The following is a 115343-nucleotide window of genomic DNA, read 5'->3' as shown; positions in this document are numbered from 1 at the left end:
ATCGGTTTATTGGGATCAGAAAGCCCTGCTCGGCTTCTTCTTATCGCATTCGATACAACTTCAACTGCTTCTTGCTGACCAATAACGCGCTTATGCAGTACCTCTTCCATTCGGAGCAGCTTTTCTTTTTCCGCTTCAAGCATTTTGGAGACGGGTATACCCGTTTGTTTCGAAAGCACTTCTGCTATTTCAGCATCTGTCACTTTGTTTTTAAGCAAAGTCATCTCTTGCATTTCAGCTTGAGTCGCGAGATCTAACTGCTTTTCTAATTCAGGAATACGCCCATATTGCAGTTCAGACATGCGATTTAAATCGCCAGCTCTTCTTGCAAAATCCATATCCATCCGAGCTTGTTCGAGTTCACTTTTGATATGCTGTGTACCAGAAAGTGCTGCTTTTTCTGCTTTCCAAATTTCTTCTAGTTCAGCGTAATCACGCTCTTTTACTTCCAATTCACTGTTCAGTGCTTTTAGGCGTTTAGAACTCGCATCATCATGTTCATTCACTAGAGCTTGTTGCTCGATTTTTAGCTGGATGATCTTGCGTTCAAGTTTATCTAGAGATTCCGGCTTCGAGTCTATTTGCATTCTGATACTTGAAGCTGCTTCGTCGATCAAGTCAATGGCTTTATCTGGTAATTGGCGGTCTGATACGTATCGGTGTGATAAACCCGCTGCAGCAACAATTGCTGGATCTGTAATTTCGACGTGATGGTGTAGTTCATAGCGCTCTTTAAGACCACGTAATATCGCCACAGTATCTTCAACAGACGGTTCGTCTACCAACACTTTTTGAAAGCGACGTTCTAAGGCAGGATCTTTTTCGATGTACTGGCGGTATTCATCTAGAGTTGTCGCACCGACGCAATGAAGCTCTCCCCTCGCCAATGCGGGTTTTAGCATGTTTCCGGCATCCATGGAGCCTTCACCTTTACCCGCTCCAACCATCGTATGAAGTTCATCTATAAATAGAATGACATTACCTTCTTCTTTCGATAATTCATTCAAAACAGATTTCAAACGCTCTTCGAATTCCCCTCGATATTTTGCGCCCGCGACCAATGAACCCATATCCAAGGATAAAACTCGACGACCTCGAAGCCCCTCTGGTACTTCATTGTTGATAATACGTTGAGCCAAACCTTCGACAATGGCTGTTTTACCTACGCCAGGCTCACCGATAATGACCGGATTATTTTTTGTGCGCCGTTGTAAGACTTGAATGGTACGACGGATTTCATCATCACGACCAATCACAGGGTCTAATTTTCCCTGTTCTGCTCGCTCGGTTAAATCTATGGTAAATTTTTCGAGCGCTTGACGTTTGTCTTCAGCATTAGGATCATCCACTTTCTGCCCGCCACGTACTTTTTCAATGGCTTCTGAAATCTTAGTTTCTGTTAACCCCAACTCTTTAAGCAATATGCCAAGTGGACCTTTATCTTCAATGGCAGCCAATAAGAAGATTTCAGATGAGATATAAACATCTTGACGCTTCTGAGCTACCTTGTCGCACATGTTGAATAACGTGCCCATGGCAGAAGACAGTTGGACATCGCCACCAATACCACTGACTTTTGGCAAACGATCCATCATCTCGCTCAATTTTGAACGCAACTGTACAACATCTACATTCAGCATGGTCAGTAAAGGTCTTATGGTGCTGCCTTCTTGATTTAGAAGCGAGACTAAAAGATGAACTGGCTCTATATATTGATGATCACGCCCTAGCGCTAAGGATTGTGCGTCAGATATAGCAACCTGAAATTTGCTGGTGAATCGATCAAGACGCATAACAACCTCCAACCTTTTTAATGTTCTTTAACTAGGTTAGGAGATAGGTACGCCATACTACAATTTCAAGGGGAAGAACTAAGTATATATTCCTACAGAACCTACAGAATTCACTAAAAAGAACAGATATAGATGAGCCTATTCACAATATACATAGCTTTGTATAGAAGGAGAGCTATTCCAACCAAATAAAACTGGATTGACGGCCTGTGACGCCATCACGTCGATAAGAATAAAATAAATGAGGGTCACTGAATGTACACTGCCCACTATCGTAAACCAGTGACACCCCTTCTGAATTGAGACGCTGAGTGGCAAGCATACTCATGTTTGCAAACCATTTCCCTGAATTTTGACCTTGTTCGAAAGCTTGAATAGCTCGGTCGTTTACAGAAGTAAACGCTTCAACAACATCCTCTCCAACTTCGAATGCGGCCTGACCTATAGCCGGTCCTAACCAAGCCATTACGTCTCCAGAAAAATTTTGTAGTGCTTGTTCTAAGATCCCACCAGCCAAACCGCGCCATCCTGCGTGAACAGCCGCGACCTGTGTACCCTTCGTGTCCGTTAGCAATACAGGCAAGCAATCCGCTGTCATGGCGGAACAAACAATATTAGGCTGAGTGGTAAATGTTCCATCCGCACTAATGACTTCCTCTGAAGGGGAAACCATTGACACGACATGGGTAGAATGAGTTTGATTTAACCAAATTGGAGCTGAAGGCATACTGGATGCCGTCATTAAGCGAGAGCGGTTTTCAGCAACAAGGTCACTAGCATCACCCACGTGTGTCCCAAGATTCAAACCAGCGTAAGAACCTTGAGATACACCTCCCAAGCGCGTGGAGCTAATCGCTTTCACATTTTTGGGTGCATCCCAATTCGGATAAATCCACTTCATATCAATAATCGTCTAGTGGGTTTTCTTTTGCATCCAAGCGCAAGGCTTCTGCCATTTTAACCATGTCATCAGGAACAGGAGCATGAAACTCCATTTCTTCTTTGGTTGTAGGGTGAGCAAATCGAAGCATCACAGCGTGAAGGGCTTGTCGATCAAATCCACGGATCATATCCGTCAGTTCATCTGATGCACCTTTTGGAATTCTAGCCCGACCACCATACGCAATATCACCCAGCAAAGGATGTTGTAAGTAAGACATATGAACACGAATCTGGTGTGTACGGCCCGTTTCCAAACGCAGTCGGATACGAGTGTGTTCACGGAAATGCTCTGCCACACGGTAATGTGTAACCGCAGGTTTTCCTAGTTCACTCACGGCCATCAATGTTCTCTTAGTAGAGTGACGACCAATGCCTTTTTCAATCATACCACCCGCCGTCATTCGACCAATTGCAATGGCTTCATATTCACGAGTAATATTTCTTTTCTGCAAAGCACGGACCAAACGCGTTTGAGCAGGTACCGTTTTCGCAACGACCATTAGACCTGTTGTATCTTTATCTAGACGATGAACAATGCCTGCACGCGGTACTTCTGCGATGTCAGGGTAATGATGCAAAAGCGCATTCAAAACCGTTCCGTCAGGTGTACCAGCACCAGGGTGAACAACAAAATCTCTAGGCTTATTGATAACGATGATGTCATCGTCCTCATAGACAATGTCTAGAGGAATATCTTGAGCTTCCCAACGCTCCTCATCTTCCAGTTCTGCCTGAAGGACAATTTCTTCGCCCCCCATGACTTTTACGCGAGGCTTCGTTATAACCTCACCATTGACTTGGATTTTGCCTCCCAAAAGCCACTCTTTTAAGCGTGAGCGAGAAAAATCGGTGAATAATTCGGCGACAGCCTGATCTAGGCGTTGACCCAATTGGCTGTCTTTTACTGTACTTGTTAATTCAATCTGCTGAGCCATATCGAACTTTTTTAAAAACCGTGAGACTAATACCCACTAGTATGGATAAAATAATAGAATTGCGTCATTGTATCCGTTAACCGAACGAAAGTAACGGACACCAAGAAATATTTAATGCAAGGAACAAAGTGCGGACATGAAAAAGCATACATTATCGGGCTTATTGGCTTTGGGGCTTCTGGTTGGATGCTCTAGCAGCAAAGAGGTTGTGCCTGATGTGCCACCAGCAGAATTGTACTCTGATGCGAAGATATCGCTTCAGACAGGTAACTGGCGTACCGCAATTGATAAATTGGAAGCATTAGATTCACGCTATCCTTTTGGTCCTTATTCTGAACAAGTACAACTGGACTTGATCTACGCGTACTACAAGAATAATGATTTGGCACTTGGCTTAGCCACAATATCTCGATTCACTCGACTGAACCCAACACATGAAAAGTCTGACTGGGTCCTCTATATGCGCGGTTTGACGCACATGGCTCAAGATAGAAACTTTATGCACGATTTATTTAATGTTGACCGTTCAGATAGAGACCCAGAGCCAGTGAAGTCAGCATTCAATGATTTCAAACGTCTACTTCAACGATACCCAAGTAGCCCTTACGCCGAAGATGCGCAGCAACGCATGTTCTCCCTTAAGAATCGCTTGGCTGAGTATGATTTAGCAACCGCCGATTTTTATCTAAGACGCGAAGCTTGGATTGCCGCCATTAATCGATGTCAGGAACTCCAAAAGACTTTTCCAGACACAGAAGCAGCGCGCAAATCTCTCGCCATCCAGTTAGAAGCATACAAAATGCTCGGTTTGGAAGATGCGATAGAGCGAACTGAGAAATTGATGAGTCTTAACCCTGTTTAGGTTTTCCTAAATGCAGACATAAAAGCAGCTACGGCTGCTTTTTTATTTTCAAATAAATCAATTGGAGGAAATGGGATATATTGATGTGACTAGCATCACAAATACCTAGCGAACAAACTTTAGACGGTCGTCTTTATTGAATCGTATTCGCCCCCCTAAAAATAGAGTATTTCTAGCGTGCTTGTTCTTACCAATTTAAACATTTTTCCCCGTTCAACAAGTCTTTTTTTCAAAATTCAATCTAGGCTTTGTCTGAGATCACATTCGTATCCAAATCGAATTACTCCATTTAAAATATTGATTTAGATCACATTCTTTTCGAGCCGGATAAGTAATCTGGAGTTAACCCAATGAGGGGCGAAACAGAGGAAACACAATATGAAAGTAAACATCACTGGTAAAAACATCGACATCACCTCTGCCATCCGCAATCACATTGAAGGTAAATTCAAAAAGCTAGAAAAGTGGCAAGTTGAGTTTATTGGTTGCCAGGCAACCATCAGTGAAGAGCCGAACAAAAAAATGAAGATTGAAGCGATCATCTCTGTACCAAAAGGACAACTCATCGCTTCAGCCACAAATGAAGACTTATACATTGCAGTCAATGAAGCCGAACAAAAATTAGAACGTCAGCTCAACAAACTGCGCCATAAGCCAGAAGCTCGTAGAGCTAGCCATTCCAACAAACCTGAGTTGGAAGAAACCGAATAACACTATCTTTTTTATAGTCTTACTTAATGGCGCCAAACGGCGCCATTTTTTTACTTGACGATATATAGCTGCATTGCTTATTGTGTATAAACACCCACCAAACAACAGTAAATATGCAAACAATCACCCTGTTCTTTTTTGACTTCTTTTTTATCTCCTGAATTGGGGGCAGAAGTCGTTTACTGAAAGAAAAGTCAAAAACGAACAGAAAGCCTCCCAAAATTGGGGGGCTTTTTTTATAAGGATAATAACAAAATGACAGACAGACTGGACGGTATAAGATCGCGCCTCAACGAGCTGGATGATCAGCTTCTGAAATTGCTATCGGAAAGGCGTGAACTCAGTATCGAAGTAGCAAAAAGCAAAGTTGAAACATCAAAGCCTGTACGCGATGCCAAACGCGAGCAACAACTACTCGTAAAGCTGATTAATAATGGTAAAGATAAGTATCAATTAGATGCCCCATACATCACTAAGATTTTTCATACCATTATTGAAGACTCAGTGTTATTGCAACAGGCATACCTACAAAACCTAGTCAATCCAGGTGAGAGCAGGAAACCATTAGCTCGCGTAGCGTTTCTTGGTGCAAGAGGCTCATATTCGCATTTAGCAAGCCACCAGTATTTTAGCCGTAAAAATACTGAACTCATTGAGCTGAATTGCGAACATTTCAAAGAAATCGCTTCTACCGTTGAGTCTGGTCATGCTGACTACGGTGTTCTCCCAATTGAAAACACAAGCTCAGGTTCAATAAACGAAGTCTACGATCTCCTTCAGCACACTACGCTGTATATCGTCGGTGAACTGACTCTTCCAATTGAGCATTGCCTTGTCGCTACCTCTGACGTTCGAATCGAAGATATAAAAACGCTTTACTCACACCCACAACCTCATCAGCAATGCAGTGAGTTTCTCTCTCACTTAAATGGTGTCACCTTGGAGTCTTGTGTCAGCACTGCGGATGCAATGCAGAAAGTGAAAGATTTAGACAGAAAAGATGTCGCGGCTATTGGTAATGCTTCTAGTGGGAAACTGTATGGCTTGCAGTCCATTCAAGGCAATATTGCCAATCAAACCGAAAACCACACGCGTTTTATTGTGGTTGCGCGTAAACCGGTAGAAGTGTCTACCCAAATCCCAGCAAAGACAACGTTGATCATGTCAACATCGCAGCAAGCAGGTTCGCTTGTCGAGACTCTCTTAGTTTTGCAGCGATATGGCATCAATATGACCAAATTGGAGTCGCGCCCTATAATGGGTAACCCTTGGGAAGAAATGTTCTATATCGATCTAGAAGCGCATCTCGACTCGGAAGAAATGAATAATGCTATTTCAGAAGTTATAAAGCTGACCACTCATTTAAAAGTACTTGGCTGCTACCCGATCGAAAATGTAGAAGCAACACAAGTCTCCTTGGGTTAACAGGTAATCCTCCTCTGGTTATACATAGCTCACTCTCACACAAAGGGTGAGCTTACTCCCATTTTCCACCCTATTCAGCGCAGAAGAGCGCTCAATTCTTAAAGTTAAGTCATTTCTCACACTACAACGATCCTATTTTAAGGTAACTTGCACCTATTCGCGTTGCGTGAAAACCCAATCTCCAGATCCTTGTTTTCCCTCAGTTTGGGTAAGTCGTATTCATTGATGGAACGTATGTATATAGAATGAAGCTCAGCAAACGAACCCTACTTCTCATAATCCCAGTCGTTGTACTCAGTGCCGCTATTTCAAGTTACATCATTTACTTAGGGCAACATAAAGCTCTAATCAAATTAGAAAAAAGCTCGATACAACTCAATATGGAAAAGCTCGCCAGTCATTATGGACAAGCCGCGAACTTCCTTAATAGTTACACCTATACCTTAAGCCACAGTAACGTACTCGAACGCTTTTTCAATGACACCAACAACCCTTATCGAGAATTTGAACTCAGCCGAAGCCTCCACCAAACATTAACCGATCTCACCGTCCACAATCGTGATTTTGCTGCTCTGGGGTTACTCGATAAGCAATTCAATACGCTCTTTTATGTAGAAAATCAGGTTGATCCCTATTCTTGGCTAGATAAGAAAATCACACAATTTGTAAAAGAAGGCGTCACTGCGGGTCGCTGGTCACAAACAGAATACTTATTTAATAAGGAAGCTGGCGGCGTATTAGTAAAGTATGATGTATACAATAAGGTGACATTCTCGTCGCCACAACAAAGCATTCTTCCGGAAGATTACTTCATTGTTGTCGCGATGATTGAAACGACGGAATACGACAACTTAAGGCACATTTTGGAGCGAGAGCATTTAACCGTTCTCACGTACGCCTTAGAACCACCAACACAAACTCGCGAGTTAACTCATAGCGTACAGCTCTCTCCTACCCGTTGGGCTACACTAGACCCCTCTAGCTTCGTGGTTGAAAACAAACTCAGTGAAATTTTATTTAAGTTATTAATTTCTTTTGGTTTATCGTCATTGATAACCGTATCTCTGCTTATTTTGCTTTTCTATCGATACGTTATATTCCCAATTACCCGACTAGCGAAGCAACTACGAGAGGTCGAAAGCCACAAACGAACGAACATTCAGCGCCTAGACAGCGACGATGAAATCGGTCACCTCTCGCACAAATTTTACGAAATGTACCAGAGCTTGGCTGACAACTACCAAAAAACAAAGCAGCTGGCTGAGATGGATCAATTAACCAAATTGGCCAACCGTCGCTACTTTCAATCTCATGTGGCGAAAGCACTCACTCTAGTTCATACAACAGACCAGAAAGAACAGCACTGTATTCTTTACATCGATCTCGATAACTTTAAGTTTGTAAACGATAAGTATGGACATAAGATTGGAGATGCTCTTTTAGTCCAGTTTGCAAAAAACCTTACCCAGATAGAAGAACGCTTGTCGTTGAAGCACAGCGTGAAAGTCATGTCTTCGCGGTTATCAGGAGATGAGTTTGCTGTGTATCTTTGTGGGGCTGATCTGGATGTCACTTTAATTCATCATTTCTGCCAAAATATTCTTCAGCCCTTGCAGGCAGGTTTTGTTTCCCCAGTTGGCACATTCCCCATCACAGTCAGTATTGGCGTTGCGACCTACCCGACAGACGGTGACAATATAGAACATTTACTCTCAAACGCTGATACGGCAATGTATCAGGCTAAGCGAGCAGGAAAAAACCAATATACGTTTTACTCAAAAGCACTGGATAAAGAAGTCCAGCGTATTAGCAGCATAGAACGAGCATTACGTCGTGCCGATTATCAAGATGAGTTTTCTTTGGTGTACATGCCCTATATGAATGCTGAAGGGACAGACGTAGTTGGAGTCGAAGCACTACTAAGATGGCATTCCAGTACGCTTGGTGAAGTCTCCCCATCTGAATTTATACCCTTGGCAGAACAGACTGGCTTGTTTGAAGTAATTGATAGATGGGTAATTGAAAAAGCATTTTCTGGCTATCATCAAATGCAGAGTTTGTTTGAAAACCAAGTTCAACTGTCTATTAACCTTTCTTCGGCTGAGCTCGACTCCTGTCAGCTAGCTACATTTATAGAACAAAAAGCGCAACAATATCGCATCCCTTATGAACAAGTCGATTTTGAAATTACAGAAACATTCGCAGCAGGAAGTCAGGGGTATCCTTTGTTGCACGAACTGTCTTCTCAAGGGTTTCAATTAGCTATTGACGATTTTGGCTCGGGATACACATCGTTCACTCAATTGGTTCAGTACCCAGTTCAAAAAATAAAGTTTGATCGTGAGTTTTTACTCGCCATGCTGAAGTCTAATAAGCAACACATCATTAAACCACTGATAGAACTGTGCCATTCGCAAGACATTTCCGTAACAGCCGAAGGCGTCGAAAATCGTGATATGCACCAATGGTTGCACTCAAGCGGTTGTGATTACATGCAGGGCTTTTACTTTGGCCAGCCAATGTCCATTGAGCGACTGAAAGACTGGACAGCGGCGCTAAACTCTCGCTAATTACTATTTTGGTGAAGGTCTAACATACATGTATACCAACGTAGAATCAGCTTAAAAATCATGCACATGCCATAATACAGAAAAACACTCAGTCCTTTTCAAGCTCGATGACTCTATGACGGTGAAATGAAGTAGAATACAAGCGCCCGAGATCAGAGCTTGGGTACATATTTAAAGGAATGCAGCCCAATGAAAAAAGTAATAATCGCGTCATTAAACCCTGCCAAAATTAATGCGGTTAAGAGCGCTTTCAAAGAAGCGCTTCCAAATGAAGATTTTGAATATGAAGGCATCTCAGTTCCAAGTGAAGTGGCAGACCAGCCCATGTCCAATAGAGAAACGAAATCTGGTGCTATCAACCGTGTTAAGAATGCGCGTGCTGAAAAGCCACAGGCTGAATTTTATGTCGGCTTAGAAGCAGGTAACGAAGGCAATGACACATTCGCGTGGATGATCATAGAATCGGGAAACAAAAGAGGCGAGTCTCGCTCATCAAGCTTGCCTCTCCCCCCTACGGTTGTGAAGCAGTTACATCAAGGTATCGAATTAGGTGACGTTATGGATAAAACATTCGGTACAGACAACATCAAGCAAAAAGGTGGCGCTATTGCTCTGCTTACGGGAAATACACTCACCAGGAGCTCGGTGTATCACCAAGCATTAATTCTGGCTCTTATCCCGTTTATCAACCCCGACCTGTTTCCCGACAACCTATAAAAAAAGCAGCAATCTAGGTTGCTGCTTTTTCACATTCTAGAGTACCCCTTACTCGCGGGTATTCTTGAGTAACTGTTCTAGCACGGCTTTATCGTTATCTGACTTGTTTTTTAGCTCATTAGAACCGCGCGTAATTGTCGCTATCCCTACGCCCAACATCTGGCTGATTTGGCGCTGGGATAAGTTACCTTTGAGCAATTCATTAAAAATGTTCACTCGGGCTTGAATCGCATCTCTTTCATCCGGCGTCATTAACATGGTTAAAAGCATACCATGCTTATCATGTTCGGCAGCTTCGGCGACCAAGTCCATAACATCTTGCCACTTTTGAAACTCTGGCTTTGGTGACATAAGACTCTCTCTGTTACTCAATCCCAGATATTGTATACCTTACATCGCTTATACCCAAGTGTCCTCAAAGATGAAGTACTGAGGGCATAGCTCTAATATAAGCGATTTAATTATCGGACAAATTAGTACTTTTCTTCCTGCTCATTTTTCGTCAAAAAATCCCCTTTCGTTCCGCTCAAGAAACGGTAGTAAGATTCAAACATCAAAATGTTTTGCACATAACCGCGAGTTTCTCTAAATGGAATAGCTTCGATAAACGCGAACACATCCAGCTTTTGATCGCTGTTCTTACGCCACCTTTTCACTCTATGAGGGCCAGCATTGTATGCCGCTAGTGCGTATATGCGATTTCCATCGTATTGATCGAGAAGGTAGCTAAGATACTGACTACCAATTTCAATGTTCTTTTTCACATCATGGAGTTCACTTGGCACTTTATAGGGGATACCGAATTTTCGAGCCGTATATTTTGCGGTTGCTGGCATAATTTGCATGATACCGCGCGCGCCGACAGGAGAACGAGCTTGAACATCCAGGGCACTTTCCTGACGAGCAAGAGACATTAACGTTATTGGCTCGATATTGTATTTGTCCCCATAAAATTCGAACCACCATCGGTGAGCAATTGGGAAACGCAAATGTATTTCGTCCCATGCTTTAGCGGCAATAGATGCTTTCACTGTTAAATGTGACCATTTCTGCATCGCAGCATAATGTGCAAGTGCTTGCTTTTCTTCCTTAGAGCTTCGTTGTAACAGCCATTGCCATTCGCTTTTGGCCGCTGAAATTTTATCGAGCACAATCAATTCATGGACACGATCCAGAGTCTTTTGATACTTCTTAGTTAAGTTGGCATCCGGTTCGCTTTTACTTACTTCGTAATTGATAGGTGTGCCTAACGTTTGAGCCGCTACAACACTATAAAAATGGCGTTGACCTAATATCGACTCTAATCGTTGTTCACCAGCTTGATTTCGTCCCTGCGCCAATTCTGCTCTTGCTAACCAATACTGCCAGCGAAGATCTTCTTTCTTTGCTGATGGGAGCTTTTCAATCCACTTTTCAACGCCTTTCCAATCGGCGTGTTGGAGCGCTAAGCGAATCCTTCTTTCCAACAAGTCACTGTTTTTCGTTGTTGAGATAGCTTTGTCACGCCACGCAATCAACTCGCTAGAGTCAGTATTGATGAGGCGAAACGCCGTATAATCTGACAGTTGCTGTCTTTGTTCTGACGTTAGTTTCTGACCAGATACGACAAGATCTAACTGCTTAACCGCCTCTTCTGTATCCGTCCGAACAAGCTTTCTATAGCCATGCCAAGACAACTTGCGATTCCTTGGTGTAACGTAGGATCTTTTGGCAAACTTCCCAATGCCATCAGGGTTTTGATAAAGCTTGGCAATTTTTTCAGCTTCAGCCTTCGCTTTCTTATCATCCGGAAGTTTTTTCAGGTATGTGACCATTCGACTCTGCCTAGCTTCATAGGCAAGCACCATACGATCGAGGATTTTGTCGTCAGTTCTGTTACCCGCCTTTTCCCAAGCATCAAATAAATCATCACATGCTGAGACAACACTCTTTCCACTCAGCCATAATTTTTCAGCCCCAGCGAATGCTGCCGCTTTATCGCCGTGCTTTAACTGAGAATAATAGTAGTAGCATCGATATGTTTCACCACGAGGCTCGGTAAGTTGATAACGGTAAATGGTTTTCCAATCGTTTTCCTTAGCCAAACCATCCAAATACGCCGCGCGGATTCTTTTCGAAAATGGAAGAGTGTAGAACTGCTTTTGAAAATAGCTGACTTCATCAATACTGCGTTCACCAATATTGACAAGAAAGGCTCGATAATCGGTATACGGAGTTAACACATAGTCGGCAATATCCGAGCGCATGGCATGATAGTCATCCACTTTTCTTGCATCGAGCAAGTTCTGAGCTAGTTCGTATTTCAGCCTTTGTTGTACGAGTGCACTTCCTTCTTCTGCTACGGTCGAGAACGTAGCTAATAAACCGAAAGTTGCCATACAAATCCGCTGGGAAATGTTTCGCATGAATACCTGTCCTTTTGAAAGCTTTGCCTTTATGAATGCTTATCCATGGCAATTTTAATACAACTATAAGAGCACAATTTTATGAATAACGTTTTATAGTGATACTTTAAATTCAGGCTAGAGACAACCTGACTATCAAGAATAATTCTAGATTCGATTTCGCCCTTAAGGTAACTCATCCAATTGATTATCGCGGGAGCATGGATAAACAAGGACATAAAGCTAGACTCTTATCTAATCAAGCAGTTCCAGAAAAGTCTCATCTATTCTGTAAAATTTCTTTTCCCATCCCAGTTAGTAGACGGTTTGTTATCGAAAACCGCAATCTAACGCTCAATTCTACGTATCCTTTTCTATCGCGCCTGCCATGAAAAAACAGAAGTATCTTGAATGTACTGAGTAAAATGCAAAAAATGGCTCTTTCCCAACTCTAAACGCGCTGAACCTAGCATCTTTGAGTGACTTGGGTATAAAATACAGCCCTAATTTTTCGAATAACAGGAAAGGTCGGTAATGGCTGAATACGTATACACCATGTCGCGGGTGAGCAAAACGGTGCCACCTAAACGTCAAATTCTTAAAGACATTTCGCTTAGCTTTTTTCCAGGCGCTAAAATCGGTGTCTTAGGTTTAAATGGTTCTGGTAAATCGACCTTATTACGTATCATGGCTGGTATTGATACTGATATTGATGGTGAAGCCCGTGCACAGCAAGGTCTTAATGTCGGTTATCTTCCTCAAGAACCAGTACTTGATGAGTCAAAAACTGTTCGAGAAATTGTTGAAGAAGCTGTTTCTGACGTCGCTGACGCACTTAAACGCATTGACGCTGTATACGCGGCTTATGCAGAACCAGATGCAGATTTCGATGCACTTGCTAAAGAGCAAGGTGAACTCGAAGCGCTTATCCAAGCAAAAGATGGGCACAACCTAGAAACAGCATTAGAGCGTGCAGCTGACGCACTTCGTCTTCCAGAATGGGATGCGAAAATTGAGCACCTATCGGGTGGTGAACGCCGCCGTGTGGCTATCTGTCGCCTACTTCTAGAAAAGCCAGACATGCTCCTTCTCGATGAGCCAACCAACCACTTGGATGCAGAATCCGTTGCATGGCTTGAGCACTTCCTAGTGGATTATAACGGTACCGTTGTAGCTATCACGCACGACCGTTACTTCCTAGACAACGCAGCTGGCTGGATCCTAGAACTTGACCGTGGTGAAGGTATTCCATGGCAGGGTAACTACACTTCTTGGCTTGAGCAAAAAGATGAGCGTCTGAAGCAAGAGAAGGCTGGCGAAAGCGCACGTCAAAAAACAATCGAGAAAGAGCTAGAGTGGGTTCGCCAAAACCCGAAAGGTCGCCAAGCTAAGTCTAAAGCGCGTATGGCTCGCTTTGAAGAGCTGACGACAGGTCAATACCAGAAACGTAACGAAACCAATGAATTGTTCATCCCACCAGGTGAGCGTTTGGGTGACAAAGTTCTTGAAGTTAATAACCTAACTAAATCGTTTGGTGATCGCGTTCTTATCGATGATCTTTCTTTCAGTATGCCTAAAGGGGCTATTGTCGGTATCGTCGGTGCTAACGGCGCAGGTAAATCAACACTATTTAAAATGTTAAGTGGCGCAGAGCAGCCTGATTCAGGAACTGTTGAACTTGGTGAAACAGTGAAGTTAGCTTCTGTTGACCAGTTCCGTGACAGCATGGATGACAAGAAAACGGTATTCCAAGAGATCTCTGAAGGCGCTGATATTATTAAGATCAACAACTTCGAAATCCCTGCTCGTGCATACTGTTCTCGCTTCAACTTCAAAGGCAACGACCAACAAAAGATCATTGGTGAACTTTCTGGTGGTGAACGCAACCGTGTTCACTTAGCAAAACTTCTGAAAGCGGGCGGCAACGTATTGCTACTCGATGAGCCAACCAACGACCTTGATGTTGAAACACTACGTGCACTTGAGGAAGCTCTATTGGAATTCCCTGGCTGTGCAATGGTTATCTCGCACGACCGTTGGTTCCTAGATAGAATTGCGACTCATATTCTGGATTACCGTGACGAAGGTCAGGTGAATTTCTATGAAGGCAACTATACTGAGTACACAGAGTGGTTGAAACAGACGATCGGGGCACAGGCAGCTGAACCTCATCGAATCAAATATAAGCGCATTGCGAAGTAACATTATTTGTATTGTGTAAAAAAGACCGCCTATGCGGTCTTTTTTCTTATATATTCGAGATAATACATCGAACGTTGAAACGAGGCGCTTAAGCGTCACAAAAAAGCCGACTCTTTACCCATTAGCCTTGTACAACAGTTACCATAAGGCAAAATTTAAGCATGAACCGAAAGAGAGCACACTATGATTGAACGCCGTCGATTTTCTCGCGTAATCTACCAAGCCCCCGCAAAATTGGTGCAAGGCGACTTAACTGTAAACAGTGACATTCGAGACCTTTCTCTGCATGGTCTTTTGCTTTCTGGCTCACCTGCTAATCATGATTTCGACAGAAGCAAAATGCTGGATGTCGACATCGAGTTACCTGATAGTGACATTGTGATATCATTGGAAGCTGAAATAGTGGAGCTAAACGATAATTTTATGCGTCTTAGCATTCATCATATTGATATCGACAGCATCAGCCACTTGAAGCGACTGGTCGAGCTGAATGTTGGCGATGAAGCCCTTTTGCACAGAGAAATTGAGCAGCTATCTGATTTAGGTGCTTAAAAAAGCAATAAATGTCACGACAAATACAAATATCAATCCCGACTTCGTCTGGGGTTCAGCACTTTTTTGTGGGAAGAAAAGCAACTGCATTGGTTGTTCTTTCTCTTTTTGCCCTCCCTAGCTTACTTGGCACCTCTGTTTATCAGTATTTCTCTGCCCAATCCAGTGCAGAGAATACACTGGCAAGATCAGAGCAAAACTTCAGTCATGCTCAATCTCAAATCGACTATCTCGACCAAAAGAGCGATCAATTTAAAGCTCTATATGAAGCTCAAATCAGCACGAACCACTCTCTGACTCAAGAGCTGGAAGAGAAGAAAGGAGAAATCCTAACCCTAGGCAAGCGTGTGAATGATGTGGAATCTGTGCTTGGGATTACGCAAGAAACATCCGTCGTAGACTATGCAGAATTGTCTTTGGAACAGAGAATTGATGCCGCCGCGATCAACTCCGCTGTGCGTGCCACGATGTTTCGATTACTTCCTAATGACAGCCCTGTTCTTTATCAACGAGTTTCATCCAACTACGGCTATCGAAAAAACCCAATTACAGGCAGACGCCACCGACATTTGGGTATAGACCTCACGTGCCAACGTGGAGAGCAAGTACTGGCTCCTGCAGATGGCGTAGTTGAGCTAAGACGCCCAAGTAAGAAAGGTTATGGTAATTTATTGAAGTTACGCCATGCTTTTGGATTCATGACGTCATACGCTCACTTGCAGGGTTTTAACGTCCGCAGCGGTCAGTTTGTCAAGAAGGGTGATGTCGTCGCAACATGCGGAAACTCGGGCAACTCTACCGGTCCTCACCTACATTATGAAGTAAGATTTTTAGGTAGAACATTAAATCCTAAACACTTTATGGACTGGACCCCCGAAAACTTTGATACTTTGTTCGAAAAAGAACGCAGTATTAAATGGGCATCTCTGGTCGATGTCATGAGCAACGTTGTGAAGCTGCAGGTCTTGTTGACACAAAACCCAAGCTCGGCACCTAGCTCGGTTGATACCGTGAAAAATACCTCATCGACACCAGCAGTAAACTGACCGTGGTTAACTGACTGCAATAAGCTTGGAATTCTTTAATCCCAATCTGGTTATATAGAAACGGCTCCTTCAGGAGCCGTTTTTAATTTAATTGGTAAATAAAGGGTTAACGATGAATGGCGTCATTTGCTTGTTTTAGTAGCTTCTGACTTTCTTCCATAAACTGCTGGGAATACCCACCAAACCACTCTCCAACCTTTTCAAAGCTTTCTACAAACTCCTGTTTGTTATCACCCTCAAGCATAGCCAATGCATTACCAAAGCTCTGGTGGAAGCGTTTAATCATTTCGATGTTTTCATCGGAAGATAAAATGATATCAGCATACAAATTCGGATCCTGTGCAAACAGACGACCAACCATGGCAAGTTCAAGCCTATAAATTGGGGAGCTTAGCTGCAATAGATTTTCGATATTGGGGTTCTCTCCACTTAAATGCAAACCATATGCAAAAGAAGTAAAGTGGCGCAGAGCCTGGATCAGGGTCATACCATGATCGTGTTCTTGGGCTTCACACTTACACAGGCTCGCGCCCCAAATCTCAATTTGTTTCAATAACCATTGGTAAGTTTCCTCACCACGACCATCGCAATAAACAACAACCTGCTTTGCTAAGCTTGGAACATCGGGACCAAACATAGGATGCAACCCAACAACCGGTCCAGAGTGCGATCGCAACATCGCGTTGAGTGGTTTTGACTTTATCGACGTTAAATCACACAAAATGCAATTTTCAGGAAGGTTATTCAACTTGGCAATCACACTTTCCGTCAAATGGATAGGAACCGTTACAACAACGAGCCCTGCTCCATCGAGGATTTCATCGGCACGTTCCCAATCTTGGCTACCGAGTACTTTTACGTCATACCCAGACAAGCGGAACATACGCCCAAACAATCCCCCAAGTTGGCCATGTCCACCAACAATGACAACCGAACCCAGTTCTGGGTTGAGGCATTTGAATCCTGAATCTTTTTCGCTGGCATACGATTCGCGCATGGTTCTACGCAAAATGTCTTCAATAAGCTGAGGTGGAACACCTTGTTTTTCAGCTTCTTCTCTACGAGAAGCCAACATTGTGGCTTCGCGCTCAGGGACGTAAATAGGCAAACCGTGCTGACTTTTTACTTCCCCGACTTTCTCTACCAGTGCTAGCCTTTGCGCCAGCAGATCGACCATTTGCTTATCTACTAGGTCGATTTGATCTCTCAATTCATTCAGTTCAACTGCCATCCAGTATTACCTTATTGATTTTTTATTCTGTCTTGTAAAAACGGCACAAGCTCTTGGTGTGCATGTGTTAATAGTGCCTCAGTTGAATCCCAATTGATACACGCATCGGTGATGGAAACCCCGTAAGCCATCTCATTTACTGGAATGTCTGAAGGCTGATTACCTTCGTTAATATGGCTTTCAATCATCAGACCGATAATCGACTTGTTTCCTTCGCGGATTTGATGAATAACATCTTCGGCCACAAGTGGCTGACGACGAAAATCTTTGCGCGAGTTCGCGTGACTGCAATCCACCATCAAAGCTGCATCCAGTCCAGACTTCGACATTTCCTCTTCACATTCTGCGACAGAAACGGAGTCGTAGTTGGTTTGTTTACCGCCACGCAAAATAACGTGACCATTAGGGTTACCTTGCGTCGTCAATAAAGCAACCTGACCTTCACGGTTAATCCCCATGAAGCGGTGACCAGAAGATGCTGCCTGCATCGCATTGATTGCGGTCGCAAGGCTGCCATCCGTACCGTTTTTGAAACCAACAGGCATAGACAAACCACTGGCCATTTCACGGTGAGTTTGTGATTCCGTTGTTCTAGCACCGATCGCAGCCCAACTGAACGTATCAGCTAGGTATTGAGGGCTAATTGGGTCTAGAGCTTCCGTCGCTAGCGGGATTTTCATTTCAGCTAGTTCGACAAGTAGCTGGCGAGCCACATGAAGCCCATGCTCAATGTCGAATGTACCATTCAAGTGGGGATCGTTAATCAACCCTTTCCAACCAACAGTGGTACGTGGCTTCTCGAAGTAAACACGCATAACGATGTAAATCTGGTCATCCAATTTTTCAGACAATGCCTTCAGACGCTTTGCGTATTCTTTAGCGGCATCCAGATCATGAATTGAGCAAGGACCACAGACAACCAGCAAACGATGATCTTTCTTATCGATAATGTCTGCTATCTCCTGACGAGACTGCTGAATAAACTGGCGCGCTTCATCGCTCAGTGGGATTTTATCTTTCAACTGATTAGGTGTAATTAGAACCTGCTCGTCACTGATGTGTATGTTGCTCAATTCGCTCTTTTGCATTTTTATTACCTGTAAACTTTAAATTACACCCACCACAACCAGCGAGCCTCAAATCCAATAAAGAACAAAATAACAGCAAAAAAATAGATTTCAAGTGTAAACATAGAAAAACATTTGATGTATATTTAAATTTACACCTAGAATTACGAGCTCCTTAACAACTTACAGAGAACATTATCGATTAAAATAGCCTTAAATAATTACGGAAAGTGGCTATGGACCTCATACTATCTTTACTTCAGCAGATGTGCGTATACCTTGTACTGGCTTATATGCTGAGTAAAACCCCTATTTTTTTGCCACTACTTAGTATTTCTACGCGTTTAAGCCACAAACTTAGCTGTTACGTCCTTTTTTCTTTGTTTTGCATTATGGGGACGTACTTTGGCTTACAGATTAATGATGCGATCGCCAACACGCGAGCCATTGGCGCAGTCATGGGAGGCTTATTTGGTGGGCCGGTTGTTGGCTTTGCAGTCGGTCTTACGGGGGGAATGCATCGTTACTCTCTTGGTGGTTTTACCGATGTTGCCTGCGCAATATCAACAACAGCAGAAGGACTCATTGGAGGCGTACTGCATAGTTACTACGTAAGAAAAAACAGGTCGAGCCAACTCTTCAACCCCTTGGTGGTCTTCTCCGTCACACTCTTTGCAGAAGTTGTTCAGATGTTGATTATATTGATCGTGGCAAAGCCTTTTGCGCAGTCTTATCAGTTGGTCTCCGCCATTGCAGCACCAATGATCATCGCTAACTCTGTTGGTGCAGCCCTGTTCATGAGCATCTTACAAGATAGAAAAACCATTTTCGAAAAGTACTCCGCCGCATTTTCTCGGCGAGCACTTACGATAGCAGAACGTTCAGTCGGTATTCTAAGCTCTGGATTTAATGCCAATAACGCAAACAAGATAGCCCGTATTATCTATGAAGAAACCAAAGTGGGTGCTGTATCCATTACCGACAAAGATAAGATTCTTGCCTTTGTGGGCATAGGTGATGATCACCATAAACCCAATACCCCCATATCATCGAAAAGCACTCTAGATGCGATTTCCAACAACAAAATCATTTACCTTGATGGCAGAGAACAGCCCTACCAGTGCTCTTTATCTGAGAATTGTAAGCTAGGCTCAGCGCTGATTATTCCTTTAAAAACCGGAGAGGATGTAATAGGTACCATCAAGCTTTATGAACCCAAACGAAAGCTGTTTTCCACTATCAATATGTCGATGGCGGAGGGCATAGCCCAACTGCTTTCCAGCCAGATTTTGTATGGCGATTATCAAGAACAACAAACGCTTCTCACTCAGGCTGAAATTAAGCTACTTCACGCTCAAGTTAACCCGCATTTTCTGTTCAATGCTTTGAATACCATCAGCGCCATTACAAGGCGAGACCCAGATAAGGCTAGGGATCTAATTCAACACTTGTCTCAATTCTTCCGGAGTAATCTTAAGCAAAATATAGAGACGGTTCGGCTGAAAGAAGAACTGGAACACGTAAATGCGTATCTCACCATTGAAAAAGCGCGTTTTAGCGATCGTCTAGAAGTTGAGTGGGCGATAGATGATGCCTTGCTAGAAAAAATCATACCCAGCTTTACCCTACAGCCTCTGGTCGAAAATGCTATCAAACACGGTATTTCTCAGCTTTTAGAAAATGGTAAAGTTCGAATATATAGCCATACCGAAAACGGTGAGCACACCATAGTGGTTGAAGACAATGCGGGGCTCTATCAAGCACCTGCACAGAACCACTCTGGGTTAGGGCTGGATATTGTGAATAAACGCCTCGCTAACCTACTGGGGCGACCATCAACTTTACATATAGACTGCCAGCCACAGAAATACACAAGAATGAGCTTTAAACTCCCGACGACAGAGGCAAAGGAATGCTGACCGCTTTAATCATTGATGATGAACAATTTGCTCGAGAAGAACTGTGCGAATTAATGGCAGAAACCCAGGAGATCGATGTCATCGACCAAGCCAGTAATGCCATTGAAGGGTTAAAGAAAATCAACGCCTGTAAGCCGGACGTGGTTTTTTTGGATATTCATATGCCTCAGATTAGTGGTATTGAACTGCTCTCTATGCTCGATCCAGATACCATGCCCAATGTAGTGTTTGTTACTGCTTACGACCAATATGCGATTCAGGCTTTTGAGGACAATGCATTCGATTACCTCTTAAAACCCATCAAACCATCTCGACTTCAAAAGTGTGTTTCTCGCTTGGTTAAAACCGCTCGGTTAAAAGAGCCTCAAAACATATCTGCATTCACGCAAGATAAATTAGAGCAAGTCCCTTGTATTGGGCTAAATCGCATTGTCATTATCCCAATCCACGATGTTGAGTTTGCTTACACTGACATTTCAGGGGTGCAAGTGAAAACCGCTGAGCAAACCGCTACGAGTCAGCTAACGCTTAAAGTGCTCGAACAAAAAACCTCGTTATTGCGGTGTCATCGCCAGTATCTGGTTAACACCCAAGCGATTCGGGAAATTAAATTGTTGGAACACGGTCTTGCTGAAATTATTACGCAAAGCGGGCAACCTGTGCCCGTCAGCCGAAGATTTTTGAAGAGTTTAAAAGAGACACTAGGTATTCAGTAAAAACCGTTAAGCCGTTAAGCCGAATGATTAGGGTTTGTTGAATTTAACAATCCAGCATTCGCTTCATGGCTTCCGATGCCGATTTCCATTCTTCACTGATTCGCAGCTCGCTCAAGGAGAAGCTTTGCTTTTTCAGCAAGCTTGTTGCGTTGGGTACGGTACTTATAGGCAGTTTGTCCAACGCACTAACGGTATAGTCACGGTTGTTGCACATCAGTAACATGTCACACCCAGCCTCAAGCGATTGCATTGCACGCTCTGCTGGTGATCCCATTACTCCCGCCCCTTCCATACTAAGATCGTCAGAAAAAACGATGCCCTCGAATCCTAACTGCTCTCTTAATACTTGTTTCAACCAATAAGGGCTGCCACTGGCTGGCTGTGAGTCGTATTCAGGGTAAATAACATGCGCTGGCATCATGGCATCTAACACACCCGATTCTATATGTGCCTTAAACACAGCCATATCTTGTTCGAAAATGAAGTCTCTTTCGTCTTTGGCTGTTTCATAGTGGGTATCGGTTATTACACCGCCATGACCAGGAAAGTGCTTTCCTGTTGTCGCCATGCCAACTGTTTTCATTCCTTCCATAAATGCCGAGCTGTACGTCACGATGCTTTCAATATCGTCACCAAAGGCGCGATTCCCAATGGCTTTACATTCATGCCCTTTGTCTAAAACTGGGGCAAAACTTAGGTCGATATCATGGGCAATTAATTCGGCAGCCATCAAAAACCCGGCTTGCTTTGCCACCTCTTTGCCATTGGGTTGTAAGGCAAAGCTTTGTGCAGGTGGAATCAAGCTAAACCCTTCTTTAAAGCGCTGTACACGTCCACCTTCTTGATCCACCCCAATCAATATTGGGCGGTTGGTGGCTTGTCGGATGCTTTTGTTCAACGCAAGTAATTGCTCATTATCGTAATAATTGCGCGAAAACAGGATCACCCCACCTACAGTTGGGTGTTGCAGTATTTCTTTGTCTTCTGCATCCAGCTCGTATCCGGCAACATCAATCCAAAGTAGTCCCATTATGTTCAAAGCCTCGTAGTTTTAACTAACCAATTAAGAATATTCGCTTTATTATTACAAAAATCTTTTAACGTAGTCAGTTAATTTAATGTCAGGGAGTCGCAGGGTGAATCAAAATCAATATTACATTGGCGTGATGTCCGGAACGAGTTTGGATGGCGTTGATGTTGCCTTGACGGAAATATCTGAAAGCGATATTTCACTCATCAAAAGCTATGTTCATCCAATGCCTATAGAGCTCAAACAGAGAGTTCTAGCCCTATGTGAAGGGCAACCGGCAAGCGTGAAAACCATCGGTGAGCTCGATCATGACCTTGGCGCTCTCTTTGCTGACAGTGTCAATGCATTACTGAAAACCACGTCGATAGAGAAGCAAGATATCGCAGCAATTGGTTGCCATGGGCAAACTGTTTTCCACCAGCCTACTGGAGATACTCGTTTTACTATGCAATTAGGGGATGCAAACATAATAGCTTCCCAAACAGGTATTGATACTATTGCCGACTTTCGCCGAAAAGATATGGCGCTAGGGGGGCAAGGCGCGCCGTTAGTCCCCGCTTTTCATCAGTGGTTGTATGAATCCCAAGAGTCCACCACGGTTATTTTGAATATCGGTGGAATTGCCAACATTTCCGTACTACCCCCTACTTCCCCACTAATTGGTTACGATACAGGGCCAGGCAACATGCTAATGGACGCTTGGTGCCAAAAGCATACCGGTCAGCCCTTCGATAAAGGCGGTGCGTTCGCCAGTTCTGGCAAAGTTAACCCTGCTCTACTCGCGCAGTTTATGTCGGATCCTTACTTTTCTCTTGCCTCCCCGAAAAGTACAGGGAGAGAGCTTTTTAACCTGAGTTGGTTGAATCAGTTTGATGGTATTACTCATCTAGAACCAGAGGATATACAAGCTACGCTCTTGGATCTCACCGCATCCAGCATTGCCTTAGAAGTAGATAAGCAAATTTTCGGCGACGAGCCTACTTTGTTGGTTTGTGGAGGAGGCGCTATGAACCCAGTATTGATGAGTCGACTCAATGAATTTCTCCCAACTTGGCATGTTAAAGATACCAAAAATACGGGCGTTGACAGCGAATTCATGGAAGCAATGGCATTTGCCTGGCTAGCCCAACGACGAGTTCATGCCCTTCCTAGTAATGCGCCTGAGGTAACTGGAGCACGTCAACTCGCTTCATTAGGTGTAATATACCTCGCAAATTAAACTCGTCACGAATACGAAAAGTCGCAAATACTAATACGGACAACATCATGGCTAATGACGCACTACTCTCTGCTCTTGCACACCTTGTGTCGGAAGGACGAAACCCTGACACCATGGATATCGATCTTTTGTCTTCGCTTGAAATCGTTGAAAAACTCAATCAGCAAGATCAGCAAGTCCCAACAGCCATAGCAAAAGAACTCCCCAATATCGCCTCTGCGGTAGACAAGATTTCCAACGCTTTCTTACAGAGTGGCAGACTTATCTATTTAGGCGCGGGAACTAGCGGTCGTTTAGGTGTTTTGGATGCTTCTGAATGCCCTCCCACGTTTGGCGTGTCAGATCAAATGGTCATCGGGCTTATTGCGGGCGGGAAAGAAGCAATGTTTAAAGCTCAGGAGGGCGCAGAAGACAATAAACTCTTAGGTAAAGAGGATTTGTCAGCCATTACCTTGACCGAAAAAGACGTTGTGGTTGGCATTGCTGCCAGTGGCAGAACCCCTTATGTGATAGGTGGTTTGGAATACGCCAATGAAGTTGGAGCCTACTCTATCGCATTGTCTTGCAACCCTAGCTCTCCCATTGCGCAATGTGCTCAACTCGCCATTAGCCCAGTCGTTGGCCCCGAAGCGTTAACCGGGTCGACGCGTTTGAAGTCGGGTACGGCTCAGAAACTCGTACTGAACATGCTTTCAACAGCTAGCATGATCCGAATAGGGAAAAGCTACCAAAACCTCATGGTGGATGTAAAAGCCAGTAACGAAAAACTCATTGCCCGTGCCGTTAGAATTGTTGTTCAGGCAACGGATTGTGCAAAAGAGGAAGCCAGAGAGAAGTTAGAACAAACCCAGTATGATGTGAAGCTGGCGATCCTGATGTTACTGACTGGCTCGGATCTCAACACAGCCCAAAAACAGTTATCAAACCAACAAGGTTTTTTACGCCGTGCAGTCGAAACATCCCAAGCAGAAGAGTCAGAGATCGAAAAGCAAAACAAAACATCCCCACAATAAATTTCTTTCAGGGATTCTCTTTTCAATCTCAATGAATCAGGCGAAGTTATTCGCTTCGCCCTGAACCTTGATTCCAGCCTCGTTGCCATTCCATACGAAACTTTTGTGCTTCTGGCATGCCCTCACAAACACCTTCATAAAAACTGCCGGACAGCCCTATCTGATAAGCAAAGCCGGGATTGCAATACTCTTTGACACCAGCGAGGTAACCTTGATCATAATCTGCATGATTTACTTGACCATACTCCGCCAAATCTTGAAAAGAACGCTGGGTCTGACCTTTCACGCCATCTCGGTAGCCAACTGAATACCAGTCGCTGTCATCGGTCAAAAACTCGCTGGGTGAACACCCAACAAGCAATGTTCCCATTACTAAAGCCACTAAACGTTGTTTCATTGTTATACCTGATATTTACCTAGAACTATCAGTTTACGATGAAAGCACAGGCTCTGCCTGATTTTATTCTAAGGCAGCAATTTGCGAAGTATTGATTGTTCTTCTTTCTGAGCACACGTTTTCCGTTTCCAATAAGGTAACGTCTTCCTCATTGAGCTGGGCAACGAAACTGGGCTGCTTTAAGTACTGATTGGTAAAAAGCGCTTTTCCGCCAAATGGAGCAGGCAAAGCAATCGAGGTGAGTGCTCGCTTGACGTCTTTCGGATCTGAACTTTCAGCTCGTTTGATTGAGTACGCCAATGCCAGCACAGATAAATAAGCTGAAACAAAGCCACCAGAAACGTACACTTTCGCAAAATCTCGGTATACGCGCTGAGAAAACATGGGGTTAACTTGCTCAAAGAAATTACTCCCACACAATAAGACTAAATTAGGTAGAGCCCCCAAAGCGACTGACTCACTGCGACTTAGGTGTGTGCAAATGACTGGAATAGGTTTACCTTTCCAACGCTGGTTAAGCTCTTTTAGAAAAGCGTAACTCGAATTCCCCATCAAATGGTTTACGACAAATTTAGGGGGGTCAATCAGCAGAGATTTCAATGTGTATTCAAAAGTTTGGCAACCTTCTCGATAAAAGTTGTTAAAACTCAAGGCACCGCCTCCAGCGTCGGAGAAAGAAGATGTCAGCGCACTTAAATCCCAGCCGAGCTGATCGTTAGGGCTAACGACCGCACCATGAGGACCATATTTCGCAAAGGAATATTCAAGCAATGGAAGAAGGTGCTGCTCCGGAGAGGATCCGAATTCCAACAAATTGGGGTGCTTGGGTTGAGCCCCAGACAGAGAGGAGGTCCAGAGCAGCCCAGAGTGACGCTGAACAACATCCAAGGCTAACATTCTAGAATCTAGAGTTGTCGTACCAAAGATGTGCTCAACCCCCTGGTTAAAAAGGCGCTCAGTCTGTTTTGCATAACGAGGTAAGTCGCCAAATGGGTCTTTATGGATAGCGCCTAACTTGAAATTAAATCGAGGATTGGCGTTCACTTGCGAAATACCAAACTGTGTACCTATCAAAGTTTGATAGCTTACTTTTCGGTACTGGCTTTGACTTGAATAAAGTACGCCGATGGGAATGGTCTTCATCGAAACTCCTCTTGAACGTCCTGTTTAAAAGTAGAGTGACATATTCGAGTGAACTGAATTCACTATGACTGCGAACCTGCCTTGAGAGCATTAACTTTTGTATTTAGCTCAATTCATTCTTTTTATTGCTCATAAGTAATGGAGCCAGAGAGAAAACACAAGAAGCCCTATATCATCAACAGCCAAAGAGTTCTCATAAATAAGACAAGAAAGAAGATTAAATATCTATTTGATCAAATAGTTGATAACCACACTGTTTAAAATGACTTTCATATTCCACTGTAATTCTCAACTTTGCGAAGGGTATTGATTAGCATCGACCCCCCAAAGTACCCGCACTGAAGAGTAAGCTCACATCCTCTAGTGAGTAAAACCACTTATTCCTAATAGCAACCACTTAACCTGCCATATCACCACTCAACTCTGTAGCCAATGAAGTCAGTATTTCCCTGTTTTACTATCCAAGGTGAAGAGTTTAAATAATTACACGGGATGTGAATATGTTGTGGTTTCTCATGTGTGTCGCTGCACTTATCGGCGGATATTTTATATATGGTACGTTCGTCGAACGTATATTTGGTATTAAAGAACATCGTCAAACACCCGCTTATACAAAGCAAGATGGTGTTGATTTTGTGCCAATGTCGAACAAGAAAGTGTATTTGGTGCAATTACTAAATATTGCTGGTGTCGGCCCTATTTTCGGTCCGATTATGGGTGCTTTGTATGGCCCTGCGGCAATGCTTTGGATTGTCCTTGGCTGTATATTTGCTGGCGCTGTACATGATTATTTCTCTGGTATGCTTTCCGTAAGAAATGGAGGGGCATCCGTACCCACCATTACTGGTCGCTACTTAGGTAATGGCGCAAAACACTTTATGAATATTTTTGCCATTGTCCTACTGTTATTGGTCGGGGTGGTCTTTGTTTCAGCGCCTGCCGGTATGATAACCAACCTCATCAATGATCAAACAGATTTCACCGTCACCATGACATCCATGGTGGTGTTTATCTTTGCTTATTACATCATTGCTACCGTTGTCCCAGTAGACAAAATCATTGGGCGTTTCTACCCATTGTTCGGTGCACTGCTCATCTTTATGTCTGTTGGACTTATAACCGCGATTGGCGTGTCTGACGAACATACCATTCTAGGGGGATACGAAGTCAGCGACATGTTCACCAACATGAACCCTAATGACTTACCGTTGTGGCCAGCGTTATTTATTACTATTGCATGCGGTGCTATTTCTGGTTTCCATGCCACTCAGTCGCCTCTTATGGCTCGTTGTATGGAAAATGAAAAGAATGGTCGCTTTATCTTTTATGGCGCGATGATTGGTGAAGGTGTCATCGCCCTTATTTGGTGTGCATTAGCGCTGTCGTTCTTCGGCTCGGTAGAGTCTCTGTCTGATGCCGTGGCTAATGGTGGACCAGGAAATGTCGTGTACAGCGCTTCATTTGGGCTACTGGGTGTATTCGGCGGTGTTCTTGCGTTCTTGGGGGTTGTTATTCTTCCAATCACTTCCGGTGATACAGCGTTTCGTTCTAGCCGCTTGATTCTGGCTGAATACTTCAACATGGAGCAAAAAACACTGCGTAATCGTCTCATGATGGCTATCCCTTTGTTTGTGTTGGGTGGCATCTTGACTCAGGTTGATTTTGGCATCATTTGGCGTTACTTCGGATTCGCAAATCAGTCCACTGCGGTTATGATGCTGTGGACGGCATCCGCTTATCTACTTCGCCACAACAAACTCCACTGGATCACCACCGTACCCGCTATTTTCATGACAACGGTGTGTGTGAGCTTCATCTTAAGCAACAATCAGCTCGGCTTTGGTCTTCCAATTAATTTCTCGACAGTGGCGGGTATTATCGTTGCGCTACTTATAACGACTTACGTGATTAAAACTTCGAAAGGCAAAGGTGAATCTGAACTCGCAGACGAAGAAACACCTTCGTCCACTCCAAAAACGGTATAACCGCTAAGAGTAGAATATTTCTGTGTAGAAGATGAAAAAAGGCTCATTTGAGCCTTTTTGTTTTCTGAATGCTTATCCACATTCCTCGGCAATCAAACAGAGTTCGTCCAACCATTGATGAGTGAGCTCAAACAACTGATGGATCTGCTGATCGTCAATTTTCACCTGCTTTGCTACCAAATCCGCTAACACAACCATTCCGGGTAATGCTACCTTTTCAAACAGCACACTTAATATGTTAGCGGAGCGCACAATTGCATCGAGTTCTTGGTTCTGTTGGGCGATGTTTAATTCCGTAACAGCGGACAGTGCTTCTTCAATAACACTGTTAATGAATACTGGCATCACATCAAAAGCCACTGCGTTTTTACGCATGATGAGATTCACATCCACTGAATCTGTATCGATGTGCTTTTCCGTGTCTAAGCTGGGTTTGTACAAAATCCCATTAGGAAATAGCTTATTCGCATAATTGCGCAGCGTTTCATGTAGCTCCCTTTCAACAACTGGTTTTGCGATAAGATCATCGACACCGGCTTGTTTCATTTTATCGCGAGTTTCTTTAAACAAATCTGCGGTACAGCCTAGTATCAATGCATTTTTATTTAGGGAATCTTGGCGGATCATATAGGTGGCTTCAACACCATCCATCACTGGCATATGGTTATCCATTAGAATAAGGTTGAAGACTTTTTCCTGCGCTAACTTATGCGCTAATGCGCCATTTTCAATGCATTCAGTGATAAAGCCACATTGCTTAAGCATGGATTGAAGCACCATACCATTTAAGCGATTATCCTCAACAATGAGTGCTTTCAGTCCATTGTAATTAAGCGGTCTGCAATCTTGCACTACGGTTAGCTGAGGCTTGGCAAGAGGTAAAGGTAGTATCACGGTAAAACAACTGCCCATATCTAACTCACTGGCAACCTTAATTTCACCTCCCATTTGATTGATAAGCCTAGACACGATAGAGAGCCCCAACCCCGTGCCGCCAAACTTCCGAGTTGTAGAGCTGTCGGCTTGTTCAAATGGATTAAAGAGCTTGGTCAGCGTATCCGGACTCATCCCAATTCCGGTATCTTTGAGTTGAATACTCAAATCAATACGATCGCCTTTGATGTGCTCAGAAGTTTGAAGCTCTATGAACCCTTTCTCTGTAAATTTGATCGCGTTATTGAGTAAGTTAAACATGATTTGTCTGACACGAGCCTTGTCGCCAAAAACCCACCTTTCGTGATCGACCTTATTATCGATGTATAAATCGATGCCTTTCTCTTCAGCTAAGGATTGATAAATACTACTCACCGAACCCATCAAGTGAGTAAAGGAAAATGGCTGACAGTCTAAATCAAACTTACCTTGCTCAATTTTGGAGTAATCCAGAATCTCATTAAGCAAAGTCATCATATGCTCACCAGATTCATGTAAATTAACCAAGTGATTTCTTTGGCTGTCACTCAAGTCTGTTTTCTGCAATAACTGAGCGATACCCAATACACCATTCATTGGCGTTCTAATTTCATGGGAAACGACCGCTAAAAATTCAGTTTTCGCTTTACTTGAGTCCTCCGCCCTCTCCTTTTCACATTTCAACAGTTCGATGATACTTTCAAGGTTAGTGGCAATCTCATTCAATTCGTCCCCTTCCCACGATAGTGTTTCATTCAGCTCTTCATCGTGATTGTATACGCCGTCACGCATTTTTTCACTGTAACGAGCAAACTGCTTCAGCCGACGCGTTAAAGTTAAGTAGAGCCAAGTTAGGCACACAATTGACGCTAAAAAAATGGTAATTGTGGCGGTAAGTACTTTCCAGCGCATTTCCGAAAAAAGCGCATTCACTCGGTGGATTTGATCGGACTCACGCTCTTTCGCGGTGTGTTCAAGATTATTCAAAGCATGTATTGCGGGCTCATCATTGACTTTGACCTGATCATCAATCTGATTAACACTCAAACGCCTGTGGTACTCAACCGGCATTTGAAAAAGTTTGCTTTGGTATTCAGTAATCACTCGGTCTACCGCATTTAGCGCGTGTTTTTCTGCGATAGTTAGGTTTAAAGATTTGTATTGTGCGATAACGATTTTGGCTTCTTTAAAGTGCTCACTGGCCGCATCCTTATCTTTGAGCTTGCCCCTGAGGACATAGTTTTTGAACTGGTGAATCGCACCGTTATACCCTAGTTGGTACCGAAGATTGTTTAATAAACCAATGCGAGCAGCAACTTCATTACGATAGTCAGAGTTGGCTTGTTTGTAAGCAGAAAGCGAAGATATTGAAATCCAAGTAAAGACGGAGACAATCACTAAAATAAAAACAGTGATCAGCAAAAGTTTTCTCTTGATTGAAACATTACTTGAAAACCACGAATTGAAACCCATTCGCTGCCCAACCTCTCTACTTGAACACTCTAAAACAATGAAATGGATAAAGTACTTCTTTCACCCTAACTTAAAAATAGTAAAGCCCCGAGTAATTCGGGGCTTTATTTTATTGATATATCCGAGATTTTTTAAATTTCTCTCACTTGGAGCTCTCGTGGAACTTCAAAGAACATGTTTTCTTCCCGACCAAGGACTTCTTCTACTTCGTCTGCTCCAAGCTCTTTAATTCGATCTAAAATCTGGTTTACCAACTCTTCAGGAGCCGACGCACCAGCAGTAACACCAACCTTGCTCGCGCCATCAAACCATTTGGCTTCAATCGCTTCTGGGCAATCAATCAGATAACCTGGTGTACCGAGCTTTTCAGCCAGTTCTTTTAAACGCGTAGAGTTGGATGAATTCGTTGAACCTACAACGACAACGGCATCAACTTGCGTAGCTAAAATGCGCACAGCATCTTGGCGGTTTTGAGTCGCGTAGCAAATGTCGTCTTTGCGTGGTCCCTGGATTTCAGGAAACACACGTCGAAGCTCTTCAATGACGTCGGCAGTTTCGTCCACAGACAGTGTGGTTTGACTAACGTAGTGAAAGTTAGATGGATCGTTTACCACCAAAGAAGCAACATCTTCAGGTCTTTCAACAAGATACATTCCACCCGTATCGCTGTCGTACTGACCCATAGTGCCTTCGACCTCTGGATGACCCGCATGACCAATCAATACGACCTCCATGTTTCTTCGGCTTGCGCGAGCAACTTCCATATGCACTTTTGTTACAAGTGGGCAGGTAGCATCGAACACTGTTAGTTTACGTCGCTTGGCTTCTTGCCTAACAGCCTGAGAAACACCATGAGCAGAAAAAATAACAATATTGTCGTCTGGTACTTCATGCAGTTCTTCAACAAAGATGGCACCGCGTTGTTTCAAACCTTCAACCACAAAGCGGTTGTGAACCACCTCATGACGCACATAGATAGGAGGTTGGTACATCTCCAATGCCCTTTCTACAATGCTGATGGCGCGATCGACCCCAGCACAAAAACCGCGGGGGTTCGCTAACAGTATTTTCATTTCATTGCTCATAGTACTTTCGTTATTTAGTGGCGCGCAATTTTGGGCTCTCAGATATAGGGGTATCGCTGTTATGGCGCACAGTTATATTGCTTTTCGATATATTTACTTTGGCTATCTTACTTTTGAGTGTAATTAGTTATCGACATATTGCTTTATAGGGCACAGTTTACCGTTATCCCTATTGCGCCTCAAGCCAACACCAAAGAGGAAATACCACCAATATCTTTAGCCCTTATTCCACTTCTAGAATTTCGACTTCAAAAGTCACATCTTGCCCTGCAAGTGGGTGATTGAAATCCACAGTGACAGATTCGCCAGAAATTTCTGCAATGATGCCTGGAATCTCCATGCCGTCTTTACCAGAAAAGGCCATAATGGTTCCTACCTCTACCTTTTCCTCACCAATAAATCGTGCTCTGTCCATATGGTGAATATTGTCTGGGTTAGGCTGACCAAATGCATCTTCAGCGCTGAGTTCAATGTTTCTTTGCTCACCTTGAACCAAACCTAATAAAGATTTTTCAAAGTTTTCACTCAGACTTCCATCACCCATTGCGAATTTTGCAGGCTTTCCCATGCTGTGTGTACTATCCGCTACAGAACCGTCCTTGAGTTTTATCGTAAAGTGCAACGTCACAGCAGAATTTGCAGTAATAATGGTCACAGAGTTATGTCCTTATTTTCGTTATTGGGTTTTGGCTTTTTATACGGGAACACAACTCAGCTTATGCCAATGTCTTCCAATTTTTAGCCTTTATATTAAAAAGCGCCATCCGAATCAACGGACAGCGCTTAGGGTTATTCAAAATATGCCCTCATTATTGAGGTGACTCTTCCGGTTTTTTACGGAATCCATCAAGCAAAATGAGAGCAGCACCAAGTACAATCGCAGCATCTGCTAAATTGAATGCCGGCCAATGGTAACTTCCCCAATAGAAATCGAGGTAATCAACAACATAACCATGAACCAATCGGTCATAAAAGTTATTGGCTGCCGCACCACCAATTACCATGGCATAAGAAATATTTAACCATTTATCTGTTGCTGGTAAAGCTCTCATCCAGCTGATCAATACACCACAAACAACCAGTGCGATACTGAAGAACAACCAACGTTGCCATCCACTTTGATCGCTTAAAAAGCTAAATGCTGCACCATAGTTATGAACATACAATAGGTTGAAGAAAGACGTAATCTCAATACGATTCGCCCAGCCATACCCCATGTTGTCCATAACGATGAACTTAATACCAATATCCGCGATGAAAATCAGTACCGCCAGCCAGAGCCAGCGAACACCCGATTGCTTCATCGATAACGCATTGTCACTCATATCGAATCCCAATATTAAGCGAACTTACGCTCTTCGCCTTCGCCATCCACATTTGACACACAACGACCACACACTTTTTCGTGACCTTCGATAGTGCCTACATCTGGCGTATGGTGCCAACAGCGTTCACATTTCTCTGCATCTGCCGCCGCAACTTCAACGAACAAGCCTTCCAGATCTGTCTCTTTGGCTGAATCAGGCTTGTCGCTTAAAGGTTTAACTTGTGCTGCTGAAGTTAACAGAACAAAGCGTAGCTCATCTTCAAGCCTGTTGAGTTTAGCTGTCAGTGCATCATCAGCATAAAGCGTCACTTCCGCTTGTAACGAACCACCAATCGCTTTCTCTTTACGAGCATCTTCAAGAAGCTTGTTCACAGCACCACGTACAGATTGAATGTCAGTCCAGAATTCGTTGCTGAGTTCTTCGCCTTCAACAAGACCAAACAAGCCTTCAAACCACTCACCCGTGAAGACAAACTTATCACGTGCGCCTGGCATTTCGTTCCAAATCTCGTCTGCTGTGAATGACATAATCGGTGCCATCCAACGAACCAGAGCTTCGACAATGTAGTAAAGTGCCGTCTGACAGCTGCGTTGAGCGTGACCGCCCTGCTTCGCTGTGTACTGGCGATCTTTAATCACATCTAAATAGAAAGAGCCCATTTCGATCGAACAGAACTGCATTAAGCGTTGGGTAACAGCGTGTGTATTGTACTCTCCGTACGCGTTAACAATCTCTTCTTGTGCTGCTTGAGCGCGACCAACGGCCCAACGATCAAGCGCCACCATTTCTTCTGCTGGTACAAGATCCGTTTCTGGATTGAAACCGCTTAAGTTAGCAAGGAAGAAACGCGCGGTATTACGAATACGGCGGTATGCGTCTGCAGAGCGCTTAAGAATTTCATCAGATACCGCAACTTCGCCAGTATAATCAGTAGAAGCAACCCATAGGCGTAGGATGTCCGCACCTAGCTTGTTAGTGACGTCTTTAGGGGCAACCACGTTACCGATAGACTTAGACATCTTACGACCGTTGCCATCCACTACGAAGCCGTGCGTAAGCACTTGCTTGTATGGGGCTTCATCTTTCATCGCGATGGATGAAATCAAAGAAGACTGGAACCAACCACGGTGCTGGTCAGAACCTTCTAGATATAGGTCAGCAGAGTTGCCATTGTACTCTTCACGAGAATCCACCACCGAATAGTGAGTGACACCCGAATCGAACCATACGTCTAGGGTATCCAGTACTTTTTCGTACTTGTCTGCATCTTCAGCGCCCATAAGCTCTGCTGCGTCAACATCCCACCAAGCTTGAATGCCTTTCTCTTCTACTAGCTTCGCGACTTTTTCAATAAGTTCTAATGAGTTCGGATGCAGTTCAGCCGTCTCTTTGTGTACAAATAATGCAATTGGCACACCCCAAGTACGTTGTCGAGAAACACACCATTCTGGGCGACCTTCGATCATACCCTCAATGCGGCTCTGACCCCATTCAGGCATCCATTCAACACCTTTAATTGACTCCAGTGCCTTTGCACGAAGACCCGCTTGATCCATAGAAATGAACCACTGTGGTGTTGCACGGAAAATGATTGGGGTTTTGTGTCTCCAGCAATGTGGGTAGCTGTGTTCGTAAGAGTGGTGATGCAAAAGTGCACCCTTCTCTTTTAGAACATCTAAAACAGAGTCGTTTGCTTTAAAGACATGCTGACCAGCAAATAATTCTGTATCAGGAAGGTAAACGCCGTTTGATCCTACTGGGTTAGCAACTTCAAGGTTGTATTGTTTGCCAACCACGAAATCCTCTTGACCATGTCCAGGAGCAGTATGAACCACACCCGTACCAGAATCAGTCGTAACATGCTCACCAAGAACTACAGGAACAGTGAAGTCGTAGAACGGGTGATTGAACTGAGACAATTCAAGATCCGCACCTTTCGCAAAACCTAGGTTGTGGAAGTGTTCAACACCTGCACGCTCCATTACATCTTTGGCAAGCTCGGAAGCAACGATAATACGCTCAGGCTCCGACGAATCACTCGCTTCAACTTGGATAAGTACATATTCCAGATCATCACGCATACACACAGCGCGGTTTGCAGGAAGCGTCCAAGGCGTCGTCGTCCAAATAATAACGGAGATATCACCTTGACCTTCATGACCTTCGTTTAAGTTGAATTTAGACAACAACGCAGCTTCATCTGCCGCTTTAAAACGAACATCAATTGAAGGAGAAACTTTATCTTTGTACTCCACCTCAGCTTCAGCCAAGGCAGAACCACAATCTGTACACCAGTGAACAGGTTTGAAACCTTTTAGCAGGTGACCGTTATCGGCAATTTTACCTAGAGCACGGATGATGTTTGCTTCAGTCGTAAAATCCATGGTGCGGTATGGTTTGTCCCACTCACCAAGAATACCTAGACGTTTGAAGCTTTCTTTCTGACCTTCAACTTGACCCGCAGCGTACTGACGGCATTTCTCACGAAACTCCGCTGCCGTCACTTTTTTACCTGGCTTGCCTACTTTCTTTTCCACCATTAATTCGATCGGCAGACCGTGGCAGTCCCAACCTGGGATATAAGGTGCATCAAAACCGGAAAGGGTTTTGGATTTAATAATAATGTCTTTAAGAATCTTATTCAGTGCGTGACCAATGTGAATATCACCATTGGCATAGGGAGGGCCATCATGTAATACGAAAGACTTTTTGCCTTTCTTCGCTTTACGGATCTCGCCGTAAAGGTCTTCTTTGTACCAACGCTTAAGCATTTCTGGCTCTCGATTGGCCAGATTGCCACGCATTGGAAACCCTGTTTCAGGTAAATTCAGGGTATCTTTATACTCACTCATTGATTCTTAATTCCGTTATATTGGGCGAAAGTTAGACATTGTGCTGAACGGTGGAATAAACCGTTTAACTTTTAAAGCCGACGCAGCCACACCCTTGCTGCCTCAGCATCCAATTCAATTTGCGCTGTTAGCGCATCTAGAGAGTCAAATTTTATTTCATCTCTTAGTTTGTGAAGTAATGACACTTCAAGTTGTTTACCGTACAAGTTTGAATTGAAATCAAACAAATGCACTTCCAGCTGTTGACGAATACCATCAACAGTTGGACGTTGACCTATATTAGCCACGCCACCGTATACTGAACCGTCTATTCCATTAACCTCAACGACATACACGCCTGAAACAGGCGATACGCAGCGTTTTAACGGAATATTAGCGGTGGGAAAACCGATGGTCCGACCGAGCTTTCTACCATGAGAAACCCGACCATTTATACTGTACGGGCGCCCTAGCATTTTCTCTGCATGAGAAAAGTCGTCGGTCGCTAACGCTTCACGGATAGCGGTACTGCTAACACGCAGTTGGTCCATTTTAAAGCTCTGGGTACTGACAACCTCGAAACCGAGTTCTTCGCCAGCACTTTTCAACATCTCAAAGTTGCCTTTCCGACCTTTACCGAAACAAAAGTCGTCGCCAACAACGAGAAACTTCACATCCAGCTGGGCAACCAATAGATCTCTGATAAACCCTTCTGCGCTCATACTTGAAAAATTTGCATTAAAGTTAACGCAAAGTAGCCGTCTGATGTCGAGCTTATTCAATTGAACAATTTTATCGCGCAAGCGAGTCAACCGCGCGGGGGCTTTATTCCGCGCAAAAAACTCCATGGGTTGAGGTTCAAACGTCATGACCATGGTCGGCAACCCCATATTTTGAGCTTGCTGTGACACTTGTTTCAGCACTTGTTGGTGACCCAAGTGGACACCATCAAAATTACCTATCGTCAATACGCACCCTTTATGGCGGGGCTTTATATTGTGTATACCTCGGATTAACTCCATGAAATCTCTAGCTTAGGCTTACTTGCCGTTATTCAATCATTTTATTGTGCACGAAACCGACGGATTATATACCCAAACAGCAATAAGATGCGAGTTTCACTCTGAAAATAATCCACTCATTAAGAGGCGGCTTTGAGGTGGCGAATTCGAACCCCCATCACCAAGACTGACATCAAGTAAACCAAAGCACCTGCACTAATCAAAATAGCCAATTGCAAGCAACGAGAACCAAAGCTCCAAGACAACCATATATCCATTGTCGGGTTTAACCATAAAACCGCCGCCACCATCGCCACTCCAGCAATGACGAGTTTCAGTGCAAAAATAAGCGTTTCTTTGGTGATTCGATACACTTTTTGTCTATGTAGTCCGCGGTACAACAACGCCATATTCACAAAGGCAGATAATGCCGTGGCAATAGCCAACCCAACGTATCCATAAAACCAAGCAAAAATAGCGTTGAATACCATGTTAGAGGCCATAGCAATAATTCCGTACTTCACGGGGGTTTTCGTATCTTGTCGAGAGTAATAGCCTGGTGCCAGAACTTTAATCAACATAAAGTTAAGTAAGCCCGATGCGTAAGCCATTAAGGATAAGGACGCAAACTCAACATCTTGAGGAGTGAACTCTCCCCGCATGAAGAGCACCATTAGCATCGGTTTGGAAAGTATAATCAGCCCTAGCATGGCAGGAACACCAAGCAACAAAACCATTCGGACTCCCCAATCCATAGTGTGCGCAAAGCCATCACTTTGGGAATCTACATGTTTTCGAGAAAGCGCTGGAAGAATGACAGTGGCTATGGCAATTCCAAACAAACCTAACGGAAATTCTAATAAACGATCAGAGTAATAGAGCCAGCTGATCGAACCTGTCGCCAAAAAGCTGGCGATAAACGTGTCGAATAAAAGGTTAATTTGACTCACAGACACACCGAACAACGCAGGGATCATTAAGGTTCGGATTTTTACAACGCCGGGGTCGTGCCATCCCCATTTAGGTTTCACCAACATCCCCTCTTTTATTAAGAAAGGGATTTGGAAAAGAAACTGAACCAAGCCACCTAGAAATACGCCTATAGCTAAGCCAATTTCCGGTTGTTCTAATTGTGGTGATATTAAAAGCGCCGACCCGATGATCATAATATTGAGAAACACCGGCGTAAAAGAGGAGACCGCAAACTTACCTATCGTATTTAGAATGGCGCCTGATAGCGCAACAAACGTAATAAACCACAAATAAGGGAACGTAATTTTCAGTAGGAAGCTGGCAAGCACAAACTTTTCAGAAGAAGGGCCACCATTTAGCCAGTCAAGAAACCACCCAAAACCGAATAGTGCTGTGATAACACCAGAACCAAGTACTCCTATTAATGTCACCACAGTCACAATGACACCTAATGTACCCGATGCTTTTGCAATCAATTCTCGGGTTTTGTCTTGATCGCCACTGGCGTGATATTCCGTTAGAACAGGTACAAAAGCTTGAGAAAAAGCGCCCTCAGCAAAAAGGCGGCGCAAAAAGTTAGGGATTTTATTGGCAAAGAAGAAAACATCTGCACTGGCACCTGCACCCATTAAATTGGCTACGACTACATCCCTTACAAGTCCCAGTATTCTGGATATAAAAGTCATCATACTGACGATCAAGCCAGACTTGAGTAGCTTTTTACTCACGAACATCCCCTAAAAAATACACTCAAAAATCTGCTAAAGCGCTTTCATTTGCTCAGCAGAGATAATTATTAGCAATGGTATAAAAATGCTGTTAGAATCCACGCCATCTTAACCGCGATGACCTTCTATTCCAAAGATTGTTTGGATGAGGCTGGTTTTTGCACAAATCATTTGACAATTAAGCGCAAATGAGGGATATTCCTCGCCCTTAAATTGTCACCGAACTAAGTTTTTGGGAGTTAGACCCTTGGCAAACAGTAAATCTGCTAAGAAGCGCGCTATCCAAGCTGAAAAACGTCGTCAGCACAACGCTAGCCGTCGTTCTATGATGCGCACTTACATGAAGAAAACTATCGCAGCTATCGAAGCTGGCGATAAAGAAGCTGCAACAGCTGCATACACTGCAGTTACACCGATCCTAGATCGTATGGCGACTAAAGGTCTTATTCATAAGAATAAAGCTGCTCGTCATAAGTCTCGTTTCGCAGCGGCAATCAAAGCTCTTTAATCCGAGTTTAGATTTGCAAAAAAACCGGCTTTTGCCGGTTTTTTTATATCTAGATAAAACAGAATGCACCTTATCTTCACTTCGTATTGTTCAGAATACGTTTCTTCCGCACCTAGTTTTTATCTCTTAGGCATGGTTGGCCAATCGGGATCAGCTCAACCACTTTCCCATTAGTCATTAATCTTCTAGTAATTAGTCTTCACAATACAGTGCATGAAGCAATTTGATCACTTGTTGCACTTCCGAGCTGCTAAGAGAGTAATAGACGGTTTGAGCTTCTTTTCGAGTTTGCACTAAACCATCTCTTCTCAACCAAGCTAAATGCTGGGAAAGCGCCGACTGGCTCAATTCAAGGTGAGAACAAAGTTCTCCAACAGAAAGTTCATTAGTGTGTAGCATACATAATATTTGCAAGCGTCTTTCGTTCGCCATCGCTTTCAAGAGTACGACAGCTTGAGCAGACTTCTGCTCCATTTCCTGTAAGTTCATTCAGCAGCCTCCATGGGCTAAAACTAAGTTACTGCATCTTCAACTTGTTATTTGTGTTATGTCAGTTGAAGTCCTTATTCATACAAATGTTATTACAACAATGTGAAGTAATACAATAAATTCTGTTAATCGAACAGCTGAATGAAATCAGCATCACAAAGATTCTTAACAGTTGGATGCTGAATCATCCTTTCTGCAAATATAACAAAATATTCTTCCTTGAGCTCATTTATCTCTCCAACTAAATGTAGAGATACGTCATCCCCTACTTCGGATTGATACAAACTTGGCGCAAGAAAAATTGCATCTTTATGATCTTGAGCGAATGCTTTCATCAAAGCAACGTCATCAAACTCACCGAGAATATTGGGCTGAACCCCTTGACGATCAAACCATTGCATAGCCTTTCTTCCCATAGATGTTCGACTTCCTGGCAATAGCAGTTTTCGATTCTCTAGTACTGAAGGAAACAGCTCATTATCCAGCGGTTTTGAGCTGAAAAAGCTCATTCTACACTCACCAAGCTTTTTGCTATACAACCCCGGGCTTTGGCTCGAATCGACTGCACAATCAGATAAAATCATATCCAGCTTATGTTGAGATAGCTGCTCAAGAAGCAATTCGTGGGTAGACTCAAAACAGCGTAGATGGATGCTATTGTCGGCAGGTACTGTTGTCATCAAGATTCGACTGACTAAACGTTTTGAAAGTGCATCAGCAACGCCTACATCAAACAAGATATTGGATCTCTGGCTATAATTTACGATGTCTAACATCTCATAACTTAAACCAAACATTCGGTCTGCATACTTAAAGACAAGTTGCCCTAGCTCGGTTGGCTCAACACTGCGTCCATTTCGCTTAGTTAACTTGCCATCCATTCTTTCTTCTAGAGCTTTTATTTGTCCTGTAACCGTCTGCGGTGTTAAAAAAAGTGCATCTGCAGCTTTCGTCACCGAACCCTGTTTGCATACCATCCAGAAATAATAAAGATGATTGTAATTTAAGTGCGACATCGATTTTTCTTACTCAAAATGTGAAGAAACCATATGATACAACGCATCGTATAGAGACACTATATCTTCGGAATTTTCGATATATTAGTGTAAATATTTCGAATAAAACCGAACATACCCGAGACTTTTATGACAATGTGACAATAAGAAAGTGTGACAAATTGCAAATATCCATTCAAAAGCGCCCAACACCACTACTAACACACCAGTAAACAACCCAATTTACATCAATAAATACAATGAGTTAAAGCAATCATCATTTCAAGTTATCGTTTGCGCAGAAAAAATAGCAAAAAAGTCCTTCTTAAACCTAAATGTCATATAACTGAAATATTTCATCTCTAGTATCGCTTTCAGATTCACTAACCGACCTAATTGAGAACGGTCACGGAGAAAAATATGATAAACCAAGCTACTTCAACAGCAGCGCCACATTCGGGTTCAGCTCGCTGGCTACGCTGGGCTAACTTGGCTTTCATGCTTTACCTACTATTACTTGCAGTTTCAATGGTAGGAAGTGGTTTTAAGTGGGCTTCAGGAGAACACGCTAAAACGCTTTTCGAATTTGCTTCTCACCCAGTTGCTGGCCTAATGATTGGTCTTGTTGCAACTGCATTAATTCAGTCGTCTAGTACTGTTACTTCCATTATTGTTGGACTTGTTGCTGGCGGCCTTCCCGTAGCGACAGCCATCCCTATGATCATGGGTGCCAACATTGGTACAACGGTTACCAATACGTTGGTCAGCTTGGGTCACGTTCGTTGCAAAGACGAATTTAAACGTGCATTCGCAAGTGCCACTATCCATGACTTCTTCAACCTTCTTGCTGTTATCATCTTCCTACCATTGGAAATGATGTTCGGCATTCTAGAGAAAATCTCTCACTGGCTTATTTCACCTATGCTTGCAACTGGTGACATGAGTATTAAGGGTTTCAACTTTATCAAGCCAATCACTAAACCTGTAGTGAGTGCTATCAAAGAGCCTCTTGCTTCGTTTGGTGACGTGGGTGGCGGTATCACGCTAATTATATTGGGTATCGCAACTATCTTTGTTGCTATCACCGTTATGGGTAAGCTGATGAAGAGCCTGATGGTTGGTCGAGCTCGTGACATCCTTAAAAATGCGATCGGTCGTGGACCTCTTCACGGTATCGCGTCAGGTTCAGTGGTTACTGTATTGGTACAGTCTTCGTCAACAACAACAAGCTTGATGGTTCCACTAGTAGGTTCAGGTGTACTGAAAGTGCGTGATGTTTACCCGTTTACTCTGGGTGCGAATATCGGTACGTGTATTACTGCACTGCTGGCTGCAACTGCCGTTTCAGGTGAGTTTGCCGTGTTTGCTCTACAGATTGCACTTGTTCATTTGGTGTTTAACGTGATGGCAACGGCATTTATCTACGGCATTCCATTCCTAAGAGAGCTACCAATAAAAGGAGCGGATCTGATTTCGGATATGGCAATGAAGAACAAGGCTGTCGTTGTAGGTTATTTGCTGGCGGTATTCATTATTATGCCAGGTACCATCTTAGCGCTTACCGCATAAAATCTGATACAGAACGTAAAAGCCCCTGCACTTATCAAATGCAGGGGCTTTTTTGTTTCTTTAGGCAGGCTTGTTCATCTCTAGGGCTAGCTCGCGCATGTAATGAAACATCCGAAGTCAGATAGGTTTAACCAAATCAAATAGGCTAACTTGTTCAATCAAATACTACACGCTACAGAATTCATCCCAAAAAAAACGCCACTTGAAGGCAAGTGGCGTCGCTGAGTTTCTTTTAACAACTACACCGAAAATGGATACTTGATCGCATCGTGGCATTGATAACCCACCACTTCAAAATCATCCATGGTGACCCATGTTTCCAAATCTTCGAGAGATTGTATCTTAGGGTTAATTCTGATTTCAGGCGCAGGGAAAGGCTCACGCTTCAACTGAACATCACGCATCAACTCTAGCTGATCTTCGTATATGTGCGCGTTGACAAGCTTGTGATACGCCTTTCCTGGCTTCTTACCCGTTATTTGAGCCATCAATGCTAAGAAAACGTACACTTGAACCATATTGAAATTTAAGCCCAGAGGAACGTCACAGGAGCGCTGTGTGCTATTTAAATACAACGTATCACCAAGCAAAGAAAAGTGATGGCTATACATGCATGGACGTAAACAACCCATGTGGAATTCACCTGGATTGTAGAAATTCAAGATTTCGCCTCGGTCATCTACACCATTTGTTAAGTCATCAACAATTTTTCTGAGCTGGTCAATGTGCCCGCCATCAGGCTTCGCCCAAGCACGCCCTTGCACGCCGTACACACGCCCCATATCATCATCACCTTTACGATAAGGATTGTTAAGCCATGCGTCGTTTAAGTTTGCGTTCGCGTCCCATGTTTTGGTGCCCAGTTTGCGAAAATCTTCCGCATTATCGTAGCCACGAATATAGCCGAGTAGTTCAGCAACGGCTGCTTTCCAAAAACTTTTTCGGGTTGTCACTAATGGGAACGCGCCCGAACCAACATCATAAGTAAGATCTGCGTTGATTACGGTTAGGCATCGCTTTCCCGTGCGCTCGTTTTCAATCCACGCACCCTCATCGACGATACGCTGACATAACTCTAAATACTGTTTCACTGTAGACCTTAAACTTTAGATTTAACAGGTTGCTTGTTGGCGCTAAATGCCCAACCAATCAATGCTATACCACCAATCACCATTGGTAGTGATAAGATTTGCCCCATGGAGATCCAATCTCCATAAAGACCAAGATGAGCATCCGGTTCACGGAAGTATTCTATAATAAAACGGAAGCTACCGTAGCCAAGCAAAAATACCCCTGAAACACTACCAGCAGGGCGAGGCTTCTTAATGAACCAGTTGATGATAAAGAAAAGAACGACACCTTCGAGGACAAACTCATACAACTGAGAAGGGTGTCGAGGGAGATAGCCACCGCTCGGGAACAGTACAGCCCAAGGCACATCAGTTACACGCCCCCAAAGCTCATCATTCATAAAGTTACCGATTCGTCCCATTCCAAGCCCAAAAGGTACCAATGGCGCAATAAAATCGGTAACAGCAAAAACGGCTCTACCATTTCTACGTGCATACCAAGCCATGGCTGCGATCACACCAAGCAGACCACCATGGAAAGACATCCCTCCAGTCCAGATCTTGAACAAATACAGAGGGTCATCCAGAAAAACATCAAAGCTATAAAAGAATACGTAGCCAATACGCCCTCCTAATACAACCCCAAGAAAGCCTGCGAACAACAGGTCTGAAACTTGCTCACGCGTCCAGCCACTGTTTGGCATATCAGCACGACGATTTGCTAACCATAACGCAAATACAAAACCGACAAGGTACATCAGACCGTACCAGCGAAGTGCCAGTGGTCCGATAGAAAAAATTACAGGATCAATTTGAGGAAAGGTAATAAACCCCTGATTCATACTTAGTTCTCTTTACTGTTTTTAAGGGCTGTTGATGTATAAAACTGACATCTGAATCCGTAATGATTGGGGATAATCACGGTAAAAAATTCAACAGCATCTAAATTGGTAATAACATTTTTCCAGCGATAAAAAGAAGGAAAACAGCGAATATTTTCTTTAATACTGCCGTCGGAAGCTTAGTCGCCCATTTGGCGCCTATACGAGTCGTTAATACAGATGTCGCCACAATACCAAATAATGCCGGCAAGTAAACATAGCCTAAGCTGTATTTAGGCAATCCTTGTGCTTCTAATCCATGTACAACAAATCCCGCCATTCCTGCTAAGGCAATAACACATCCGCAAACCGACGAAGAACCTATCGCTTTGCGCATTTCAACACCATGCCGGCTTAAAAATGGTACGGTCAATGAGCCGCCACCAATTCCAGCTAAACTTGATACAACGCCAATAAGACCACCGCACCCTAAAGTGGTTCCAGCAGATGGCATTGGAGAAGTGGTAGCTGAGCGTAAAGACATCAACATTTGAATTGCCAGCGCCAACACGATAGCCCCAAAAATTTTAATAAGGTGCTGAGTGGGGATGGCTTCAGCAATAAACGAACCTGCGAGCCCCCCGATAACCACTCCCGGCATCAACCATTTAATAACAAACATGTCTACGTTTCCTAACCGAAGGTGATTAAGAGCTGATGACCCAGACGTAAGTATGATGGTTGCTAAAGAAGTCGCTAAAGCGATGTGCATAATAAGATCGGTAGAGATATTCGCTGCGGGAAGAAGCCAAAGCAGCGCAGGCACAACAATTAAGCCTCCTCCAATCCCTAACAATCCCGCTAAGACGCCGACAACACTCCCCAGCAACAGGAACTGAAAGATTAGCTCTATGTTCAAGTGAACCTCTATTTTTTACCGGCGCGAACGAAACCAGCTAAGTCTTGTGCTTCCAAGTATTCAATAACTTGGTCATGAATATTTTTTCCGTAAGGCTGAGACAACGCACTTTTAGCCAACATCTGTAAATCGGTCACCTTAGATTGTCTAAGTAGATATTTAACACGAGCTACGTTAGCGGTATTCATACTCAGCGAGCGATACCCTAACCCAACAAGTAATAAAGCGCCAATAGGATCTCCAGCCAATTCCCCACAAATGCTAACAGATAAGTTATGCGTTCGACATGTTGCCTCGATTTGTGCCAGAGCTTGAATCACGGCAGGGTGAACAGACTCATAAACTCCCGATACTCGGGCATTGTTTCTGTCCACTGCCAGCAAATATTGGGTCAAGTCGTTGGTACCAACCGATACAAAATCAATTTTATCAGCCATAAATGACAGTAAATAGAGCATGGAAGGGACTTCCAACATGACACCAATTTGTGGTTTTACCACGTTATGATGGGTTTGCGATACCTCATCATAAGCTTGCTGGATGAGTGCCAGCGCATCGTCTAATTCTTGGTTTCCTGACAACATAGGAAGAAGAATACTCAAGTTACTCAAGCCATCACTGGCTTTCAACATGGCACGCAGTTGTATCAGGAAGATATCAGGGTGGTCGAGTGTAAAACGAATGCCTCGCCAACCCAAAAATGGATTGTCTTCTTCAATCGGCAAATAAGGAAGTGGTTTATCTCCCCCTACATCTAGGGTTCGCATAACTACTTGTTTGTTTGGGTAGGTTTCCAAAACCCGTCGATACTGTTGATACTGCTCTTCTTCTGAAGGAAAACGATGCTGAAGCAGAAAGGATATCTCGGTACGATATAGACCAACACCGTTGACACCTAGGTTAACTGCAATGTTAGTGTCTGCGCTCAAACCCGCATTAAGTAATACATTTACATGACAACCATCTTTTGTTTTTGCTTCTTGTTCGAGTTCTCCTTCAACCATTTTAGAGAGCTCAAACTCTTCATCTCGTAACGATCGGTATTCGTTGAGAAGCTGGGCTGGTGGATCGACAAAGATTTCACCACTATAACCATCTACAATGCCTGGCTTACCTGTGAGCTTTTGCGGCGTAACACTTGCGCCCATAATCGCGGGAATACCTAAAGCACGAGACAAAATCGCCGCATGCGAATTTGCCGCCCCTTCGATTGAAATCACCCCTAAAAGCTTATCTTTAGGCAAGCTTGCTAACGTAGAAGCGGTCAGTTCATTCACAACAAGAATCACTGGTTGGTGGAGCTCAAGCTCGCCCACTTCGTTAGAATGGAGAAAATACAGCAGCCTTTGACCAAGCTCTCGAATATCCTGAGCACGCTCACGTAAGTAAACATCCGACATCTGAGCAAAACGGTTAGAATACGTCTCCACCACTTGGCGCAACGCCCAATCCGCTCGGTCTCCTTTTTGAATTTGCTCTTTGAGATCATTCCTCAGCATAGGATCGTTAAGAAGGTGAGTAAACAAATCAAAAATGGCCAATGTATCTTTGTTTATATCATTATCTAGCTTCTTTCTAAGTCGTCTGAAGTCCGCCTTTGCACTTTCTATGGCAAGCGCTAGCCATTCTTGTTCTTGCTCTACATTTAACGTACTTGCAGGGTAGATATCCGAAAGCTTAGGCTGTGTATCATCCCACCAAAAATCACCAACTGCGACACCAGGTGACGCCGCTATTCCCACCATTTTCTGACTATTGGCGTCATTCAGAAGCCAATGCCCTTGTGCCTGTGCATGAGCAATAATAACGGCAAGCTGAGCAGAGAGAGTGACAAGAAATGACTCTTCCATCTCTGAAAAAAGTCGAGGAGATTTTTGTTGAATAACAAGTACACCAAGTACTTGCTTGCGGTGAATAATAGGTGTGCCTAGAAAGGAACGATAAATTCCCTCCCCAAGTTGAGGAAAGAATTTAAAATTAGGATGGGAAGACACTTCCGCTAAGTTAAGTGGTTCGGCGGTTCTACGAACCAAACCCACCAAACCCTCATGATAACCAATATGAATTTTGTCGCCTTCAAACTTTAAGCCTTTGGTGGCCATAAGTTCTAGCCGCGACAACTCATCATTAGCAAAATAAAAAGTACAACACTCAGTTTGCATAGCGTGACACGTTTCTTTAACCAAAACATCCAAAGCCTCATGGATGTGTTCAACTCTAGAAACCTGTTCTACGATATCCCTCAACTGAGTGAGCATTTAGTTATCCTCTCCGATTCTTTCGCTTACCTTTTAATTTTCGTTCTCTGAACGGCATTGCAAGCGTAGCAAACTCTTTCATCGCACGCCGATAAACGTCACGCTTAAACGAAACAACCTGTCTAACTGGGTACCAATAACTGACCCATCTCCAACCATCAAATTCAGGGGTACTGCCACGCTGCATATTGATTCTAGACTCATCACAGTCTAATCGTAGCAAGAACCATTTCTGTTTTTGTCCGATACAAACGGGTTTTGAATCCCATCGTACCAATCGTTTGGGTAGCTTATAGCGTAGCCAATGACGACTGGTCGCGACGACTTTAACGTCTTTTTGAGTTAAACCCACTTCTTCATACAGTTCACGAAACATTGCTTCTTCTGGTGTTTCGCCTTCATCAATTCCTCCTTGAGGGAATTGCCATGAATGCTGTCCGTATCGTTTCGCCCAGAATACCTGACCATGGTTGTTACAAATTACAATTCCCACATTTAAGCGGTAACCATCGCCATCGATCACTGGCTAACCTCTAATATAAATCTCTGTTAAGTGTGATTTTTCCACATATCCCCAATAGGGGCAAACTTACATGTCGCATAATGCGTTTTTTTCTGTCAGACACGCACCACACTGGATAAGTTTTCATCAGAGCAAAAGTTATCAACATAGGAATGAGACCAACTCCACATTTATTCACCTTTTCTGTGAATAAGTGTGTGAAGAAACCGATTACAAGGCAATTGACGTGATCTAAGATCTTCAAAGGCACCTTAGGCAATAATCACCAAAAATAACAAAAACACTTAAAATACAATAATATAAATAATTATTACTTTTGACTATAAGCTGGAATTTTCAATGAATTTAATCCACTCTTCAGATCGGTTAAAGATCAACCACAGGTTTCCTTATCCACACAAAGTGGTTAAATTTTAGCTCAAAGTTAAAATGCAGGCAGAAAAACAATCAATAAAATCCTGATTATAGATCCAGTTCTTTTATTTACTTGAGTATTAAACTAAGGTCTGTGGATAAGTTGGGAAAAGATCTTTGGCGTACATTTATAAAAGTGTCAGATCCCATTTCGATGTTCAGTCATTCGTTCCATAGTTATGATAAAGTGACCTTTTATTGCTGTATTCGTATTCCATGAAACCCACACCGACATCCGAGCAAGAACTGCATACTCGCGCTATTAACATTGCAGGCTATACGTTAAGTGAGCTAGCAGAAGAAGCTGGAATCTCCGTGCCTGATAACCTGAGAAGAGATAAAGGTTGGGTGGGTCAATTACTTGAGTGGCATTTAGGGGCAAGTGCAGGCAGCAAGCCACAGCAGGATTTTGTTGATCTTGGGATCGAGCTAAAAAGCATCCCTATCAGCCATAAAGGGACTCCTCTAGAAACCACATTTGTCGCTGTCGCCCCCTTAATCGGTGTACAAGGTCTAACGTGGGAAAATAGCCACATAAGACAAAAACTATCGCGGGTACTCTGGGTTCCAGTTGAAGGCGAAAGAGAATTGCCTGTCGCTGAACGTAAAGTTGGCTTTCCTGTTCTATGGTCGCCCAATGAAAAAGAAGCGCAAATCTTAAAGCAAGATTGGGAAGAGCTGATGGAACAAATCGTTCTAGGGCAAGTAGAACAGATTACAGCTCGTCATGGAGAAGCTCTACAACTTCGTCCCAAAGCAGCCAACAGTCGAGCACTCACTGAAGCCTATGGAGCAAATGGCACGCCAATCATGACACTCCCAAGAGGCTTTTATTTAAAGAAAGGATTCACGCAAAGGATCTTAGAACAGTTTTTTGATCAATGAGCCATTGAGTATTTGGAGGCGGTTCAATTCGCCGCCCTAGTGAATAGACATCTCAATATCATGGTAAAGCGCCATGCCACTCTCTCCACATTCGTCATAGACGTTGTGTAGCCTTAAATACGCCGTATGAACCCCCATTTTGTGCAACGCGCTTTTTACCAACTCCAATGAATCAAAATGTAATGGTTCTTCTTTGCCTCGGATAGGCTCCAGCTTGTGCTTATATTCTACCGCCAGCAAATAGCTGGATAGATTGGCACAGCTAATTACATAAATTTTAGGCTCTTTTCCCTGCTCAATATGCTTTGCATGCAACCAATGATTAAGCTGTTCTCTTTGCATAATTCTCTTCCCTGGATCGTCAAATAACCATGCACTCTTTGCAGGTCATCTCTAAAGCATAGACAAGAATCGACTTAATGTTGAACAAATCATTAACAGTTTTTACTTGACCGCATCCATAACAATCAGTTTATAGTGAAGAAAAAATGAGGAATGTATATGCAATTAAAGAAGTTACCGCATTCAACTCTTGAGATCAGTCCGTTGTGTTTAGGTACCATGACATTCGGTGAACAAAACACCGAATCAGAGGCTTTTTCTCAACTTGATTACGCCTTAGAAAGAGGCATTAACTTTATCGATACCGCAGAAATGTACCCCGTTCCTCCTAACTCGGATACGCAAGGTCGAACAGAAGAATTCATAGGAAATTGGATCAAAAAGTCGGGTAAGCGAGAAAAAGTGGTACTCGCGACTAAAGTTGCAGGTCCAAGCGGTGTCCCTTATATCCGTGAAGATATGGCACTCGACTGGCGTAATATCCACCTAGCCATCGACGAGAGTCTAAATCGCCTACAAACCGAATATGTCGACCTCTACCAGATCCATTGGCCGCAACGAAAAACGAATTGTTTTGGACAGCTGAATTACCCTTATCCCGATGACCAAAATGACACTCCAATTCTAGAAACCTTGGAAGCCTTGGCTGATGTTGTAAAACAAGGAAAGGTTCGTTACATCGGGTTGTCCAATGAAACACCTTGGGGAGTGATGAGTTATTTAAGGTTGGCGGAGAAGCACGACTTACCAAGAGCCGTCACCATCCAAAATCCATACAACCTATTGAATCGTACGTTCGAGGTAGGGCTCTCTGAAATCGCTCACAATGAAGGTGTTGAATTACTCGCGTACTCGCCGCTTGCGTTTGGCGCACTAAGTGGGAAGTATTTGAATGATGCGAAACCAGAAGGTGCGCGCTGCACACTTTACGAACGTTTCGTTCGCTACTTTACTCCAAACGGGGTGAAAGCGACGGAGGCGTACGTGAAATTAGCGCAAGAACACGGGTTAGATCCTGCTCAAATGGCGTTGGCATTTGTGAATCAGCGTCCATTCGTTGCATCCAACATTATTGGTGCAACCACGATGGAACAGTTGAAGAGTAATATCGACAGTTTAGAAGTGAATCTGTCAGAAGAGTTGCTAACGTCTCTGCAAGAAATTGGAGTGCAATACTCCAATCCTTGCCCCTGATTAACAGGTAACGTTTAGATTTTAGGGGCTAAGTACTAAGAGAAGACGTACTTAGCCCCTTTTGCTACGTTGGAATTCGCGTTCGTAATAATCGTCGAAGATGACGAACACGGCGTTCCGCAGTGGCTGATGGTTGCTCATTTGCACCAATTTGACGACCTTCAGGGTCAAGGCCAATATCTTGAAGCAAATGCGAATTGTGCCATGGAATGTTGTGCTGAGCCCTTTTCACTCTGCGCTTCCACGCACGATCTTCACGGTTAATATCTGCTTTTACTAAAAATGTGGCAAGTTGGATGTAAATAGAGTGACGCATAACTTTTTCTCCAGAAAATAAATATATAGGCTGGAAAAAGCGGTCAAACAAATAAGATAGATATTTATAGACTGTCCCAGTCAGACCGCTTCTCCGCGGCCCAAATGGTCACGGATTAATTAACGTTGCTTAGGTGTAGATGTACCACGGGTATCCATGGCAAGACCTAGATCGTTGGCGACACAATCATGCTGTGCGATAAAAATGTTTAGCATTTTGTGCCTCCTATTGTTAACTAATCCAAAATTGAAATGATAAATGGTGACTTGCTGTCACGGTTAAATTCTAACCCCAAGAGGATATATTTCAAGCGCATATTCACGCAGTTTATAAAAAAAGCCAATTCATCTGTATTCAACTTAACCGGAGCTTGAATAGCAGAATATATCGCAAATAATGGGTTATATATCAGAACAAAAGTTTATATAACACCTTAATTAACAGACGATAAGAATACGGCTCACCACTTAAGTATTGTTTTTACCTGCTATTACTCACCTATTTTCTAGTTCTCACTAGCCAATAAAAAACGCCCACTTAAAAATAAGTGAGCGTTTTGGAAAGCAGTCATACTGATTGATGTCAGAATTATGCTCTGGTTTCCGATATGAGATTGTGCTTATTCAAAAGGCGGTACATGGTAGCGCGAGAAACACCCAACTCTTTAGCTGCGGGAGTCACTTGACCATCATGCGATTCCAATACAAGTACTAGCGCATCGCGTTCTGAACGTTCACGAATACTTCGCAAACTTCTCTGGTTATCGGCACGTTTTGGTAAATCCAGTTGAGACTCTTCAATAACGACTGAATCTGACATCAACACAACGCGTTTTATTTGATTCATTAACTCTCGAACATTTCCAGGCCAATGGTGCTGAGTCAATGCTCTTAATGCTTGATCAGAGAAGCTTCTCGCTTGTGCGTTGTACTCACGTGAGTATACGTTCAAGTAGTGATTTGCTAGTACAGCAATGTCACCTGAGCGCTCTTTCAAACTCGGAACATTAATCCTTAACACGTTAAGGCGATGATAAAGTTCTTCGTTGAAGTCATCATCTAATAGGGCTTTTTCCATATCAGAATGGTTAGCAACCAAAATTCTGACATCCACTTCTTTCGCCCCTTCTTTTGTTTCGACTTTTCCTTCCTGTAAATAGAACAGCAAATGCTGTTGCTGAGATAATGGCATGTTCAAAATGTCGTTGAATAAGATGGTTCCTCCATCGGCTTGTTCTAACAGTGGTGACTCTCCCCAGTCGTCGCCTCTGTCTATGCCGAATATGTCCATCTCCATTCTCTGCTCTGATATCGCTCCGCAGTTCACACTAAAAAATGGACCTTTAGAACGTGCCGATGTGGTATGTATCGCTTGAGCGACTTTTTCTTTACCCGATCCTGATTCCCCAAAAATCAGAATGCTGACATCGGTAGGTCCGATTCTTCGAACCTGATCTCGCAGACGTTTTATAGGCATTGACTCCCCAATCATACCCATATCACTGGTTTGACCATAGCTCGGCCAAACTTTCTTCTCCAGTTTCAGCATTCCAAGTTGGTGGCCAATTGTATTGAGAAGTTGTGCGTCTGGTATGGGCGCAGTAAAAAAATCAATACAAAAGTTTACTATGAACTGACATATGGTATCAGAGCTCAATTGAGACTCCCTGATAAATGCCAGCCAACGAACCTGCTTGTGGCTGCTGACTAAATTTGCCAGACCGTTGAGACTGAACTCATCCTGGCTTAAATCAACAATCCCAATGCAAGGACCAATCTCTGAGAACAATGTTTGTGCTTCACGAAGGTCATCACATCGCTGGCAACGCCAACCTACCTGCTCTAATACTGCAAGCCAAGGTTCGTATGTGCCTCCAACAACAACAAGTGAACCCGGTACAGAATCCATTCGGAATTGAGTACCCATTAATACTTCCTTAATCAATCTATATTGTTGTTACGATCTTCATCGTGGTTTTAAGGTGCGTGACGATTTAAAAACGATTTACATATGAATTAATCTTGCGACAATAAAACGTCTCATAGTTAAGACATAGTATAATTTGTTAAACAGTCAAGCAGGAACAGACTAACCAATAACCGTTGTCAATAGTGAGACACATAAAGATAAAGTGAAAAGATCGCTCATTTTGCAGAGCAAAATCACATATTTATAAAATTTTAGCGCTCAAATTAAGATCAAAAAAGCCACCCGAAGGTGGCTTTAATTTTGAGACATAAAATTTTTACTGCTGTGGTCGCATCGCTGGGAATAAAATTACATCACGAATGGTATGCGTGTTTGTGAATAGCATCGCCAATCGGTCTATACCAATTCCCTGACCTGCTGTCGGCGGCAAACCATGCTCAAGTGCAGTGATGTAATCCGCATCGTAATACATTGCTTCATCATCACCGGCATCTTTTGCGTCAACTTGCGCTTTAAAGCGAGCATCTTGATCTTCTGCATCATTCAATTCTGAGAAGCCATTTGCCACTTCACGACCACCGATAAAGAACTCGAAACGGTCTGTAAAGAACGGGTTGTCATCGCTACGACGAGCCAATGGAGAAATGTCCGCTGGGTAGCCAGTAATGAATGTAGGCTGGATGAGTTGAGGCTCAGCCGTTTCACCAAAGATTTCTTCAAGCAACTGACCACATGTCCAGAACGTTTCCACTTCAACGTGAACCGATTTTGCAATCTCAACCATCTTTTCACGATCTTGAAGGTCTTCTTCTGTTAGCGCTTGAATGTCTGCGTGCTCTGGGTTGTAGTGCTTTATAGCTTCAAACATACTCATTCGAGCGTATTGACCACCAAACTCGACTGTCTCATCACCATAAGGCATAGAGGTTGAACCAAGAACATCCAACGCAACCGTGCTAAGCATCTCTTCCGTTAGATCCATTAAATCTTTGTAGTCAGAGTACGCTTGGTAGAATTCCATCATGGTGAATTCTGGGTTGTGACGAGGCGACAAACCTTCGTTACGGAAGTTACGGTTGATTTCGAATACGCGATCAAACCCTCCAACAACCAAACGCTTTAGGTAAAGCTCTGGTGCAACACGCAAGTACATGTCAATGTCTAGCGCGTTGTGGTGAGTAATGAACGGACGAGCCGTAGCACCGCCTGGGATAACGTGCATCATTGGCGTTTCAACTTCTAGGTAGCCTTTGCCACTCATGAAATTACGGATTGATGACACCAACTTAGAACGAACGATAAACGCTTGGCGAGAATCTTCATTTACGATGAGATCGACATAACGCTGACGGTAACGCATTTCTTGGTCCGTCAAACCATGGAATTTCTCAGGAAGAGGGCGCAATGCTTTGGTCAGCAATTCGTACTCTTCCATATTTACGTATAAGTCACCTTTACCAGACTTGTGTAATGCACCAGTTACACCGATGATGTCACCGATGTCTAAGCCTTGGTATTTCTCTTTCAGTTCTTTTTGAACTGGTTTTGCTGCGTAAGCCTGAATGCGACCAGATGTTTCCTGAATCACAAGGAAAGGGCCACGCTTAGCCATGATTCGACCAGCAATAGAAACGGTATGATTCAGCTCTTCCAGTTCTTCTTTGCTCTTTTCACCGAACGCCTTCTGAAGGTCGCCAGCCAAGCTGTCACGACGAAAGTCGTTTGGGTGACCGTTCGCATCACAGTTCTTGCGAATTTCATCCAATTTCGCGCGACGCTCTGCGATCAGCTTGTTCTCTTCTTGCGAATGGGCTTCTTGTTGGGTTTCGTTTTGAACAGCATCAGTCATTTTCGATGTATCCTGTCGATTGTCGGTGAAAGCTTACAAACCTGATTTCAGGCTGGCTTCGATAAATTTGTCTAGATCGCCGTCTAGAACCGCTTGCGTATTGCGATTCTCGACGCCGGTGCGTAAATCTTTAATGCGTGAATCATCCAAAACGTAAGAACGGATTTGGCTTCCCCAGCCGATGTCCGATTTCGCGTCTTCATTGGCTTGCTTTTCCGCATTTTGCTTTTGTAATTCAAGCTCGAATAGCTTCGCGCGAAGCTGTTTCATCGCCTGATCTTTGTTCTTATGCTGAGAACGATCGTTCTGGCACTGCACCACAGTATTGGTTGGAAGGTGAGTAATACGCACCGCTGATTCCGTGGTGTTAACGTGCTGTCCACCCGCACCTGACGCACGATAAACATCGATACGAAGGTCCGAAGGGTTCACATCAATGTCGATGTTTTCATCAATCTCTGGGTAAATAAACGCAGACGCAAAGGATGTATGGCGACGACCACCTGAGTCAAATGGCGATTTTCGAACCAAACGATGAACACCCGTTTCTGTGCGAAGCCAGCCGTAAGCGTATTCACCAGAAATACGAACCGTGGCCGATTTCAAGCCCGCAACATCACCTTCAGACACTTCAATGACTTCTGCTTTAAAGCCTTTTGATTCAGCCCAGCGCAAATACATGCGTAACATCATGTTGGTCCAGTCTTGTGCTTCTGTACCACCAGAGCCCGCTTGTAAATCGATGTAGCAGTCGGAAGAGTCGTGGTCGCCCGCAAACATGCGGCGGAACTCTAGTTTCCCAAGTTTCAGTTCAAGTTCAACCAGTTCAGGGTCGATTTCATCGAACGTTTCTTGATCTTCTTCTTCGATCGCTAGCTCTAGAAGACCATCTACGTCTTCTACGCCTTGATCAAGCAAGTCGATAGTTTCAACGACCGCTTCAAGAGAAGCTCGCTCTTTACCTAGTGCTTGTGCTCGCTCAGGTTCATTCCATACATCAGGTTGTTCTAGTTCTGCGTTAACCTCTTCTAGACGCTCTTTCTTAGCGTCATAGTCAAAGGTACCCCCTCAGGACATTCGTGCGCTCTGTCACGTCCTGTAGGCGGTTTTTAATGGGATTGATTTCAAACATGTCTGCTCAATTTCTGTATAATTTAACCGAGGAATTCTACTGAAAAATGTGACAGAGATACAGGAAAAATTTGCGTAATTTGAGCTTAGAAAATGAAGATGCCCGCTACTCTCAATCAGCAGCGGGACAGGGTTGAAAGGTCGTTTGGGTGACTTAACCTGAACTCGGGATAAGGGATTAGCTAATCTATTCAAATACAGGTAGATTTCCAATAGATGAATTCTAATGAGCTATTTTTGCTTAAGACAAGGCGAAGCCACGAACCAATAACGGGTTATTGGGAGAGGGTTCAACGAAGTAATAAGTAAAAAGAGCCATTAGAAAGCAATCTGTTATCCCTAGTTCAGGTTACTTAGCGTCGATATGGTCGATCATCAATTGAAGTGACTGGTTGCCACGGAACTCATTAATATCAAGCTTGTACGCCAAACGTACCGTTTTTACTGACGCATCTGGCCATCGACGTAAATCCACGTTAAAGGCAATACCATCAATCATAATGTTGGTCGGGTGCCCTTTGTGTAAGGGCTCTAACATCAACTTTAAATGTTTTTCTCCCACTAGCTTTTGGTGCATCACTTTGAATTCACCATCAAACAAGGGCTCTGGAAAGGCTTGTCCCCATGGCCCTGCCGAGCGCAATGTTTCCGCAACGTGCATGGAAAACTCTTCCGGCTGTAATTCGCCATCCGATAACAAAATACCCTTTAGAGAGGCTTCATCTAAGTCATTACGAACGGCTTCATCAAATAACTGACTGAACTTTTCAAAATCAGATTCTTTAATTGTCAGACCTGCCGCCATGGCATGCCCACCAAACTTGGCGATCAATCCCGGGTTTTGAGTATCGATTTTATCCAGCGTATCACGCATATGTAGCCCAGGAATGGAGCGACAAGAGCCTTTAATATTTCCTTCGCCACCATCGGCAAACGCGATGACTGGACGATGAAACTTTTCTTTAATACGCGACGCCAAAATGCCAATCACACCTTGGTGCCAGTCTCGTTGAAACAAAACCAAACCGTAAGGCAGTTCTGCATTTTCACCAAACTGCAGCCGCTCACAAAATGCCATGGCTTCTTGCTTCATGCCCTCTTCAATCTCTTTTCGAGTTTGATTCAAGCCGTCGAGTTCACTGGCCATGCGTCTTGCCGCATGGATATTGTTACTCATCAATAGCTCGACACCGAATGACATGTCATCAAGCCGACCTGCTGCGTTAATTCGAGGACCTAACGCAAAGCCAAAATCGGACGCAACTAAACGTCGCGCATCACGCTTCGCCACTTCAATCAACGCTTGAATGCCAGGGCGTGCTTTACCAGCACGAATACGCTGTAACCCTTGGTGAACCAAAATTCGGTTATTTTCATCCAGAGGAACCACATCTGCAACGGTACCCAACGCAACCAAATCAATAAGTTCCATCAACTTTGGTTCTTGCATACCTTGTGAGGCAAACCAATTGATCTTTCGCATGTGCACGCACAGCGCCATCATCATATAAAATGCGACACCCACACCTGCCAACGATTTTGATGGGAATTCGCAGCTTTCAAGATTAGGGTTCACTATGGCATCAGCATTTGGTAATTCATGACCCGGCAAATGGTGATCGGTAACAATGACTGTGATCCCTTTTTCTTTGGCATAACGAACGCCATCAATTGACGAAACACCATTATCCACAGTCATGATCACTTCTACGCCAAGTTCAATCGCTTGATCAACCACTTCGGGGCTTAGCCCGTATCCATCTTCAAACCGGTTAGGAACCAGATAATCAACGTTATGGCTGCCTAGCATTCTCAACGCCAACACAGATAAGGCAGAGCTGGTCGCGCCATCGGCATCAAAATCGCCAACGACAATAATCCGTTTTTTCTGCTGAATTGATTCAAACAACAGTTCAACGGCTTGCGAAATTCCACCCAGCAACTGATAGGAGTGTAAAGCTTTCGCTGTGGTATCAAGCTGAGTAAGTGATTGAACTCCTCGTGCTGCGTAAATTCGCTGAAGCAGAGGCGAAATTGAATCGGGAAGAGAGTGAGGTGTATCTTGAGGGCGTCTTTGAATTTCGATCATATATTTGAATTTCAATCAGAGAGAATACGTTTGCCTGAGGTTTCCCTCAGGCATACGTTTAGTATTAGTTCAGTCTTTCTAGCTGAGCAGTAAGGTCATCTGGTGATAAGTAACCACCAATCACACTGCCGTTGCTAGTCACGATTGCAGGTGTGCCACGGACACCCATTTTAGAGCCTAAATCACGATGCGCGGCGATGGTGCTTAAACACTCTTCCTTTTCTCTGACTTTTTGGCTGAAGCTGCGCTGAAGTTTCATCTCATCCATAGCCGCTTTCTGATCGACAGAACACCAGATTTGTGACATCTGCTGACCGACTTGGCTTTGTACGCCTGCTCTAGGGTACGCCATGTAACGAACCGTAATCCCTTTCTCGTTGTACTCTTGCATCTGACGGTGCAATTTCAGGCAGTAACCGCAATCAATATCGGTAAATACGGTTACAACGTGTTTCTCTTCTTTGGCTTTGTATTCGATCCAGCTAGAAGAGAAATCGCCAATTTTGTCGGCATAACGCTTAGCAATTACATCGGTAAAGTTGCCTTTGTCGTCTAGAGCGTAAATTTTACCTTGGATAAAGTAGTCGCCTTTCTGTGTAGACAAAAATAGCCCTTGATTGGTTTCTACTTCGTAAAGACCCGCGATGTCGCTGTCTGTTACGCTGCTTACTGCCAAGCCCAATTTACCGAATCGCTCTGTAATGGTGCTGACATCTGCATCGGCCGCGAAAAGAGAAAAAGAAGCCAGCGCGCCAGCTGCTACTACACCAAGTTTGCGCAAAAATTGCATGATTTCACCTTAAAAAAATAGTCATATACGAACTACGCCCTTGGGTGGTGTTGTTCGTGAATCTGTTTCAGTCGCTCGGTTGCGACATGAGTATAAATTTGCGTGGTTGATAAGTCACTATGTCCTAACAACATTTGCACCACTCTCAAATCTGCACCGTAATTCAGTAAATGCGTTGCAAAAGCATGGCGAAGTACGTGTGGTGATAATGCGTCAGAGTCAATATCTGCCAGCGCTGCGTAAAACTTTATTCGATGCCAAAAGGTTTGCCTTGTCATCTGTCGTGCACGTTTACTCGGGAACACAACGTCAGACGATTTGTCGCCTAATATGCTTGGACGTCCTTGCTCTAAAAAGGTTTCAATCCAATCGATGGCATTTTCTCCCATTGGAACTAATCGCTCTTTTCCACCCTTACCCATTACACGAACGACACCCTGACGTAAGCTGACATTTTCCATCGTCAGGCTCACCAGTTCAGTCACTCGTAACCCAGTCGCATACAAGAGCTCAAGCATGGCTTTGTCGCGTAATTCTATCGGGTCATTTGGGTCTGGTGCGTTGAGTAACGCTTCAACCTGCTCTTCACTCAAGTCTTTCGGGAGACGTTGTGGCAATTTAGGGCTAACTAACAACGCGCTTGGGTCATCTGCCCTCACTTTCTCTCGGTGAAGATATTGAAACAAACGGCGTATAGCCGAAAGCATTCTCGCTCGAGAGGTTTGCTTAAAGCCTTGATCCATTAACCAAGCTTGGTAAGCTTGTAACCCTGAAACGCTGATAAAATCCAAACGGAAATTAGATTCAGCCATCCAATTCAATAATTTAAAAAGATCGTTTCGGTAGGAAGCGAGCGTGTTCTCGGATAGCCCTCTTTCCATCCACATTGCATCTAAAAACTGCTCTATCAAATAGCTATCGGGATGACTTACTTGCGTCATTCTTATCTCTCTTTCTACTTATATCAGTCACAGACTATGTGACACGCGAAAATAATACTATTAAATTCCTCTCAATAAGTATAAATCCTGCAATTCCTTCTCATTTCCCGTTAGAATCTGCCATCTCTACAATCAACAATCACAGATCATGAAAATCGGACTTTTTTACGGCTCTACAACTTTTTACACTGAAATGGCAGCAGAGAAGATTCGCGCCATCATTGGTGAAGACTTAGTGGATATATTTAATGTAAAAGACACACCACTATCATTAATGAACGACTATGATCTGTTAGTGCTTGGAATTTCCACGTGGGATTTCGGTGAAATTCAAGAGGATTGGAGTGCTGTATGGGAGCACATCGATGGCGTGTCGCTAAAAGGCAAACACGTCGCGTTATTCGGCTTAGGCGATCAAGAAGGTTATGGCGAGTGGTTTCTCGATGCGATGGGACTTCTTCATGATGAATTAAAAAAAACAGGCGCTCAGTTCATCGGTTACTGGAAAAATGAAGGCTATGAGTTCGAAGCATCGAAAGCATTGACAGAGGACAAGTCACATTTTGTAGGTTTGGCTTTGGATGAAGATTCCCAATACGAACTGAGTGATGCTCGAATTGAAGCGTGGTGTGAACAGATCCTAGTGGAATACCACGACGCGTTATAAGGCTTTCGGTATCCTAATCCCAAACTTTGTGTAAACCGAGACTCCATACTTATCGATCAGGCAACGAACCAAAAAGGGGCTGATGAATATCAGCCCCTTATCATTTTAACGAACAATCCAACGATAATTTACGCAGTTTCTTCCGTCAGTGACTTACGAGATGTTCCAATAAAGAACATGCAGATAATGGCTACAAACGTCGGCATCAACCACGCCATTCCCACTTCAAACAGCGGCAACATATTAAACGCATTCACATTGATACCCGCCACTTTTGCTGCATCCAACAATGCGAATACAAACGCAACCAAGACCACAATGCGATACGCCACTTCTGGGTTTGGCAGACGGTTACGAACAAACGCAAGTGCCACCAATGCTATGGCGACAGGATAGAGTGCAAACAATACAGGAACCGACAGTGCAATCAGTTGGCTCAAACCTACGTTAGCCACGACAGCACATGCAATGCCAATGATCACAACCCACGCCTTGTAGCTCACTGAAGTAACCGAACTAAAGTAATCTGAACAGGCTGAAATCAAGCCAATCGCTGTCGTCAAACACGCCAATAATACGATAACCGATAGCACCGTTTGACCTGATGCACCAAACAGAGCTTGAACATACAAGCTCAAGATAACACCACCGTTATCAGAACCCGCAGCAACGGTACCGCTGGTCGATCCTAAATAGAATAAAGAGACGTAAACAAACGCCAAACCGACAGCAGCAATCACCGCCGCGCTGATCAAATACTTCGTTGTTGGACGCGATTCAGTAATCCCCTTACTACGAAGTGCATCGACAATCAGAATTCCGAACATCAACGCGCCAAACGTATCCATGGTGTTGTAGCCTTCAAGGAAACCCGTGATCAACGGCTGACTCACATAGTCACCTTGAGCAGCAGACTGTACACCTTGAGGATCAACAAATACGGACACTGCAAGTGTAATCAGACCAATAAACAGAACAGGCGTCAGTACTTTTCCGATCGTATCGATCAGTTTGCCTTGAGACCAAGCGAAAAACATCGCTACGGCAAAAAACAATACAGAGAAAGTCGTTAGATGAAGCTGTTGTGCATCAGCAAAAAATGGCTTCACTGCCATCTCATAAGCAACCAAACCGGTACGTGGGGCTGCAAATGCAGGGCCAATGATGATAAAGATAAGCACCACAATGAGTGTTGCTGCTTGTTTAGGTAAATGCTTGGACAAGTGTTCCCAAGACCCACCAGAAACTGCAATAGCAATAATGGTGATCAAAGGTAGACCTACCGCAGTAAACAGGAATCCAGACATCGCTGGAATTAAGTTTTCGCCGGCCAATTGACCCGCTAGAGGAGGGAAAATAATGTTACCCGCTCCTAAAAAGAACGCAAAGAGCATGAAACCCAAAGCGATCACATCAGTTGATTTTAGTTTCTGACTCACTGAAAACCCTTATAATAATCTTGTGTTTGCAAATATTATGAAATTTTATTCTATAAATAAGGGGCGAATAATGAACAAAAGAGAGGTCAGAAACAAGAGTGTGATAAAAAACACAATAATAATTCGACTTTCATATCTTTTTGCAGATATAAACACTATTAATTCTTAATTAATCAGACCATATAACCATTAAAATTAATTATCCTTCTATTAACAAGAATTTAATATAATCCCTTTTTGATACACCTCTTAATCGCGTTAACCCGTTAAGTGAAAAGCAAAGTATGCGTACCAAAACCAAAGATTTTCAGTTCAAACAATTCTCTATTTCCGGTGGTCACAGCGGTATGCCAGTGAGCACTGATGGCGTCATGCTTGGGGCATGGACAGCGCTTCCGAAAAATGGATGTATATTGGACATCGGTACTGGCACTGGCTTGCTTTCTCTAATGTGCGCACAGCGCTCTGCAAGCCGCCTAGAAATTGTCGCTATCGAGCTTGAAGAAAATGCATCCAAAGCCGCTGCATATAACTTCAGTGAAAGCCCTTGGCACTCACGTTTAACGCTCATCCATGATGACGTACTCAATCACACCTTTTCACACCAGTTTGATGCGATCATCTGTAACCCTCCCTATTTCAATAATGGACAACAAGCGGACGATCGCTCTAGGGCTGATGCTCGTCATACGAATACTCTGGATCATGAAAGCTTACTGAACAAATGCCACTCCTTGCTCGCCACTCATGGCAACGCAAGTTTTATCTTGCCGTCAGTTGAAGGAGAAGCGTTCATCGACCTTGCTTTGAAATCAGGATGGTATTTGCATTCTCGCTGCGATATTCAAACCACAGAACGCAAAGCCCCCACCCGGCTTATGTTGAGTTTGGCTAAGCTGCCTTGCAAGACGATGCATTCAACGTTGATCATCAATCAAAATGGTCAATACAGCCCTGATTTTGTTGCGCTAACTCAGGACTTTTATTTGAAGATGTAAAAAGCTCATCAGAAAATACATTTTATCTAAACGCCGATGAGTATATAATTCGCGCCCAAATATTTATTCGCACGCTTGTGGAGACCCACTGTGATCAGAACTTTTGCTGAACTCGATTTAGATCCAAATTTGCTGGAGGCCATTGAAGAGATGGGGTATGAACGCCCAACTCAAATTCAGGCTGAAGCCATTCCACAAGCACTAGACGGTCGCGATATTTTAGCTTCTGCGCCTACTGGTACAGGTAAAACAGCCGCATTTGTCATTCCTGCGCTGCAATACCTACAAGACTTTCCGCGTCGTAAAGCCGGCCCAGCGCGAATTTTGATCCTGACTCCTACTCGCGAATTGGCAATGCAGGTTGCGGATCAAGCGAGAGCATTGGCGAAAAATACGAATTTAAAGATCTTCACCATCACGGGTGGCGTTCAGTACCAAGAACATGCCGACATCCTTTCCACTACTCAAGATATTGTTGTTGCGACACCAGGTCGTTTAATGGAATACATTGAAGCGGAACGTTTTGACTGTCGTGCTATTGAATGGTTGGTATTGGATGAAGCCGACCGCATGCTGGACATGGGTTTTGGCCCGACCGTTGATCGTTTGTCTTCAGAGTGTCGCTGGCGTAAACAATCCATGCTGTTTTCCGCGACCTTAGAGGGGCGTGGAGTTGAAGGTTTTACTGCCGATCTACTCAAAGAGCCTGCAGAACTGGATGCCGAACCTTCACGTCGTGAGCGCAAAAAAATTACTCAGTGGTATCACCGTGCCGATACCATGGAGCACAAATTAGCTCTCCTTAAGCACATCATCACTGAGCAAGCAGAGCGCTCCATTGTCTTTCTTAAAACACGTGATCGCCTTGCCGAGTTACGTGCGCACTTAGAAAGCGCGCAGATAAATTGCGCTTGGATCCAAGGTGAAATGCCACAAGATCGTCGCAACAATGCAATTCGCCGTTTCCGTGACGGTGAAGTTAATGTGCTTCTAGCCACTGACGTTGCGGCCCGCGGTATCGATTTACCCGATGTTTCTCATGTTATTAACTTCGACATGCCGCGAACTGCTGACGTATACCTTCACCGTATTGGGCGAACCGCTCGTGCTGGTAAAAAAGGAAATGCGCTCTCTATTGTTGAAGCACACGACCAACCAATGTTAGATCGCGTTGCTCGCTATACAAAAGAAGACATCAAAGAACGCTTTGTTGAAGGCTTGAGGCCTCAGCATAAAAAGCCGACTTTTAAGAAGAAGAACAAAAAGAAAGTGGCAAAAAAAGCAGAAAAGAAAAAATCAGGTGTTAAAAAGAAAAAGTAATACTGTCAACGAACGACATTACTTTTGAAAGGGGTCGCTATGAGCGACCTCTTTTTGGTTTCGAATAGAAAGAAATACGAGTCTAATCGCCCAAAGGCTGCCTATCACCACCACCGCGATGCGAATCCAACGCAACTTTTAATCGACGAAGGCGATCACGAGAACGACGTTTATGGCTGACGGCTAACTCCATAGAAAGCACATCCACCAGCGCTAACATGGCGTAGCGAGAAGCTGAGGGTTTGTATATAAAGTCGGTTTCTTGCGTCACAATAGGCAGAACGATATCGCAGACTTTCGCGAGTGGGCTTCCACTGCTCGTGATCCCAATAACCTTCACTCCATATTGCTTGGCGGTCTCAGCCACCTCAATAATCGCTGGTGTATACCCTGTCACCGACATCACTATCAACAGATCATTACTATCCGCAGTCGCGGCAACCATCCTCGCGAGCAACCCATCATTGTATGCCGTCACAGGATATCCAAGACGAAACAGCCGATGTTGGAACTCTTGTGCGACCATAGTAGAACCGCCCCCCATCCCTATTGCTAATGTCTGACGGGCTCCATGGATCCACTCAGCACATTGGCGGATATCCTCTTCATTGATCACTTTGCGGTTCATATCCATTGTATGCTTTATGGATTCATAAACACCTTGCATACCAGTCTGATCAATAGGTTCATCAATAAAACGTTGCCCCACAGCTAAAGACTGCGCCAGTTTAATTTTCAAATCGCGCACATTACGACATTCGACGGCTTTGGCAAACCGTGTAATGGTCGCTTCACTCACGTTGGCTTGTTGTGCCATCTCGGTAATACTGGCATTCGCCGCCGACGATAGATCATCAGCAATGTAATTGGCGACTTTCTTTTCAGCGTCTCGTAAGCTGGAATAACGTTCGCTGATTTTAGAAAGAATATCGATATCCACAGACACGTAACGTTCTCACTTTTATTGATTGATCAGGATCGTTGATCCTAACATTTTATTAGTTAGATATTTTCTAACAGAATTGAACATCTTGCCATACTCTACCGATGCTCAATGAGCGCTAGGTCACTAAATAGCCTTACTCGGACCATCAGAATTGTTACATTTCAAAAAAGCAGAAATCACACGCCAAATCCAATTTTATTCATAATAATTAATAAATTAAAAATACCCTCTACAAACTCGTCAATTTTTAACTTGTGATGTAAATCAAATAATCAAACTTAATGTATGCTCTGTTACTTTTTTGAAATCATGGCAACCCGTCGTTATTTATCAACCAAAAAACAACGAATTACAACATGATAGTTTCAACACCACAGATCAAGAAATTGATTATAAATCATTTATTTTCAAATATTTAAGTAATAACAATCATCAATGTTAGAAACTATCATAAATGTGATCTTTTTATCAGTTATAAACAATCATCGTCGCTACATTAACTTTCGAGCAAATCAAGAACTCTACTTGCAGATCGAAAGGAGTCGTCATGCAGAAGTCTGTCATTTCAAGCATCAAACATAAGCTCAATAAAGCCAACCAATTCGCTGTAGGTATTCTTACCCTATTGCTCATATTGGACGTGTGGATCGGGGTACTTGATCGCTACGTTTTCCAATGGCAATTGGTGTGGGTTGAAGAGCTGGCACGTTACATCATGATTTGGGCAATCTTAATGGCAGTTCCTTGCTGTACTGCAGGGCGAGAACATATGGGCTTGGAATTTGTGGTTCGTCGATTTCCGGAACATGTGAGAATTCTTATTCATCGAGTATTGGGGCTTTTAACCTGCGCATTCTTTTTCTATATCGCTTATCTCGGCTACTTCTTTGCTATGAAAGGAGCCAATCAACTCTCAACTGTTTTCTCTCTCCCCATGTCCTACGCCTATGCTGCGGTCCCCGTAACCTTTTTCCTCTCCGGGTTCCAAGCGTTACTCGTGTGGTTAGAAGATTGCTTAGGTTCTGACAATACGCCGAATGGCACATCCACTCAGGAGGAAGAAGCATGTTAATTGGTGGGCTGTTTCTCTTATTGATGTTACTTGGTGCTCCCATTGCCATCGCTCTTGGTGTTGCGGGTATCACGGGAATGTTTGATGTTGGCGGTGCACACTTTGCTTCCTTGGCGCCAAGCAAGATTTTTAACGGCTTAAACATTTTCCCTTTCCTTGCGATGCCATTTTTCATTCTTGCTGGTGAAATCATGAATTTCACGGGTATCACAAATCGACTGGTGTATTTGGCAGAAGCCCTTGTTGGACATTTTCGTGGTGGGCTTGCTCACTCCAATATGGTTGCATCGGTTTTCTTTTCTGGCATCACAGGGAGTGCCACTGCCGATGCCGCGGCATTTGGTCGAACTCTTGTACCTGCTATGGAAAAACAAGGTTATAGCCGGTCGTATGCCTGCGCGGTTACCGCTGCAGGTTCCATCATCGGTCCAACGATTCCCCCTTCCGGTTTAATGGTGGTGTATGGATCACTTATGGGGGTTTCCATTGGAGGTTTGTTTGCTACAGGCATATTGCCGGGATTATTGGTGTGTTTAGTCTGCATGGCCATTATTGCCGCCATGGGAAAACGCAAAAATTTACCTAAAATGAGCGAGAAAGCATCGCTAAAGGAAGTGCTTGTTCACTTTAGACAGTCTTCTCTAGCGCTGCTTATGCCACTTATCATTTTGGGGGGCATTGTATTTGGTATTGTCACGCCAACGGAAGCGGCATCCATAGCCGTGGCTTATGCGATGATCATCGGTTTCTTTGTCTATCGAAATCTGACGCTTCCTGCACTGTTTCAAATGGTGATCCGCACTGCGCAGATTTCAGCGGTGATTTACCTGATCATTGGGTCGGCATCCATCCTTGGTTGGTGGCTGAGTTTCAATCAAATCCCTCAGATGATTGCCGATTTCTTTATCTCGCTGTCTGATAACCCTCACATCATCCTGTTCTTGATCATCAGCTTGCTTTTGGTGGTGGGAATGCTGATGGATATTAACGTTATGTTGATCATCCTCGCACCTATTTTGGTGCCGCTCACCGCGGAAATAGGGATGCATCCTCTTCATGCTGGCATCGTGTTTGTGTTGGCTCTCAATATATCGCTGATGACACCGCCAATAGGGGCATGTCTATTCGTGCTTTCTTCCGTTACCGGTGCTCGTATTGAGGGAATAGCCAAAGAGCTTATGCCTTTCTTAATTGGACAGCTTCTATTGCTGTTCACTATCGCTTACTTCCCAGACTTGGTTCTGTTTATACCAAGGCTACTTGGGTATTGATCCGCTACACGAACAACCCGAAACAAAAACAACCTGCTACAAAAACAACACATTAAAGGAGTAATGATGAAAAATTTGTCGAAAACTTTCCTTGCTGCAACGCTGGCCGTCAGTATGGTTGCTGCACCTTACGCCATGGCTACCAAGGTGTTACGAATTGGTCACGATAATAAAGCTGACATTATGGAAAACCCAGCGCACGCTTTTACGGGAGTGTTTAAAAACATTGTCGAAACCGCATCAAATGGCGAAATAAAAGTTCAAGTATTCCCGAGCAACCAATTGGGTAGCGCGAAGGAGCACATACAAATGGTTAAGGATGGGCAGCTTCAAGGAACACTCTCATCCGTTGGTGCACTTGCAGGGTATTATCCACGTATTGGTGTTTTGGATGTGCCATTTGCTTTTAACAACAATGCCGCAACGTATGACGTGCTTGATGGTCCTTTTGGTAAAGCACTTGCGTCCGATATTGAATCAGAAATAAAGGATGTACGAGTACTTGGTTTTCCAGATACAGGCGGCTTCTTCTCTGTCACCAACTCGAAGCGCGCCTTGACCTCTTTGGATGATTTTAAAGGGTTGCGCATTCGAACAATGACGTTGCCGACTCACCAAAAAATCATTCAATCTTTAGGGGCGCAAGCCTACCCTCTTTCTTGGGGAGAAGTGTATTCCTCTTTACAAACTGGCGTAATAGATGGGCAAATGAACCCCATTCCAACCGTGTCATTTGCAAAATTCAATGAAGTACAAAAGTACCTGACCTTAACGAATCACCTATTCGCACCGTACACCTTTATGATCAATCGCGATTTCTTTGATGGCTTGTCTGCCAATGAACAAAAAATCGTGCGCGATGCAGTGCAAATTGCATTAAGTGCTAACCGAGGATTGTCTCGACTAATAGAAGCATCAGAAGATCGTGGTTTGGAAGGTCTGAAGAAAAAAATGAAAGTGAACTCTTTAACCGATGAACAACGCCAAAAAATGCGTGATGTTACTCAACCAACCATCAAAGCATACATTAAAGAGACGCATGGCAAGAAAGGAGAAGAATTGCTGAATCTCTTCTTAAAAGAAGTGGATTCTGCCAACCAATCAGCTTACCTTCAGTAATCTAACCTGTGCATATTAAGTTTCTATCAAAGCTTAATATGCACTTGATTTTATATTGATCGCATTTCTTTTTACCACTTCCAGTAATTTACTGTGAAGTCGTCTCCGTATCCTCACAATGGCAATAATCAAAAGATTTTAAAACCAAAGCTGTTGGAGGTAATTTTTGAAAACATTGAAAGCCCTACTTATCACCGCGCTGGTCAGCGTTAGCTTTTCCAGCCTAGCCACACCAGAACTGACATTTCTAAGCGCCAAACAGTCAGCAAAAGAACTTGGAAAAAATGATGCATTCATGCACCGTCTTAGCCAGTTTGATATGGAAGCGCGCATGAAAACCGAAGACCACATCATTAAGCCGGAGTTTCGCCGTTTCGTGCGAGCAAATACGCTCGATTGGACAGCGGAAGACAAAGCCAAGGTACAAGACGTCTACACCAATTTACAAAAGGAGTTATCGAAATACCCCTTGGATTTGCCAAAAGAAATCAAAATGATTTTAACGACGGGAAAAGAAGAAGGCACAGCGGCGTATACCCGTGGGAAAGCCATTATTTTGCAGCGCAACAAGCTCGAACTTGGTATCGAGCTAAAGCGCATCATGGCTCATGAAATTTTTCATATCTATACCCGCCTAAATTCTGCGAAAAAGGACGAACTTTACCAAAGCATCGGATTTCAACATGTTGGAGAAATTGAATTTCCCGATGACTTGGAAGGCAGAAAAATCACCAACCCTGATGCGCCCGTAAACGACTACGCCATTAAAGTTGGATTGAACAACGAACAAGTATGGGCAATGCCAATCTTGTATTCGATTTCTGAAAAATACGATCTGAAAAAGGGCGGCGAGTTCTTCAATTATCTGCAATTCAAATTTTTGGTGGTGGCAGATAAAAACGGTGAATGGACATACGACGACGATAAACCCGTGATCGTTGATCGCGCCAAGCTAACAGGTTTTTTTGAACAAGTCGGCACCAACACCAACTACATTATTCACCCTGAAGAAATCTTGGCGGATAACTTTGCACTACTGATGTTACGCTCACCTGTGGTGAATTCACCGGAAGTGATTGAACGCATGAAGGCGATTTTAAGCCAGTAGCGTGCGCTAAAAGAAACTGGTAAAGCTATCACTTTGAAATAAAAAACAACAAAGCCGCTATCAATGAGCGGCTTTGTTTTTGCTTAATTCCAAATAATCTGGCTATTTGACCAAAGGCAGTGCTTGCTGGTCGATATCGAAAAGATGGCAATACTGCTCTCTAAGTTCGATATGCAGAATCTGCCCATTATCCAGTTTATGCGATACCGCCTCTTCACCATCCAACATCAAACTCAGCTTTTCTATATCACCTGAGTAGCAATGAACATAAGAAACCGCACCTAAATATTCAGCCACATTAATCGTCATTGGCACAATACAACGCCCTTCTTCTACCGCCTCTTTTACAGCCAAATGTTCAGGACGAATACCCAAGGTGATTTTATCGCCAGATGCTAAATGAGCGCCATTTCTTGGTAAAGTCAGGCGATAACGATCTGCAATGCTGACTGTCGTTTGCGTCTCACTGGATTCCAGCACAGTAACAGGGATGAAGTTCATTTTCGGAGAACCGATGAACCCAGCAACAAACTGGTTTTTAGGATGATAATAGAGCTCAAGCGGCGGCCCTACTTGCTCTACGCTGCCATCTCGAAGCACCACAATCTTGTCGGCTAGCGTCATTGCTTCGACCTGATCGTGAGTCACATAAACCATGCTGGTTGCCAGAGTACGGTGCAGCTCGGCAATTTGAATCCGCATATCTACCCTAAGTTCAGCATCTAGGTTAGAAAGAGGCTCATCAAACAAAAATAACTTAGGGTTGCGCACAATCGCACGCCCAATCGCTACCCTTTGACGCTGACCACCCGATAGCTCTTTAGGTAAGCGGTCAAACAATTGGTCGAGCTTTAGCATCTTCCCTGCGTGATTCACTTTCTTGGTGATCTCTTCCTTAGGGCGTTTATCTATCGAGAGGGCAAAAGACATATTCTCTCGTACCGTCATTTGCGGATACAGCGCATAGGATTGGAACACCATAGCAATTTCACGATCCGCAGGTGCTTCATCGGTAACGTCCCTGTCATCGATGAATATCTCGCCGGAAGTCGGTTCTTCTAACCCCGAGATCATACGAAGCAAGGTCGATTTACCACAGCCTGAAGGTCCAACAAAAGTCACAAATTCTTTGTCATTGATTTCAAGGTCGATGCCTTTAAGAACATCCACTTTACCATAAGATTTCTTGATGTTTTTTAGTACTACGTGAGCCATGGTTATTCCTTAATTCCACCTTGAGTCAGACCTTGAATAAAGGCTTTGGATGCCAGCAAAAATGCGATAAGTGTAGGTGCCATCATGATGATCAAACCTGCGAACATCATATGCCACTGAATGGCAAATTCATTTTGAAACTCTTGTAAGCCAAGCGTTAACGGATACAAGTCCCTATCTTGTAAGAACAATAGAGGGAAGATGTATTCATTCCAAGCACTCACAAACGACAGCAATGCTACCGTCGCAATCGCAGGCTTAACCAATGGCAACACAATGCGCCAGTAGATTTGGAAAGGCAAAGCGCCATCCACCCGCGCTGCCTGTTCTATTTCAGGCGACAGATTTTTGAAGAAAGTACTGAGTATGAAAACCGCGACGGGCATCATACTTGCTGCTTGAACCAAAATAATGCCGAGTAAAGAGTTTAAAAGATCCAAGCTCTGGACTACGACAAACAACGGCGCCATAGCCAAGCGAAGAGGGACAATAACACCCAGCATAAATAGTATGAAAATCAGCCTATTGCCTTTAAATTGTACTCGTGCAAGTACAAACGCCACCATGGTGCTGAATGCAACGGCAAGCACAACCGTGCCGAGGCTGATGATCAATGAATTTAAAAAGTAGCTGCTGAAATTCGCTTGCTCCCAAGCGCTGAGGTAATTTTCAAAATGCCATTCTTGTGGCATACCAAATGGCGAGCGGATCACCTGCCCTAGATTTCCTTTCACCGAGTTAATGAAAGCCAAGCCAAAAGGAAGTGCGACAATCAGAGCCCATGTCAGCAATAAGAACTGAACGACCACCTGCTCTAAGGGTTTGAGTTTGAATATACGTTCCATGACTTTCCCTATCGATTACGCATGTTTCTAAGTGCCAAATAGATCGTTGCTGGTAATATCAAAACAGAAATCACCATGCCGATGGCGGCAGCCATACCAAGATCAGCCGTTCCCGAACCACCACTGGTTCCAAATGCGGTTCGATACTGGAATGTACCCATGATGTCTGTTGAGTAATAAGGTCCGGCATCAGGTCCCATGAGAATCAAGACATACTCAGCGTTATTGAACACATCAACCATGGTCAAAATCGTAATAAGGACAAACGCAGGCGCCAAAACAGGAAACACAACATGTCGAATGCACTGCCAGCGACTTGCACCATCCAATACTGCGGCTTCTAGCAAGTCGGAGCGAACGCCAAGAATCGCAGAGAGAATCAACATGATTGAGAACCCTAGCTTCTGCCAAGATTGGAACAATGCAATGGTTGGAAGCGCCGCACTTTCATCTCCTAAAAACATCAGAGGTGCAGAAATCAAATCCCAATTCATTAATAACTGGTTCAGCGGTCCACGCACGTCTACCACGAGTTGCCCTAAGAAGGCGACAGCGACAGCAGCCAAGGGATAAGGCATAAAGAACAGAAGTTTGTAGCCAGATTTTCCTGCCGTATTCCAACTCAATACCAGCGCAAAAGCCGTTCCCAATAAAAGAAACACAGAGATACAAATAGCGAAGAACAATACGGTTTGGTAAAACGCATTCCAAAGCTGGGTACTCATGTAGTCATCAGTTAACAGCTTGGTAAAATTATCAAATCCAACAAAAGTGGCCGGTCCTATGCCTGGCCAATCAAAAAAGGACAGCACTAATGTGCCGAACAGGGGCAAAAGGTTAAATACCCCATACAACAAGCAGCCTGGAATCAGTAGCAACATGTACTGAATCTTTTCTTTCTGCTTGAAGCTCAATCCTTTGGGGCGGGAAAACTCGGTCATACTGACTCCAGCGGTATGGGTATATGGGCGACCTGCATATTCAGGTCGCCGTCTTTCTTTTTGTTTTTACGTTTTTCTTTTTGCTATGACAGAAAGGCCATTACAGATTTTTGGCTTTGAAGCCTTTTTCAATTTCTTCAGACAACCCTTTACTGTCAACTTTACCAGCTAAGAATTTCTGGAACGCAGGACCGACAACTTCTTCATACTGAACGTTGAATGGACCTTTCCAAGTCAAGTGCGCTTGCGCTTGGTTAGATACAAAAGTCGCGGCTTCAGCCTGATGCGCTCCTTCATACTGAATGCCAGAAGCATAAGTAGAAAGTTCACCTACGTGATCGGCAAACAACTGCGCAAACTCTTTAGTTGCTGTGTACGCTAACAATTTGTCTGCTGCAGCTTTCTTAGCACTATTGGCATTAACTAAATACGCGCCATCAGCAAAAGCATAGACTTTACCTCCAGCCCCTGGGACTGGCATAAGACCCAAATTCGCATCTGGATTGGTCTGAGCAATGGTTGATAGTGGAGATGTTGACCATAAGCCATCAATAATCATGGCTGAATCGCCTAAAGCCACATTCGCACGCATACCATTGTAGTCTTGCGCTGCTGCTGAAGGGTTAATGTACGGCTTCCACGTTGCGAAGGTGTCCACAACTTTTTGATAGCCGCTAGCGGTAAACGGTTCATCACGTGTTGCAACTTTTGCCATACCGTCGCCAGACAATCCCGCTTCAAGACCTGCACTCATCATGGCCAAAGCCCAACCAGCTCGTCCCGGTACTTCAAGCGGTGTAACACCTGCCGCTTTCAGCGTTTTCATGACTTGCTCAAATTCTGCAAGTGACTTAGGCTCCTTGATATTGTGCTTATCAAAAATGTCTTTGTTATAGATGATTTGCACAGTTTGAACGGCAAATGGTACACCGTAAACCTTACCATCCGAGCCTGTCGCTGCACCCAATGTTGCTGGAGAAATTCCAGATAGATCCACATCGCCACTAACTGGCTTAATCACATCCGCCTTAGCGTATTGATCAATAAAGGAAGCACCAGGGCGGCCTTGGAATAAATCCGGGCCACCATCACTTTGTAAACCAAGACGAAGACGGGAGTTGTAATCCACGCCTTTAAAGACCTCAACCTTAACGTTGATGTCTTTCATATTCTTAGATACAGCTTCCCATAGAGGACGCTCCTGTTTGCGCCATGTCCATATGGTTAGGGTTTCTTCTGCAATTGCAGAGATAGGTAAAGCGACGGTAAACGCGGTTAATGCGACCAGTGCTTTAACTCCTTTCTTAAACTTCATTGTTTTATCCTCTAGTTAGTTTACAGGGGAAACTAACTATATAATCTAGGCTATTTTTTGCTCGACACAACGATCATGATCACAAATAAGTAACAAAATTATCAATGAAAAATAAGAAAAGATAGATCGATCATACTTCAAGTGAATAGATTGGAACGCTTAATTTTTGTTCTTGAATAGTCATATTGAAGTCGCTATAAAGGATATTATTAATTAGTTTCCACAATCAACTTAACTATGAAGCCAAGCCAAAACAGTAAGATTGTCAACTTATCCAGAGTCATCGATAGCATCTGGCGTCATAACCGAATTTCACGGGTAGAAGTCGCAGAACAACTCGGGCTGGATAAATCCACCATTACTAAAATTGTAGGGTTGCTGACGGAAAAAAATCTGATTTCAGAAGTCACCGCTAAACCTTCCAATAGTAAAGGTGGACGACCAAAGGTGTCACTTTCTCTCAATTCAGAGATTGGTGTTTTGGTTGGTATTGAGCTCACCGATAGTGTGGTTAACGTTTCGGTAGTGAATGTGGATTGCCTAATTGTTTATCGCACCATTATCCCGTTCCAGCCCAAGCGAGGTGTCATTTCCGAAATCGCCCATGTACTAACACCTGTACTTCGAGAAATAGAAGATAAGTTCCATAAGATTCTCGCCATTGGTATCGGGTTACCTGGCTTGGTGGATCCAGAGAGTGGGCAGGTGTCGCTGTCTAATGCGCTCGAAATATATAAGCCACTTGCGTTGGTGGACAAACTCCGCCAAATATTTGCGTATCCGATCTTCATTGACAACGATGCCAACTGCGCTGCTTGGGGGGAAATGATGCAAACACGTCGTGAGCCCACAACCCATTTTATCTATGTTCTGTTTACCTCTCATCATCGCCATACCGACTCTGAGCATTTAGGGATTGGTTTGGGTTTCGTGTTAAACAACAAGCTCTTCTATGGCGATGATTTTTCAGCGGGTCAATACAAAAGTGAACTGGTACATGGTACAGAATCTGCCGATTTGTCCCTGATCCTCCAAGAGTTTGCGTCTTCACTTGTCATCATGGGGCGCTTGATGAACATCCATAACGTCATTATTGGTGGCGAAGCCCAACGCTATGGTGCCAATCTTGTGGCCAATATTGATCAGAAACTTGCCAACACGGACGGTCCCAAAACGTGGGATCCCTGCATTAGTTTTTCCACCTTGGGTACTCAAGCTGTCTCGGCTGGAGCCGCAGCAATGGCGTGGCAGAAACTTATCACTCAGGATATCGCGCTGTTTAGCGTGCTGCCTTCTGATAGTCGTATTTAACTGAGGTCCATATGGCAGAATTTTGCCCAACACTGTTTCCTGAACCAAAGTCGATCCAGTTTCTTAATGGCGATCCATTATTTATACCCGGCTTAACACGAGGCATGATCCCTCGCGTTCAAGGTGAGCGAATCTCATCGCCACAAGTTGAATACCAATATCATAGCGAGTTTACCGAGCAATCTTTTGGCATTGAGATCAGAAAGGATGTTTTGTTGATCAAGCACTGCGATGAATTGGGCATTCTGTACGCTCACCACATCATGGCTCAATTGGTTTGTCAGTGCTCTTCGTCATTGCCACAACTGGTCCTTTTCGATAAACCCGATTTCTCGCAACGCGGCGTGATTCTGGATGTAAGTCGAGATAAGATCCCGACGATGGACACCTTATTCGAGCTTATCGATTACTGGTCATCACTCAGAATCAACCAACTGCAGTTCTATACTGAACATGCTTTTTCGTACCAGCTGCACCACAAAGTTTGGCAAGACTATGACCCACTCACTCCCGAACAAATACGCGCGTTGGATTACTATTGTAAAACCAAAGGCATCGAATTAATTCCTAATCAAGCGACGTTTGGACACATGGAAAAATGGCTCTGCCATCCGGAATACACGCATTTGGCAGAACAAACTTCAGGCTTCTACGACCAACGTGGCGACTTTCGCCCTGAATCCTTTGGATTAAACCCCGAAAACCCGGATGTTCCAAAATTCATTGCCGAATTATTTGACGAGTTGTTACCCAACTTTTCCAGTAAAACGCTGAACATCAATTTTGATGAAACCATGGACTTAGGGGTCGATGGCAGTAAACAAGCGTGTGAGACTTTAGGAGAAGGGCAAGTTTATTTGAACTACCTAACCAAGGTGTTAACGATTGCCAGTGAACGGGGAATGTACTGCCAGATATTCAGTGACATGCTGTTTCGATACCCTGAAATCCTTCCTCACCTTCCCAAAGAATTGGAGCTGCTCAATTGGGGCTATGAAGAAAATCACCCTTACGATGAAGAACACGCAAAGCTCGCTGAATTTGGTTACCCGTTTCAGGTGGTAGTTTCAACAAATACCTTTGCATCCGTTGCGGGTCGCTGGCAGGCCGCGAAAATTCACATGCGACGAGCAGCTATTTCTGCCAAAAAGTTTGGCGGACATGGTTATCAGATATCAGAATGGGGGGATATGGGACATGCTCAACAGTTTTCCACCTCGTTACCAGCCTATGCGTTTGGCGCTGCCGTTGCTTGGGGCGAGAAACAAAACATCGATGTTGATATTCGTTATGTGCTCACCACTTTTTGGGGGAAAGAGTATTCCGATTTAACAGGCACGTTACTGCAACTTCAAGACGCGTACAGTGATTCTGGGGTATCGACGCCAAACTGCGCATTTTATGGACCGTTTGTATTTGACCAGAAATCGCGTCGCCATATACGAAGAGCAGATCTGAAAGATGAGCAAAAGATCAGGCAGAGCATCGCCCAATTAGAAAGCACTGAAAAACAAGTGAAGTCGGTAAACGAATCGCTGCTGAAACGCGAGATCCTCTGGACGATAAAAACAATGAAATTGGCGAGCCATATTGCCATCGGTTACATTCAAAACCAATGCCGAGAAGTGGAAGACTTCCCCACCTCGCTTAAAAGGCAATTGGTTCTTCAAGTCGCTGAAATTGAAAGTGAGTATGCCATCTTGTGGCAAGAGAAATATCGCCTTGGTGGTTGTAAGCAAAGCATGTCTCGACTGCAATATCTGCGACAATTACTTTCACGCTAACAACACCCAATATACCCCGCCCAATAACTCAAACTAAAAACGCCAGCACATTTCTGTGCTGGCGTTTGATTTTGTTCGATCTCTATGCCTTTTTATCGAAGCGCAAGGTGTGTAGCCTAGTTTTGCTCTTCACGCTTGAACACTAACTCTGTTGCTGTGGATTCAGCTTCAACAAAATAGTAACCCGCGGTATCAAATTGAGTTAATGCTTCAACCGAATCCACTTTATTCTGAATGATGTAACGAGCCATCATTCCACGCGCTTTTTTAGCAAAGAAGCTGATCACTTTGTAATTGCCATTCTTACAATCTTTGAAGACAGGGGTAATAACCGTGCCGTCTACATTTTTTGGCTTCACAGCTTTAAAGTATTCATTTGATGCTAGGTTGATAAGTACGTTGTCGCCCTGCTCTTTAAGCGCTTGATTCACTTCATCGGTAATGATATTGCCCCAGAACTGATAGAGGTTAGTACCACGCTCATTGGCAAGCTTTGTGCCCATCTCTAGTCGATATGGCTGCATCAAATCCAGTGGCTTAAGCAAACCGTACAAACCAGACAACATTCTCAAATGCGATTGCGCGTAATCGAACTCGTCGTCGGAAAACGTTTCCGCCTCCAAACCAGTGTATACATCACCTTTAAATGCCAAGATAGCTTGGCGCGCATTCTCAACCGTAAACGTCTCACTCCATTGCTCAAAACGCGCAGCGTTAAGCCCTGCAATTTTATCGCTCACTTTCATCAAGCCCGAAATATCGGCAGGAGTAAGTTTACGGCATTCCTTGATCAGCTCGGCACTGTGCTCAACCAACGTGGGCTGGGTAAAGCGCTCTGTCACTAATGGAGATTCGTAATCGAGTGTTTTTGCTGGTGATACAACGATAAGCATGACTTTTACTCTGTTGGGCTGATTTTGTATTGTAAGCATATAAAAAAAGCCACACTAAGTCAGCATGGCTTTTTCAATTGTATTGATTCGTGAAGTCTATTATACCCAAGTGACCTCAAGATGCAGGATTCAGAGCCTCATATTCTGTTCCAGTTCAAGGAGAAGAACGCAGTGGAATGATGAATCCTTTCCAAGTTCTTTGACGATGAAATGGGACAGAATATGGGCTCCCAAGGGCGAGTTTAACTGGCTTTCATACTGCGTTACCGATTATTGATTTAGAATGACTAGATCTTCATATCGATGCCTTGTCTGAAAGCCAGTTAATTCTCGCTGAACAAAGCATCTTGAGGTTACTTGGGTATGTAACTTATTTTCTCTGTTCAAGATTTCAGTTTTTCTCGGGCTCAATATTCTGCTTAGACTTAGTATTGTCCCAGATGCCTTCTTCTAGTTGAGATTGCAGTTCTGGGTAATCTTTCACATCAAACGTCGGCACTTTGCCCGCTTTCAATTGTTTGTTGTAATCCTTTGCCAGCTTCACCACGATGCCAGAAAGAAGCAAGATAGCGACAAGGTTGACGATTGCCATCAAACCCATTGATACGTCTGCTAAACCCCAAACGGTCGGCAATGTCGCTAAAGAACCAAACATAACCATACCTAGAACAATGATGCGGAAAAGAATCAAACCTTTCTTGCGGTTGTGTTCTAAGAAGATAAGGTTGGTTTCTGCATACGAGTAGTTGGCAATAATGGATGTGAAGGCGAAGAAGAAAATCGCCACTGCAACAAAGATACCGCCCCACTCACCGACTTGTGCACTCAATGCACGCTGAGTCAACTCAATACCAGTAATTTCACCGTGTGGAACGTATTCACCAGACATTAGGATAATGGCAACAGTCGCAGAACAGATAACCATGGTGTCCATAAACACACCAAGCATTTGTACGTAACCTTGTGAAGCTGGGTGCGGTGGGTATGGAGTCGCCGATGCAGCGGCATTTGGCGCAGAGCCCATACCCGCTTCATTCGAGAACAAACCACGCTTAATACCTTGAATCATAGCTTGTGCGATTGCGTAACCCAAACCACCCGCTGCTGCTTCTTGTAAGCCAAACGCGCTTTTGAAAATCAGGCTAAATACCGCTGGTACTTTCTCTAGGTTGGTCAACATCACAAACATGGCAAGCAAAAGATACGCTAGCGCCATTACCGGTACGATCAACTCGGCTGTACGAGCAATCTTTCTCATGCCACCAAAAATAATGAATGCAGAGATAAGGACTAGCGCGCCGCCAACAAATTTAGGCTCTGTACCGAAAGCCGTTTGCATTGCACCCGCAATGGAATTGGCTTGTACAGCGTTGAATACCAATCCAAACGCTATGATCAGGAGAATAGAGAACAACACGCCCATCCAGCGCATCCCTAACCCTTTCTCCATGTAGTAGGCAGGCCCACCACGGTAGTTGCCATCAGCATCACGTGTTTTGTACAACTGCGCCAGTGCACTTTCTGCAAATGACGTTGCCATACCTAACATAGCAATCATCCACATCCAGAAAATCGCCCCAGGGCCACCAGCAGTTAGAGCAACAGCAACACCTGCCATGTTACCCGTACCAACACGTGCCGCTAGCGAAGTACAAAGTGCTTGGAAAGAAGAGATACCAGCAGCATCGGATTTACGGCTGTTCCGAAGAACAGAAAACATGTGACCAAAATGTCTGAACTGAATGAACCCAAGGCGTAGGGTAAAATACACACCCACACCAACAAGTAAGTAAACTAGAATCGATCCCCAAAGAAGGTCGTTCATTAAATGAATTAAATCTGCCACGATAGCCTCGCATCGAGTTATGACAACAACACAGCTTCACGCCATGCTCCCTTGTTCAGTGCAGGATTAGAGGGCTACCCTCTTTGTTGTAGTTTTTAGCATTGCACTGACTCTCCGTTTTTTCACCGTGCTCGGTAGGAGAAATGTCGGAGTGATTATTTCGACCGCGGGGATAATGCAGACCTAAACGGCAAAAATCAATATGCACGCCATTGCACTCATTTGTTATATTTCACTATTTTTGCACGATTTATTAACACAACAAACAACACTAACCGTACAAAAGCCAAACAAAAATCCTAAAATTTCTTTACAAAAAAGCGTATCAATCTTCGGTCACTTTTTGTGTGCTACAAATGCAGCGTAACCCTTTGCGTAGCGAGCTTTACCGAATTTTTATGAGTGATTGTTCGTTCAACCCTTAACAATAATTTGCAACTTTAAAGAAAATACCTCTTTGATATTCATCTCAGCCCTTTTGGGGTTTGCTTCTTTAACATAATTAAATGTCAGAATTTTTCTTTATTTGATACTGATCGCTCATTTTTCATTCAAATATTTTCGCAGTAAATTGTGAAATTCCGCAGGGTTTCTCATGAAACCTTCATAAAAGAGAAACAAATGAGAAACACATCAAGGTTATTCTGCAAGCAATTATGTTACTTAAAAGGCTCCAATCGGAGTCTTTATAACAAAAAAGAGAGGTCGCATATGGATGGCTTTCAACTCGAAGATATTATGGCTATGAATGGCCAACAGACTCGCTCAACACGTTCGAAACCGGCTAAACGGAAATGGCGTGAAATAGAAGCGATTAAAGATCGGCAGCGCTTGCAACGCGAACTAATGGAAATGGATGTTTGTAACGAGTACGACCTAGATGACATCGACTTATAAATAAAGAGGCACCTTTTGGTGCCTCTTTTCGTCATTACCGTCGAGAACTGACCGTTTTTCGAGTCTTTGGTTAGCAGCTGTTTGTCCGCTTTCTCGTTTGAAAACCTGCTCGTTCAAAAACCTGTTCGTGTGAGGTCTTCTTTTGTGAGAACAGGTTAAGTGCTTTCAAACTCGGTTTGCCTAACTCTTGCCGCCAGCTGACGGTATTGATCGGCTATTGTGTTGCCGAATACTGGGTCTTCATCATCATAATGCCATTGGCTTTCGACAGCCCGCCAATCTGCCGCAGTAAAAACTTTCGCTATTTTCGGAAGAACATCTCGCTCTTCCATTTCCAAATGCCCCTTCTGCCGCGAAATGAACTCTTCCAGCTGCAATGCAAACATGTCTGATGGGATCACCGCATCGTGCAGTATCATTTCTACCGTATTTTGAAACGCTTCTGTCACTTTAGATAAGGCTACGTGCTCCTTCTCAAGATCATCGATTTTTTGCTGGTTTCCGTAATGGTTAGCAAAATGAAGGTAAAGAATGTCTTCTTTCGGGTGGTGCGTTTTCTTTGAGTGAATAGCTAAATAATCAATGATCTCTTTAACTAAGCTGTAGTTAATGGTTTTCTCGTTTCTTAGCTGCTCAAGCTTGGAACTCAAAATCGCCAACAAACGAACCATATAACCATGTTCTCGCCTTATTTTTTCTATAATCATGGCTTCATTCCTCTTTTTATCCTCAGTTTGAGTTTAAGAATGAGAAAAGAAGCCTTCCTTGATATCGATTAAAAATTAATCAGTTTCAGGTTGCCAATTTATAGGAGTGTGACCTTGCTTCTGCAAAATATGATTGGTTTGCGAAAAGTGACCGCACCCAAAAAAACCTCGATGAGCTGAAAGCGGAGACGGATGAGGTGCCGCAAGTACATGATGTTTATTTCTATCAATCATGCGTCCTTTCTTCTGAGCATGCGCCCCCCAAAGTAAAAACACCACGCCTTCTCTATGCTGATTAACCGCTTCTATTACCTTGTCTGTAAAGGTTTCCCAGCCTGTTTTTGCATGGGAATGCGCTTGCCCTTGTTCGACCGTTAACACGGTATTGAGCATCAAAACGCCTTGCTGTGCCCAACTTTTCAGATAGCCGTGGTCAGGAATGGTGAAATTAGGAATGTCTTGCACCAATTCTTTATACATATTAACGAGTGAAGGCGGCGATTTAATGCCAGGTAAAACCGAGAAACACAAGCCATGCGCCTGATTGGGTCCGTGATAAGGATCTTGGCCAAGCAAAACCACTCTCACATCATGGAACTCAGTGAACCTAAACGCATCAAAAACGTCGCTTTCCGGTGGGTAAATGACTTTTCCATTGGCACGCTCTTGTCGGACAAATTCCATTGTCTCTGAAAAATAAACGTTTTTCTTCTCTTCACCAATAACGTCGTGCCAAGTTAGCGACTCGCTCATAATACCCTCACATTCATTCCAATAGAGATTCCCAAACTAGGGGGATTGATCTTAAGAAAGGATACCGAGTTCGTTTTTGGGTAGCTAGGGTCTGTTAGCCTTTCGAGATGATTTTTACAAAGATGTGTGGAATGGAGGCTATTATGGATGGAATATAAGAACAAAAAAGAACCCAAGCCTTGGTTTGGCTTGGGCTTTATATCACTCCAAACATGCTGGTTGGGAGCGTGTTGCCTTATCGCTTGGCAGGTCTGCTTTGCTGTGGCGTTCTCCAATGCCCAGTACCTCGATGGTATCGGTTAGGCAAAGGTAACGGTTTTGGCGTAGAGCTGTTTGGTGTAGAGCCTACAGGTGCTTGACTGTTCATAAGTCACTCCTCACATAAGAGTACAAATTCTGTTTTCTCATCTCAGTAATACTTATGAAAGATCAGTGCCAACTTATCTATTTATCCTGTGAGTTTTGGTGGTACATGCGGAGCGCTTGTATCTCATCTTTCCATATCTCTGGCTCTATGGTCTCTAGAATCAAAGGGATACCATCAAATCGTGCATCTTGTGCGATGTATTGAAAACAATCCCAGCCAATTTTTCCTTTCCCTAATGAGTGATGTCTATCGACACGGCTAGCAAATTCCACTTTGGAGTCATTAAGATGCATCGCATGTAAATAGTGCATTCCCACAATATTTTCAAATGCACTAAAAGTCTGCTCACAGGCTTCAAACGTTCTAAGGTCATAACCTGCTGTAAAAGCGTGGCAAGTATCGATACATACACCGACACGAGATTTATCTTCGACTTGGCTAATGATCTCGGCAAGATGTTCAAATCGCCATCCTAGGTTTGTTCCTTGCCCTGCTGTGTTCTCTAACACCGCAATAACATTGGGAACGGCCTGATGAGCGATATTGATCGATTCTGCTATTCGAGATAAACACTCCTGCTCGGATATCTTCTTTAGGTGGCTACCCGGATGAAAATTCAACAACTTCAATCCCAGTTGTTCGCAACGTACCATTTCATCAATAAAGGCCGCCCTAGATTTCTCTAACTTCTCTTGTTCGGGTGCACCAAGATTAATCAGGTACGAATCGTGAGGAAGAATGGTGTCAGCACTAAACCCATGTACTTCACACTGTTTTTTAAAGGCAGTAATGATGTCTTCTTCCAAAGGCTTTGCTACCCATTGCCTTTGGTTTTTTGTAAAAAGAGCAAAAGCATTTGCTCCGATCTCTTTCGCTCTCTGAGGGGCTTTATCAACCCCACCAGCTGCAGAAACATGCGCGCCAATGTATTTCATATGCTCTCTGGTAATTGTGACTGAAAGTCTTTCACCAATGCTACCCAACCATTGACCTCGAGTCACTAGTGATGAATATCAACGCTTTATTTTGTTGTAAAATTACCACAAATATAGATATAAAATATTTTTGATACTTTAAAATAAATTGTAAACACTTTGTTTTATAAAGATTAATTGATTTAACTCAATAAATTTACTGGTCTATTTTTAATAATTTTCGTTGTTTTTTGACATAAATCAATATTATCTTAAAGGTTATTGGTTATATAATAGCTAGCTCGACAAAAAATCGAAATTTACATCAAAATTCATCACCACGTACGTGGACTAGGAGACAGGAATGATCCAAGGTATTCAAATTACTAAAGCGGCAAACGACGATCTACTTAACTCAATCTGGCTATTGGATAACGATAAAAATGAAGCGCGTTGTGTAGCAGCTAACGCTGGCTACGAAGCTGATCAAGTTATTCCTGCTTCTGACCTAGGTGAATTCGAAAGCCGTGAAGTGGCGATTGAAACTGCACCACGTATCGAAGGTGGTCAACACCTAAACGTGAACGTTCTTAAGCGTGAAACGTTAGAAGATGCGGTAAACAACCCTGAGAACTACCCTCAGCTAACGATTCGTGTTTCTGGCTACGCTGTGCGTTTTAACTCTCTGACTCAAGAGCAGCAACGTGACGTTATTGCTCGTACGTTTACAGAGTCTCTATAAGACCGACAGTTAATAGAACACAAAAAAACAGCGCTCAATGAGCGCTGTTTTTTTATAGGTTGCAGATTTTGGAAACTTTGCTGCTTGTTATTTTTGAACTCGACGAAGTACTTCTTTTAATGCGCTAAAATCGTTATCCAACTCTTCCGACAACAACTCCATCGCAGCGTGCTTCGCAAGTGGCGCTGGGACATCGATATCCGTCCCTAAAACGTCATCGACCACTTCCTTGAATTTAGCTGGGTGGGCAGTACACAAGAAGAGCCCTGTTTCGCCTTCTTGAAGTTGCTCATCTAGAACGCGATACGCTATCGCGCCGTGTGGCTCGCATAAGTAGCCCTTATCATTCAGCTCTCGAACTGAATCAGCACTTTGCTCGTCTGTCACTGCACCTTTACCTAACGTATCCAAACCCCAGCCTTGTAACTGGCAAAGCTCTTCAATACGTGGCCAGTTATTTGGCTGGCTGACATCCATGGCATTTGATGTGGTTGCGACTGTTGGTTTTGGATCCCACTTTCCTGTATCTAGGTAGCGAGGTACCGTATCATTTGCATTTGTTGCTGCAATGAAACGCTTGATAGGCAAACCAATTGCTTTCGCCAATAAACCAGCAGTTAAGTTACCAAAGTTGCCACTTGGTACTGAAATAACAAGATTCTCACGCTCCGCTTTGCTCATTTGAGCTGCTGCTTCAAAGTAATAACAGATCTGAGCCATCAAACGGCTGATGTTAATAGAGTTCGCAGAGTTTAGCCCAATCTCTTCGCGTAACGCAGAATCATCAAATGCATTTTTCACCAGTGACTGACACGCATCAAAATCGGCGTTGATCGCCACTGTGTGGATATTTTTACCCAATGTACAGAACAGCTTTTCTTGCATAGGGCTGATCTTGCCTTTCGGGTAAAGAATCACAACATTGATGTTTTCCATGCCATAGAAAGCATGCGCTACAGCGGCACCTGTATCACCAGATGTCGCGGTAAGGATGGTAATTTTGCCACCATCTGATACCGCAACCAGTGATTGCGCCATAAAGCGACCACCGAAATCTTTAAACGCAAGAGTCGGTCCGTGGAAAAGCTCCAGCGCATAAACGCCATCTTTTACTTGCTTGATTGGCGCAGGGAATTGGAACGCAGCATCAACCAGTTGGTTTACTTGCTCCGCTGATAATTCTTCACCAATAAAAGCAGAAAGAATTTTGCTACTGCGTGTGACGAAATCTTCATCAAGCAGCGCATCGATATCTTCAAACTTGGGCAGTTCTGAAGGAAAAAATAAGCCTTGGTTACGGCCTAATCCTTGGCGCACGGCTTGGCCAAAGGATACTTGTTCGTCATTTTCTTTGATGTTGTAAAGCTTCATAGCTCACTTCCTGTTACGGTTGATCCTTGCTTGTCTAAACGGCAAACATGAACAAACCCTTCCTCATTTTGTACGTAATTCTGTTCTAACCAACGCGCTACGCGCTCGGCGACATCTTTTTCTTTGCAAATACTGAACAGCGTCGGACCGCTACCAGAAATACCTGTAGCTAAGGCACCCGCGGTTGCAGCGTACTTGCGAGCATCAGCGAAACCAGGTAGCAGTCTCTCACGATATGGTTCTGCGATCACGTCTTTGATCATCTTAGCTGCAAGCTCTGGTTGACCTGAGTGACATGCATGAATAAAGCCCCCAAGGTGACGACCGTGCGCAATGATGTCCTGACGTCGATATTGAGAGGGCAGAATCTCACGTGCTTCAGCCGTGGAAACTTTAATCCCTGGATAAGCCATAACCCAATACCATTCATCGAAACATGGTACTTCTTCTGAAATGATACCCAGCTCTTCTAGCATCAGTTGCAACCCGCCAAGGTAACAAGGCGCGACGTTGTCATAATGAATGCCACCAGAAATTTGACCTTCCATTTCTCCCATCAACGCCAGAAGTTCCATTTTGTTGAGTGGGTTTTGGTGGAATTGATTTAATGCATCCAGTGCCGCGACAATAGAACACGCACTGGAGCCAAGCCCCGACCCTATCGGCATGTTCTTTTCTAGTACCATGTGTACCGGTTTTAGCGGTACACTTTTTTTATCAAGCTCACGTGCAAATACACGCCAGCAATCGTAAACAATATTTTCTTTTGGGTTGGTTGGTAGTTTGCTGACAAAATCGCCCGCAGTATCAAGAGTAAACGACTCAGCGCCTTCTTTTACCAATACACGGTCACCTAAAAGCGTGCCATCAACTGGAGACACCGCAGCACCAAGCACATCAAAGCCAACACTCACATTACCTATAGAGGCAGGAGCATAAACCACTACACTCATTCTTATACTCCTAATTTCCAGCCTAACGTACGCATAACATCAGCAAATACACCTGCTGCCGTAACCTCTGTACCCGCTCCATAACCACGAAGCACTAACGGAATCGGTTGATAGTAGCGGCTGTAGAATGCCAAGGCATTTTCGCCGTCTTTAATCTTGAACATAGGATCGTTTTCATCCACAGCGGTAATACTCACTTTACAGTTTCCATCCAAGATTTCGCCGACATAACGAAGCACTTTGCCTTCTTCTGCAGCATTTTTAGAAAGCTCACTGAAGTATGCATCAGCTTCTGGCAGCCTAGCCATAAACTCTTCCACACTGCCGCTATCATCGAATCCTGGAGGTAATGCGGCTTCAACTACAACATCATCCAACTCCAGCTCAAAACCCGCTTCACGTGCCAATATAAGAAGTTTTCGAGCCACATCCATACCCGACAAATCGTCGCGCGGATCCGGTTCGGTGAATCCATTGTCTTTTGCAATGTTAGTCGCTTGGCTCAGCGTCATGCCTTCATCCAACTTGCCAAAGATGTAAGACAAAGAACCGGAAAGGATGCCGTTAAATTTCTCTAATTCATCGCCAGCTGAAATCAAGTTTTGTAAGTTTTCAATAACCGGAAGCCCAGCCCCTACCGTTGTTTCGTACATAAGCTTGCGGCGAGAAGAGCGAGCAACATCGCGCAATTGGTGGTAGTAAGCCATGCTTGCTGTGTTCGCTTTTTTGTTTGGTGTTACCACGTGGAATCCAGCGGCAAGGAAATCCGCGTATTGGTTCGCAATATCTTCACTCGATGTGCAATCAACCAGTACAGGGTTGATGATGTGGTTACGCTGAACCAATGCAATTAGGCGAGCAAGGCTCAATTCTTCTGTCGCGTGTGTCATGCGATCACGCCAGTGATCCAGAGGTAAACCTTTGCTGTCTAGAAGTAAGCCCTTGCTGTTTGCTAATCCGCAAACTCGAATAACGATGCCTTTGTCTGCCAGTTTGGCTTGTTGGCGCTCTATCTGATCGACCAGCTCGCCACCTACACCGCCAACACCAACCACAAATACATCAAGGAAATGTTTCGAATTGAACAGGTTTTCATGACACGCTTTGATGGCTTCAGATACTTTATCTTCAGGAATCACAGCGGAAATCGCGCGCTCTGAAGACCCTTGAGCAATCGCAACAACGTTCACATTCACTTCCGTTAGAGACGCAAAGAAACGCGATGCAACACCGCGAGAAGTGCGCATGCCATCACCCACAAGCGTTACGATGGCGACATCATTGATGAACTCAACAGGCTCTAGCAAGCCATCTTTTAGTTCAAGTTCGAATGCGTCACTCAATACTTGCTCTGCGTTGGCTTTATCGGCTTGTTCAATACAGAAACTGATGCTGTATTCAGATGAAGATTGTGTAATCAAAACAATGGAAATACCGGCTGATGACATCGCTCCGAACACTCGGCTTGCCATGCCAACCATACCCTTCATGCCAGGACCAGATACGTTCACCATAGTCAGTTTACTAAGGGTCGTGATACCTTTGATTGCAAGGTTGTCTTCACCTGTATCTTGCCCAATGAGCGTACCCGCGCCTTGCGGGTTAAAGCTGTTTTTAATCAGACAAGGAATGTGGAATTGAGCGATAGGCGCTATAGTCTTTGGGTGCAGAACGGAAGCACCAAAATATGAAAGCTCCATCGCCTCTTGGTAGCTAAGGGATTTGAGTAAACGAGCATCATCAACCAAGCGAGGGTCGCAGTTGTACACCCCATCGACGTCAGTCCAAATTTCGCAACACTCAGCACGCAAGCAAGCGGCTAACACAGCAGCGGAATAATCGGAACCGTTGCGCCCAAGAGTCACTAACTCACCTTTATCATTACCGGCAGTAAAACCAGGCATGATGTATACATGATCTTTTGGAAGAGGATTGTTTCGAAAGTTCTGTGTAGAAACTTCCACATCCACCATCGCTTCTAGATGGTCACCCTTAGCGACGAGGTATTCGACAGGATCGATGAGAAAAGATGGGTGCCCTTTGGCTTCCAATACCGCTTTCATTAGCTGGATTGAAATTCGCTCACCTTTACTGATGATACGAGCATTCACGTTGTTCGGACACATCCCCAAAAGGTTGATTCCGTGAACAAACTGTTTCAACTGATTTAATGATGTTTTTAATTGGTTAGAAAAACCTGCGCTGGCGAGATCGGGCACTTGTTTTTTAACGTCATCGAACAAAGCTTGCAGAGATGACTCTAGCTCTGCGATTTGCAGATCAGCCTCACCGTTACGCAATGCCCCTTCAATAACAGACACCAATTTGTTGGTTGTCTTCCCTGGCGCTGAAAGTACTACAGCGACTTGCTCTTGCTTTGCGTTGTTTGCAATGATGTCCGCCGCTCTTAAAAAGCGATCTGCGTCTGCCAGCGACGATCCACCAAATTTTAAAACTCGCATCCCTTCCTCCGGTATATTTTAAACCTGCATAAAAAAAGGCCTGTATCTCGTGGGATACAGGCCTTTTTTTGAAATTTCTTTCGCTTATCAGCCCGCCCCAACAATTCGAATGTCGGTAATAATAATGGTGGTAGTCACTATTGAGCGGTGATTAAGCATGAATATATTTTATCTTATTGTGTACGTGTGTTTGCTTACATTTACGTTTACCGATTTTCTGTAACGGAGTCAATGAAAAGATTATTTTTTTTGCTTTTTACTCGACTCAATGAAAGGTGAGACTTAGCAGATTGCGCGACAAAAATATTAATAATCAACTTATTATTTGAGCCAACCCTGAATCCTCGCTCAGTTATGATAAAAATTGTGTATATATAAGCGAATCATCATTCTTTGACAAAATACAGTGTTTAGGTGAGTATGATCCCAGAGTATGATCAATCCCGAAAAAAAGATCGTTGTAGCTTTACAGATACGCTATATTCACTAAGTAGATTATTCAGCAAGGAGGCAAAATATGAAGAAACTATTTCTCGTTATGAGCCTGCTCGCTATTCCTGCAACTTCTTTTGCTGAAAGCCTACCGCTGTTAAACCCAGAGAAGCCATCTTCACACAGCTGGTTTATATCGAGTCAATCCCAACCAAACACCCAGTTTGATAGTTGGCAAATAGACAGTGGCTATTCCTACAATCTATTTGATTCTGTTGACTTGTATGTTGGTGCGAGTATCACAAACTCAGAATCACCTCGATATAACGGTTTTTTAAGTGGTGTGAACTACACGTTTAATGAATCTTTTTCAGTAAACAGTAGCCTTAGAGCTTCAAAATCCTACGAAGATAACAGCAGCAACCCACAAGAAAAGCTGATTTCGGCTGAGCTGTCTAGCCGATTAAAATTATCTGAAAATTTAGATATCCACGCGACCTTAGATTATGAAGAGCTTCAAAAAGGTGGTGTTGAAGTTGGCTTAGGCTTCCGCTTCTAAATCCAACTCCAACCATTCTGAGCCTGTTAGCTCACTTTCAACTCTTCTTTAGAAATGACAATCCCATTCCAATCGGAATACAGGTAATCCCCTGGCTGGATCATTTGTCCTTGAATAGTTAGACCAACCTGAGTTTCACCTATGTCTCTTTTCTCTGTTTTGAAAGGGCAGGAAGTTAACGCTTTCACGCCTAAGTCTATTTCGGATAACGCCCCAACATCTCGAACCGCCCCCCAAATCACGACTCCCTCCCATTGATTGTTTAGAGCGGTTAATGCAACTTGGTCACCCATTAGAGCGCGTTCACTTGAACCGTTACCATCGACAACCAATACTTTTCCTTTTCCATTCTCTTTTAGCATTTCTTTCACTTTGGAATTGTCGTGAAAACAACGCACGGTGACTATCTCCCCCCAAAACGCAGCTCTTTGCCCAAAGTTTTGTAAAGGTAAGTCGAGTAAGGTTAATTGGTCTTCATACTGATCACATAGATCAGGCAGTAAGTCTTTCATGAATCCTCCTTGAAATATTCCTGCTTATTTAACTATAAACTGTGGTTCTCCTTATGCCACCTGAAGCATTAAAATCCATAGGTAGATAAAGTTCGCCACAAGTTACTTATCCATTTTCCTAAGGTATACAACCGCTAATTCATCGGTTTTACCTTGCTTTCAAATTTACCTATCTTTTCTATCTCTCCGGTAACAAATGCTAAATACAGCTCACCAGATTCCACGTAATAGATGGCATTTTGGTCAAACGCTTTTGCTAAATTCAAACCATTTTGTAGTGATATTTCTACAGCATAGCTGGCTTCGCTCCACTCCAAATTGATGTCGCCAGCCAACAAACGTAACGTTTTATTGAGTTGTAACAGCGACTCTAACTGTGAATTTCTTCGCAGATTTTCTTCATCGTTCAGTATTATACTTCTTGGATTACAAGCAGTTATTACGCAAAAACTGGAAAAACTGATTGTTTGGTCTATGTAAAAAAATGTTTCCACATAAGCTTGTTTGAGAGTGCTATCAATCTGCATAAAAATTTCAACTTTTTATATACATTTACTATCTATTCTTGTTAGTTTTCTTCTATTGATATAAATCAACAAAGTGAATGGAATTGGAATTTGGGCGTTGTTAGCAAGCTGTTAACAATATAAAATCCAGTTCAGCAAATGGCAGAAAGCAAGCATGACATAGGATTTAGTCTTACAAAATCAGACTTCCAAGGACGGCGTACCGTGTGAAGGTGGTGTTTTTTTGCGTAGTATCGTTTATTATCAAGAACACTTTACCTGTATGTTATTTTTCTGCCTAGAATTTATTCTATTAGCACAGTTTTAGTTACAATTTAGGTACCGCCAATGCAAACCCCGCAGATTCTCATCGTTGAAGATGAGCAAGTAACCCGCAATACGCTGAAAAGCATTTTCGAAGCAGAGGGATATGCTGTCTACGAAGCAAGTGATGGTGAAGAAATGCATCGTGTACTTGCTGATAACCAAGTTAACCTGGTTATCATGGATATCAACCTACCAGGTAAAAATGGTCTGTTGCTGGCGCGCGAACTCCGCGAGCAAGCAAATGTAGCACTCATGTTCCTGACCGGTCGTGATAACGAAGTAGATAAGATCCTAGGTCTAGAGATTGGTGCAGATGACTATATCACCAAGCCATTTAACCCTCGTGAATTAACTATTCGTGCTCGTAATCTTCTTAATCGTTCTATGACGAATGGCGTTGTTCAAGAAGAAAAACGTAGTGTTGAAAAGTATGAATTTAATGGTTGGGAATTAGACATCAACAGCCGCTCTCTTGTGAGCCCTTCTGGTGACAGCTATAAGCTTCCTCGTTCTGAATTCCGTGCTTTGCTTCACTTCTGTGAAAACCCAGGCAAGATTCAAACACGTGCCGACCTTCTGAAGAAGATGACCGGACGCGAGCTTAAGCCACACGATCGTACAGTGGATGTCACCATTCGCCGTATTCGTAAGCATTTTGAATCGGTTGCAGACACACCAGAAATCATCGCCACCATCCACGGTGAGGGTTACCGCTTTTGTGGTGATTTAGACGAGTAAGCCAACGTGCTCATAGTAAAAAGCCGATGAATCCATCGGCTTTTTTTGTATGCGCGTTCTATCTTTTAGTAAACGCTGTCCACTTTCACTTTTTCTTGCGTCAGCCAGTACGTGTTTTCTGTATCAGCCAGCTGCAACCCAACATCCACACTCTCAATGTCACTCAATGGCATATCCGTGCTAAATGCGACTTCCCAACGGTTGCCACTATGGTTGCGTACGTCAATGCTTTCCAACGCGACCCATTGCACTAAATCGCCCTGCTTTATGATCAGAGCACTCGCATCCAAATCTGCAGGTAAATCTTCACGCCCTTCTAGATAAAGAGATCCGTGAAGCAATAGGCCTTGTTCACCATCAATACCCGGCATTTTGTTTAACCAGAGGTTCACCGTCATTCGCACGGTTGCGCCAGCAATGGTCTCTTGCGCAGTGCTTTTTTCCCAAGGCACTTGATTAGCATCTCTATCTTGTTGTGCACACCCAGCCACAGCCAATACCGCCATTAAGGCAAGCTTTTTCATTTTATTTTCCTTTTTCGTTTTCTAGCCACGCTTTAAGAATATCGATATCGGGTTGATAGCCATTGCGAATCTCTTCTACCCAATCGTGTATATTTTCCCACCATGCTGCCAGCTCTGGTGATTGCGCTTTTTGTGCCACACTTTGAATGTGTTTTAAGCCAATGGAGCCCGCTGCCCCTTTGATTTTATGTGCTTCAGATACAATGCCAGCCTGATCCTTCGCCGTCATATTGGAATCCAATACATCCATGTAACTCGGCATCATATCTTCAAACAATTTAATACTGTCAAATACTGGACCTGTCCCCACTATTCCAACGTAGGATTCTAGCATTTCCAGATCTAAGATTTGATTCGTTATCTGTGTTTCAGCAGGGGTACTAACTTCTTGTTCTTCTTTACATTCGTTTTCAACATTACTGGAAGAAAAATCAGAAAGTGACAGCGCTTTTTTGATGCCTTTCACTGACAACGGCTTGCTGATCACCTCATCCATCCCGTTCTGGAAATACTCATCTTTATCCTTCAACACGTTGGCAGTAAGGGCGACAAGTGGTGGAAGGTGTTCATAGTGATCTCTGAAGTATGCCGCTACATCAAACCCAGTCATGTCCGGTAATTGAATATCCAACAAAACCAAATCAAAGTCGCTTGGCTTAAACAAAGCGATCGCTTCTTCACCCGTCATTGCAACTACTACGCTGTGCCCAAGGCTTTCAAGTAATGAACGAGCGACGGTAACATTCAGCTCGATATCTTCGACCATGAAGATTCGTAAATGGCGATCGGGACTTGGCGCAACAACTGACTCTTGAGGGTCTATCTCGACTAACGGTGCTTTTAACGTAACGGTAAAGGTGCTTCCAAACCCTTCCTCACTTGATGCAACAATATCGCCTCCCATCATGTTAATTAATTGATGAGAAACCGCTAAACCAATGCCTGTTCCAACAGCATGTAAGTTGTCTTTGCCCGATTTCACTTGGTAATACATCGCAAAGATTTTCTCTAGTTCCGCTTCAGGAATACCTATACCTGTATCTTCGATTTCGATAACAATCTCAGCCTGATCAGTGAATATTTCGGCACTCACACTCATCACCACGCCGCCTTCTTTCGTGAATTTCATGGCGTTGCTGATTAAGTTCCACAGTACTTGGCGAAGGCGAGTGGCATCCACATCGATGCCCGACGGTAATTCCGTTAGCCTTTCCAAATCGAAACGAAGCCCTTTCTGTTCTGCCATCAAGCTCGACAGGCTTTCGATTTCTAAAACGAACTCGGTAAAGTCCAAAGGTTTGGGGAACAGCTCCAATTTGCGACGATCAAACTTATCCATATCAATGATGTCATTGAATATGTTGCCCAGACTGACCGCAGACACATTGATAGTTTGCATGTATTGGCGCTGCTCTTGAGAAAGCTTGGTATCCAGCAGCATTCGGCTTAAACCAACAATACCGTTCAGCGGTGTACGCAGTTCATGGCTTATTGTCGAAATAAAAGTGGTTTTGTCCTGACTCGCTTTTTCTAGCGCATCTTGGTATTTTTTCCGCTCAGTGATATCACGACCAAATCCAACCAAGCCAAGGTGCTTGCCCTCTTTGCTGTAAAACGGCACCTTTCGTAATTCAAAATACGCTTTTTTGCCATCGGGGTATTCCAGCCACTGCTCGTAAGTGAGTGAGTTGTTGTGCGAAAAAACTTGCTCGTCGGTTTCCACAACTTGCTGTGCGACTTCCTTGCTGTATACGTCCCAAGGCGTCAAGCCCACCAGATCGTGTTCGCGCTTGCCTGTTAGATCTTCCATTGCGCGGTTACAGCCAGAGAACTCCCCTTTGGCGTTGCGGTAATAAATCAAGTCGGGAGATGCATCAATAAAGGAACGAAGTAACGCCGTTCTTTCCGCCAATTCCACTTGCGCTTTTTCTCTTTGGAAGACTTCGTTTTCCATATCAGTGAGCAATTGCTCGCGCGCGACTTCGACTTTTTGTCTTTCTTCAATTTCTAGGTTGAGCTGCAAGATGTTTTCTTGCAGCTGTTGATTCAGTTCCTGATCGCGCGATCGCATATCTTTAAGTTTGGATACTAACTTGGAAAGGCGCTGACGTGACTCTTCCAGTTGATCCACCACCACAGAAAGGAAGTAGACCGCCCATGGTGTGATCACCAAGCCAAAGAAAACGGAGCGAACAATATCGATATTGTCGACAGTACCTTGCAAGGCAAGCGTAATTCCTACTTGAACAAATACCGCTAGAGCAACTAAGGCTAATGCCAAAAGAATGGAGAAACGCACAATCCCTAATTTGACCAACAAGTCGACATAGTATTGCGCCAAGTTTTTCATCGGCTTCATGAAAGCTCCGTATAAAATGAGAGTGGCAGCGTGACGGAAATCCGTATTGTAACGGTAGCCAAAAAAAGATTCTTATTGATGCTTCACATCCACGTTAAAACAATGAATTCAAACAAATTGAGACTGATTTCGTCCCTTCTGTTTGGCTTTGTATAACGCTTGGTCCGCCATAGCCACCAATTGGCTAGGCACTTCTGATATCGCCGGAATGTATGACACAATGCCGATGCTTAAAGTAATGCGGTCAGCGACACCGGAGTGTTCATGAACAATATTCAAATCATGAACGTATTGATGAATATTTTCTGCTACTCGCCTCGCCCCTTCCGATGTTGTGTCGGGCAAAATAAAGGCAAACTCTTCTCCACCATATCGCGCAACACAATCAGAAGATCGAGAGAGTACCTTCTCGAAAGTCGACGCAAGAGCAATAAGCGCAGAGTCCCCTTTTTGGTGACCATAGTTGTCGTTGTAGTCTTTAAAATGGTCAACGTCGCACAACATGACGGTCAGGGGCTTGTGCTGACGAACGTGCAGACGCCATAACAACTCTAGCTGCTCATCGAAGCGTCGGCGATTCGCGACTTTTGTTAAGCCGTCAATGAAGCTCAGTTTCTCCAGTTCACGATTCGCCTTTTCGAGTTGCTCTTCCACGATAAATCGTTCAGATACATCTCGCGCCATGACCAAAACACCGTTTGTACCTGATGCCGGGTTCCGATAGGGCGCTTTTACTACGTCGTACCAAGTAACATCACCATTACTGTGTTCGATACGATCGATATAGCGTAGCGAGGTGCCTTCCTGCATTACTTTGTCGTCGCTGTCTTTGTAGCGCATGTAAGCTTTGCGAGAAACGACCTCTTCCACTCGTTTACCAATCAAATCATTAGGTGTTGCGACCCCAAGAGCTTCAACATAAGGCTGATTACAGGCTTCATAAATTCGATTTTGGTTGAATAAACCAATCGGATCGGGGCTGGCTTCTAAAATCGATTGCAATATCGTGTCACGCTGTGCGAGGGCAATTTCAGTGTCTTTACTGCGCTCCATTTCATCGCGCAATATTTGCTGGCTGTTATGCCAGTCAGTCACATCTAGACTAATGCCGATACTGCCTATCACATCGCCGTTTTCATCGGTTAGCATTTTAATATGAGTCTCTAACAAGCAAGCATGACCATCTGAAGATGTAGTCCAGCGCTGCTGGCCGTGCTTTTGCTGGCTCAGCTGTTTCGCACTTTTAGTGCCTTCACTTGACCTTCCTTTCCAAAAAAGATCGAACGCTCTATTGCTCCCGATCAGCTCCCCATTTTTATCTGTATAAAAAACTGGCTGCGAAATGGAGTCCAAGACCCGCTTTGAAATCAGTAAATCTTGCTGCTTTTCATCAAGCTCACTTTCGGTCGATTGATAAGGTGTTAAGTACAAAATCCAAGCTTTCTTCCCTAAGTAAGCTGTTTTTCGTCCCGATAAGGTGGTGTTCACTTCATGATGCTGTGAAACAGAAAATCGATAGGATAGATTCTTGCGCTGGTCATCAAACGCTTCATTCAATAGATGGAGTAAGTCGGTTGAAGAAACCGAATTAGGGAAAAGGTATTGCTCCCCTACTCGCCTAATGGCCAAAAGTTGAAGAGCTTCCGTATTCGCATCAAGCAGCTTGCCACTATGAGCGTCTATGGCAATCATGGCTGTTGGGGTACTTTGAATCAGCTCGTTGAGTTGCCTTTGAAAATACAACTTCGCACCAATTGCCAGGCTGGATCCCACCAATATCGCGAAAATATCGATACCAAACCCGTGGGTGTTATCCCAAAGCCAGTGAATAAATTCTTCCATCGTGATCGTCGCTCTTGATTGCCCGTCCAGATTGTACACAAATAGGAGAATGAGCGCTTAAATGAATTGTTCAACTAACCGTTTGGGATCAACAAATTCATAGGGTTGGTTAAGTAAACTTCCTTGTGCACCTAGTTTATCCAGATTACGTCCAATTTCAGTCATCGCCAGCCATCGCTGTTCACACCACATTGGTGCTAGCAAAGTTGGTCTTCTCGCAGTCGCAGAAACTCGATGATAAACAGCCTCAGGCGGTGTCCGACGAATCATCTCAGACGCAATATCCACATACCATTCAAGCTCTGGCGCAACGAGCCTACCTGCCTGCCAACTTTTAGCCATGATACTTCCGTCTACAATATGCAGAGGGTGAAGCTTAATACCATCGGTGCCCACATCGACAACTTTGTTTATAGTCTCAATACAATCCGGCTTGCTCTCTCCTGGTAGCCCGACAATAAGATGAGTACACACTTTGATGCCCAACTGTCGTGCTTTTTGAGTAATGCGCGAGTAGCACTCAAAATCATGCCCTCGATTTATCCGTTTCAGCGTATTGTTGTTTGCTGTCTGCAACCCCAATTCCAGCCAGATTTCATACCCTTTACTCAAGTATTCGGTTAGTAATTCCAGCACAGTATCTGGCACGCAGTCCGGTCGAGTGCCAACACACAAACCCACAATATCCGCTTGTTCCAGCGCTTCTTCATACATACTGCGTAACACTTGCACTTCAGCGTACGTGCTGGTGTAGGCCTGAAAATAGGCCAAGTACTTTTTAGCGCGGCTTATTTCACCCGCTCTGTCTACAAGTTGCTCTTTAATGCTCTTCACTTGAGCTTGCTCATCAGCAAACGAAGCGACATTGCAAAAAGTGCAGCCTCCTCGACCAATCGTTCCATCTCGGTTTGGGCAATTAAATCCACCATGCAACGTCAGTTTATGAACTTTCTCACCATATCTCCGCTGTAGATCTTGCCCCAACGTATTGACCGACTCATGCAATTGTTTCATGGCTATTAGTTAATACCTCTACAAAAGAATCTTCTTTAAGATCAAAAAACCTGTGTCATATGAACGAAAAGACATCAAACGAGAATCATTCTCATTTATGTAATTTAATTACATATCACCGAAAATTATCACCAAATTGTAGAAGCACGAAAAAGATGAATTACGAACAAAAATCAATAAAGATGCAGAAAATACAGGATTTTTTGCAGATGTTATCGTTTTGTTAAGCTAAAACTGCATAAATCAGCTGAAAAAACACACATTCTGCGTTAAGTTTGGATGGAATTTACTATTACAAAAATGTAGGATAGTTACACAAATCACGTTTTTTTGAGCAATGTCGGCCAATAAAAGAGCGCGAATAAATCGGAAGATATCCATTCCCTCCAATACAAATGCCTACAAATCAGGCGAATCATAATGGATATCACCAAGGATTAGTTATCTTCGCTAATTATATTTCCGCGAAGAACAGAAAGGATTCAGACCATCAACATAGATGGTTTCGATTTCATAATTAAAAGGAACAGGTGCGTTTACGCGAGTAACCCGTGCCCGTAATAAACTGGAAGGAAGTATCTATGGTAGATAGAGAGCAAAAGACACAAGGTCTATACACTCCCGAATTGGAGCATGACGCTTGTGGTATCGGTTTTGTTGCTCACCTAAAAAACCGTAAATCTCATGATGTAGTGACGCAGGCGCTTGATATGCTTGCTCGCATGGAACACCGCGGCGGTCAAGGTTGTGATCCGTGTTCGGGTGACGGTGCTGGTATTTTACTGCAGAAACCACACGAATTCCTGTTGGAAGAAACGGTTAAGCTTGGCATTAAATTGCCTTCTTTTGAAAAATACGGTGCGGGTGTTGTCCTCTTCCCTAAAGATGAGCACAAACGTGCACAATGCCGAGATATTCTTGAACGTAATGCAAAGCGCTTAGATCTTGAAGTTCTGGGCTATCGTGTTCTCCCTGTCGATAACTCCATGATTGGTGCTGATCCTCTAAGTACTGAACCTCAGTTTGAGCATGTCTTTATCACAGGCGGTCCGGGTACGACACCAGAAGAACTGGAGCGTAAACTTTATGTTCTGCGAAACTACACCGTCCGTGTTTGCCTAGAAAGTGTGTCGAACATTGGGGATGATTTCTATATCAACTCCATGTCGTACAAAACCATTGTCTACAAAGGGCAGCTAACCACAGAACAAGTGCCTCAGTACTTCTTGGATCTGCAAAACCCTACAATGGTTACTGCGCTGGCATTGGTTCACTCTCGCTTCTCTACCAATACATTCCCAAGATGGCGCTTAGCTCAGCCTTTCCGTTACATTGCACACAATGGTGAAATCAACACCGTTCGCGGCAACCTTAACTGGATGAAAGCGCGTGAAGCCATTTTGGAATCTGACCTGTTTACTCAGGCAGAAATCGATATGCTGCTGCCTATCTGTCAGGAAGGTAGCTCAGATTCATCTAACTTTGATATGGCGCTTGAGCTCCTAGTCCTTTCTGGTCGTAGCTTGCCTCATGCTCTTATGATGATGATCCCTGAAGCTTGGCAAGAAAACAAAAACATGGACCCAACGCGCCGTGCGTTTTACCAGTACCATGCCAATATCATGGAACCTTGGGATGGTCCGGCTTCTGTTTGTTTCACCGACGGTGTTCAAGTAGGGGCAACGCTTGACCGTAACGGCTTACGTCCATCGCGCTACACAGTAACCAAAGACGATTTCCTAGTCATGGCATCAGAATCTGGTGTGGTTGAAATCGAGCCAGAGAACGTCGAATTCCGTGGTCGCTTACAACCTGGTCGTATCTTCGTTGCCGATCTAGAACAAGGTCGTATCATTTCTGATGAAGAAGTGAAAGATGGCATTGCCAATGCACAGCCTTATGAGCAGTGGGTGGAAGACAACCTTCTGAGCCTGAAAGGGCTACCAGAAGCGGGTAACAAACACCACCAGCCAAGTTCAGAGCGCTTGATGCATCATCAACAAGCGTTTGGTGTGAGCTCGGAAGAAGTCAACGAAATCATCGTACCGATGGCAAAAGACGGTAAAGAGCCGCTGAGTGCTATGGGTGCCGACTGGCCGCTGGCTGTGCTGTCACATCAATCGCAGCACTTATCTAACTACTTTAAGCAGCTTTTTGCTCAGGTAACAAACCCACCAATCGATCCAATCCGTGAGCGTATGGTGATGTCTTTGAATACCTACCTAGGTAAAGACCAAAACCTGCTAGCAGAAACCCCTGAGCACTGTCAGAAAGTAGAACTGGAATCCCCTGTTCTTTCGAATGCCGAGCTTGAAAAACTGCGTGCTATCGATAATGAACATTTGCAAGCTAAAACACTCGACATCGTATTCCGAGCAAGTGAAGAAGAAGGCAAGCTTGAGCGAGCATTGAAGCGTATTTGCCAATACGCAGAAGATGCCGTGATTGATGGCTACTCCATCATCCTGCTGACTGACCGTGCCGTTAACTCTAACCACGCAGCTATCCCAGCAATGCTGGCTGTTGGCGCTGTTCACCACCACTTGATCCGTAAAGGGTTACGTGCGAAGTGTGACATCGTTGTAGAAACAGGTGATGCGCGTGAAACGCACCACTTTGCAACGCTATGTGGCTACGGTGCAAATGCCGTAAACCCATACTTGGTAACAGAAACCATTATCGATCTTCAGAAGAAGCGTAAGCTCGACCCTGAAACGCCTTCGGATGTTCTATTCGAAAACTACCGTAAGGGCGTCAATGGTGGCTTGCTCAAGATCTTCTCTAAGATGGGTATCTCTACATTGCAGTCTTACCACGGCGCGCAAATCTTCGAAGCGTTGGGTATTAGCAAATCTGTCGTAGAAAAATACTTCACAGGTACGGTGACACGTATCGAAGGTTTAACCATTGATGACATTGCCAAAGAAGTATTGGTTCGTCACCGCGTCGGTTACCCAACACGTGAAATCCCAGTACAAGTACTGGATGTAGGTGGGGTTTATCAGTGGAAACAGCGTGGTGAAAAGCACCTCTTCAACCCTGAAACCATTTCTTTGCTTCAGCAATCGACACGAAACAAAGATTTTGGTCAGTTCAAGCAATACGCGAAAGCCGTCGATGACCAAGGTGATGATGCAGCAACACTGCGTAGCCAGTTGGACTTCATTAAGAACCCAGCAGGATCGATTCCTCTTGAAGAAGTAGAGCCTATCGAAAGCATCCTAAAACGCTTTGCGACAGGTGCGATGTCTTTCGGCTCTATCTCATACGAAGCGCACTCCACACTTGCCGTTGCGATGAACCGCATTGGTGCGAAATCGAACTCCGGTGAAGGTGGTGAAGACCCTGCGCGTTTCGAGCGTAAGAAAAATGGCGACTGGGAACGCTCTGCTATCAAGCAGGTCGCATCGGGCCGTTTCGGTGTAACGTCATACTACTTAACTAACGCTGACGAAATCCAAATCAAGATGGCGCAAGGTGCGAAACCTGGTGAAGGTGGACAGCTACCTGGCGACAAAGTCGATGATTGGATTGGTGCTACTCGCCACTCAACTCCAGGAGTTGGTCTGATTTCACCACCACCACACCACGATATCTACTCTATCGAAGATTTGGCACAGCTCATTTACGATCTGAAAAACGCCAACCGAAAAGGTCGTGTGAACGTGAAGCTGGTTTCTGAAGCAGGCGTGGGTACGATTGCCTCTGGTGTTGCTAAAGCCAAAGCTGATGTCGTTCTCATTGCTGGATTCGATGGTGGTACAGGTGCTTCGCCAATGTCTTCAATCCGTCACACGGGATTACCGTGGGAATTGGGCTTGGCAGAAACGCACCAGACCCTTCTTAAGAATGGTTTGCGTAACCGCATCGTGGTTCAGTCTGATGGTCAGATGAAAACCCCTCGTGATTTAGCTATGGCGACACTTCTCGGTGCAGAAGAATGGGGCGTGGCAACAGCCGCTCTTGTCGTTGAAGGTTGTATCATGATGCGTAAGTGTCATAAGAACACTTGCCCAGTTGGTATCGCAACACAAAACAAAACGCTACGTGAACGATTCGATGGTCGCGTAGAAGATGTCGTGACTTTCTTCCAATACATGGCAGAAGGCTTACGTGAAATTATGGCTGAACTTGGTTTCCGCTCTATCGCTGAAATGGTTGGTCAGTCTCACAAGTTGAAAGTGCGTGAAAACATCACTCACTGGAAGTACAAGAACCTAGACCTTTCACCTGTCTTGCACATCGAGCAAGCGCGTGAAGAAGACGGTGTTTACAACCAGAAAGAGCAGAACCACAACTTGGAAGAAGTACTGGATCGCCAGCTGATTCAACTGGCACAGCCAGCGCTAGAATTCGGTGAACCCGTCAGTGCAACACTGCCTATCATCAACACCGACCGCAGTGCAGGCACCATGCTTTCCAACGAAATATCCAAAGTCTACAAAGACCAAGGATTACCCCAACCAATGAACGTTAAGTTCCACGGTAGTGCTGGTCAGTCGTTTGGCGCATTCCTTGCGAAAGGTGTGAAATTCGAAGTGGAAGGTGATGCGAACGATTACTGGGGTAAAGGCTTATCTGGCGGTACGTTAGTCCTTTATCCAGATTCAAAATCCAGCATTGTTGCGGAAGACAACATCGTTGTAGGTAACGTATGTTTCTACGGTGCAACCTCCGGTGAATCCTACATTCGTGGTCTAGCTGGCGAGCGTTTCTGTGTTCGTAACTCTGGTGCCAAGGTAGTTGTTGAAGGTGTAGGTGACCACGGTTGTGAATACATGACAGGTGGTACAGCCGTTATTCTTGGCTCTACAGGCCGTAACTTCGCGGCAGGCATGAGCGGCGGTGTCGCTTACGTTTGGGATACCGCAGGTGATTTCGAAACCAAGCTGAATGCTGAACTGGTCGATTTAGACCCAATTGAACAAGAAGATAAAGACCTGCTACTCGACATGCTGGCCAAGCACGTTGAATTCACAGGAAGTGAAGTTGCTCAGTCTTTCCTTGATAACTTTGAAGCAAGCTTAACCACTATGGTGAAAGTGATGCCGCGCGATTACAAAGCGGTACTTCAAAAGCGTAAAGCGGAAGCAGAACAGAAAGAAGAAGTGGAGGCAGTATAATGGGTAAGCCTACTGGATTTTTAGAGCATGGTCGTGAGCTTCCAAGAAAGCTTGACCCTAGCGTTCGAATTGAAAACAACAAAGAATTTGTGCTGAACGAAGAGTTCGGCACCAAAATCAATACTCAAGCTTCTCGCTGTATGGATTGTGGTGTGCCGTTTTGTCATAACGGCTGCCCTATCGGCAACATCATTCCTGAATTTAATGATGCGGTCTTTCGCGACAGCTGGGAAGAGGCGTGGAACATTCTAAGTTCCACCAATAACTTCCCAGAATTTACCGGCCGCGTATGTCCTGCTCCTTGTGAGAGTTCGTGTGTATTGGGTATTAACCAAGATCCAATCACCATCTGTAACATCGAGAAAACCATCGTTGAAACGGCGTATCGCGAAGGTTATGCCAAACCGAGAACACCGCGTTCACGCACAGGTAAAACTGTGGCTATCATCGGCAGTGGTCCTGCTGGTCTATCTGCTGCAGAACAACTTAATAGTGCGGGTCACTTAGTTACGGTTTTCGAACGTGATGAAAAAGTGGGTGGCTTACTGCGCTTTGGTATTCCTGATTTCAAACTCAGCATGTCTGTTATTGATCGTAAAATCGATTTAATGGAAAAAGCGGGCATCAAGTTTGTTGTAAACGCGCACATTGGTGTCGACATCAACGCAGTGCAACTTCGTCAAGACTTTGATGTGGTTCTGCTAACGGGTGGTTCTACGGTACCACGCGATTTGCCAGTACCGGGTCGTGAACTGAACGGCGTGCACTTTGCGATGGAGTTCTTAGGTCAGAACAACCGTCGTGCAAACGACATGGATCTGAAAACCAAAGAAATTCACGCCAAAGGAAAAAATGTTGTTGTGATTGGTGGTGGTGACACAGGTTCTGACTGTGTGGGTACTTCTAACCGCCACAAAGCCGCGAGTATCACTCAGGTAGAAATCATGCCGATTCCGCCAGAAAAGCGCCCAGTGAACATGCCTTGGCCTCAATACCCGATGATCATGCGCACCTCTACTTCTCACGAAGAAGGGTGTGACCGCCACTGGAATATTCTGACCAAAGAATTTGTCGGTAACGATGAAGGTCAAGTAACGGGTTTACGTATTGCTGATATCGTATGGCAGGACGCCAAACCTGGTGAGCGCCCTTCATTTGATGAAGTTGCTGGCAGTGAGCGTGTGATTCCATGTGATTTGGCTTTCTTGGCTATGGGTTTCTTGCACCCAGAACCAACCGGTATTCTTGCGCAATTGGATATCAAGCTTGATGAGCGCGGTAACGTTGCTACTCAAGATTTCCAAACGAACCAAAAAGGTGTATTTGCTGCAGGTGATATGCGTACTGGGCAATCACTAGTGGTTCGTTGCATCAATGAAGGGCGCGAATCTGCTCGCGCTATTGATGCACATTTAATGGGCAACACCAATTTAGAAGCAAAAGCCGATTCACTGATGCTTTCAGTATAAAAATAGGCAAAGCGATACGTTGCTTTGCCAACTCCTTCCTGAACTTTGCCAGCAACATTTGTTGCTGGCATTTTTTTGCCTTAAATTGTGAATAAGATGTTAAAAACATCATTCTAACTCATTGTTTACATGACAAATAAACGAGGCAAATCACCAAATTCCCTTAGTTATACCAACAAATATCCAATAACTTGACGTTTTCTATCATTAGCTATAGGTTGTGAATCTGGTGATAACAAAATGACACCGCAATGTTAAGAAAACAGAGAGTTTGGCAACTATAATTACTACGCCACTCCACATAACTATAAAAATATAAGTTACACAATTCCCTTACCAGGAAGGTAGGAAGCAAAGGGAGAATTGCAATGGCTCTATACGATCCACGTCTTGAAAAAGACAACTGTGGATTCGGTTTGATCGCCCATATGGAAGGTCAGCCGAGTCACAAACTCGTCCGCACTGCTATTTCAGCACTCGACAGAATGACTCACCGTGGTGGTATTGCCGCCGACGGTAAAACGGGTGATGGCTGCGGATTACTACTTCAAAAGCCAGATACTTATCTGCGCATTATCGCCCAAGAACAAGGTTGGAACCTAGGCAAACAGTATGCGGTTGGCATGGTTTTCTTTAGCCAAGATCCTGAAAAAGCAAAAGAAGCCAAACGCGTCATTAACGAAGAGTTAGCAAGAGAAACACTCACTGTCGTTGGTTGGCGGGATGTTCCCATCAACACCGATGTTTTAGGTCCGATCGCCAATGAGTCTGTTCCTAACATCGAGCAAGTGTTTATTTCAGCTCCTGCTGGTTGGCGGGAACGCGATATTGAACGTCGCCTGTATATTGCTCGTCGCCGTATTGAAAAACAAATTCAAGACGATGACGATTTTTATATCTGCAGCCTATCGACTCAGGTCATCGTGTACAAAGGGCTTTGCATGCCTGCGGATCTACCACGATTCTATTTGGACTTGGCGGATCTGCGTATGGAATCGGCGATTTGCTTGTTCCACCAACGTTTCTCCACCAACACGCAACCGCGCTGGCCACTGGCTCAACCATTCCGCTATTTAGCGCACAACGGTGAAATCAATACGATTGAAGGTAACCGTCAATGGGCTAGAGCACGTGCTTACAAGTTCTCGTCGCCACTGCTACCAGACTTACAAAGTGCCGCGCCATTTGTGAATGAAACGGGTTCTGATTCATCCAGCTTAGATAACATGTTGGACTTGTTCTTAGCGGGTGGTATGGACGTGTTCCGTGCCATGCGCATGCTGGTTCCGCCTGCGTGGCAAAATCACCCAGACATGGATCCAGACTTACGTGCGTTTTATGACTTTAATTCAAAGCATATGGAGCCTTGGGATGGGCCTGCGGGGATCGTTTTATCAGACGGTCGATACGCTGCCTGTAACTTAGATAGAAATGGTTTGCGCCCTGCTCGATATGTCATTACTAAAGACAACCTGATTACACTCGCTTCAGAGGTCGGTATATGGGATTACACGCCAGATGAAGTCTCTGAAAAAGGACGTGTTGGTCCCGGTGAACTTCTGGTTATCGACACTCGAAAAGGGAAACTTTGGCAATCGTCTGAGATCGACAGCGATCTAAAGAACCGTCATCCTTATCGTGAATGGATGGAAAACAACGTTCACCGCTTAACTCCCTTCGCAGAGTTAAAGGACGATGAAGTTGGTCAACGCAATTTTGATAACGATGAACTCAAGACTTATCAAAAGCAATTTGCGATGAGCAATGAAGAAGCCGATCAAGTCCTTCGAGTACTGGGTGATATGGGGCAAGAAGCCGTCGGCTCGATGGGCGACGATACCCCAATGGCTGTTTTATCTTCCAAGGAGCGCTTGGTAACGGATTACTTCCGCCAGAAGTTTGCCCAGGTCACCAACCCACCGATTGATCCACTTCGTGAAAAACACGTCATGTCACTGGCCACCAGCGTGGGTCAGGAAATGAATGTGTTCTGCGAAACCGATGGTCACGCACACCGAGTTGCCTTTGAATCACCGGTTTTGCTGTTTTCCGATATGCTGCAGTTGCTTGAACTGAACGACGAACACTACCGAAATTCCATTCTAGACATTAACTTTGATCCTGAAGAAAAATCGCTAGAGCAAGCCATTCATGACTTGTGCGAGCAAGCTGAAACCGTTGTCCGCCAAGGCACGGTACTGGTCGTTTTATCCGATCGTGATATCCAGAAAGGGAAACTGCCGATTCCGGCTGCAATGGCAGTGGGTGCAGTACAAACTCATCTTATCAATGCCAATTTACGCTGTGATGCCAATATTATTGTGGAAACGGCTACGGCACGCGACCCTCATCAATTCGCAGTATTACTTGGCTTTGGTGCGACCGCGGTTTATCCATATTTAGCTTACGAAGCCTTAGGTAAAGCCATTGATGATGGTGCACTGGAACGCTCCTACGGAGAAGCGATGCTGAACTATCGCAACGGCATCAATAAAGGGCTGTACAAGATCATGTCCAAGATGGGCATTTCGACCATCGCCTCCTATCGCTGCTCTCAGTTATTTGAAGCCGTTGGATTACATCAAGATGTTGTCGATCTTTGTTTCAAAGGGGTGACAAGCCGAATCCAAGGCGCTTCATTCAGTGACTTCCAACAAGATGTCTTCAATCTGTCTCGTAAAGCATGGGCAAAACGCAAGCCCATCGACCACGGTGGATTGCTGAAATTTGTCCACGGTGGGGAATTTCACGCCTACAACCCAGATGTCGTCAGCACATTGCAAACGGCGGTCAATTCAGGTGAAACCAATGACTATAAGTCCTTTTCTAAGCAGGTTAATGAACGTCCTGTCGCCATGTTGCGTGACTTATTGAAACTAAAGAAAGCAGACAAAGCGCTGCCACTAGAAAAAATTGAGCCAAACACCGAACTCTTTAAGCGATTCGATTCAGCAGCCATGTCGATTGGTGCACTCAGCCCTGAAGCACACGAAGCATTAGCCATGGCGATGAATCGCTTAGGCGGTTACTCAAACTCCGGGGAAGGCGGTGAGGATCCGCGTCGCTTTGGTACGGAACGTAATTCACGTATCAAACAAGTGGCATCGGGTCGATTTGGCGTAACTCCGCACTATCTGACCAATGCTGACGTATTACAAATCAAAGTAGCCCAAGGGGCAAAACCGGGTGAAGGTGGTCAGCTTCCGGGTCACAAAGTGACGGCTGAAATTGCCAAACTGCGTTACTCGGTGCAAGGTGTAACCTTGATTTCACCGCCTCCTCATCACGACATTTATTCGATAGAAGATTTGGCTCAGCTGATTTTCGATCTTAAGCAGGTTAACCCTAATGCATTGGTTTCCGTCAAACTGGTTTCCGAGCCAGGTGTCGGCACCATTGCGACGGGTGTTGCCAAAGCGTATGCCGATCTCATTACCATATCCGGTTACGACGGTGGTACCGCTGCCAGCCCATTAACGTCGGTGAAATATGCTGGCTGCCCTTGGGAGCTGGGGCTTGCAGAAACTCAGCAAGCATTAGTAGCCAATAGCTTACGTCATAAAATCCGTTTGCAAGTGGATGGTGGACTAAAAACGGGCTTAGACGTCGTAAAAGCCGCCATTTTAGGGGCGGAAAGCTTCGGCTTTGGTACCGCGCCTATGGTTGCGATGGGCTGTAAGTTCCTCCGAATCTGTCACCTCAATAACTGTGCAACGGGTGTTGCTACTCAAGATGAAACCCTACGCAAGCAGTATTTCAAAGGGTTGCCAGATATGGTTGTCAACTACTTCACGGGGCTTGCCGAAGAAGTACGTGAAATCATGGCTGAGCTGGGCGTTGAAAAACTCACAGATTTAATAGGGCGCACCGACTTGCTTGAAGCCGTTCAAGGTATGACGGCAAAACAAAGCAAGCTCGACCTTTCGGGAATTTTGGAAAAGCCAATCTCGCCGCAAGGGCACCCTGTCAGTTGGACCGAGCCCAATACCCCATTTGATAACGCTGCGTTAAACCAAAAAATCATCTCCGATGCCATGGCGGCAGTCGAAGCCAAGCAAAGCGCGAACTTTTACTACGATGTGATTAATACCGATCGCTCGGTAGGCGCGCGTTTGTCTGGCGAAATCGCCAAGCGATATGGTAATCAGGGAATGGCTACCCAACCCATTAAGTTATTCTTAAATGGCACCGCAGGGCAATCCTTCGGTGTTTGGAATGCTGGAGGTGTTGAGCTCTACCTAACTGGTGATGCGAACGACTATGTCGGCAAAGGCATGGCAGGCGGAAAAATCTCCATCAAGCCACACTTAGGTACCGCATTCCGCTGTAATGAAGCAACGATTATAGGCAATACCTGCTTGTACGGTGCGACAGGCGGTAAGCTGTTTGCAGCAGGTAAAGCGGGCGAGCGATTTGGCGTGCGTAATTCAGGCACCATTGCTGTCATTGAAGGTGCTGGTGATAACGCATGTGAGTACATGACGGGAGGTGTTGTTGCCATTCTTGGCGCAACAGGCGTGAACTTTGGAGCGGGTATGACAGGCGGATTTGCCTATGTACTGGATGCGAACGACGACTTTAAAGGGCGTGTGAACACAGAATCGGTTGAAGCTCTATCACTCTCGGATCTTTACATCCATCAAGAGCATTTGAGAGGGTTGATATCAGAACATTTGGACGAAACCAACTCAGCACATGCTGAGGAAATTCTGGCGAATTTCGACGAATGGATTCCTAAGTTCTACCTTGTGAAACCACAAGCCTCTGACTTGAGAACATTGCTCGGTCACCAAAGTCGCAGCGCAGCTGAGTTGCGTGTTCAGGCGCAGTAAGTAGGAGAAATTCATGAGCCAGAACGTATACCAATTTATCGATGTACAACGTGTTGATCCGGCTAAAAAACCGCTAAAAATACGTAAAATCGAGTTTGTAGAAATCTACGAACCCTTTACCAATCAGCAAGCAACTGCGCAAGCTGATCGCTGCCTTGACTGCGGAAACCCTTACTGTGAGTGGAAATGCCCTGTTCACAACTACATTCCTCAATGGCTAAAGCTTGCCAATGAAGGAAGAATCATAGAAGCGGTTGAGCTGTCTCACCAAACCAATAGCCTACCCGAAGTGTGTGGGCGTGTGTGCCCACAAGATCGCCTGTGTGAAGGTTCTTGTACGCTTAACGACGATTTCGGCGCCGTCACCATAGGTAACGTCGAAAAGTACATCACCGATAAAGCCTTCGAAATGGGCTGGAAACCCGATATGTCTGCCGTGGAATGGACAGACAAAAAAGTCGCCATTATTGGTGCGGGGCCAGCAGGTCTTGCTGCCGCCGACATATTGGTTCGAAATGGGGTAAAGCCAGTCGTATTTGATCGCTACCCAGAAATCGGTGGCTTACTGACGTTTGGTATTCCTTCTTTCAAATTGGAAAAAGGGGTAATGGAAAATCGCCGTCGTATCTTCAGTGATATGGGCGTCGAATTTAAAATGAACGTCGAAGTTGGCAAAGATGTACAACTTCAAGAACTCATTGATGATTATGATGCTGTCTTCTTAGGCGTGGGCACCTATAAAAATATGCGCGCAGGCTTAGAAAACGAAGAAGCGCCTGGCGTCTATGATGCGTTGCCATTCCTCATTTCCAACACGTATAAAGTGATGGAACTGGATACAACCGATCCATACATCGATATGGCAGGCAAGCGCGTAGTGGTTCTCGGCGGTGGAGACACCGCGATGGACTGTGTTCGCACGTCCATTCGCCAAGGTGCCAGCAACGTTGTTTGTGCATACCGACGCGATGAAGCCAACATGCCCGGCTCTCGCCGTGAAGTAAAAAATGCTAAAGAAGAAGGCGTAAACTTCATGTTCAACCTCCAGCCGCTTGGTATTGAGGTGAACAAAGAAGGCAAAGTCGTGGGCGTGAAAGTGGTGAAAACCGCACTGGGTGAACCCGATAGCGCTGGGCGTCGACGACCAGAGCCTGTCGCGGGAAGCGAACACATTCTGGATGCTGATGCGGTGATCATGGCCTTTGGATTCCAACCACACAAAATGAGCTGGTTAGAACCTTTTGGTGTGGACTTGGATCAATGGGGTCGCATCAAAGCACCTTCCGACCAAGAATTTCAATACCAAACATCCAATAAGAAGATCTTTGCAGGCGGTGACGCCGTAAGAGGATCCGATTTAGTAGTAACGGCCATTGATGAAGGCAGAAAAGCTGCGGAAGGAATCCTCGATTTCTTAGAAGTTTAACTCGCCAACATTACGCTTAACACTTACTCTAAAAGCAAAGAATGTCGTTATTCTTTGCTTTTTTCATTCAAAGGAGAGTTCACCAATGAAAACCATCAGTGTCGTCTTAGGCTCTTTAGTTTTCCTTTCGGCTTGTAGCCAAGAACCTGTTTCCATTCCAGACAGAACTTCTCATCCTTGTGGCGATAGCCCTAACTGCGTGTCTACCCTTGAACACCGTGAAGACTTTATTCTGCAGCCTTTCACTTTAGCATCAAGCGATATCACCATTGAGCAAATTGAAACCGTGGCACTATCAATGCCTGGCTCGCTAACGGCAGTAAAAGATGGCTCTTACATTCGAATAGAATACACCAGTGATTTCTTCGGGTTTGTCGACGATTTAGAAATCAAGATTGAGGGTGATAAACTGATCGTACGCTCCGAATCCCGCACAGGTCACTCCGACTTTGGCGTAAACCGAGAGCGCGCGGACGAACTTCGCAGTAGCTTGTTAGAGCAAGGTTTAATTACCCCGTAATCAGCACTTCACTTGTGCCTTAATTGGTTTGTGTCCAACTTAGACACAAACCGTCTCATTTCAACCAACGATAATTCAACCCAATAACGGTACATTCAATATCAACACATTGAATAATAAAGGGAATGAATTATGTTTAAATGGTTAAAGCTTTCCGCTCCAGTTTTGATGGTCGCGTTAGTAGGATGCAGTGTTGACACCGATGAGGCAAAAAAACTCACAAAGCCAACCGTCAACGCTGGTAATGATCAAGTGCACACGCTTCCTGTCAGTAGTATTGCACTAAACGGTACGGCATCAACATCACCCAGTATCTATGATATTGAAACCATCTCTTGGACTCAGCGATCTGGTCCGCAACAGTTAACTATTCTCAATGCAGATAAGTTGAAGGCGTCCATCATCAATCCAACATTGGCAGGTACCTATGAATTCCAGCTGTATGTAAGGGACAGTGGCGATCGCAGTAACACCGATACTGTTCGGCTCATACTTAACGCTGAAAATGCTGGTGCTTCTGCTTCTGCTTCTGCTGGTATGAGACACCACTCAGACCAAATCACTCAAAAGCAACAAACCCAGTCATTGCAAAAAACAATACAAATACCCGTATCGGTTGTTTCGACTGAGCTAACCGGTTCAAACGGCGTAATACAATACGGCACGATGGACACAACTCCCTCTAGTTATATTCAAAAACAAACAGAGATCGCTCTTCAACAGCTAAGTGATGCTGCCACCGTCACCTTTGATTTCTCAAGCGTTTCTAAAGAAAAGAATTCACAACTCCTAATCGCAATGATTGAAACCTTGAGAGGTGATAATGCTGCGCAAGTCGTTTCTTCTTACGACTCAAAAAACCCCGTTACCACCATTTATTTGCAAGACCTAAAACCACATCAAAATATTCAATTTGATAACAGCGAAATCGGTGCACAGTTAAACGAGCTAGCCAATACCTTACAGCTCACCATCCCATCAACTTCAATCAGAAAAAACTAGCGTAATAAGAACACTCAGCAATTAGCCATAGCCCGTATGTTGTGAAATCAAAAACCTCAAGATCGCTAACAAAGAAGCCATTGCTGCAATTAAGATCTTGAGGTTATGGCTCCATCGCTACCGAAAAATATTGCCTAGACGGGGTTAGAGACTGCAAAACTTTCCTGCTACAATCCGCTGTAATTGAATACTAACTTAGAGACGTCCAATGAAAATCGGTATTATCGGTGCCATGCAGCAGGAAGTGGCTATCCTGAAAGAAGCAATGACTCACTGTAAAGAAGAAACACGCGCAGGTTGTGTTTTCTACACAGGTCAAATCAATGGTGTGGATGCTGTTTTGTTGCAGTCTGGTATTGGCAAAGTGGCGGCTTCTGTTGGTACCACCTTGTTACTAGAAATCTATCAGCCTGAAGTCGTGATAAATACTGGTTCTGCTGGTGGTTTTGATTCTTCTCTGAACTTGGGTGACGTTGTTATTTCAACCGAAGTTCGTCATCACGATGCGGATGTTACCGCTTTTGGTTATGAAATTGGGCAGATGGCAGGCCAGCCGGCAGGTTTTGCTGCCGATGAAAAGCTGATGGCAGTTGCAGAGCAAGCTCTTGAAAAAATGGATGGCAAGCACGCAGTTCGCGGACTCATTTGCACGGGTGATGCCTTTGTATGCAGCGCAGAACGCCAGGCTTTTATCCGCACGAATTTCCCATCTGTGATTGCAGTAGAAATGGAAGCCGCAGCTATCGCTCAAACCTGTCATCAATTTAATGTTCCGTTTGTGGTTGTTCGCGCCATCTCTGACGTTGCAGATAAAGAGTCTCCAATGAGTTTTGACGAATTCCTTCCTTTGGCGGCGCAAAGCTCTTCGGAAATGGTGCTCAAAATGGCTGACTTACTGAAGTAACATTACTCATGGAAGAGCTGTTTACTAAGCTGTATTCCAACGGCGCCCTATTGGTCTTATGGGGCGCTTTACTGTTCCATTTTATCTTACCTATCCCCAAATCTGTGCACCCTGCTACGCTTTGGCATAAGTTTGCTGAAATTCTCGCTACCAAGGTGAACAACAATCAAAACCACGGGCAAAGCGTCATCTCTGGCAGCTTGGCTTGGGGAATGATGTGTATACCAGCCTTAATCTTCTTTATCGCATTAAAGCCTCTGGTCTGGCAGCCACAATTGTTTGATTTAGCATTACTGCTCTTGGCGATCGATTGGCGCAGTAATGAGTCTCTCGCGAAGCACCTTATTCAAGCTCTAGGGAAAGAAGACAAAAAGCGCGCCCGCCGTGAATTAGCGCCTCATGTTAATCGAGCCACCGACACACTCTCTCCATTAGGGCTTGGCAAAGCTGGCGCAGAGACTCTGATTTTGGGGTACGGCAGAAACGTTATCTGTGTGATGTTCTGGTATGCCATCGGTGGCGGTATCGGTGCCATGATGTATCGTTTAATCATGGAGCTAGCGCGAGCGTGGTCGCCTAGTCGAAGTGAATTTCTACCTTTCGGCTTACCCGCTATTCGAATGCTCGCACTGTTAGAATTTATCCCGCTTAGGCTATTCAGCTTATTTATAGTCGTAGGCAACAATATGTCTGCGGCGTTATCTGGCATGCTTTCGCAAGGAAAAACATGGCCAACACCTGGCCCTGGTTGGCTAATGGCGGCAGTGGGTAACAAACTCGAGCTATCACTTGGTGGCCCTGCTATTTATGGCGATAAAAAAACCATGCGTCCCAAACTTGGAGGTCGAGTCGCGCCTTCCGCTTATCATTTATCCCAAATCCAACACCTTCTGGCGTGGCGCATCTGTATTTGGGTGTTGCTGCAAAGCGCAATCATGGCAGTCATCTATCAAGGTATTTAAATTGAAAACGCTCTTTGTTTTGTTAGCGGGTCTCCTTGTTAACCAATCTGTTTTGGCTAATACCGCACCTCAACGCATTATTTCTCTTGCGCCTCACGCAACAGAAATCGCCTTTGCAGCTGGATTGGGCGACAAGCTTGTTGCCGCAACTGACTACAGCGATTACCCAGAAGAAGCGAAAGCACTCGAACGCGTCGCCAACTATCAAGGCATAAAACTCGAACGCATTGTGGCACTTCAACCCGACTTAATCATCGCGTGGCCAAGTGGCAACCCCGCCAAAGAGTTAGAGAAACTAAGAAAGCTTGGGTTTGAAATTTACAACTCCAAAACGGGTACATTCGAAGATATTGTCCACAATTTAGAGCAGCTAAGCCAATACGCTGAAGACCCAAGTATTGGCATGAAAGCCGCTGCGGATTTTCGAGAAAACCTAGCGCAGCTTAAACAACGCTATACCACCGATAAGCCCGTAAAGTACTTCTATCAATTAAGTACAAAACCCATTATCACAGTGGCGCAAAATAGCTGGCCAAGTGAGGTGTTTAGTTTTTGCGGTGGTACAAATATCTTTGTCGACAGTGCGTCTCCCTACCCTCAAGTTGGTGAAGAGCAGGTCATCGTTCGGCAACCAGATGTCATCTTTACTTCTCGACATGCCGTACAAGATGAGTCCCTGTGGCAAGGGTGGGCATCGCAAGTCCCTGCTGTACAAAACAAACACATTTGGTCACTGAATTCCGATTGGATAAATCGACCAACACCTCGCACCGTTAAAGCCATAGAGCAGGTATGCGAGTTTTTTGAACAAGCAAGGCAATACGCAAAAGCCAACTAAGCTCACGTAAAAGCTAACAAAACACACTTAAAAAAACTAACCAAGCGCACGTAAAAAGCTAACTGAGAATACGAGGAACATGGACGCATTACTTCTATACATAATTGATCTGTTTGGAACCGCAGTATTTGCGATTTCTGGGGTGTTGCTGGCAGGCCGATTAAAAATGGACCCATTCGGTGTAGTGGTGCTGGGCAGTGTCACAGCCATTGGAGGCGGATCGATACGTGATATGCTTTTGGGGGCAACCCCCGTTTTCTGGATCTCCGATACCGCTTATCTCTGGGTTATTTTCATTACCTGCGTGCTCACCATGTTGATTGTTAGACGTCCTAAACGCTTGCCATGGTTCGTATTACCCGTCTGTGATGCCATCGGGCTGGCTGTCTTTGTGGGAATCGGTGTAGAAAAAGCATTAAGCTATCAAGACAGCGCCATTGTTGCCGTCATTATGGGGGTACTCACAGGGTGTGGGGGCGGTATTATCCGCGATGTTCTAGCAAGGGAAATCCCAATGGTATTAAGAAGTGAAGTGTACGCCACCGCCTGTTTAGTGGGTGGTATTGTTCACACTGGTGCTATCGCTTTAGGTGTTGAGCACTCTCCTGCGTTATTCATTGGTATTTTCACTACATTGACCATTAGGCTGGCGGCCATCAAATGGCACCTTTCTCTACCAGTATTTGCCATTAACAAATAGCCTAAAGCAATGGGTTTAAGCCCATTAATAGATAAATTCATTCGCCTAACGTTATTCAGGCTGTAACACAATCGTATTTTATTGGCCCACATCTTTTGATGTGGGCTTTTTGTTGCGCGCTTTTTTGAGTGACTTCTCATTTAGCTGACTTAAAAACGATTAAATAAAGTAATTTGTTTACTTAATCATTCTGCGATCTATATTAGTAAACAAATAACTTTACTAAAACAACTATAAGAACGTCAGGAGGCAATATGAACAACATACGATCTTCCAC

General features: G+C 44.2%; 94 protein-coding genes and 2 other annotated features (2 of these 96 running past the window's edge). Of the genes, 41 read left to right on the top strand and 53 right to left on the bottom strand.

What is annotated here, in order from left to right:
* From clpB to rluD, 3 genes are all read right to left on the bottom strand, one after another.
* Positions 1-1793, bottom strand: the 5' portion of a protein-coding gene (clpB, locus tag Q8W40_RS17325) for an ATP-dependent chaperone ClpB (protein ID WP_305398967.1). Its footprint begins 784 nt before the window's first position; 1793 of the gene's 2577 nt are visible here — the first part of the coding sequence; it begins with the start codon at positions 1791-1793; its stop codon lies beyond the left edge, outside the window.
* 175 nt (positions 1794-1968) lie between these two features.
* The gene (gene pgeF / locus Q8W40_RS17320; protein ID WP_305398966.1) at positions 1969-2694 is read right to left on the bottom strand and encodes a peptidoglycan editing factor PgeF; all 726 of its coding nucleotides are present in this window, start codon (positions 2692-2694) and stop codon (positions 1969-1971) included.
* A 1-nt stretch (position 2695) separates the two neighbouring features.
* Positions 2696-3670: a 23S rRNA pseudouridine(1911/1915/1917) synthase RluD gene (gene rluD, locus Q8W40_RS17315; RefSeq protein ID WP_305398965.1), complete on the bottom strand. Its 975-nt coding sequence runs from the start codon at positions 3668-3670 to the stop codon at positions 2696-2698.
* A gap of 136 nt (positions 3671-3806) precedes the next feature.
* Between rluD and Q8W40_RS17310 the strand changes: the two genes are divergently transcribed.
* From Q8W40_RS17310 to yjjX, 5 genes are all read left to right on the top strand, one after another.
* The gene (locus Q8W40_RS17310) at positions 3807-4532 is read left to right on the top strand and encodes an outer membrane protein assembly factor BamD (RefSeq protein WP_101112310.1); all 726 of its coding nucleotides are present in this window, start codon (positions 3807-3809) and stop codon (positions 4530-4532) included.
* A gap of 378 nt (positions 4533-4910) precedes the next feature.
* Positions 4911-5243: a ribosome hibernation-promoting factor, HPF/YfiA family gene (hpf, locus tag Q8W40_RS17305; protein ID WP_305398964.1), complete on the top strand. Its 333-nt coding sequence runs from the start codon at positions 4911-4913 to the stop codon at positions 5241-5243.
* 115 nt (positions 5244-5358) lie between these two features.
* Positions 5359-5483 (top strand) — a sequence feature (Phe leader region).
* 15 nt (positions 5484-5498) lie between these two features.
* On the top strand, positions 5499-6668 hold the full coding sequence (gene pheA, locus Q8W40_RS17300; RefSeq protein ID WP_126606213.1) for a prephenate dehydratase: 1170 nt from the start codon (positions 5499-5501) through the stop codon (positions 6666-6668).
* A gap of 245 nt (positions 6669-6913) precedes the next feature.
* Complete coding sequence (locus Q8W40_RS17295) at positions 6914-9238, top strand: putative bifunctional diguanylate cyclase/phosphodiesterase (protein WP_305398962.1); 2325 nt, start codon at positions 6914-6916, stop codon at positions 9236-9238.
* A 189-nt stretch (positions 9239-9427) separates the two neighbouring features.
* Positions 9428-9955: an inosine/xanthosine triphosphatase gene (yjjX, locus tag Q8W40_RS17290; protein WP_305398961.1), complete on the top strand. Its 528-nt coding sequence runs from the start codon at positions 9428-9430 to the stop codon at positions 9953-9955.
* A gap of 48 nt (positions 9956-10003) precedes the next feature.
* Here the strand turns inward: yjjX and trpR are convergent, their stop codons facing one another.
* Both trpR and sltY read right to left on the bottom strand, forming a co-directional pair.
* Positions 10004-10306 (bottom strand): trp operon repressor, encoded by a 303-nt coding sequence (trpR, locus tag Q8W40_RS17285; RefSeq protein ID WP_101112315.1) that lies wholly within the window; start codon positions 10304-10306, stop codon positions 10004-10006.
* Positions 10307-10428: 122 nt separating this feature from the next.
* Positions 10429-12360: a murein transglycosylase gene (gene sltY / locus Q8W40_RS17280; protein WP_305398960.1), complete on the bottom strand. Its 1932-nt coding sequence runs from the start codon at positions 12358-12360 to the stop codon at positions 10429-10431.
* Between the two features lie 513 nt (positions 12361-12873).
* Between sltY and ettA the strand changes: the two genes are divergently transcribed.
* The 3 genes from ettA to Q8W40_RS17265 all read left to right on the top strand — a co-directional run bounded on the left by ettA (position 12874) and on the right by Q8W40_RS17265 (position 16139).
* Positions 12874-14541 carry an energy-dependent translational throttle protein EttA gene (gene ettA / locus Q8W40_RS17275; RefSeq protein ID WP_305398958.1) on the top strand — a complete coding sequence of 556 codons (1668 nt, stop codon included), beginning with the start codon at positions 12874-12876 and terminating at the stop codon, positions 14539-14541.
* 183 nt (positions 14542-14724) lie between these two features.
* Positions 14725-15093 (top strand): PilZ domain-containing protein, encoded by a 369-nt coding sequence (locus tag Q8W40_RS17270; protein WP_101112318.1) that lies wholly within the window; start codon positions 14725-14727, stop codon positions 15091-15093.
* Positions 15094-15104: 11 nt separating this feature from the next.
* Complete coding sequence (locus tag Q8W40_RS17265; protein WP_305398955.1) at positions 15105-16139, top strand: M23 family metallopeptidase; 1035 nt, start codon at positions 15105-15107, stop codon at positions 16137-16139.
* A 106-nt stretch (positions 16140-16245) separates the two neighbouring features.
* Here the strand turns inward: Q8W40_RS17265 and tyrA are convergent, their stop codons facing one another.
* Entirely contained in the window at positions 16246-17370 is a 1125-nt protein-coding gene (gene tyrA, locus Q8W40_RS17260; RefSeq protein WP_101112320.1) for a bifunctional chorismate mutase/prephenate dehydrogenase, read from the bottom strand.
* A gap of 11 nt (positions 17371-17381) precedes the next feature.
* Positions 17382-18458 (bottom strand): 3-deoxy-7-phosphoheptulonate synthase, encoded by a 1077-nt coding sequence (locus tag Q8W40_RS17255; RefSeq protein ID WP_305398953.1) that lies wholly within the window; start codon positions 18456-18458, stop codon positions 17382-17384.
* Between the two features lie 215 nt (positions 18459-18673).
* Here Q8W40_RS17255 and Q8W40_RS17250 point away from each other — a divergent pair, with 215 nt between their 5' ends.
* Complete coding sequence (locus tag Q8W40_RS17250; RefSeq protein ID WP_305398951.1) at positions 18674-20356, top strand: sensor histidine kinase; 1683 nt, start codon at positions 18674-18676, stop codon at positions 20354-20356.
* Positions 20350-21072, top strand: a complete 723-nt coding sequence (gene btsR / locus Q8W40_RS17245; RefSeq protein ID WP_305398950.1) for a two-component system response regulator BtsR — start codon at positions 20350-20352, stop codon at positions 21070-21072. The genes Q8W40_RS17250 and btsR overlap by 7 nt, the downstream gene beginning before the upstream one ends.
* Before the next feature lie 43 nt (positions 21073-21115).
* On the opposite strand, the gene nagZ is transcribed toward btsR, so the two are convergent.
* Positions 21116-22102: a beta-N-acetylhexosaminidase gene (nagZ, locus tag Q8W40_RS17240; protein ID WP_305398948.1), complete on the bottom strand. Its 987-nt coding sequence runs from the start codon at positions 22100-22102 to the stop codon at positions 21116-21118.
* 106 nt (positions 22103-22208) lie between these two features.
* Here nagZ and Q8W40_RS17235 point away from each other — a divergent pair, with 106 nt between their 5' ends.
* Both Q8W40_RS17235 and murQ read left to right on the top strand, forming a co-directional pair.
* A complete protein-coding gene (locus Q8W40_RS17235) occupies positions 22209-23321 on the top strand; it encodes an anhydro-N-acetylmuramic acid kinase (RefSeq protein WP_305398947.1) in 1113 nt (370 codons plus the stop codon).
* A gap of 47 nt (positions 23322-23368) precedes the next feature.
* The gene (murQ, locus tag Q8W40_RS17230; protein ID WP_305398946.1) at positions 23369-24334 is read left to right on the top strand and encodes an N-acetylmuramic acid 6-phosphate etherase; all 966 of its coding nucleotides are present in this window, start codon (positions 23369-23371) and stop codon (positions 24332-24334) included.
* A gap of 46 nt (positions 24335-24380) precedes the next feature.
* Here murQ and Q8W40_RS17225 read toward each other — a convergent pair whose 3' ends face one another.
* Both Q8W40_RS17225 and Q8W40_RS17220 read right to left on the bottom strand, forming a co-directional pair.
* A complete protein-coding gene (locus Q8W40_RS17225) occupies positions 24381-24731 on the bottom strand; it encodes a DUF2799 domain-containing protein (protein WP_305398945.1) in 351 nt (116 codons plus the stop codon).
* Between the two features lie 63 nt (positions 24732-24794).
* Entirely contained in the window at positions 24795-25874 is a 1080-nt protein-coding gene (locus Q8W40_RS17220; RefSeq protein ID WP_305398944.1) for a transporter substrate-binding protein, read from the bottom strand.
* A gap of 500 nt (positions 25875-26374) precedes the next feature.
* On the opposite strand from Q8W40_RS17220, the gene Q8W40_RS17215 reads away from it, so the two are divergent.
* Positions 26375-27859, top strand: coding sequence for a carbon starvation CstA family protein (locus tag Q8W40_RS17215; protein WP_305398942.1), 1485 nt, complete (start codon positions 26375-26377; stop codon positions 27857-27859).
* Positions 27860-27931: 72 nt separating this feature from the next.
* On the opposite strand, the gene Q8W40_RS17210 is transcribed toward Q8W40_RS17215, so the two are convergent.
* The 7 genes from Q8W40_RS17210 to murJ form a co-directional block, all read right to left on the bottom strand.
* Entirely contained in the window at positions 27932-30193 is a 2262-nt protein-coding gene (locus Q8W40_RS17210; RefSeq protein ID WP_305398941.1) for an ATP-binding protein, read from the bottom strand.
* A 182-nt stretch (positions 30194-30375) separates the two neighbouring features.
* Entirely contained in the window at positions 30376-31329 is a 954-nt protein-coding gene (ispH, locus tag Q8W40_RS17205; RefSeq protein WP_101112331.1) for a 4-hydroxy-3-methylbut-2-enyl diphosphate reductase, read from the bottom strand.
* Between the two features lie 223 nt (positions 31330-31552).
* On the bottom strand, positions 31553-31984 hold the full coding sequence (fkpB, locus tag Q8W40_RS17200; protein ID WP_305398940.1) for an FKBP-type peptidyl-prolyl cis-trans isomerase: 432 nt from the start codon (positions 31982-31984) through the stop codon (positions 31553-31555).
* Between the two features lie 154 nt (positions 31985-32138).
* On the bottom strand, positions 32139-32654 hold the full coding sequence (gene lspA, locus Q8W40_RS17195; protein ID WP_305398938.1) for a signal peptidase II: 516 nt from the start codon (positions 32652-32654) through the stop codon (positions 32139-32141).
* Between the two features lie 14 nt (positions 32655-32668).
* Positions 32669-35509 (bottom strand): isoleucine--tRNA ligase, encoded by a 2841-nt coding sequence (gene ileS, locus Q8W40_RS17190; protein WP_305398937.1) that lies wholly within the window; start codon positions 35507-35509, stop codon positions 32669-32671.
* Positions 35510-35580: 71 nt separating this feature from the next.
* Complete coding sequence (gene ribF, locus Q8W40_RS17185; RefSeq protein WP_305398935.1) at positions 35581-36510, bottom strand: bifunctional riboflavin kinase/FAD synthetase; 930 nt, start codon at positions 36508-36510, stop codon at positions 35581-35583.
* A 119-nt stretch (positions 36511-36629) separates the two neighbouring features.
* The gene (gene murJ, locus Q8W40_RS17180; protein WP_370693400.1) at positions 36630-38189 is read right to left on the bottom strand and encodes a murein biosynthesis integral membrane protein MurJ; all 1560 of its coding nucleotides are present in this window, start codon (positions 38187-38189) and stop codon (positions 36630-36632) included.
* 247 nt (positions 38190-38436) lie between these two features.
* Here murJ and rpsT point away from each other — a divergent pair, with 247 nt between their 5' ends.
* Entirely contained in the window at positions 38437-38697 is a 261-nt protein-coding gene (rpsT, locus tag Q8W40_RS17175) for a 30S ribosomal protein S20 (RefSeq protein WP_101112336.1), read from the top strand.
* A gap of 192 nt (positions 38698-38889) precedes the next feature.
* On the opposite strand, the gene Q8W40_RS17170 is transcribed toward rpsT, so the two are convergent.
* Both Q8W40_RS17170 and nhaR read right to left on the bottom strand, forming a co-directional pair.
* Positions 38890-39186, bottom strand: coding sequence for an ArsR/SmtB family transcription factor (locus Q8W40_RS17170; protein ID WP_305398931.1), 297 nt, complete (start codon positions 39184-39186; stop codon positions 38890-38892).
* Between the two features lie 125 nt (positions 39187-39311).
* A complete protein-coding gene (gene nhaR, locus Q8W40_RS17165) occupies positions 39312-40202 on the bottom strand; it encodes a transcriptional activator NhaR (RefSeq protein WP_305398930.1) in 891 nt (296 codons plus the stop codon).
* Between the two features lie 402 nt (positions 40203-40604).
* On the opposite strand from nhaR, the gene Q8W40_RS17160 reads away from it, so the two are divergent.
* Positions 40605-41750, top strand: coding sequence for a Na/Pi symporter (locus Q8W40_RS17160; protein WP_305398975.1), 1146 nt, complete (start codon positions 40605-40607; stop codon positions 41748-41750).
* A gap of 239 nt (positions 41751-41989) precedes the next feature.
* Here the strand turns inward: Q8W40_RS17160 and Q8W40_RS17155 are convergent, their stop codons facing one another.
* The 5 genes from Q8W40_RS17155 to rppH all read right to left on the bottom strand — a co-directional run bounded on the left by Q8W40_RS17155 (position 41990) and on the right by rppH (position 47341).
* On the bottom strand, positions 41990-42841 hold the full coding sequence (locus Q8W40_RS17155; RefSeq protein ID WP_305398929.1) for a thymidylate synthase: 852 nt from the start codon (positions 42839-42841) through the stop codon (positions 41990-41992).
* Between the two features lie 8 nt (positions 42842-42849).
* The gene (lgt, locus tag Q8W40_RS17150; RefSeq protein ID WP_305398928.1) at positions 42850-43662 is read right to left on the bottom strand and encodes a prolipoprotein diacylglyceryl transferase; all 813 of its coding nucleotides are present in this window, start codon (positions 43660-43662) and stop codon (positions 42850-42852) included.
* Positions 43663-43762: 100 nt separating this feature from the next.
* Positions 43763-44560, bottom strand: coding sequence for a sulfite exporter TauE/SafE family protein (locus Q8W40_RS17145; protein ID WP_126606185.1), 798 nt, complete (start codon positions 44558-44560; stop codon positions 43763-43765).
* A gap of 8 nt (positions 44561-44568) precedes the next feature.
* Positions 44569-46818 carry a phosphoenolpyruvate--protein phosphotransferase gene (ptsP, locus tag Q8W40_RS17140; protein WP_305398927.1) on the bottom strand — a complete coding sequence of 750 codons (2250 nt, stop codon included), beginning with the start codon at positions 46816-46818 and terminating at the stop codon, positions 44569-44571.
* A 4-nt stretch (positions 46819-46822) separates the two neighbouring features.
* The gene (gene rppH, locus Q8W40_RS17135; protein ID WP_305398925.1) at positions 46823-47341 is read right to left on the bottom strand and encodes an RNA pyrophosphohydrolase; all 519 of its coding nucleotides are present in this window, start codon (positions 47339-47341) and stop codon (positions 46823-46825) included.
* Positions 47342-47971: 630 nt separating this feature from the next.
* On the opposite strand from rppH, the gene mutH reads away from it, so the two are divergent.
* Entirely contained in the window at positions 47972-48640 is a 669-nt protein-coding gene (mutH, locus tag Q8W40_RS17130; protein ID WP_305398923.1) for a DNA mismatch repair endonuclease MutH, read from the top strand.
* Positions 48641-48676: 36 nt separating this feature from the next.
* Here mutH and Q8W40_RS17125 read toward each other — a convergent pair whose 3' ends face one another.
* Complete coding sequence (locus Q8W40_RS17125) at positions 48677-48982, bottom strand: DUF6482 family protein (RefSeq protein WP_101112345.1); 306 nt, start codon at positions 48980-48982, stop codon at positions 48677-48679.
* A gap of 159 nt (positions 48983-49141) precedes the next feature.
* Here Q8W40_RS17125 and Q8W40_RS17120 point away from each other — a divergent pair, with 159 nt between their 5' ends.
* Complete coding sequence (locus tag Q8W40_RS17120; protein WP_305398922.1) at positions 49142-50176, top strand: NADP(H)-dependent aldo-keto reductase; 1035 nt, start codon at positions 49142-49144, stop codon at positions 50174-50176.
* Between the two features lie 64 nt (positions 50177-50240).
* Here the strand turns inward: Q8W40_RS17120 and Q8W40_RS17115 are convergent, their stop codons facing one another.
* The 7 genes from Q8W40_RS17115 to xerD all read right to left on the bottom strand — a co-directional run bounded on the left by Q8W40_RS17115 (position 50241) and on the right by xerD (position 59221).
* Positions 50241-50492 (bottom strand): DUF1127 domain-containing protein, encoded by a 252-nt coding sequence (locus Q8W40_RS17115; RefSeq protein ID WP_104402934.1) that lies wholly within the window; start codon positions 50490-50492, stop codon positions 50241-50243.
* Between the two features lie 588 nt (positions 50493-51080).
* On the bottom strand, positions 51081-52418 hold the full coding sequence (vpsR, locus tag Q8W40_RS17110; RefSeq protein WP_126606188.1) for a cyclic-di-GMP-binding transcriptional regulator VpsR: 1338 nt from the start codon (positions 52416-52418) through the stop codon (positions 51081-51083).
* Positions 52419-52737: 319 nt separating this feature from the next.
* Positions 52738-54270: a lysine--tRNA ligase gene (gene lysS / locus Q8W40_RS17105; RefSeq protein WP_305398920.1), complete on the bottom strand. Its 1533-nt coding sequence runs from the start codon at positions 54268-54270 to the stop codon at positions 52738-52740.
* Between the two features lie 33 nt (positions 54271-54303).
* Positions 54304-55402 (bottom strand): peptide chain release factor 2 gene (gene prfB / locus Q8W40_RS17100; RefSeq protein ID WP_101112350.1). Its coding sequence is split into 2 segments (ribosomal slippage): positions 54304-55326 and positions 55328-55402, totalling 1098 coding nucleotides; the frame shifts between segments, so codons are not numbered across the junction.
* Between the two features lie 348 nt (positions 55403-55750).
* Positions 55751-57490, bottom strand: coding sequence for a single-stranded-DNA-specific exonuclease RecJ (recJ, locus tag Q8W40_RS17095; protein ID WP_305398919.1), 1740 nt, complete (start codon positions 57488-57490; stop codon positions 55751-55753).
* A gap of 64 nt (positions 57491-57554) precedes the next feature.
* Positions 57555-58280 carry a thioredoxin fold domain-containing protein gene (locus Q8W40_RS17090; RefSeq protein ID WP_101112352.1) on the bottom strand — a complete coding sequence of 242 codons (726 nt, stop codon included), beginning with the start codon at positions 58278-58280 and terminating at the stop codon, positions 57555-57557.
* A 32-nt stretch (positions 58281-58312) separates the two neighbouring features.
* The gene (xerD, locus tag Q8W40_RS17085) at positions 58313-59221 is read right to left on the bottom strand and encodes a site-specific tyrosine recombinase XerD (protein WP_305398915.1); all 909 of its coding nucleotides are present in this window, start codon (positions 59219-59221) and stop codon (positions 58313-58315) included.
* 148 nt (positions 59222-59369) lie between these two features.
* Between xerD and fldB the strand changes: the two genes are divergently transcribed.
* Positions 59370-59888: a flavodoxin FldB gene (fldB, locus tag Q8W40_RS17080; protein WP_101112354.1), complete on the top strand. Its 519-nt coding sequence runs from the start codon at positions 59370-59372 to the stop codon at positions 59886-59888.
* A 128-nt stretch (positions 59889-60016) separates the two neighbouring features.
* Here fldB and brnQ read toward each other — a convergent pair whose 3' ends face one another.
* Complete coding sequence (brnQ, locus tag Q8W40_RS17075; RefSeq protein ID WP_305398913.1) at positions 60017-61327, bottom strand: branched-chain amino acid transport system II carrier protein; 1311 nt, start codon at positions 61325-61327, stop codon at positions 60017-60019.
* A gap of 284 nt (positions 61328-61611) precedes the next feature.
* On the opposite strand from brnQ, the gene Q8W40_RS17070 reads away from it, so the two are divergent.
* The gene (locus tag Q8W40_RS17070; RefSeq protein ID WP_305398912.1) at positions 61612-62325 is read left to right on the top strand and encodes a tRNA1(Val) (adenine(37)-N6)-methyltransferase; all 714 of its coding nucleotides are present in this window, start codon (positions 61612-61614) and stop codon (positions 62323-62325) included.
* Positions 62326-62415: 90 nt separating this feature from the next.
* Positions 62416-63645, top strand: a complete 1230-nt coding sequence (gene srmB, locus Q8W40_RS17065) for an ATP-dependent RNA helicase SrmB (protein ID WP_305398910.1) — start codon at positions 62416-62418, stop codon at positions 63643-63645.
* Positions 63646-63727: 82 nt separating this feature from the next.
* Here the strand turns inward: srmB and Q8W40_RS17060 are convergent, their stop codons facing one another.
* Positions 63728-64591, bottom strand: a complete 864-nt coding sequence (locus tag Q8W40_RS17060; RefSeq protein ID WP_126607512.1) for a MurR/RpiR family transcriptional regulator — start codon at positions 64589-64591, stop codon at positions 63728-63730.
* Between the two features lie 547 nt (positions 64592-65138).
* Here Q8W40_RS17060 and Q8W40_RS17055 point away from each other — a divergent pair.
* From Q8W40_RS17055 to Q8W40_RS17040, 4 genes are all read left to right on the top strand, one after another.
* A complete protein-coding gene (locus Q8W40_RS17055) occupies positions 65139-65663 on the top strand; it encodes a TRAP transporter small permease (protein ID WP_305398907.1) in 525 nt (174 codons plus the stop codon).
* The gene (locus tag Q8W40_RS17050) at positions 65657-66934 is read left to right on the top strand and encodes a TRAP transporter large permease (protein WP_305398905.1); all 1278 of its coding nucleotides are present in this window, start codon (positions 65657-65659) and stop codon (positions 66932-66934) included. Before Q8W40_RS17055 ends, Q8W40_RS17050 begins: the two co-directional genes overlap by 7 nt.
* Positions 66935-67000: 66 nt before the next feature.
* Positions 67001-68053, top strand: coding sequence for a TRAP transporter substrate-binding protein (locus Q8W40_RS17045; RefSeq protein WP_126607320.1), 1053 nt, complete (start codon positions 67001-67003; stop codon positions 68051-68053).
* A gap of 166 nt (positions 68054-68219) precedes the next feature.
* Complete coding sequence (locus Q8W40_RS17040) at positions 68220-69161, top strand: hypothetical protein (RefSeq protein WP_305398904.1); 942 nt, start codon at positions 68220-68222, stop codon at positions 69159-69161.
* Between the two features lie 102 nt (positions 69162-69263).
* On the opposite strand, the gene Q8W40_RS17035 is transcribed toward Q8W40_RS17040, so the two are convergent.
* From Q8W40_RS17035 to Q8W40_RS17020, 4 genes are all read right to left on the bottom strand, one after another.
* Positions 69264-70376 carry an ABC transporter ATP-binding protein gene (locus Q8W40_RS17035; protein WP_305398903.1) on the bottom strand — a complete coding sequence of 371 codons (1113 nt, stop codon included), beginning with the start codon at positions 70374-70376 and terminating at the stop codon, positions 69264-69266.
* 2 nt (positions 70377-70378) lie between these two features.
* Positions 70379-71221, bottom strand: coding sequence for a carbohydrate ABC transporter permease (locus Q8W40_RS17030; RefSeq protein ID WP_101112364.1), 843 nt, complete (start codon positions 71219-71221; stop codon positions 70379-70381).
* A gap of 8 nt (positions 71222-71229) precedes the next feature.
* A complete protein-coding gene (locus tag Q8W40_RS17025; RefSeq protein ID WP_126607315.1) occupies positions 71230-72162 on the bottom strand; it encodes a carbohydrate ABC transporter permease in 933 nt (310 codons plus the stop codon).
* Between the two features lie 100 nt (positions 72163-72262).
* Entirely contained in the window at positions 72263-73477 is a 1215-nt protein-coding gene (locus Q8W40_RS17020) for an ABC transporter substrate-binding protein (protein WP_305398902.1), read from the bottom strand.
* A 237-nt stretch (positions 73478-73714) separates the two neighbouring features.
* On the opposite strand from Q8W40_RS17020, the gene Q8W40_RS17015 reads away from it, so the two are divergent.
* The gene (locus Q8W40_RS17015; RefSeq protein ID WP_305398901.1) at positions 73715-74788 is read left to right on the top strand and encodes an ROK family transcriptional regulator; all 1074 of its coding nucleotides are present in this window, start codon (positions 73715-73717) and stop codon (positions 74786-74788) included.
* A gap of 11 nt (positions 74789-74799) precedes the next feature.
* Complete coding sequence (locus Q8W40_RS17010; RefSeq protein ID WP_305398899.1) at positions 74800-76572, top strand: family 20 glycosylhydrolase; 1773 nt, start codon at positions 74800-74802, stop codon at positions 76570-76572.
* A gap of 116 nt (positions 76573-76688) precedes the next feature.
* On the opposite strand, the gene yaaA is transcribed toward Q8W40_RS17010, so the two are convergent.
* Together yaaA and Q8W40_RS17000 are read right to left on the bottom strand one after the other, a co-directional pair.
* Positions 76689-77465, bottom strand: a complete 777-nt coding sequence (gene yaaA / locus Q8W40_RS17005; RefSeq protein WP_305398897.1) for a peroxide stress protein YaaA — start codon at positions 77463-77465, stop codon at positions 76689-76691.
* Between the two features lie 391 nt (positions 77466-77856).
* Positions 77857-79311, bottom strand: coding sequence for an alanine/glycine:cation symporter family protein (locus Q8W40_RS17000; RefSeq protein ID WP_305398896.1), 1455 nt, complete (start codon positions 79309-79311; stop codon positions 77857-77859).
* Positions 79312-80022: 711 nt separating this feature from the next.
* On the opposite strand from Q8W40_RS17000, the gene Q8W40_RS16995 reads away from it, so the two are divergent.
* On the top strand, positions 80023-80208 hold the full coding sequence (locus tag Q8W40_RS16995) for a DUF3545 family protein (protein ID WP_101112371.1): 186 nt from the start codon (positions 80023-80025) through the stop codon (positions 80206-80208).
* A gap of 155 nt (positions 80209-80363) precedes the next feature.
* Here the strand turns inward: Q8W40_RS16995 and Q8W40_RS16990 are convergent, their stop codons facing one another.
* The 4 genes from Q8W40_RS16990 to nfo all read right to left on the bottom strand — a co-directional run bounded on the left by Q8W40_RS16990 (position 80364) and on the right by nfo (position 82970).
* Positions 80364-80915 (bottom strand): hemerythrin domain-containing protein, encoded by a 552-nt coding sequence (locus Q8W40_RS16990; RefSeq protein ID WP_305398893.1) that lies wholly within the window; start codon positions 80913-80915, stop codon positions 80364-80366.
* Between the two features lie 75 nt (positions 80916-80990).
* A complete protein-coding gene (ung, locus tag Q8W40_RS16985) occupies positions 80991-81668 on the bottom strand; it encodes a uracil-DNA glycosylase (RefSeq protein ID WP_305398891.1) in 678 nt (225 codons plus the stop codon).
* Between the two features lie 235 nt (positions 81669-81903).
* Positions 81904-82035 (bottom strand): hypothetical protein, encoded by a 132-nt coding sequence (locus tag Q8W40_RS16980; RefSeq protein WP_305398889.1) that lies wholly within the window; start codon positions 82033-82035, stop codon positions 81904-81906.
* Between the two features lie 77 nt (positions 82036-82112).
* Positions 82113-82970 carry a deoxyribonuclease IV gene (nfo, locus tag Q8W40_RS16975; protein WP_305398887.1) on the bottom strand — a complete coding sequence of 286 codons (858 nt, stop codon included), beginning with the start codon at positions 82968-82970 and terminating at the stop codon, positions 82113-82115.
* Between the two features lie 343 nt (positions 82971-83313).
* Between nfo and grcA the strand changes: the two genes are divergently transcribed.
* Positions 83314-83691 carry an autonomous glycyl radical cofactor GrcA gene (grcA, locus tag Q8W40_RS16970; protein WP_101112377.1) on the top strand — a complete coding sequence of 126 codons (378 nt, stop codon included), beginning with the start codon at positions 83314-83316 and terminating at the stop codon, positions 83689-83691.
* Positions 83692-83778: 87 nt separating this feature from the next.
* Here the strand turns inward: grcA and thrC are convergent, their stop codons facing one another.
* The 3 genes from thrC to thrA are packed head-to-tail and all read right to left on the bottom strand — an operon-like array spanning position 83779 to position 88477.
* Entirely contained in the window at positions 83779-85062 is a 1284-nt protein-coding gene (thrC, locus tag Q8W40_RS16965) for a threonine synthase (RefSeq protein WP_305398885.1), read from the bottom strand.
* Positions 85059-86015 carry a homoserine kinase gene (thrB, locus tag Q8W40_RS16960; RefSeq protein WP_305398884.1) on the bottom strand — a complete coding sequence of 319 codons (957 nt, stop codon included), beginning with the start codon at positions 86013-86015 and terminating at the stop codon, positions 85059-85061. Before thrB ends, thrC begins: the two co-directional genes overlap by 4 nt.
* Before the next feature lie 2 nt (positions 86016-86017).
* Positions 86018-88477: a bifunctional aspartate kinase/homoserine dehydrogenase I gene (gene thrA / locus Q8W40_RS16955; protein WP_305398882.1), complete on the bottom strand. Its 2460-nt coding sequence runs from the start codon at positions 88475-88477 to the stop codon at positions 86018-86020.
* A 29-nt stretch (positions 88478-88506) separates the two neighbouring features.
* Positions 88507-88628 (bottom strand) — a sequence feature (Thr leader region).
* A 366-nt stretch (positions 88629-88994) separates the two neighbouring features.
* On the opposite strand from thrA, the gene Q8W40_RS16950 reads away from it, so the two are divergent.
* Positions 88995-89468 carry a ribonuclease regulator gene (locus Q8W40_RS16950; protein ID WP_101112381.1) on the top strand — a complete coding sequence of 158 codons (474 nt, stop codon included), beginning with the start codon at positions 88995-88997 and terminating at the stop codon, positions 89466-89468.
* A gap of 26 nt (positions 89469-89494) precedes the next feature.
* Here Q8W40_RS16950 and Q8W40_RS16945 read toward each other — a convergent pair whose 3' ends face one another.
* Complete coding sequence (locus Q8W40_RS16945; protein WP_101112382.1) at positions 89495-89980, bottom strand: putative 4-hydroxy-4-methyl-2-oxoglutarate aldolase; 486 nt, start codon at positions 89978-89980, stop codon at positions 89495-89497.
* Positions 89981-90114: 134 nt separating this feature from the next.
* Positions 90115-90507, bottom strand: a complete 393-nt coding sequence (locus tag Q8W40_RS16940) for a DUF3293 domain-containing protein (protein WP_305398878.1) — start codon at positions 90505-90507, stop codon at positions 90115-90117.
* 327 nt (positions 90508-90834) lie between these two features.
* Here Q8W40_RS16940 and arcA point away from each other — a divergent pair, with 327 nt between their 5' ends.
* Complete coding sequence (arcA, locus tag Q8W40_RS16935; RefSeq protein WP_104402965.1) at positions 90835-91551, top strand: two-component system response regulator ArcA; 717 nt, start codon at positions 90835-90837, stop codon at positions 91549-91551.
* A gap of 65 nt (positions 91552-91616) precedes the next feature.
* Here the strand turns inward: arcA and Q8W40_RS16930 are convergent, their stop codons facing one another.
* From Q8W40_RS16930 to Q8W40_RS16915, 4 genes are all read right to left on the bottom strand, one after another.
* A complete protein-coding gene (locus Q8W40_RS16930) occupies positions 91617-92075 on the bottom strand; it encodes a hypothetical protein (RefSeq protein WP_101112385.1) in 459 nt (152 codons plus the stop codon).
* 1 nt (position 92076) lies between these two features.
* Entirely contained in the window at positions 92077-94434 is a 2358-nt protein-coding gene (gene arcB, locus Q8W40_RS16925; RefSeq protein ID WP_305398875.1) for an aerobic respiration two-component sensor histidine kinase ArcB, read from the bottom strand.
* A gap of 108 nt (positions 94435-94542) precedes the next feature.
* Positions 94543-96276 carry a sensor domain-containing diguanylate cyclase gene (locus tag Q8W40_RS16920; protein ID WP_305398873.1) on the bottom strand — a complete coding sequence of 578 codons (1734 nt, stop codon included), beginning with the start codon at positions 96274-96276 and terminating at the stop codon, positions 94543-94545.
* 57 nt (positions 96277-96333) lie between these two features.
* The gene (locus Q8W40_RS16915; protein WP_305398871.1) at positions 96334-97290 is read right to left on the bottom strand and encodes a TIGR01212 family radical SAM protein; all 957 of its coding nucleotides are present in this window, start codon (positions 97288-97290) and stop codon (positions 96334-96336) included.
* Between the two features lie 581 nt (positions 97291-97871).
* On the opposite strand from Q8W40_RS16915, the gene gltB (Q8W40_RS16910) reads away from it, so the two are divergent.
* From gltB (Q8W40_RS16910) to Q8W40_RS16860, 11 genes are all read left to right on the top strand, one after another.
* Positions 97872-102413, top strand: coding sequence for a glutamate synthase large subunit (gene gltB / locus Q8W40_RS16910; protein ID WP_305398869.1), 4542 nt, complete (start codon positions 97872-97874; stop codon positions 102411-102413).
* Positions 102413-103882: a glutamate synthase subunit beta gene (locus tag Q8W40_RS16905; RefSeq protein ID WP_305398868.1), complete on the top strand. Its 1470-nt coding sequence runs from the start codon at positions 102413-102415 to the stop codon at positions 103880-103882. Before gltB (Q8W40_RS16910) ends, Q8W40_RS16905 begins: the two co-directional genes overlap by 1 nt.
* A gap of 368 nt (positions 103883-104250) precedes the next feature.
* Entirely contained in the window at positions 104251-108714 is a 4464-nt protein-coding gene (gene gltB / locus Q8W40_RS16900) for a glutamate synthase large subunit (RefSeq protein ID WP_305398866.1), read from the top strand.
* Positions 108715-108727: 13 nt separating this feature from the next.
* Positions 108728-110140: an FAD-dependent oxidoreductase gene (locus Q8W40_RS16895; protein ID WP_101112392.1), complete on the top strand. Its 1413-nt coding sequence runs from the start codon at positions 108728-108730 to the stop codon at positions 110138-110140.
* An 85-nt stretch (positions 110141-110225) separates the two neighbouring features.
* Positions 110226-110660, top strand: coding sequence for a DUF1499 domain-containing protein (locus tag Q8W40_RS16890; protein WP_126608535.1), 435 nt, complete (start codon positions 110226-110228; stop codon positions 110658-110660).
* Between the two features lie 132 nt (positions 110661-110792).
* Positions 110793-111662 carry a PKD domain-containing protein gene (locus Q8W40_RS16885; RefSeq protein WP_305398863.1) on the top strand — a complete coding sequence of 290 codons (870 nt, stop codon included), beginning with the start codon at positions 110793-110795 and terminating at the stop codon, positions 111660-111662.
* A 208-nt stretch (positions 111663-111870) separates the two neighbouring features.
* Entirely contained in the window at positions 111871-112566 is a 696-nt protein-coding gene (gene mtnN / locus Q8W40_RS16880) for a 5'-methylthioadenosine/S-adenosylhomocysteine nucleosidase (RefSeq protein WP_101112395.1), read from the top strand.
* An 8-nt stretch (positions 112567-112574) separates the two neighbouring features.
* The gene (locus tag Q8W40_RS16875) at positions 112575-113528 is read left to right on the top strand and encodes a cobalamin biosynthesis family protein (protein ID WP_305398860.1); all 954 of its coding nucleotides are present in this window, start codon (positions 112575-112577) and stop codon (positions 113526-113528) included.
* Position 113529: 1 nt separating this feature from the next.
* On the top strand, positions 113530-114366 hold the full coding sequence (gene btuF / locus Q8W40_RS16870) for a vitamin B12 ABC transporter substrate-binding protein BtuF (RefSeq protein WP_370693399.1): 837 nt from the start codon (positions 113530-113532) through the stop codon (positions 114364-114366).
* Between the two features lie 79 nt (positions 114367-114445).
* On the top strand, positions 114446-115066 hold the full coding sequence (locus tag Q8W40_RS16865; protein WP_126608540.1) for a trimeric intracellular cation channel family protein: 621 nt from the start codon (positions 114446-114448) through the stop codon (positions 115064-115066).
* Between the two features lie 254 nt (positions 115067-115320).
* On the top strand, positions 115321-115343 hold the start of the coding sequence (locus tag Q8W40_RS16860; RefSeq protein WP_305398859.1) for a questin oxidase family protein. Its footprint extends 955 nt past the window's final position; the window shows 23 of its 978 coding nt (coding positions 1-23); the start codon lies at positions 115321-115323; its stop codon lies beyond the right edge, outside the window.

It is taken from the genome of Vibrio penaeicida, from assembly GCF_030689305.1.
Lineage (GTDB): Bacteria > Pseudomonadota > Gammaproteobacteria > Enterobacterales > Vibrionaceae > Vibrio > Vibrio penaeicida_B.
Note: the sequence above shows the minus strand (reverse complement) of the source record. Positions and strands in the feature narration are given on the sequence as shown.

Coding starts and splice junctions, on each gene's coding strand:
- pgeF (WP_305398966.1), bottom strand. CDS start 2,694: ATGAAGTGGATTTATCCGAATTGGGATGCACCCAAAAATGTGAAAGCG.
- rluD (WP_305398965.1), bottom strand. CDS start 3,670: ATGGCTCAGCAGATTGAATTAACAAGTACAGTAAAAGACAGCCAATTG.
- Q8W40_RS17310 (WP_101112310.1), top strand. CDS start 3,807: ATGAAAAAGCATACATTATCGGGCTTATTGGCTTTGGGGCTTCTGGTT.
- hpf (WP_305398964.1), top strand. CDS start 4,911: ATGAAAGTAAACATCACTGGTAAAAACATCGACATCACCTCTGCCATC.
- pheA (WP_126606213.1), top strand. CDS start 5,499: ATGACAGACAGACTGGACGGTATAAGATCGCGCCTCAACGAGCTGGAT.
- Q8W40_RS17295 (WP_305398962.1), top strand. CDS start 6,914: ATGAAGCTCAGCAAACGAACCCTACTTCTCATAATCCCAGTCGTTGTA.
- yjjX (WP_305398961.1), top strand. CDS start 9,428: ATGAAAAAAGTAATAATCGCGTCATTAAACCCTGCCAAAATTAATGCG.
- trpR (WP_101112315.1), bottom strand. CDS start 10,306: ATGTCACCAAAGCCAGAGTTTCAAAAGTGGCAAGATGTTATGGACTTG.
- sltY (WP_305398960.1), bottom strand. CDS start 12,360: ATGCGAAACATTTCCCAGCGGATTTGTATGGCAACTTTCGGTTTATTA.
- ettA (WP_305398958.1), top strand. CDS start 12,874: ATGGCTGAATACGTATACACCATGTCGCGGGTGAGCAAAACGGTGCCA.
- Q8W40_RS17270 (WP_101112318.1), top strand. CDS start 14,725: ATGATTGAACGCCGTCGATTTTCTCGCGTAATCTACCAAGCCCCCGCA.
- Q8W40_RS17265 (WP_305398955.1), top strand. CDS start 15,105: ATGTCACGACAAATACAAATATCAATCCCGACTTCGTCTGGGGTTCAG.
- tyrA (WP_101112320.1), bottom strand. CDS start 17,370: ATGGCAGTTGAACTGAATGAATTGAGAGATCAAATCGACCTAGTAGAT.
- Q8W40_RS17255 (WP_305398953.1), bottom strand. CDS start 18,458: ATGCAAAAGAGCGAATTGAGCAACATACACATCAGTGACGAGCAGGTT.
- Q8W40_RS17250 (WP_305398951.1), top strand. CDS start 18,674: ATGGACCTCATACTATCTTTACTTCAGCAGATGTGCGTATACCTTGTA.
- btsR (WP_305398950.1), top strand. CDS start 20,350: ATGCTGACCGCTTTAATCATTGATGATGAACAATTTGCTCGAGAAGAA.
- nagZ (WP_305398948.1), bottom strand. CDS start 22,102: ATGGGACTACTTTGGATTGATGTTGCCGGATACGAGCTGGATGCAGAA.
- murQ (WP_305398946.1), top strand. CDS start 23,369: ATGGCTAATGACGCACTACTCTCTGCTCTTGCACACCTTGTGTCGGAA.
- Q8W40_RS17225 (WP_305398945.1), bottom strand. CDS start 24,731: ATGAAACAACGTTTAGTGGCTTTAGTAATGGGAACATTGCTTGTTGGG.
- Q8W40_RS17220 (WP_305398944.1), bottom strand. CDS start 25,874: ATGAAGACCATTCCCATCGGCGTACTTTATTCAAGTCAAAGCCAGTAC.
- Q8W40_RS17215 (WP_305398942.1), top strand. CDS start 26,375: ATGTTGTGGTTTCTCATGTGTGTCGCTGCACTTATCGGCGGATATTTT.
- ispH (WP_101112331.1), bottom strand. CDS start 31,329: ATGAGCAATGAAATGAAAATACTGTTAGCGAACCCCCGCGGTTTTTGT.
- lspA (WP_305398938.1), bottom strand. CDS start 32,654: ATGAGTGACAATGCGTTATCGATGAAGCAATCGGGTGTTCGCTGGCTC.
- ileS (WP_305398937.1), bottom strand. CDS start 35,509: ATGAGTGAGTATAAAGATACCCTGAATTTACCTGAAACAGGGTTTCCA.
- ribF (WP_305398935.1), bottom strand. CDS start 36,510: ATGGAGTTAATCCGAGGTATACACAATATAAAGCCCCGCCATAAAGGG.
- Q8W40_RS17170 (WP_305398931.1), bottom strand. CDS start 39,186: ATGAACTTACAGGAAATGGAGCAGAAGTCTGCTCAAGCTGTCGTACTC.
- nhaR (WP_305398930.1), bottom strand. CDS start 40,202: ATGTCGCACTTAAATTACAATCATCTTTATTATTTCTGGATGGTATGC.
- lgt (WP_305398928.1), bottom strand. CDS start 43,662: ATGAATCAGGGGTTTATTACCTTTCCTCAAATTGATCCTGTAATTTTT.
- ptsP (WP_305398927.1), bottom strand. CDS start 46,818: ATGCTCACTCAGTTGAGGGATATCGTAGAACAGGTTTCTAGAGTTGAA.
- mutH (WP_305398923.1), top strand. CDS start 47,972: ATGAAACCCACACCGACATCCGAGCAAGAACTGCATACTCGCGCTATT.
- Q8W40_RS17125 (WP_101112345.1), bottom strand. CDS start 48,982: ATGCAAAGAGAACAGCTTAATCATTGGTTGCATGCAAAGCATATTGAG.
- Q8W40_RS17120 (WP_305398922.1), top strand. CDS start 49,142: ATGCAATTAAAGAAGTTACCGCATTCAACTCTTGAGATCAGTCCGTTG.
- Q8W40_RS17115 (WP_104402934.1), bottom strand. CDS start 50,492: ATGCGTCACTCTATTTACATCCAACTTGCCACATTTTTAGTAAAAGCA.
- vpsR (WP_126606188.1), bottom strand. CDS start 52,418: ATGGGTACTCAATTCCGAATGGATTCTGTACCGGGTTCACTTGTTGTT.
- lysS (WP_305398920.1), bottom strand. CDS start 54,270: ATGACTGATGCTGTTCAAAACGAAACCCAACAAGAAGCCCATTCGCAA.
- recJ (WP_305398919.1), bottom strand. CDS start 57,490: ATGATCGAAATTCAAAGACGCCCTCAAGATACACCTCACTCTCTTCCC.
- Q8W40_RS17090 (WP_101112352.1), bottom strand. CDS start 58,280: ATGCAATTTTTGCGCAAACTTGGTGTAGTAGCAGCTGGCGCGCTGGCT.
- xerD (WP_305398915.1), bottom strand. CDS start 59,221: ATGACGCAAGTAAGTCATCCCGATAGCTATTTGATAGAGCAGTTTTTA.
- fldB (WP_101112354.1), top strand. CDS start 59,370: ATGAAAATCGGACTTTTTTACGGCTCTACAACTTTTTACACTGAAATG.
- Q8W40_RS17070 (WP_305398912.1), top strand. CDS start 61,612: ATGCGTACCAAAACCAAAGATTTTCAGTTCAAACAATTCTCTATTTCC.
- Q8W40_RS17055 (WP_305398907.1), top strand. CDS start 65,139: ATGCAGAAGTCTGTCATTTCAAGCATCAAACATAAGCTCAATAAAGCC.
- Q8W40_RS17050 (WP_305398905.1), top strand. CDS start 65,657: ATGTTAATTGGTGGGCTGTTTCTCTTATTGATGTTACTTGGTGCTCCC.
- Q8W40_RS17045 (WP_126607320.1), top strand. CDS start 67,001: ATGAAAAATTTGTCGAAAACTTTCCTTGCTGCAACGCTGGCCGTCAGT.
- Q8W40_RS17035 (WP_305398903.1), bottom strand. CDS start 70,376: ATGGCTCACGTAGTACTAAAAAACATCAAGAAATCTTATGGTAAAGTG.
- Q8W40_RS17030 (WP_101112364.1), bottom strand. CDS start 71,221: ATGGAACGTATATTCAAACTCAAACCCTTAGAGCAGGTGGTCGTTCAG.
- Q8W40_RS17025 (WP_126607315.1), bottom strand. CDS start 72,162: ATGACCGAGTTTTCCCGCCCCAAAGGATTGAGCTTCAAGCAGAAAGAA.
- Q8W40_RS17020 (WP_305398902.1), bottom strand. CDS start 73,477: ATGAAGTTTAAGAAAGGAGTTAAAGCACTGGTCGCATTAACCGCGTTT.
- Q8W40_RS17015 (WP_305398901.1), top strand. CDS start 73,715: ATGAAGCCAAGCCAAAACAGTAAGATTGTCAACTTATCCAGAGTCATC.
- Q8W40_RS17010 (WP_305398899.1), top strand. CDS start 74,800: ATGGCAGAATTTTGCCCAACACTGTTTCCTGAACCAAAGTCGATCCAG.
- yaaA (WP_305398897.1), bottom strand. CDS start 77,465: ATGCTTATCGTTGTATCACCAGCAAAAACACTCGATTACGAATCTCCA.
- Q8W40_RS16995 (WP_101112371.1), top strand. CDS start 80,023: ATGGATGGCTTTCAACTCGAAGATATTATGGCTATGAATGGCCAACAG.
- Q8W40_RS16990 (WP_305398893.1), bottom strand. CDS start 80,915: ATGATTATAGAAAAAATAAGGCGAGAACATGGTTATATGGTTCGTTTG.
- ung (WP_305398891.1), bottom strand. CDS start 81,668: ATGAGCGAGTCGCTAACTTGGCACGACGTTATTGGTGAAGAGAAGAAA.
- Q8W40_RS16980 (WP_305398889.1), bottom strand. CDS start 82,035: ATGAACAGTCAAGCACCTGTAGGCTCTACACCAAACAGCTCTACGCCA.
- nfo (WP_305398887.1), bottom strand. CDS start 82,970: ATGAAATACATTGGCGCGCATGTTTCTGCAGCTGGTGGGGTTGATAAA.
- grcA (WP_101112377.1), top strand. CDS start 83,314: ATGATCCAAGGTATTCAAATTACTAAAGCGGCAAACGACGATCTACTT.
- thrC (WP_305398885.1), bottom strand. CDS start 85,062: ATGAAGCTTTACAACATCAAAGAAAATGACGAACAAGTATCCTTTGGC.
- thrB (WP_305398884.1), bottom strand. CDS start 86,015: ATGAGTGTAGTGGTTTATGCTCCTGCCTCTATAGGTAATGTGAGTGTT.
- thrA (WP_305398882.1), bottom strand. CDS start 88,477: ATGCGAGTTTTAAAATTTGGTGGATCGTCGCTGGCAGACGCAGATCGC.
- Q8W40_RS16950 (WP_101112381.1), top strand. CDS start 88,995: ATGAAGAAACTATTTCTCGTTATGAGCCTGCTCGCTATTCCTGCAACT.
- Q8W40_RS16945 (WP_101112382.1), bottom strand. CDS start 89,980: ATGAAAGACTTACTGCCTGATCTATGTGATCAGTATGAAGACCAATTA.
- Q8W40_RS16940 (WP_305398878.1), bottom strand. CDS start 90,507: ATGCAGATTGATAGCACTCTCAAACAAGCTTATGTGGAAACATTTTTT.
- arcA (WP_104402965.1), top strand. CDS start 90,835: ATGCAAACCCCGCAGATTCTCATCGTTGAAGATGAGCAAGTAACCCGC.
- Q8W40_RS16930 (WP_101112385.1), bottom strand. CDS start 92,075: ATGAAAAAGCTTGCCTTAATGGCGGTATTGGCTGTGGCTGGGTGTGCA.
- arcB (WP_305398875.1), bottom strand. CDS start 94,434: ATGAAGCCGATGAAAAACTTGGCGCAATACTATGTCGACTTGTTGGTC.
- Q8W40_RS16920 (WP_305398873.1), bottom strand. CDS start 96,276: ATGGAAGAATTTATTCACTGGCTTTGGGATAACACCCACGGGTTTGGT.
- Q8W40_RS16915 (WP_305398871.1), bottom strand. CDS start 97,290: ATGAAACAATTGCATGAGTCGGTCAATACGTTGGGGCAAGATCTACAG.
- gltB (WP_305398869.1), top strand. CDS start 97,872: ATGGTAGATAGAGAGCAAAAGACACAAGGTCTATACACTCCCGAATTG.
- Q8W40_RS16905 (WP_305398868.1), top strand. CDS start 102,413: ATGGGTAAGCCTACTGGATTTTTAGAGCATGGTCGTGAGCTTCCAAGA.
- gltB (WP_305398866.1), top strand. CDS start 104,251: ATGGCTCTATACGATCCACGTCTTGAAAAAGACAACTGTGGATTCGGT.
- Q8W40_RS16895 (WP_101112392.1), top strand. CDS start 108,728: ATGAGCCAGAACGTATACCAATTTATCGATGTACAACGTGTTGATCCG.
- Q8W40_RS16890 (WP_126608535.1), top strand. CDS start 110,226: ATGAAAACCATCAGTGTCGTCTTAGGCTCTTTAGTTTTCCTTTCGGCT.
- Q8W40_RS16885 (WP_305398863.1), top strand. CDS start 110,793: ATGTTTAAATGGTTAAAGCTTTCCGCTCCAGTTTTGATGGTCGCGTTA.
- mtnN (WP_101112395.1), top strand. CDS start 111,871: ATGAAAATCGGTATTATCGGTGCCATGCAGCAGGAAGTGGCTATCCTG.
- Q8W40_RS16875 (WP_305398860.1), top strand. CDS start 112,575: ATGGAAGAGCTGTTTACTAAGCTGTATTCCAACGGCGCCCTATTGGTC.
- Q8W40_RS16865 (WP_126608540.1), top strand. CDS start 114,446: ATGGACGCATTACTTCTATACATAATTGATCTGTTTGGAACCGCAGTA.